The 111,659-nt window shown below is 71.4% G+C and carries 99 protein-coding genes, 5 tRNA genes and 3 pseudogenes (1 of these 107 running past the window's edge); 46 read left to right on the forward strand and 61 right to left on the reverse strand.

Annotated features, from left to right (window positions below):
• Positions 1-23: 23 nt before the first annotated feature.
• From CUT39_RS00865 to CUT39_RS00870, 3 genes are all read right to left on the reverse strand, one after another.
• Positions 24-1,289, reverse strand: a complete 1,266-nt coding sequence (locus tag CUT39_RS00865; RefSeq protein WP_456298044.1) for an IS701 family transposase — start codon at positions 1,287-1,289, stop codon at positions 24-26.
• A 113-nt stretch (positions 1,290-1,402) separates the two neighbouring features.
• Complete coding sequence (locus CUT39_RS20085) at positions 1,403-2,008, reverse strand: hypothetical protein (RefSeq protein ID WP_157930414.1); 606 nt, start codon at positions 2,006-2,008, stop codon at positions 1,403-1,405.
• Positions 2,009-2,171: 163 nt separating this feature from the next.
• Positions 2,172-2,855 carry a GNAT family N-acetyltransferase gene (locus CUT39_RS00870; RefSeq protein ID WP_100444069.1) on the reverse strand — a complete coding sequence of 228 codons (684 nt, stop codon included), beginning with the start codon at positions 2,853-2,855 and terminating at the stop codon, positions 2,172-2,174.
• Between the two features lie 8 nt (positions 2,856-2,863).
• Here CUT39_RS00870 and CUT39_RS00875 point away from each other — a divergent pair, with 8 nt between their 5' ends.
• Entirely contained in the window at positions 2,864-3,256 is a 393-nt protein-coding gene (locus CUT39_RS00875; protein WP_198586771.1) for an SHOCT domain-containing protein, read from the forward strand.
• 167 nt (positions 3,257-3,423) lie between these two features.
• On the opposite strand, the gene CUT39_RS00880 is transcribed toward CUT39_RS00875, so the two are convergent.
• Entirely contained in the window at positions 3,424-4,296 is an 873-nt protein-coding gene (locus CUT39_RS00880; protein ID WP_100444070.1) for an alpha/beta fold hydrolase, read from the reverse strand.
• Between the two features lie 249 nt (positions 4,297-4,545).
• Here CUT39_RS00880 and CUT39_RS00885 point away from each other — a divergent pair, with 249 nt between their 5' ends.
• The gene (locus tag CUT39_RS00885; RefSeq protein WP_198586772.1) at positions 4,546-5,022 is read left to right on the forward strand and encodes a DUF6789 family protein; all 477 of its coding nucleotides are present in this window, start codon (positions 4,546-4,548) and stop codon (positions 5,020-5,022) included.
• Complete coding sequence (locus tag CUT39_RS00890; protein ID WP_100444071.1) at positions 5,019-5,318, forward strand: hypothetical protein; 300 nt, start codon at positions 5,019-5,021, stop codon at positions 5,316-5,318. The genes CUT39_RS00885 and CUT39_RS00890 overlap by 4 nt, the downstream gene beginning before the upstream one ends.
• A gap of 57 nt (positions 5,319-5,375) precedes the next feature.
• Here CUT39_RS00890 and CUT39_RS00895 read toward each other — a convergent pair whose 3' ends face one another.
• The gene (locus tag CUT39_RS00895; RefSeq protein WP_100444072.1) at positions 5,376-6,461 is read right to left on the reverse strand and encodes an NADH:flavin oxidoreductase/NADH oxidase; all 1,086 of its coding nucleotides are present in this window, start codon (positions 6,459-6,461) and stop codon (positions 5,376-5,378) included.
• 196 nt (positions 6,462-6,657) lie between these two features.
• On the opposite strand from CUT39_RS00895, the gene CUT39_RS00900 reads away from it, so the two are divergent.
• The 4 genes and pseudogenes from CUT39_RS00900 (at position 6,658) to CUT39_RS00915 (ending at position 10,121) form a co-directional block, all read left to right on the forward strand.
• Complete coding sequence (locus CUT39_RS00900) at positions 6,658-7,095, forward strand: MarR family winged helix-turn-helix transcriptional regulator (protein ID WP_100444073.1); 438 nt, start codon at positions 6,658-6,660, stop codon at positions 7,093-7,095.
• A gap of 184 nt (positions 7,096-7,279) precedes the next feature.
• Positions 7,280-7,707 (forward strand): annotated as a pseudogene (locus CUT39_RS20950) (DUF4360 domain-containing protein); the annotation flags it as partial.
• 190 nt (positions 7,708-7,897) lie between these two features.
• The gene (locus CUT39_RS00910; RefSeq protein WP_100444074.1) at positions 7,898-9,220 is read left to right on the forward strand and encodes a BNR-4 repeat-containing protein; all 1,323 of its coding nucleotides are present in this window, start codon (positions 7,898-7,900) and stop codon (positions 9,218-9,220) included.
• Between the two features lie 58 nt (positions 9,221-9,278).
• Positions 9,279-10,121, forward strand: a complete 843-nt coding sequence (locus tag CUT39_RS00915) for an aldo/keto reductase (protein ID WP_100444075.1) — start codon at positions 9,279-9,281, stop codon at positions 10,119-10,121.
• Position 10,122: 1 nt separating this feature from the next.
• Here the strand turns inward: CUT39_RS00915 and CUT39_RS00920 are convergent, their stop codons facing one another.
• The 6 genes from CUT39_RS00920 to CUT39_RS00945 are packed head-to-tail and all read right to left on the reverse strand — an operon-like array spanning position 10,123 to position 17,347.
• Positions 10,123-10,734, reverse strand: coding sequence for a GNAT family N-acetyltransferase (locus tag CUT39_RS00920; RefSeq protein ID WP_100444076.1), 612 nt, complete (start codon positions 10,732-10,734; stop codon positions 10,123-10,125).
• Positions 10,735-10,772: 38 nt separating this feature from the next.
• Positions 10,773-12,773, reverse strand: coding sequence for a class I tRNA ligase family protein (locus CUT39_RS00925; protein ID WP_100444077.1), 2,001 nt, complete (start codon positions 12,771-12,773; stop codon positions 10,773-10,775).
• Entirely contained in the window at positions 12,770-13,825 is a 1,056-nt protein-coding gene (locus CUT39_RS00930) for an NAD(P)/FAD-dependent oxidoreductase (RefSeq protein WP_157930415.1), read from the reverse strand. Before CUT39_RS00930 ends, CUT39_RS00925 begins: the two co-directional genes overlap by 4 nt.
• Positions 13,813-15,132 carry a lysine N(6)-hydroxylase/L-ornithine N(5)-oxygenase family protein gene (locus CUT39_RS00935; protein ID WP_100444078.1) on the reverse strand — a complete coding sequence of 440 codons (1,320 nt, stop codon included), beginning with the start codon at positions 15,130-15,132 and terminating at the stop codon, positions 13,813-13,815. The genes CUT39_RS00930 and CUT39_RS00935 overlap by 13 nt, the downstream gene beginning before the upstream one ends.
• A gap of 54 nt (positions 15,133-15,186) precedes the next feature.
• The gene (locus CUT39_RS00940) at positions 15,187-16,329 is read right to left on the reverse strand and encodes a saccharopine dehydrogenase C-terminal domain-containing protein (protein WP_100444079.1); all 1,143 of its coding nucleotides are present in this window, start codon (positions 16,327-16,329) and stop codon (positions 15,187-15,189) included.
• Positions 16,322-17,347 (reverse strand): Rossmann-fold NAD(P)-binding domain-containing protein, encoded by a 1,026-nt coding sequence (locus CUT39_RS00945; RefSeq protein ID WP_100444080.1) that lies wholly within the window; start codon positions 17,345-17,347, stop codon positions 16,322-16,324. The genes CUT39_RS00940 and CUT39_RS00945 overlap by 8 nt, the downstream gene beginning before the upstream one ends.
• Positions 17,348-17,623: 276 nt before the next feature.
• On the opposite strand from CUT39_RS00945, the gene CUT39_RS00950 reads away from it, so the two are divergent.
• Genes CUT39_RS00950 through CUT39_RS00975 form a run of 6 tightly spaced genes read left to right on the forward strand, consistent with a single transcriptional unit; the run spans position 17,624 to position 24,628 of the window.
• Complete coding sequence (locus CUT39_RS00950) at positions 17,624-18,871, forward strand: MFS transporter (RefSeq protein ID WP_100444081.1); 1,248 nt, start codon at positions 17,624-17,626, stop codon at positions 18,869-18,871.
• On the forward strand, positions 18,871-20,094 hold the full coding sequence (locus tag CUT39_RS00955) for an ATP-grasp domain-containing protein (RefSeq protein ID WP_100444082.1): 1,224 nt from the start codon (positions 18,871-18,873) through the stop codon (positions 20,092-20,094). Before CUT39_RS00950 ends, CUT39_RS00955 begins: the two co-directional genes overlap by 1 nt.
• Positions 20,091-21,350 carry an ATP-grasp domain-containing protein gene (locus tag CUT39_RS00960; RefSeq protein WP_100444083.1) on the forward strand — a complete coding sequence of 420 codons (1,260 nt, stop codon included), beginning with the start codon at positions 20,091-20,093 and terminating at the stop codon, positions 21,348-21,350. Before CUT39_RS00955 ends, CUT39_RS00960 begins: the two co-directional genes overlap by 4 nt.
• Entirely contained in the window at positions 21,347-22,669 is a 1,323-nt protein-coding gene (locus CUT39_RS00965; RefSeq protein WP_100444084.1) for an ATP-grasp domain-containing protein, read from the forward strand. Before CUT39_RS00960 ends, CUT39_RS00965 begins: the two co-directional genes overlap by 4 nt.
• Complete coding sequence (locus tag CUT39_RS00970) at positions 22,651-22,965, forward strand: 4Fe-4S dicluster-binding protein (RefSeq protein WP_100444085.1); 315 nt, start codon at positions 22,651-22,653, stop codon at positions 22,963-22,965. The genes CUT39_RS00965 and CUT39_RS00970 overlap by 19 nt, the downstream gene beginning before the upstream one ends.
• Positions 22,949-24,628: a hypothetical protein gene (locus CUT39_RS00975; RefSeq protein WP_100444086.1), complete on the forward strand. Its 1,680-nt coding sequence runs from the start codon at positions 22,949-22,951 to the stop codon at positions 24,626-24,628. Before CUT39_RS00970 ends, CUT39_RS00975 begins: the two co-directional genes overlap by 17 nt.
• 60 nt (positions 24,629-24,688) lie before the next feature.
• Here CUT39_RS00975 and CUT39_RS00980 read toward each other — a convergent pair.
• From CUT39_RS00980 to CUT39_RS01005, 6 genes and pseudogenes are all read right to left on the reverse strand, one after another.
• Positions 24,689-25,654: pseudogene (locus tag CUT39_RS00980) on the reverse strand (response regulator transcription factor); the annotation flags it as partial.
• 778 nt (positions 25,655-26,432) lie between these two features.
• Positions 26,433-27,317 carry a poly(ethylene terephthalate) hydrolase family protein gene (locus CUT39_RS00985; RefSeq protein WP_100444088.1) on the reverse strand — a complete coding sequence of 295 codons (885 nt, stop codon included), beginning with the start codon at positions 27,315-27,317 and terminating at the stop codon, positions 26,433-26,435.
• Between the two features lie 125 nt (positions 27,318-27,442).
• Positions 27,443-28,273 carry a class I SAM-dependent methyltransferase gene (locus CUT39_RS00990; RefSeq protein WP_100444089.1) on the reverse strand — a complete coding sequence of 277 codons (831 nt, stop codon included), beginning with the start codon at positions 28,271-28,273 and terminating at the stop codon, positions 27,443-27,445.
• Positions 28,270-29,163, reverse strand: coding sequence for an alpha/beta fold hydrolase (locus tag CUT39_RS00995; protein ID WP_100444090.1), 894 nt, complete (start codon positions 29,161-29,163; stop codon positions 28,270-28,272). Before CUT39_RS00995 ends, CUT39_RS00990 begins: the two co-directional genes overlap by 4 nt.
• Positions 29,164-29,290: 127 nt before the next feature.
• Positions 29,291-30,919 carry a response regulator transcription factor gene (locus CUT39_RS01000; protein WP_100444091.1) on the reverse strand — a complete coding sequence of 543 codons (1,629 nt, stop codon included), beginning with the start codon at positions 30,917-30,919 and terminating at the stop codon, positions 29,291-29,293.
• A 118-nt stretch (positions 30,920-31,037) separates the two neighbouring features.
• Positions 31,038-32,549 (reverse strand): MFS transporter, encoded by a 1,512-nt coding sequence (locus tag CUT39_RS01005; RefSeq protein WP_100444092.1) that lies wholly within the window; start codon positions 32,547-32,549, stop codon positions 31,038-31,040.
• Between the two features lie 70 nt (positions 32,550-32,619).
• On the opposite strand from CUT39_RS01005, the gene CUT39_RS01010 reads away from it, so the two are divergent.
• From CUT39_RS01010 to CUT39_RS01025, 4 genes are all read left to right on the forward strand, one after another.
• Entirely contained in the window at positions 32,620-33,192 is a 573-nt protein-coding gene (locus CUT39_RS01010) for a TetR/AcrR family transcriptional regulator (RefSeq protein WP_100444274.1), read from the forward strand.
• Positions 33,193-33,293: 101 nt separating this feature from the next.
• Positions 33,294-34,391, forward strand: a complete 1,098-nt coding sequence (locus CUT39_RS01015) for an alcohol dehydrogenase catalytic domain-containing protein (protein ID WP_100444275.1) — start codon at positions 33,294-33,296, stop codon at positions 34,389-34,391.
• A gap of 21 nt (positions 34,392-34,412) precedes the next feature.
• A complete protein-coding gene (gene fabG / locus CUT39_RS01020; RefSeq protein WP_100444093.1) occupies positions 34,413-35,165 on the forward strand; it encodes a 3-oxoacyl-ACP reductase FabG in 753 nt (250 codons plus the stop codon).
• Entirely contained in the window at positions 35,162-35,626 is a 465-nt protein-coding gene (locus CUT39_RS01025) for a MaoC family dehydratase (protein ID WP_100444094.1), read from the forward strand. Before fabG ends, CUT39_RS01025 begins: the two co-directional genes overlap by 4 nt.
• Positions 35,627-35,696: 70 nt before the next feature.
• On the opposite strand, the gene CUT39_RS01030 is transcribed toward CUT39_RS01025, so the two are convergent.
• Genes CUT39_RS01030 through CUT39_RS01045 form a run of 4 tightly spaced genes read right to left on the reverse strand, consistent with a single transcriptional unit; the run spans position 35,697 to position 38,892 of the window.
• Complete coding sequence (locus tag CUT39_RS01030; RefSeq protein ID WP_100444095.1) at positions 35,697-36,101, reverse strand: type II toxin-antitoxin system VapC family toxin; 405 nt, start codon at positions 36,099-36,101, stop codon at positions 35,697-35,699.
• The gene (locus CUT39_RS01035; RefSeq protein ID WP_100444096.1) at positions 36,101-36,388 is read right to left on the reverse strand and encodes a type II toxin-antitoxin system Phd/YefM family antitoxin; all 288 of its coding nucleotides are present in this window, start codon (positions 36,386-36,388) and stop codon (positions 36,101-36,103) included. The genes CUT39_RS01030 and CUT39_RS01035 overlap by 1 nt, the downstream gene beginning before the upstream one ends.
• A gap of 57 nt (positions 36,389-36,445) precedes the next feature.
• The gene (locus CUT39_RS01040) at positions 36,446-37,669 is read right to left on the reverse strand and encodes an acetyl-CoA C-acetyltransferase (RefSeq protein WP_100444097.1); all 1,224 of its coding nucleotides are present in this window, start codon (positions 37,667-37,669) and stop codon (positions 36,446-36,448) included.
• A 38-nt stretch (positions 37,670-37,707) separates the two neighbouring features.
• Positions 37,708-38,892, reverse strand: a complete 1,185-nt coding sequence (locus tag CUT39_RS01045) for an acyl-CoA dehydrogenase family protein (RefSeq protein ID WP_100444098.1) — start codon at positions 38,890-38,892, stop codon at positions 37,708-37,710.
• 96 nt (positions 38,893-38,988) lie between these two features.
• Between CUT39_RS01045 and CUT39_RS01050 the strand changes: the two genes are divergently transcribed.
• Entirely contained in the window at positions 38,989-39,405 is a 417-nt protein-coding gene (locus CUT39_RS01050) for an acyl-CoA thioesterase (RefSeq protein ID WP_198586773.1), read from the forward strand.
• Between the two features lie 13 nt (positions 39,406-39,418).
• On the opposite strand, the gene CUT39_RS01055 is transcribed toward CUT39_RS01050, so the two are convergent.
• The 12 genes from CUT39_RS01055 to CUT39_RS01110 form a co-directional block, all read right to left on the reverse strand.
• Positions 39,419-41,020 (reverse strand): long-chain-fatty-acid--CoA ligase, encoded by a 1,602-nt coding sequence (locus tag CUT39_RS01055; RefSeq protein ID WP_100444100.1) that lies wholly within the window; start codon positions 41,018-41,020, stop codon positions 39,419-39,421.
• A gap of 27 nt (positions 41,021-41,047) precedes the next feature.
• On the reverse strand, positions 41,048-42,265 hold the full coding sequence (locus CUT39_RS01060) for an acyl-CoA dehydrogenase family protein (protein ID WP_100444101.1): 1,218 nt from the start codon (positions 42,263-42,265) through the stop codon (positions 41,048-41,050).
• Positions 42,265-43,326 (reverse strand): phosphotransferase family protein, encoded by a 1,062-nt coding sequence (locus CUT39_RS01065; protein WP_100444102.1) that lies wholly within the window; start codon positions 43,324-43,326, stop codon positions 42,265-42,267. The genes CUT39_RS01060 and CUT39_RS01065 overlap by 1 nt, the downstream gene beginning before the upstream one ends.
• Before the next feature lie 53 nt (positions 43,327-43,379).
• Positions 43,380-44,639 carry an ABC transporter substrate-binding protein gene (locus CUT39_RS01070; protein ID WP_100444276.1) on the reverse strand — a complete coding sequence of 420 codons (1,260 nt, stop codon included), beginning with the start codon at positions 44,637-44,639 and terminating at the stop codon, positions 43,380-43,382.
• A gap of 5 nt (positions 44,640-44,644) precedes the next feature.
• Positions 44,645-45,703 carry a branched-chain amino acid ABC transporter permease gene (locus CUT39_RS01075; protein WP_100444103.1) on the reverse strand — a complete coding sequence of 353 codons (1,059 nt, stop codon included), beginning with the start codon at positions 45,701-45,703 and terminating at the stop codon, positions 44,645-44,647.
• Entirely contained in the window at positions 45,700-46,578 is an 879-nt protein-coding gene (locus tag CUT39_RS01080; protein ID WP_100444104.1) for a branched-chain amino acid ABC transporter permease, read from the reverse strand. The genes CUT39_RS01075 and CUT39_RS01080 overlap by 4 nt, the downstream gene beginning before the upstream one ends.
• Entirely contained in the window at positions 46,578-47,291 is a 714-nt protein-coding gene (locus tag CUT39_RS01085) for an ABC transporter ATP-binding protein (RefSeq protein ID WP_100444105.1), read from the reverse strand. Before CUT39_RS01085 ends, CUT39_RS01080 begins: the two co-directional genes overlap by 1 nt.
• Positions 47,288-48,052: an ABC transporter ATP-binding protein gene (locus CUT39_RS01090; RefSeq protein WP_100444106.1), complete on the reverse strand. Its 765-nt coding sequence runs from the start codon at positions 48,050-48,052 to the stop codon at positions 47,288-47,290. Before CUT39_RS01090 ends, CUT39_RS01085 begins: the two co-directional genes overlap by 4 nt.
• Positions 48,053-48,170: 118 nt before the next feature.
• A complete protein-coding gene (locus tag CUT39_RS01095; protein WP_100444107.1) occupies positions 48,171-48,920 on the reverse strand; it encodes a glucose 1-dehydrogenase in 750 nt (249 codons plus the stop codon).
• The gene (locus tag CUT39_RS01100) at positions 48,917-49,900 is read right to left on the reverse strand and encodes an NADPH:quinone oxidoreductase family protein (protein ID WP_232805509.1); all 984 of its coding nucleotides are present in this window, start codon (positions 49,898-49,900) and stop codon (positions 48,917-48,919) included. The genes CUT39_RS01095 and CUT39_RS01100 overlap by 4 nt, the downstream gene beginning before the upstream one ends.
• Positions 49,893-50,477, reverse strand: coding sequence for a TetR/AcrR family transcriptional regulator (locus tag CUT39_RS01105; protein WP_100444277.1), 585 nt, complete (start codon positions 50,475-50,477; stop codon positions 49,893-49,895). The genes CUT39_RS01100 and CUT39_RS01105 overlap by 8 nt, the downstream gene beginning before the upstream one ends.
• A 12-nt stretch (positions 50,478-50,489) precedes the next feature.
• Positions 50,490-51,272, reverse strand: coding sequence for an SDR family oxidoreductase (locus CUT39_RS01110; RefSeq protein ID WP_100444109.1), 783 nt, complete (start codon positions 51,270-51,272; stop codon positions 50,490-50,492).
• Positions 51,273-51,364: 92 nt separating this feature from the next.
• Between CUT39_RS01110 and CUT39_RS01115 the strand changes: the two genes are divergently transcribed.
• Together CUT39_RS01115 and rocD are read left to right on the forward strand one after the other, a co-directional pair.
• On the forward strand, positions 51,365-52,408 hold the full coding sequence (locus CUT39_RS01115) for an NAD(P)-dependent alcohol dehydrogenase (RefSeq protein WP_100444110.1): 1,044 nt from the start codon (positions 51,365-51,367) through the stop codon (positions 52,406-52,408).
• A gap of 96 nt (positions 52,409-52,504) precedes the next feature.
• A complete protein-coding gene (gene rocD, locus CUT39_RS01120) occupies positions 52,505-53,707 on the forward strand; it encodes an ornithine--oxo-acid transaminase (RefSeq protein WP_232805511.1) in 1,203 nt (400 codons plus the stop codon).
• Here the strand turns inward: rocD and CUT39_RS01125 are convergent.
• From CUT39_RS01125 to CUT39_RS01135, 3 genes are all read right to left on the reverse strand, one after another.
• Entirely contained in the window at positions 53,646-56,888 is a 3,243-nt protein-coding gene (locus tag CUT39_RS01125; RefSeq protein ID WP_100444112.1) for an error-prone DNA polymerase, read from the reverse strand. The genes rocD and CUT39_RS01125 overlap by 62 nt on opposite strands.
• Before the next feature lie 176 nt (positions 56,889-57,064).
• Entirely contained in the window at positions 57,065-57,598 is a 534-nt protein-coding gene (locus CUT39_RS01130) for a redoxin domain-containing protein (protein ID WP_157930417.1), read from the reverse strand.
• Positions 57,599-57,700: 102 nt separating this feature from the next.
• The gene (locus CUT39_RS01135) at positions 57,701-58,156 is read right to left on the reverse strand and encodes a hypothetical protein (RefSeq protein ID WP_157930418.1); all 456 of its coding nucleotides are present in this window, start codon (positions 58,154-58,156) and stop codon (positions 57,701-57,703) included.
• Positions 58,157-58,492: 336 nt separating this feature from the next.
• Between CUT39_RS01135 and CUT39_RS01140 the strand changes: the two genes are divergently transcribed.
• From CUT39_RS01140 to CUT39_RS01155, 4 genes are all read left to right on the forward strand, one after another.
• Positions 58,493-60,178: a serine hydrolase domain-containing protein gene (locus CUT39_RS01140; protein ID WP_100444115.1), complete on the forward strand. Its 1,686-nt coding sequence runs from the start codon at positions 58,493-58,495 to the stop codon at positions 60,176-60,178.
• A gap of 14 nt (positions 60,179-60,192) precedes the next feature.
• Complete coding sequence (locus tag CUT39_RS01145) at positions 60,193-60,864, forward strand: response regulator (protein ID WP_100444116.1); 672 nt, start codon at positions 60,193-60,195, stop codon at positions 60,862-60,864.
• Entirely contained in the window at positions 60,861-61,931 is a 1,071-nt protein-coding gene (locus CUT39_RS01150; RefSeq protein WP_100444117.1) for a sensor histidine kinase, read from the forward strand. The genes CUT39_RS01145 and CUT39_RS01150 overlap by 4 nt, the downstream gene beginning before the upstream one ends.
• 119 nt (positions 61,932-62,050) lie before the next feature.
• Complete coding sequence (locus CUT39_RS01155; RefSeq protein WP_100444118.1) at positions 62,051-62,818, forward strand: TetR/AcrR family transcriptional regulator; 768 nt, start codon at positions 62,051-62,053, stop codon at positions 62,816-62,818.
• A 131-nt stretch (positions 62,819-62,949) separates the two neighbouring features.
• Here the strand turns inward: CUT39_RS01155 and CUT39_RS01165 are convergent, their stop codons facing one another.
• Entirely contained in the window at positions 62,950-63,576 is a 627-nt protein-coding gene (locus tag CUT39_RS01165) for a class I SAM-dependent methyltransferase (RefSeq protein WP_100444119.1), read from the reverse strand.
• 140 nt (positions 63,577-63,716) lie between these two features.
• On the opposite strand from CUT39_RS01165, the gene CUT39_RS01170 reads away from it, so the two are divergent.
• From CUT39_RS01170 to CUT39_RS01195, 6 genes are all read left to right on the forward strand, one after another.
• Positions 63,717-65,246 (forward strand): alpha-N-arabinofuranosidase, encoded by a 1,530-nt coding sequence (locus CUT39_RS01170; RefSeq protein WP_100444120.1) that lies wholly within the window; start codon positions 63,717-63,719, stop codon positions 65,244-65,246.
• 91 nt (positions 65,247-65,337) lie between these two features.
• Entirely contained in the window at positions 65,338-66,342 is a 1,005-nt protein-coding gene (locus tag CUT39_RS01175; protein ID WP_198586774.1) for a LacI family DNA-binding transcriptional regulator, read from the forward strand.
• A gap of 97 nt (positions 66,343-66,439) precedes the next feature.
• Positions 66,440-67,171, forward strand: a complete 732-nt coding sequence (locus tag CUT39_RS01180) for an SIR2 family NAD-dependent protein deacylase (RefSeq protein ID WP_100444279.1) — start codon at positions 66,440-66,442, stop codon at positions 67,169-67,171.
• A 10-nt stretch (positions 67,172-67,181) separates the two neighbouring features.
• The gene (locus CUT39_RS01185; RefSeq protein ID WP_114149474.1) at positions 67,182-67,838 is read left to right on the forward strand and encodes a nucleoside/nucleotide kinase family protein; all 657 of its coding nucleotides are present in this window, start codon (positions 67,182-67,184) and stop codon (positions 67,836-67,838) included.
• A gap of 71 nt (positions 67,839-67,909) precedes the next feature.
• Complete coding sequence (locus CUT39_RS01190) at positions 67,910-69,052, forward strand: PQQ-dependent sugar dehydrogenase (protein WP_100444121.1); 1,143 nt, start codon at positions 67,910-67,912, stop codon at positions 69,050-69,052.
• Positions 69,053-69,167: 115 nt separating this feature from the next.
• Positions 69,168-71,567 (forward strand): S8 family serine peptidase, encoded by a 2,400-nt coding sequence (locus CUT39_RS01195; protein ID WP_157930419.1) that lies wholly within the window; start codon positions 69,168-69,170, stop codon positions 71,565-71,567.
• Positions 71,568-71,620: 53 nt separating this feature from the next.
• On the opposite strand, the gene CUT39_RS01200 is transcribed toward CUT39_RS01195, so the two are convergent.
• Entirely contained in the window at positions 71,621-72,166 is a 546-nt protein-coding gene (locus tag CUT39_RS01200; protein WP_114149475.1) for a DoxX family membrane protein, read from the reverse strand.
• A gap of 325 nt (positions 72,167-72,491) precedes the next feature.
• On the opposite strand from CUT39_RS01200, the gene CUT39_RS01205 reads away from it, so the two are divergent.
• Positions 72,492-73,964 carry an RICIN domain-containing protein gene (locus CUT39_RS01205; RefSeq protein ID WP_198586775.1) on the forward strand — a complete coding sequence of 491 codons (1,473 nt, stop codon included), beginning with the start codon at positions 72,492-72,494 and terminating at the stop codon, positions 73,962-73,964.
• Between the two features lie 67 nt (positions 73,965-74,031).
• Here CUT39_RS01205 and CUT39_RS01210 read toward each other — a convergent pair whose 3' ends face one another.
• The 3 genes from CUT39_RS01210 to aceA form a co-directional block, all read right to left on the reverse strand.
• A complete protein-coding gene (locus CUT39_RS01210) occupies positions 74,032-74,550 on the reverse strand; it encodes a gluconokinase (protein WP_100444124.1) in 519 nt (172 codons plus the stop codon).
• 157 nt (positions 74,551-74,707) lie between these two features.
• On the reverse strand, positions 74,708-76,324 hold the full coding sequence (aceB, locus tag CUT39_RS01215; protein WP_100444125.1) for a malate synthase A: 1,617 nt from the start codon (positions 76,322-76,324) through the stop codon (positions 74,708-74,710).
• 27 nt (positions 76,325-76,351) lie between these two features.
• Entirely contained in the window at positions 76,352-77,656 is a 1,305-nt protein-coding gene (gene aceA / locus CUT39_RS01220; RefSeq protein ID WP_100444126.1) for an isocitrate lyase, read from the reverse strand.
• A 136-nt stretch (positions 77,657-77,792) separates the two neighbouring features.
• Here aceA and CUT39_RS01225 point away from each other — a divergent pair, with 136 nt between their 5' ends.
• Positions 77,793-79,313, forward strand: coding sequence for a helix-turn-helix domain-containing protein (locus CUT39_RS01225; RefSeq protein ID WP_100444127.1), 1,521 nt, complete (start codon positions 77,793-77,795; stop codon positions 79,311-79,313).
• Between the two features lie 60 nt (positions 79,314-79,373).
• On the opposite strand, the gene CUT39_RS01230 is transcribed toward CUT39_RS01225, so the two are convergent.
• The 3 genes from CUT39_RS01230 to CUT39_RS20620 all read right to left on the reverse strand — a co-directional run bounded on the left by CUT39_RS01230 (position 79,374) and on the right by CUT39_RS20620 (position 82,411).
• Positions 79,374-80,354 carry an acyl-CoA desaturase gene (locus CUT39_RS01230; RefSeq protein WP_100444128.1) on the reverse strand — a complete coding sequence of 327 codons (981 nt, stop codon included), beginning with the start codon at positions 80,352-80,354 and terminating at the stop codon, positions 79,374-79,376.
• A 111-nt stretch (positions 80,355-80,465) separates the two neighbouring features.
• Positions 80,466-81,116 carry a response regulator gene (locus CUT39_RS01235; RefSeq protein ID WP_100444129.1) on the reverse strand — a complete coding sequence of 217 codons (651 nt, stop codon included), beginning with the start codon at positions 81,114-81,116 and terminating at the stop codon, positions 80,466-80,468.
• An 8-nt stretch (positions 81,117-81,124) separates the two neighbouring features.
• The gene (locus CUT39_RS20620) at positions 81,125-82,411 is read right to left on the reverse strand and encodes a sensor histidine kinase (RefSeq protein WP_198586776.1); all 1,287 of its coding nucleotides are present in this window, start codon (positions 82,409-82,411) and stop codon (positions 81,125-81,127) included.
• A gap of 129 nt (positions 82,412-82,540) precedes the next feature.
• Between CUT39_RS20620 and CUT39_RS01245 the strand changes: the two genes are divergently transcribed.
• Positions 82,541-83,344 carry an SDR family NAD(P)-dependent oxidoreductase gene (locus CUT39_RS01245; protein ID WP_100444130.1) on the forward strand — a complete coding sequence of 268 codons (804 nt, stop codon included), beginning with the start codon at positions 82,541-82,543 and terminating at the stop codon, positions 83,342-83,344.
• 15 nt (positions 83,345-83,359) lie between these two features.
• On the opposite strand, the gene CUT39_RS01250 is transcribed toward CUT39_RS01245, so the two are convergent.
• Entirely contained in the window at positions 83,360-84,547 is a 1,188-nt protein-coding gene (locus tag CUT39_RS01250; protein WP_100444131.1) for a glycosyltransferase, read from the reverse strand.
• Positions 84,548-84,744: 197 nt separating this feature from the next.
• Positions 84,745-85,413 carry an O-methyltransferase gene (locus CUT39_RS01255; RefSeq protein ID WP_100444132.1) on the reverse strand — a complete coding sequence of 223 codons (669 nt, stop codon included), beginning with the start codon at positions 85,411-85,413 and terminating at the stop codon, positions 84,745-84,747.
• Between the two features lie 399 nt (positions 85,414-85,812).
• Here CUT39_RS01255 and CUT39_RS01260 point away from each other — a divergent pair.
• Positions 85,813-86,238, forward strand: a pseudogene (locus tag CUT39_RS01260) (SsgA family sporulation/cell division regulator); the annotation flags it as partial.
• Between the two features lie 61 nt (positions 86,239-86,299).
• Here the strand turns inward: CUT39_RS01260 and CUT39_RS01265 are convergent.
• The 3 genes from CUT39_RS01265 to CUT39_RS01275 all read right to left on the reverse strand — a co-directional run bounded on the left by CUT39_RS01265 (position 86,300) and on the right by CUT39_RS01275 (position 90,767).
• Complete coding sequence (locus CUT39_RS01265; RefSeq protein WP_100444134.1) at positions 86,300-87,484, reverse strand: acetate/propionate family kinase; 1,185 nt, start codon at positions 87,482-87,484, stop codon at positions 86,300-86,302.
• Between the two features lie 3 nt (positions 87,485-87,487).
• On the reverse strand, positions 87,488-89,542 hold the full coding sequence (pta, locus tag CUT39_RS01270) for a phosphate acetyltransferase (RefSeq protein ID WP_100444135.1): 2,055 nt from the start codon (positions 89,540-89,542) through the stop codon (positions 87,488-87,490).
• A gap of 79 nt (positions 89,543-89,621) precedes the next feature.
• Positions 89,622-90,767, reverse strand: coding sequence for a citrate synthase/methylcitrate synthase (locus tag CUT39_RS01275; protein ID WP_100444136.1), 1,146 nt, complete (start codon positions 90,765-90,767; stop codon positions 89,622-89,624).
• Positions 90,768-90,968: 201 nt separating this feature from the next.
• On the opposite strand from CUT39_RS01275, the gene CUT39_RS01280 reads away from it, so the two are divergent.
• The gene (locus CUT39_RS01280; RefSeq protein ID WP_100444137.1) at positions 90,969-91,151 is read left to right on the forward strand and encodes a hypothetical protein; all 183 of its coding nucleotides are present in this window, start codon (positions 90,969-90,971) and stop codon (positions 91,149-91,151) included.
• Between the two features lie 61 nt (positions 91,152-91,212).
• Here the strand turns inward: CUT39_RS01280 and CUT39_RS20090 are convergent.
• Together CUT39_RS20090 and CUT39_RS01285 are read right to left on the reverse strand one after the other, a co-directional pair.
• Positions 91,213-91,313, reverse strand: a tRNA-Gly gene (locus CUT39_RS20090).
• A 59-nt stretch (positions 91,314-91,372) separates the two neighbouring features.
• A tRNA-Gly gene (locus CUT39_RS01285) sits at positions 91,373-91,448 on the reverse strand.
• Positions 91,449-91,605: 157 nt separating this feature from the next.
• On the opposite strand from CUT39_RS01285, the gene CUT39_RS01290 reads away from it, so the two are divergent.
• The 5 genes from CUT39_RS01290 to CUT39_RS01310 all read left to right on the forward strand — a co-directional run bounded on the left by CUT39_RS01290 (position 91,606) and on the right by CUT39_RS01310 (position 95,802).
• Positions 91,606-91,953: an ArsR/SmtB family transcription factor gene (locus CUT39_RS01290; RefSeq protein WP_232805514.1), complete on the forward strand. Its 348-nt coding sequence runs from the start codon at positions 91,606-91,608 to the stop codon at positions 91,951-91,953.
• Positions 91,953-92,198, forward strand: a complete 246-nt coding sequence (locus tag CUT39_RS01295; protein ID WP_100444139.1) for a hypothetical protein — start codon at positions 91,953-91,955, stop codon at positions 92,196-92,198. The genes CUT39_RS01290 and CUT39_RS01295 overlap by 1 nt, the downstream gene beginning before the upstream one ends.
• Before the next feature lie 93 nt (positions 92,199-92,291).
• Positions 92,292-94,664: a phosphoketolase family protein gene (locus tag CUT39_RS01300; RefSeq protein ID WP_100444140.1), complete on the forward strand. Its 2,373-nt coding sequence runs from the start codon at positions 92,292-92,294 to the stop codon at positions 94,662-94,664.
• A 74-nt stretch (positions 94,665-94,738) separates the two neighbouring features.
• Entirely contained in the window at positions 94,739-95,212 is a 474-nt protein-coding gene (locus tag CUT39_RS01305) for a DUF4188 domain-containing protein (protein ID WP_100444141.1), read from the forward strand.
• 128 nt (positions 95,213-95,340) lie between these two features.
• Positions 95,341-95,802, forward strand: a complete 462-nt coding sequence (locus tag CUT39_RS01310; RefSeq protein WP_100444142.1) for an Hsp20/alpha crystallin family protein — start codon at positions 95,341-95,343, stop codon at positions 95,800-95,802.
• An 81-nt stretch (positions 95,803-95,883) separates the two neighbouring features.
• Here the strand turns inward: CUT39_RS01310 and CUT39_RS01315 are convergent.
• From CUT39_RS01315 to CUT39_RS01325, 3 genes are all read right to left on the reverse strand, one after another.
• Positions 95,884-95,957 (reverse strand) — tRNA-Cys (locus tag CUT39_RS01315).
• A gap of 46 nt (positions 95,958-96,003) precedes the next feature.
• A tRNA-Val gene (locus CUT39_RS01320) sits at positions 96,004-96,078 on the reverse strand.
• Positions 96,079-96,101: 23 nt separating this feature from the next.
• Positions 96,102-96,174: transfer RNA gene (locus CUT39_RS01325), tRNA-Gly, on the reverse strand.
• 139 nt (positions 96,175-96,313) lie between these two features.
• On the opposite strand from CUT39_RS01325, the gene CUT39_RS01330 reads away from it, so the two are divergent.
• The 6 genes from CUT39_RS01330 (at position 96,314) to CUT39_RS01355 (ending at position 104,789) form a co-directional block, all read left to right on the forward strand.
• Entirely contained in the window at positions 96,314-98,626 is a 2,313-nt protein-coding gene (locus tag CUT39_RS01330; protein ID WP_100444143.1) for a Tex family protein, read from the forward strand.
• 9 nt (positions 98,627-98,635) lie between these two features.
• Positions 98,636-99,772 carry a sensor histidine kinase gene (locus CUT39_RS01335; protein WP_100444144.1) on the forward strand — a complete coding sequence of 379 codons (1,137 nt, stop codon included), beginning with the start codon at positions 98,636-98,638 and terminating at the stop codon, positions 99,770-99,772.
• Positions 99,769-100,437 (forward strand): response regulator transcription factor, encoded by a 669-nt coding sequence (locus CUT39_RS01340; protein WP_100444145.1) that lies wholly within the window; start codon positions 99,769-99,771, stop codon positions 100,435-100,437. Before CUT39_RS01335 ends, CUT39_RS01340 begins: the two co-directional genes overlap by 4 nt.
• A 107-nt stretch (positions 100,438-100,544) precedes the next feature.
• Positions 100,545-102,683 (forward strand): MMPL family transporter, encoded by a 2,139-nt coding sequence (locus CUT39_RS01345; protein ID WP_100444146.1) that lies wholly within the window; start codon positions 100,545-100,547, stop codon positions 102,681-102,683.
• 156 nt (positions 102,684-102,839) lie between these two features.
• Complete coding sequence (locus CUT39_RS01350; RefSeq protein WP_157930420.1) at positions 102,840-103,808, forward strand: RDD family protein; 969 nt, start codon at positions 102,840-102,842, stop codon at positions 103,806-103,808.
• Positions 103,809-103,931: 123 nt separating this feature from the next.
• Entirely contained in the window at positions 103,932-104,789 is an 858-nt protein-coding gene (locus CUT39_RS01355) for a cellulose binding domain-containing protein (RefSeq protein WP_157930421.1), read from the forward strand.
• Positions 104,790-104,835: 46 nt separating this feature from the next.
• On the opposite strand, the gene argH is transcribed toward CUT39_RS01355, so the two are convergent.
• The 7 genes in view from argH to argJ are tightly spaced (each overlapping or abutting the next) and all read right to left on the reverse strand, a layout consistent with a single transcriptional unit that may run on beyond the window.
• Positions 104,836-106,230, reverse strand: coding sequence for an argininosuccinate lyase (gene argH, locus CUT39_RS01360; RefSeq protein ID WP_100444149.1), 1,395 nt, complete (start codon positions 106,228-106,230; stop codon positions 104,836-104,838).
• On the reverse strand, positions 106,227-107,441 hold the full coding sequence (locus tag CUT39_RS01365; protein ID WP_100444150.1) for an argininosuccinate synthase: 1,215 nt from the start codon (positions 107,439-107,441) through the stop codon (positions 106,227-106,229). The genes argH and CUT39_RS01365 overlap by 4 nt, the downstream gene beginning before the upstream one ends.
• The gene (locus CUT39_RS01370; protein ID WP_100444151.1) at positions 107,438-107,998 is read right to left on the reverse strand and encodes an arginine repressor; all 561 of its coding nucleotides are present in this window, start codon (positions 107,996-107,998) and stop codon (positions 107,438-107,440) included. Before CUT39_RS01370 ends, CUT39_RS01365 begins: the two co-directional genes overlap by 4 nt.
• Positions 107,995-108,918 carry an ornithine carbamoyltransferase gene (gene argF / locus CUT39_RS01375; protein ID WP_100444152.1) on the reverse strand — a complete coding sequence of 308 codons (924 nt, stop codon included), beginning with the start codon at positions 108,916-108,918 and terminating at the stop codon, positions 107,995-107,997. Before argF ends, CUT39_RS01370 begins: the two co-directional genes overlap by 4 nt.
• Entirely contained in the window at positions 108,915-110,117 is a 1,203-nt protein-coding gene (locus tag CUT39_RS01380; protein WP_100444153.1) for an acetylornithine transaminase, read from the reverse strand. Before CUT39_RS01380 ends, argF begins: the two co-directional genes overlap by 4 nt.
• Positions 110,114-111,013: an acetylglutamate kinase gene (gene argB / locus CUT39_RS01385; protein WP_100444154.1), complete on the reverse strand. Its 900-nt coding sequence runs from the start codon at positions 111,011-111,013 to the stop codon at positions 110,114-110,116. The genes CUT39_RS01380 and argB overlap by 4 nt, the downstream gene beginning before the upstream one ends.
• Positions 111,010-111,659, reverse strand: partial view of a bifunctional glutamate N-acetyltransferase/amino-acid acetyltransferase ArgJ gene (gene argJ / locus CUT39_RS01390; protein WP_100444155.1) — the 3' portion only. Its footprint extends 505 nt past the window's final position; only the last 650 of its 1,155 coding nucleotides appear in the window; its start codon lies off the right edge, out of view; it ends in the stop codon at positions 111,010-111,012. Before argJ ends, argB begins: the two co-directional genes overlap by 4 nt.

A 111,659-nucleotide genomic window follows, 5' to 3' on the forward strand; every position in this document is an offset into this window, starting at 1 on the left:
TACTCCAGTTGTAGGTTCGGGTTTCATGCGGCGAGGGTGAGTTGTCGCTGGTAGTGGAGCTGTTTCGCGGTGGCTTGGTGGCGGCGTCGCCAGGTCGACCAGCGGAGCCGGTGTTGCCAGTTGAGGTCGGGCGCGGCTGCACTGACTATCAGGTGGCGGATTTCGTTGCAGGTCAACGGGATCATGTCGGACTCGTCCGGGTCGGATTCGCGGGCGCGGGTCGCGGCGAGGAAGGCGTAGGCGAGCATCGCGAGGGTGACCCACCGGTGCCACGAGGTCCAGGTCCGGACTTGGTGCTCATCGAGTCCGGCGAGTTCCTTGGCGCCCTGGAAGGTCTCCTCGATCCTCCAGCGCATCCCGGCGACCGTGACCAGTGTCTGGAGCGGGACTGCTGTGAGGGTCCAGGCCAGGTAGTAGGCGAGTTCGCCGGTGCGCCGGTTCCGGCGGGCCAGCAGATGCGCGTGCCCGCCGCGTTCGGGTACGAGATCGATCCAGGCCCAGTCATAACACCGCAGGCCCTTCGCGCCGTCTCCGGCCGATCGGGGCTGCCAGGCGACTCCTGCCTGTTCGATGGCTTCGGCGGCGGTGGTCTTACCCGCTTCGACAGCGACCGGGGTAGTGCAGGCGACGGCCAGGACATAGGGCAGGCCGCGGGCTTCGAGCCGGGCGCGCAGGTCGGGGTTGACGCCGTAGGCCTCGTCGCCGACAGCGAAGTCGGCGCCGATTCCGGCATCGAGCGCGGCCTCGATCATATCGCCGGCCAGTTCGGGCTTGGTGGCGAAGCCGACCTGTTCGGGCACACCCGCCGCCGCACACCGCCCGGGATCGTCGGTCCAGGACTTCGGCAGGTAGAGGCGGACATCGACCGGCGCGTGCCCGGCCGCGGTCGCCAGGGTGAGGTAGACCCCCAACTGGCAGTTCTCGATCCGGCCCGCCGTCCCCGAGTACTGCCGCTGCACCCCAACCGTCCGATCGCCTTTCTTGACATCGCCGGTTTCGTCCACGGCCAGGACCCGCAGGCCCGCTCCGGTGCTCAGCTGCTCGGACGCCCAGGCGCGGATCTCGGACCGGACCTGTGCATCGTCCCAGCTCGCACGGGAGAGGAGGTGCTGGAACCGCCAGGGCCCGGCCTCGCCTGCATGCTCGGCCAGGGTCCAGCAGTTGCGCCGTTCCAGATGCGCCATCATCGCCTGCGTCAGGCGCTTCGCGTTCTGCCTGGTCTCGATCCGCCGGAACGCCGAAGCCAGGCGCGCCCACAGCGCGTCCAGGTCAGACCGCCAGCGGCCCACGTCTACACTCGCCAAAGCGGCCGTCGTGCTCTTCAGTTGCCTCACAACAACAATGATCACGGCGGCCGTCCCGCGCCCAGCGACGGCATCCCCGCAGCTCACAACCTGAACTCTCACTGGAGTACTAATTTGGCTTGGTCCCGCACCTTCGAGAACCTGTAGTACTCGTCACGCGGTTCATTCGGGTCTATCCCTATGTACAGCCACAGGGTTTCATCCTGATAATGCAGCTCAGCCCGGGAGCAGCCGGGCTCAACTGTGCCGTCCTCGATCCCGGACGTCAATTCACCTTGCCTATCAATAACATAGTCACATGAAAGTGCGATTCGCAGATATCCAGAGTCACGGTCGCACTCCCTAACCTGCGACTCCCTTGTTCTGCATCCTTGCCACCAACCGGCCGCTGTGATCGAACTGCCGCTGGGGCCATGGTATTCCCAGACATTACCCGGAATACCTGCCGCGGTAAAAGTTCCATCTGATGCAAAATCGATGGCCGCCACCCCGTTCTCCCATGTTCCGACTATTTGCTCCTTCGTAACCGAGTATGGTGGATCCACGAGTGCCTTCCCTGGTACTCCGAAGCACCCGGACAGTAGGACTACGGGAAACACGAACAGGATCTTAAGCAGGGGCGAAAGCACGTAACGACCACCCGAAGGCTCATAATCTGTTTGTCTGGCCCCGGTCCAGACTGTATCGACGCCGACAGCTCCCATTGGTCCCCCTTTGTGTTCTCCTGAGAGCGCTTCAACAGACCAAGCGTAGGGCGTGGTCAGTCGGCGGTGAGCGACGGTTGAGACCGCCTGGGGCGCATCACAGGGCGGGCACGGCCCTCGCAGGCGCCGCGGCGCTCGAACCGCGGGTGCATTGCTCGATCTCTCAAGGCGCATAAGTCGTCCGGCGCCGCTCCCAGTCCTTTCGCAGCAGCACGCACGCCGCGAACGGCGCATCGTCCCGCTCCCCCTGGACGCCTTCGACCGTGCCGCGGCTCCGGATCTCACCGACGTACCGCATACCGATGCGCTCCATCACGGCCCGTGAACGGACATTGTGGCGAAGCGTGCACGACACAACCGCCTGCACGCCGAGGACGTCGAACGCGAACGCCAGCGCGGCCCGACCAATCTCGGACGCGTAGCCGCGCCCCCAGAACCGTCGCCGCAGCGCCCAACCGATCTCGAGCCAGTTCGCGTGCGCGGTGAACGGGTGCTGGCTGCTGTGAGCTATGCGCACCCACGGCTCCGCCGGGAGGAACTCGTAGAGCTGACCCCAGTCGTCGTCGACCGGCGTGCGCGACAAGCCGCCGCGGCCGACGACCTCGCCGCTCTCCCGGTCGTAGGCGATCCACTTGTGGACGCCGTGGAACCGCCACGAGTCGCCCATGGACCTCGCCCGCCGCTCCGCCTGGGCCAGACCCGGCTTTTCCTCGCCGTACCAGGGCCAAACCGCGTCGTCGTCATGCACCTGCCACAGGTCACGTGTGCGGGCGGGTCCGACCGGTTCCAGCCGCAAGCGCTTGGTCAATCGGGCCGGAGCGGTATGGGTCGGTGACGGTCCTTCCATGCGGCGCAGTGTCCCACGACGGCGACGAAGCCGCACGGATTGCCGCAGCGGCCCTCATTCTGTTCGGCATCTTCGGGATGGCGATCATGGGGGCGAGCAGCCAGGCGTTCTGCCCGAATTTCGGGTTCGGTGCCGACCGCTGCTGGCGCATCCGGAACAGCAACATCGCCCTGGGACGGGGACTCCTCATCGGAGCCGGCGCCTTCCTGCTGCTGCTCCTGATCGTCATCTTTGCCTCCGGTATCGGCAAGCAGGTGCCGAAGACCGACTACCGGCACCGCGACGACGAGATGGTCCGCCGCATCGCCGAGCTCGCGGCACTGCACGACCAGGGAGTCCTCTCCGACGAGGAGTTCGAGAGCGCCAAACGCCGACTGCTCGTGGAGCCCGGATCAGGCTGAGTCCCGCCACGGTGCCGGGTTTCATGGGCGGTGGGTGAGATTTCGGCCGCGGCTTCCGGGTCGGCGTTTCCCGGCGTCACCGGTTAAACTTGAATTTCCATACCATGGAAGCGCCCGCTGCGGCGGATAGCCCCGGCCCTGTGCCGGGGCTTTGTCGTGTGCGGGAACTACCCGGTCGCCTGTTCGGCCAGGAAAGAGCGCAGGAGACCGGTGAACTCCTCGGGCCGTTCCAGCGGCGCGCAGTGGCCGGTGTCGGGCAGATCGACGCGTCGGGCACCGGGGATCCCGGTGTCTTCACGGCTCAACAGGTCGGAAACCGCCTGGATCTCCGGTACATCCTCCAGCCCGTTGACCACCAGGGTCGGTGCCTCGACCTCGCGCAGCCGCTCCTGGGCCGGGACATCAGGGGCCGTCTCCTGCGGCGAGTCCTCCGTCCACATGCGCCGCAGGCGGGCGCGGAACATCGCCACCGCCCGCTCCCAGACACCTGCGGGCAGGTCGTCCTCGGTGCGGGCCGGACCGGCGATCATCCACCGGATGTGGGCCCCAGCGAAGACGTCGAGGTCGTGGTCGAGTTCGGGGACGTCGGCGCCGTCACCTTGCCGGTACACCGCCATCCGCTCGGCCGGGACCGTGCCGTGGACGCGGGACTGGGCCTCCTGGACGAACGTCGGCGGCCACTCGTACCCGACCAGTCCGGCCGAGACCAGGACCATTCCGGCCACCCGATCCGGCGCGGCCAGCGCCGCCTCGACCGCGTGCCCGCCGCCGATCGAGTTCCCGACCAGCACGGCCCGCTCGACCGACAGCGCGTCCATCAGCGCCAGCAGATCCCGGTGGCCGGAGAACGGGCCCTCGCCGGTGTCCGACTCGCCGTGGCCGCGGGCGTCGTAGCGGACCGTCCGGTGGTCGGCCAGTGCCGCGAACTGGTCGTCCCACATCCGGCGGTCGGCGAGTCCGCCGTGGACGAAGACGACGGCTGGGCCGTCGCCGGTCTCTTCGTAGCAGAGTCTGATGTCTTCGACGGTGGCGTGTGGCATGGCGCGACGCTATCCGGAGCGGACTCGGACCGCCATGATGTTCGCCGACGGGTGAACCGCGGCCCCGGGGGGATCAGGGCGGTTCGGGGCGACGCCCGCCGACTGATCCCGCACCACCGCGGCGTGTCCGCCGTCACTGGTCTTCGCGGTTGCATCCGGTACCCGGATACGGGTTTACCTTCATTTCGGACAGTACGACGAATGCGGGGCGCGCAGGCGCGTCACCAGTATGACGGAATGAGGGAAACGATGACGACCACCCGAGGCGAGGCGACGGTTCTCGACCGGCGGCGGCTGGCGGCGGGCGCCGGATGGGGCGCGCTGGCGACCGTGGCGATGAGCGTGGTGATGCTGGCGGCCACGGCGACCGGGATATCGCCGATGCCCAAGCCGATCCCCGCTGCCCTCGTGGCCCACGCGCTGGGAGAACTGCCTCGGCCGGGGATGGTCGCACTGGCGGCCGGAAGCCACCTGGCCTACGGTGCGGTCGCCGGGACGGCGCTGGCCGGGCTGTTCCGGCGGGTCAACCTGTGGACCGGAGCCGCGTACGGGGCGGCTCTGTGGGTCCTGATGGGGCTGGTCTGGCTGCCGGTCCTGGGGTGGGGTCCGTTCGGCACGTCCGTCGCCGCGCCGATCGCGGTGGCGACGCTGGTGCTGCACCTGATCTACGGGATCGTGCTCGGCGGCCTGCTCGGCCGGTCCGCGGCCTCAGGAGGTGCCCGGTGAGGACCGCCGTGGCGAAGGTCGACGAGGATCACCGACCCCCGCGAGCCCGGGGCCCCAAGGCGTTGGCCGGTCTGGCCGGGATCGCCTGCGTGGCATGCTGCCTGCTGCCGGTCCTGATCGCGATCGGAGTGCTCGGCGGCTCCGCGGCCGTCATCGTGGGGTGGCTGCCGGCCCTGGCCGTCGTCCTCGCCGCCCTCGCGGGGGCCCTGTGGTGGTTCCAACGGCGCCGGTCCCGGCACTGCTCCTGCCGCCGGTCCCCCACCGCCGAGGGCTGCACCTGCGCCCGTAGCGTCTAGTCGCCATCGGGGCGCCGGGCGGCGGATTCCGTCGCCCGGCGCCCCGGATCCGTTCGCTCAGCGGTCGGCCCGCCGGTATTGGGCCGGGAGCGGATGCTCGGCTCCGAGGCTGCGGGCGGCCTGGCGGGGCCAGTGCGGATTGCGGAGCAGTTCGCGGCCGAGCGCGACGGCGTCGGCTTCGCCGTTGGCGAGGATCTTCTCGGCCTGCTCGGCCTCGGTGATCATGCCGACCGCGACGGTCGGGAGGCCGGTCTCGCGGCGCACCCTCGCGGCGAAGGGGACCTGGTACCCGGGGCCGGTCGGGATCGCCGCCCCGGTGAGGTTGCCGCCGGAGGAGACGTGCAGCAGGTCGACGCCGCGCGCGGTGAGCTCGGCGGCCAGGCGTACCGTGTCGTCGCCGGTCCAGCCGTCGGGTTCGATCCAGTCGGTGGCCGAGACGCGCACCAGCAGCGGCCGGTCAGGGCCGATGGCTTCTCGGACGGCGTCGACGATTTCGCGCAGGAGGCGGGTCCGGCCCTCGAAGGCGCCGCCGTAGGCGTCGTCGCGCCGGTTCGATACCGGGGAGAGGAATTCGTGCACCAGGTAGCCGTGGGCGGCGTGGACCTCGACGACCTCGTAGCCGGCTTCGACGGCCCGGCGCGCGGCCCGCGCGAAGGCGTCCACGGCGCCTCGGATCTCGTCGGCGCTCATTTCGTGCGGGGTGCGGTGGCGCTCGTCGAAGGCGATGGTGCTGGGGCCGACCGGCTCCCAGCCGCCTTCGTCGTCGGCGAGCGGTCTGCCGCCGTGGAATTCGACGTCGGTGGCGGCCTTGCGGCCGGCGTGGGCGAGCTGGATGCCGGGGACCACGCCCTGGGAGCGCATGAAGTCGGTCAGGCGCCGGTGGCCGGCGACCTGCTCGTCGTTCCAGATGCCGAGGTCGGCCGGGCTGATGCGGCCTTCGGGGACGACCCCGGTGGCCTCCACCAGGATCAGGCCGGGTCCGCCGACGGCTCGGGAGCCGTAGTGCTGGACGTGCCAGTCGTTCGGGGCGCCGGTCCGCGGCCCCTCGGTGGCGGCGCTGTACTGGCACATCGGCGCCATCCATACCCGGTTGGGGATGACGGTGCCGCGCAGAGCGAGCGGGGTGAACAGGTTGCTGTCCATGGTTGACTCCCTATGTCGTCGGGACCGGGTTCACGGTGCCCTCGCCGAGCCGGTCGGGAGGCCGGCCGACGTCGGTCGATCGGTCACGCACGACAATACTTGCAGACGCGGGTTAATGCAAACGACGATTATCGTCGTGGAACTTATATCGCCGTGCGATAGGATTATCGTCGGTAGCCGCGAGGGGAGGAGTGCCGTGACCGCGACCATGCCGACCGCGCTGGCGCAGCATTGGTGCGCACTGTCGGTCCTGCACGAGCGCATCGCCGGTCGCATCGAGCGCCGGCTGCAGGACGAGCACGGGCTGAGCGCACGCGAGTTCTCCCTGCTCACCGTCCTGAACCGCCAGAGCGACGGACGGCACCTCCAGATGCGGCAGGTGGCCGACGCCGTGGCGCTGAGCCAGAGCGCCACCACGCGGTTGGTGGGGCGCCTGGAAGACCGCGGCCTGCTGGAGCGCACCATCTGCGAATCGGACCGGCGCGGCATCTATACCGACGTCACCGAGTCCGGCGCGGCCCTGCTCGAAGCTGCAGGCCCCACCCACGACCGTGCCCTTCAGGAGGCCCTCGACGAGGCCGAGGACGACGGCGAGTTCGCCCCGCTGGTCGAGGCACTCCGGAACATCGCCTGACGCGCGGGAAGCCCGCCGCGCCGATCGACCCCGGTCCGCCCTGCCGAATCGCCGGAAGTGCGAGACCTGCCGCGGCGACGGGGGCGTGGCGGTCCATCGGCTCTCGCGCCCGAGCCCTGCGGTGCAGAAGATCCGATCCCCAGTCCGCTGTTCGGCAGTCGAGCCCGACTGCCGCGAACCAGACCAGGCCGGCGGGAACGCCGATCCGACCGGCTTCCGCAAGAATTGCCAGCTCAACCTGGTCGTGCACGTCCCGCAGGGGTTCACGTACGCGATCGCCAGCGCCGACTACCGCGGCTTCGGACACCTTGAGGAAGGCGCCGGCGGCGTTCAGAAGGCCAGCTACTACTTCACCGGCCACTCCGCCACCTCCAGCATCACCCACGAGCTGGAGGCCCCCACAGCGACAACTGGCAGTTCACCGATGAGGTCGAAGCGCCCCAACTCGTCTTTGAGCCTTGCGGCGAGGAGCGCAACTTCAACATCAACACCGAGGTGCGGGTGTCGGCGGGCGACAACCCCGCCAAGAAGAGCTTCATGACGATGGACTCCACTGACGGCGGCATCAGCACCGAGTACCACTTCGCCTGGAAGCGCTGCCCCCACCACTAGTTGGAGACGGGGCCGCGCCGTGAGGCCGCGGCCCCGCGTCCGCGGCCCGGTGTGCCGTGCGGCCGGGCCGCGGACGCTCCCGTCGGGCCCCTCGGCGTGCTCCGGTAGTCTCGAGGCACGGAACCGCAAGCGCTTACCATCAGGTCCGGCGGCCACCAAGCCGACTGGCCGACGAGGAAGGTGTCCACCCATGAACCGACCGGACGCGGAACCCGCCGTGCAACCGCTAGTGGTCAACGACAACGGCGCCTGGTGCTGGTTCCAGGACGAGCGGGCGCTGGTCGACCCGCTGACCCAGCAGCTCGTGGTCGGATCGATCGCGGCCCCCGAGGGCCCGGGCGGCGAATCGCGCGCGGGCAACGTCGAGCTCACCGTGGTCGACCTGCCGTCGGGGACGAGCCGGGTGGTCGTGCTGCACGAGCGCCTCGAGGCCGACGACCACGACGTGCCGGCGCTGTGGCGGCGCCCGGACGGGCGGTGGCTGGCCGTCTACACCAAGCACAGGACCGACGACCTGACCCGCTGGAGGATCAGCGAGCCCGGCGATCCGACGCGGTGGGGTCCGGAGCGGACGTTCGACTGGAGCGACCTGACCGGGGGCCATGGGGTCACCTACTCCAACCTCCACGTCATGAGCGGCCGGCTGTACTGCTTCGCGCGGGCGGTCAACGACGACCAGTGCGCGATCGTCTCCGACGACAACGGCGACACCTGGGCGTACGCGGGCAAACTGTTCACGCGGCCCAAGGTCGGCTACGTCAACGGCTACACCCGCTACGTCTCCGGCGGCGGCCGGATCGATCTGGTCACCACCGACCACCACCCGCGGGACTACGACAACTCCATCTACCACGGATACCTGGAGGGCGGCGCGCTGCGGCGCAGCGACGGCGGCGTGGTCGACGGGGCCGCGCTGGACGGCGAGGCGCCCTCGCAGGTGGAGCTCACGACGGTGTTCGCGGCGAACTCGGAGTGGGATGGGGAGTGGATGTCGCACTGCTGGACCACCGACATCCGGCGCTCGGGCGACGGCACCCTCGCCGCGGTCCTGACCGCCAGGGCCGCCGACCGCCCCGACGGTTCGGAGCGGTTCGAGCGGGGGCGGCCGTCGCCGGACCTCCGCTTCTTCTACGCTCGCCGCTCCCCCGGCGGCGACTGGGAGGTCCATCGACTGGCCAAGGCCGGTCCGGGCCTGCTGCCGCACGAGGAGGACTACACCGGTCTGGTCGCGGTCGACCCGTACGACCTGGACTCGGTGTACGTCTCCACGCCGGTGGACCCGCGCGACGGGTCGTCCCTGCCGCACTACGAGATCTTCCGCGGGCGCACCCCGGACGGCGGGGCGACGTGGCGGTGGACCGCGGTCACCGAAGGGTCGGCCGTCGACAACCTGCGGCCGATCGTGGCGCCGGGCGACCGCGGCCGGGTCCCGCTGCTCTGGTTCCGCGGAACGATGACCGCGTCCCAGCATTTCCGCTGCGAGATCGTCCTGCGCGACCTGCCGCGCGACTGACCGGCGCCGGTTCGGGTGGGCGCGGCGCGAGGCTCGGGCCGCCTCTAGCATCGACGGCATGATTCCGACGATCAAGCTCAACGACGAAACGGCGATCCCGCAACTCGGGTTCGGCACGTTCCTGGTCCCGCCCGAGGAGACCGCGCAGACCGTGGCGCAGGCGCTCGAGGTCGGCTACCGGCACATCGACACCGCGCAGGGGTACGCCAACGAGGCCGGCGTCGGCGAGGCGGTCCGCGCCTCCGGGATCCCGCGGGAGGACCTCTACATCACCAGCAAGCTCACCAACAGCATGCACGAGCCCGAGGACGTGGTCCGCTCGTTCGACCGGACACTCGAGGAGCTGGGCCTGGACTATCTGGACCTGTTCCTCATCCACTGGCCGCTGCCGACCCGGTACGAGGGCGACTTCGTCTCGACCTGGAACGCGATCATCGAGCTGCTCGGCGACGGGCGCCTGCGCACCGCGGGCGTGTCGAACTTCGAGCCGGCCCACATCGAGCGGATCGTCGCCGAGACCGGCACGGTGCCGGCGGTCAACCAGGTCGAGATCCACCCGTACTTCCGCAACGAGGCGGTGCGCGAGGAGTGCGCCTCGCACGACATCGCCGTCGAGGCGTGGGGGCCGCTCGGCCAGGCCAAGTCCGGGGTCCTGGAGGACCCGGCGGTCGTCGAGGTCGCCCGCGCGCACGGCAAGACGCCGGCCCAGGCCGTCCTGCGCTGGCACCTGCAGCGCGGCGACATCGTCTTCCCCAAGTCGATGCGCCGGGAACGCATGGAGGAGAACTTCGACCTGTTCGACTTCGAGCTCACCGCCGCCGAGGCCGCCTCGATCGACGCGCTCGACCGCGGCGAGCAGGGCCGCATGGGGCCGGACCCGAACACCTTCGACCGCGTATAGATCAGCCGGGGCGGGCCGTCCCCAGACGGCTCCGGAGGGCCCGCTCCGCCTCCGGCCACTCACTGTCGAGCATGGAGTAGAAAACCGCGTCGCGGCGGCGGCCCGACGGCATGTAGTTGTAGGAGCGGAAGACGCCTTCCTCCCGGGCGCCGATCGACTCCAGGGCCCTGCGGGCCGGGACGTTGAGCACGTCGGTCTTGAATTCGACGCGCCTGCAGGCCAGGACCTCGAAGGCGTGCTTGAGCAGGAGGTACTTCGCCGCGCGGTTGAGCCCGAGGCCCTGGTGGGCGCGCGAGAGCCAGGTCCACCCGATCTCCAAGCGGTCGTTGGCCTCGTCCAGGCCGCCGTAGGCGGTGCTGCCGGCGAACTCGCCGGTGCGGACGTCGACCACGGCGAACGAGTAGCGGGTCCCGGCCCGCCGGTCGGCGAGCATGGCGTCGAAGAACGCCGCGAAGCCCGCTTCGGAGGCGGGCCACGCGGCGAAGTGGGTCCAGATGGCCTCGTCGCGGGCCAGCTCACGGAGCGGATCGCGGTGCGACTCCGCTATCGGATGCAGCTCGGCCGAATACCCGGCGAGCAGCGTCGGGGCGGTCTCGCTCCATGGACGCCGCATGCTCCGCCCCCCGGTGATCGACTGGAATTGCGATCAGGTTACATCACAGGACTCCTATCGGCCCCGGACGCGGCCGGGACGATCCTCGCCGAGGCCAGGTCGCACCGGTTGCCCGGTTCGACCAGTTCCACTACCTCCGGCCAGCGCTCGAGCGGGTCCAGGCCGAGCGCTCGGTGGAGGCGGTCCGACAGGCGCGGCACCAGCGCGGCGGTGCCCGTCGCCAGGAGGCGCGCCGCGGCCAGTTCCAGGGCGACGGCGGTGCGGGCCTCGGAGGACCAGGTGTCGAGTTCGGACAGCAGTTCCTGGGTCCGCGAGAACTCGCGGGCGTCGTCGACCAGGTCGCACAGCTCGGCGGCGGCTCGGCGCGGCGAGAATCTGTCGGGGCTCAGTGCGGCCGTGATCGCCTCCAAGCGGCGGTTCAGATCGGCGTAGAAGGCGGTGTGTTCGTCGGTCCAGGTCCCGGCGTCGGGGATGGCGCCGTAGCGGTCCTCGACGCGGCGGCCCAGGTCGGTCAACCAGGTCTCCCACCGGCCGATGAGGACCGATTCGGTGAAGGTCTCGTACTCGGACCGCACGAAGTTGGTGCGCTCGCCTTCGGGGCGGGTCAGGCACAGGTAGAAGCGGACCGAGTCCACCGTCTCGGGCGTGAGGATCTCCCTGCCCCAGATGGCGTGGCGCCGGCTGGTGGAGAACTTCTCGCCGTCGAGCAGGTAGAACTCATTGAGGTGGTAGTCGATGTCGGGGTGCCAGTCGGGGAAGGCCGTCCGGTACATCATCGGCCACAGGACGGTGCTGTAGACGGCGTGGTCGAAGCCGAGGAACATCACCATCTTCCAGTCCCGCTCCGGCCGGTCTGCGCGCCACGGCCGACCGAGGCGCTCGCCGATGCGGCCGATCGAGTAGAGGAAGCCGAACGCGGTCTCCGGCCAGGACCAGACGGTCTGGCCGGGCAGGGCCGAGTCGGCGGGCTCGACGCCCCACGTCGAAGGGTGGGTGAGGGCTATGTCGAGGTTCTTGCGGGCGAGGAAGCGCGCGGTCACCTCTCTGGCGCGGGCGGGGACGCGGCCCTTGCGATGGTGGTCGACGATCTCGTCGGCCAGCTCGTGGACGTCGATCGAGTAGCGTTCGACCTCGTCGGGCACGGGCGGGGCGCCCCCGAGCTTCGAGACGGGGTCGACCAGATCGGCCACGAGGTTCGGCACGCCGCACTCCTCGCAGCCGTTGCCTCCGGTGAGCTCTCCGCAGGCCGGGCACTTCCCGGCGACTTTGGCCTCGTAGAGGTACTCGCCGCTGCCGCCGTCGCGCAGTGCCAGGGTGGCGGACGGCCGCACCCTGCCCGAGGCGGTCAAGCGGGCGAAGCAGCCCCGGAGCGACTCCCGGTAGCCCTCGGCCTCGGAGGTCCTGGTGAACTGGTCGGGCACGATGTCCATGGCCCGCAGGGTCTGCTGTATCTCGGTGGCGTAGCGGGAGGCGACTTCGGACGGTTCGATCCCTTCCCGGCGGGCGCGGGCGGTCACGTAGCACTGGTAGTCGTCGGAGCCGGACACGTGCCACGCCTCGTTCCCGAGCAGCCTTTGGAAGCGGACGTAGACGTCGGCGCCGAGGTAGGGCCCGGAGAGGTGGCCCAGGTGCAGGTCGCCGTTGGGGGTGACCGTCGGGCTGCACACGAACTGCGGGCGGCCGACGGGGCTGGGGCGCGTGGTCGACCGGGCCGAGGCCTCGGCTCGGCGCGGTCCGCGCCAGTACTGGGTGAACAGGATGAGGTCCTCGTCGCCGGTGTTGGTGACGGTGTGGGATTCGAACGGCTCGAACAGCGCCACGGTTCCCGGCCGCACCGGGTGGGCCCGGCCGTCCACGCACAGCTCCCCTCGTCCGGAGACGAACAGGAAGAACTCGGTCTCGTCGTGCTGGTGCCAGGTCGAGGTGGTCCCCGGTGCCACCCGCCCCCAGCCGGCGCCGACGCCGAGGCCTTGGACTTCGGCGACGTCGATCCCGAAGGCCTCGCCGTAGGTGTTCTGGTCGAAGTAGTCGAGGATCATGAGGCTCCCTTGTCGCGCTTGGAGATGAGGTCTTGGACCGCGTCTGCGACGGCCGGCGCCAGGCGGTATCCGGAGCCGTTCGCGGCCCCGGCGTAGAAGACGCCGTCGGCGACGGCCCTGATCACGGGTTCGCGGTGGGGCGAGTAGGTGTCGCAGAAGACCCGGCCGGAGACGCAGGCGTCGGCCAGGTCGGGGAAGTAGCGGCGCAGCACGGCCCTGCCCTGTTGGAGGGCCTCGTCGTCGAGTGCGCCGAGGGGCCGGTCGGGGTCGACGTCCCACTCGTCGCAGGTGTAGCTGAACAGCAGGTGCCCGCGTTCGAAGTAGGGGACTATGAACGCGTCGTCGTCCTGGAGGATCGTCAGCGGCCGGCCCCGCCGAGGCTCGTGCTCGATGTGGAGGGCGACGATCTTCTTGACCCTGACCCCCAGCGGCGCCAGCAGGTCGGCCCAGGCCGGATGCCTGATCCACGGCCCGGGGGCCAGGACGACGGAGGCGGCCGTGAGGGTCCTGCCCTGGCCGAGGTCGACCGCGGTGGCCCCGTCCAGCGGGCGGAGTCCGACCACTTCGCTGCCCTCCCAGACGGAGGCGCGGTCGCGGACGGCGCGGACGAGGCGCCCGGCGACGTCCTCCACGTCGGCGTAGTGGCTGCCCTCGGCCTCCCAGACGGCGGTGCCGTCCGGTGGCCGGAATCCGGGCGCGTCGAGGGCCGACCGGTCGGTCCGGCGGATCGCGGCCTGCTGGAAGTACTGCTCGGCGATGCGGTCCTTGGAGTTCTCATCGGCGACGACGACGGTGGGGAGCTCCCGGATCGGCAGGTGGTGCCTGCTCGACCACTCCCGCCAGCGCATGTGGCTGAGCAGGGACATCTCGCGGACGCGGGGGGTGCCGCCCCGGAGCACGTGGACGCCTGCGGACCGGGCGGAGGCCCCGTGGCCGACCAGGCCGCGTTCGATGAGCGCGACACGCAGGCCGGGGCGGGATTGGAGCAGTTGGAAGGCGGTAGCGGCGCCGATAACGCCGCCACCGACGATGGCGACGTCTACCCGTTCCACGGCGCCTCGCTCTCGGTCTTGGCCGACCACTGGATGAAGGACGGCAGCGGGGATCTGCCGCAGTCGCCCCGCAGGCGGTTGACGATGCGCTGGGCGCGCCAGGCGTTCAGGCTCAGGTTCACGTCGGGCAGGCCGCGTTGGGCGCGCGCGGCGTTCTGGAGGAAGATCCGCCGGTCCGCCGGGCCGTCCCAGACCGCCGCGAAGTCGTCGTCCACTTTGAGTTCGCCGCCCTCGCTCTGCATGCGCGGCAGGAGCGGCTCCAGGAAGTCCTTGGGCGCCGGTCGGAAGCCGGTGGCCCAGACGGCGGCGTCGACGACCATGCTCTGGGAGTCCGCCTCGTCGTTGTGGGACACGACCAGCTCCCAGCGTCCGGACGGGAGCCGCTGGAGGTCCTCGACGGTCCGGTTCGGGTACAGGCCGAACGGGTGGTCGCCGTCGTCGATGAAGCGGAGGTGGTATAGCTGCTGGTAGATCGACCGGAGCGTGTCCTCGGAGATGCCGTCCGAGGTGAGGATGTGGGAGGCGATGATCTCGGAGCGGATGTCTCGGGGCAGCCGGTGGAAGTAGTCGGAGTACTCCGGCATGAACAGGTCGTTGGTGAACGCGGAGTCGTCGATCGGGAAGAAGTTGCGGCGTTTGGCGATCCAGATGACGCTGGACGGGCGTTCGACGGCGGGCCTGCTGACGAGGTCGAGGAAGGCCTCGGCCCCCGACTGGCCCCCGCCGACGACGGCGACGGTCTTGCCGGCGAGGCCGGCGGCGTGGCGCAGGTGGCGGCTGACGTGAAAGTGGTCGGCGCCGAGGTGCGGGGCGACGAAGTCGGGAAGCCATGGGAGCGTTCCTACTCCGATGACGATGTTGTCGGCGGTCACTTCGCGTGCGTCGGTGCGGATTCGGAAGACGCCGTCGAAGTCGACCTCCCGGACGCCCTCGCCGAAGACCACGTTCTCGTTGGTCTCGGCGGCCCAGGACAGATAGTTGCGGAACTCCCCCCTCGGCACGGCGGCGAACTGGGCATTGAGGAAGTGGTACATCCGCCCCTGCTGGTTGAGGTAGGCCGTGAAGCTGAACGGGCTGGTGGGGTCGGTCATGCTCACCAGGTCTTTGAACACCGACACTTGGAGCGTCGCCCCCGATATGAGCTGGTCGTCGTGCCAGGAGAATCGCTCCTTGCGGTCGACGAAGAGGTTCGGGAGGCCACCGTCCTCGTAGAGCAGGGCCGCCACGCTGAGATTGGCGGGGCCGGCGCCGATGCCGACGACGGAGTAGTGACCCCCGGGCGGAGGCGCGCGGTGGGGTCTGCGCATGCTGTTTCCTTTCGGTGACGGCGGGCGGTGGGTCCGGTTGCAGGTGGCGGCGGCTCAGGCGGGCAGGGCGACCGGCACTCCCCAGGAGCCGAGGCGGGTGATCCAGCGCTCTGCGGTGGCCGCGTCCTCGGTGGCGCGGTGGAGGCCCGGCGCGGTGACTCCTTCTACAAGGTCGGTGAGGGCGCAGACCAGGGGCAGGGAGACGCAGCGCGCCATGGCGGTGTCGGCGTCGTCGCCGGTCAGGTCGAGTGTGGCGCGGGCGTCGAGGTCCCGTTCGTCCGCTCCGAGAGCGAGGTCGACGGCCATGACGACTCGGTCGCGGTCATCGGGGGTGGTCGGGTATCTCGCCTGGAGCTCCTCGGCCAGGTCGACCAACCGCCGCTCGTCTCCGGAGGCGACGACCTCGAACACCTCGGCCCAGGCCTCGGACCAGCCTTCGGGGCGCAGGGTGCCGCGCACGAAGGTGCCGACCGCGCCGCGGTCCAGCCCGTACTGGGCGATGAAGGGGCGGGAGTCCCGGTTGGGGTAGGCCTCGAAGCACTCCCCGTTGAGGCGGTAGGGCTCGACCGCCTCCCAGGGGCGGGCGACGGTCACGTCGTCCCCGTCGCGGACGTACGTCGCCGGCTGGCCCAGCGCCCGCAGCACCCCCACAGGGGCCCAGGAGAACCGGTATTTGAACTCGCCGGGCTCGGCCGGGACGCCGCCGCAATGGGAGCGCAGGGTCGCGCGCTCGGGCTCGGCGCCGAGACGGTCGCGCAGGCGTCCGACCAGGATCGCCGTGAGCAGGTGGTCGATCCCCGGGTCGAGCCCGGTCTCGGTGACCACGGCGAGCCCGCGGGAGGCGGCCGCCGGGGCGAGCGCGGCGACCTCGGCGGAGGTGTAACTGGTGCAGGCGAAGTGCGCTCCGGCGGCCATGGCGACGCGCAGAAGGTCGGCGTGCATGGCCGGGGCCAGCATGGACACGACGACGTCGCCGGGCCCGACGCGTTCGGCCAGCCCCTCGTCGAGGCCCCGGATCCGGACGGGCGCGGTGACGCCGAGCTCGGCGAGGCGGCGCTCGGCGCGAGCGCGGGTGCGGCCCCAGACCACCAGGTCCGCCTCCTGGTGGAGGCGTTCGATTCCGGCTCTCGCGGTAGAGAGCCCGGTTCCGAGCCAATGGACGGTCCCGCTCGGGGCGGCCAGGGGTGCGTCAAGCATGGGTGGTCTCCGATTCGGCGAGGGCGTCGCGGAAGGCGCCGCGGCTGCGGGCCCAGGATTCGTTTCGGGGGAAGTCGAGCAGGTACGGCAGGAGCTGCCGCGAGAAGTCCGAACTGGACTCTCGGGGCAGCAGCGAGGGAAGATTGTCGATGGCGATGACGGCGACTCCGGAGTCGGTGTCCGCGACCGGCGCGGCCCACGAGGTGCGGTCCCGGTAGAACGGCAGCAGGTGGTACGGCGTGCCGACATCGCAGGTGACGTCGGCGACGAGCGACAGGCGCCCGCCCGGGTCCAGGTGCCGCCGGGACAGGAAGGGCTCGGTCGGGCGGTCGGTGAGGACGGCGTTGATCAGGAGGTCGTGGTCGGTCAGCGCCTCGCGGTCGAGATCGCGGGTCTCCTCGACGTCCCAGCCGGTGGCCTCGACGCCGGCCGCGGCCAGGGCCTCCCGGGCGCCGCGGCCGCATCGTCCGGCCGAACCGGTGACGAGCACGCGAACCGGCCGGCGGCACCGGCGCAGCGAGGCGACCAGCGCGGACCGCTCCGTCGGCTCCAGCGGTGCCTCCAGTCGGCCGTTCCAGTGCAGCATCGCCAGTGCGGCGCCGGTGAATCCGGCCCAGTATCCGAAGGCGGCGACCCGCCGTCCGGCGGCGTCGGTCAGGGATTCCAGGTCGAGCAGTTCGCCGCCCCCGGCGGCGAAGCGGCCGAGCAGGTCACCGGCGCCCGGCTGACCCTTGTAGCAGTGCCCGAAGTAGGCGTGGCGTCCGCTCACCGGGCGATCGGTTCCGGGCAGCGCCTTGAGGCCGAGGACGAGCGCGTCGGCGGGTGCGGCGGGCCAGTGTCCGCGGCCCTCGAGGCGGCAGCCGGCGCGGCGGTATTCCTCGTCGGGGAAGCAGCGGGTATCGGATCGTTCGATGTGGACGGGGATGCCGTCGGCGATGAGCCTCCGGGCGTCCTGCGGGGTCAGCGGGGTCCTGGTTTCGTCGGGGTGGTGTTCGTGCCTGAGCCAGATGCGGTTCAAACGGGTTCGCCCCTCTCTTCAGTTGCCGAGCGGGGGCCGTCACTGAGCGGAGTCAGGAGGCATACGCATGTTCAGCTCAGTATGACCCAAACGAGCACAGTCATGACAATATGATATATATCACATATCTAAGGCGTTCCGGAATAATGTAGCCTGTTACGGGCGCCTCCGGGATCGGTGCCAGCGCTCAGTGTAAGCGTTCCGTCGCACACGCACAGTACACACACCCCGCCACCGCGGCCTTCTTCTTCACCCTTCGATCCAGAAAGCTGACCCATGGCCACAGTCGACGACGTACGCGCCGAGAGGATCCCGGGCCGGATGCGACTCGCCGTGGCCGGCGACTACCTGCTCTCCCATCTCGGGTTCTTCACCGTCTCGCCGGTCTTGGCGGCCGTCCTCACCGCGAGCCCGGCTCCGAACGCCGAGCTCTACGTCGGCATCGCCCTGTTCTGCTTCGCCTTCGCCATGCGGGGCGCCTCGCTGTTCCTGGTCTCGGCTCTCCGGCACCTGCGGTACCGGACCGCCATGGCCGCCGGCCTCGGCGTGGCCGCGGTCGCGTTCCTCCTGCTGGGACTGGTGACCGAGCCGCTACCGGCGATCCCGCTGCTGCTGGCGGCGGGGTGCGGCATCAACATGAACGGTCTGATGGCGCGGGTCTACATCACCGACAGTCTCCGGGCCAAATCGAACCGGCACCGGATGTTCACGCTGATCCAGATCACCGTGAACGTCTCGGCCGCCGTCGGGCCGTTCATCGGGAACCTGCTGCTCGAAGTGGAGCCGCTGTACCTGTTCGGCGTCATCAGCGTCTGCTACGGATTCGCCGCGCTCGTCACGTTCGGGCTCGTCCCCGGGAGCCTCCGCCCCGACGCCGCCGCCATCCGGTCACCGCTGCGGTGGACGACCATCCGATCGATCGCCATGCACCCCAGGGTCAGGCTGACGGTCGGCATGGCGATCCTCGGCGGTTTCCTGTACGCCCAGCTCTTCTCCGGCATCTCCTTGCACGTGATCGACACGGTCGACAATTCGGCGCTGCGGGCCACCGTGTTCGCCGCCAACGCGGTCCTGGTGGTCGCGGTGCAGATACCGGTGACGGCGCTCGTGGCCCGATGGCTGGACCGCGAGGTGAACCCGGTGTCGGTGATGGCCATCGGCATCGGGCTGTTCTGCGCGGCGTTCGCCGTCATGGGGCTCGCGGGCGCCTGGTTCGCCGGATTGATCGCCATGATCGTGGTCTTCTCGGTCGGCGAGACCTTCTTCACGCCCACGATGGACACGGCGTTCACCGCGTTCGACAACGAGCTGTCCTCGATGGAGCTGGTGAATCTGCGCCTGATCTCCAACACCATCGGCGAATCGACCGGGTCCTTCATCGGCGTCAGCGTCTTCCTCGCGGCCGTGGGCAGCGGCCTGGGGAGCCTGTACTGGTACGGCCTCGGCGCGATCGGGGCCGCCCTCGCGCTGATCCTGACAGCGCGGTCCAGATCGGCCGCCGCCGCGAGTAGAGAGGCGATGTGATGCGAGCACTCATGGTGGGCTACAACGAGGGGGCCCTGGCCGCCCTCGACGCGCATCCCGACGAGTTCGAGGTGTGGGTCCTGGAGGAGCCGGACCTGTGGCGCAACAAGGGCCTGCAGAAAAAGGCCGACGCGCACCCGGTCCTCGCCGAGACCGTGTTCGCCCCCTACCAGCAGAGCACCGGTTACCGCGAAGCCCTCGCCGGGCTGCCGCGGTTCGACGCCGTCGCCGCCGGCCTGGAGTACGCCGTCCCGGCCGCCGCCGACCTGGCCGAGCGGCTGGACCTGCCGGGCGCCGGCTCGCAGGCCGCGTCCATTTTGCGCAACAAGCTGCGGCTGCGCGAGGCGACCGCCGCCGCCGGCATGCGCTGCCCCGAGTTCCGCGAGGTCGCCTCCGCGGCGGAGGTCAGCGCCTTCCACTCCGCCGGTCCGTGCGTGGTGAAACCGGCCGAGCGCCAAGCGAGCCTCGGAGTGACGCTCCTGGGACCGGGCGACGATCCCGAGCGGGCTTGGGAGGCCGCCCTCGGGGCCGACGAGGGAGTCCAGCTCGCCGAACGCGACATGCGCTGGCAGTACATGGCCGAGCGGCGCCTGGAAGGGCCCGAGTACTCCACCGAGGTCCTCGTCTTCGAGGGCGAGACCCGGTTCCTCAACGTGACCCGCAAGGAGTGCTTCCCCGGCAGCCGCCCGGTGGAGGCGGGCCACCTGCTGCCGGTCGATTCCGGTTCGGACCGCTGGGAGCGGGCGGTCGCCGATCTCGTCGCCGCCGTGGGCTTCTCCAGCGGAATCCTTCACGCCGAGTGGATCGACACCGATCCGGGTCCGACCCTCGTCGAGGTCGCCGGTCGCCCGCCCGGCGACTTCATCGTGGACCTGATCGACCGCGCCTGGGGGGTGGACCTGCACCGCCTCTGGCTCCGGATGCTGGCGGGCGAGGACATCGCAGCGCCGCGTTCACCCCGAGGAGGAGCCGCGATCCGGTTCCTCCGCTCCGAGCCCGGCACCATCGCCGCCGTCGAAGGGGCCGAAACCGTCGCCGAACGCGACGAGGTCTGGAAGGCCGACGTCACCAAGAAGCCGGGCGACCGCGTCGCCGACGTCCAGTCGTCCTGGGACCGCGTCGGGTGCGTCGCGACCGTCGGCGCCGACGCCGAGACCGCCCGCGCCCTCGCCGTCGAGGCCGCATCGCACATCACCGTCACCGTGGAAGGTGCTCAACAGTGAAACCCGCCGTCCTGTTCCTCAACACGCGCCGGACCGAGCTCGAGTACGCGCCGGCCTTCGAGGCCGCCCGCGAGCTCGGCTACGATCCGGTCCTGATCTGCGACGCCGATCCGGGACCGGCCAAACTCCGGTACGCGGCCGAGGTCCACGTCGTCGACACCTACGACGCGGACAAGACCGTGGACCTGGCCCGCGACATCGCCCGGCACCGCACCGTCGCCGGAGTCACCACCTGGTCGGACCGGGACGTGGTCACCGTGGCCCTCATCGCAGAGGCCCTCGGGCTCCCCGGCACGCCGGTAGAGGCGGCCCGCGCGGTCCGAAACAAGGCCCTCATGCGCCGCCGCCTCGCGCACCGCCCCGAGCTGATCCCACCGTTCCGCGTGGTGCGCGGCCGCGAGGACCTCGCGGAGGCGGTCGCCGCGATCGGGTTCCCCGCCGTGCTCAAGCCGACCGTCGGCTCCGGTTCCAAGGGCATCTACCTGCTCCACGACGAGACCGCTGCCGAACGCGCCTGGGAGGCGCTCGACGCCTACACCACCGCCGGCGGTGACCGGGTCTTCGAGTCCGCGCCCGGCGAACTGGTCTACGAGCGCATGCTCCAGGGCACCGAGCACAGCGTCGAGGGATTCGTCTCCGACGGCCGGATCGTCACCGCCGGCATCACCGACAAGGAAACGACTCCGGACTTCCGCCTCGAGGCCGCCCACGTCTTCCCCACCGCGCTCCCCGAGGAGTCGGCCGCAGTCGTGCACCGGTTCGCCGAGGCCGTGGTCGCCGAGTACGGCCTGGACAACTGCGCGTTCCACCTCGAATGCATCCTCGAGGACGACGGCGAGCCGCGCCTGGTCGAAGTCGCCGGACGCATCGGCGGGGACTACATCACCTCGCACCTGGTCCCGCTCGCTACCGGACGCTCCTACTACGCCGACGCCGTCCGAGTCGCGACCGGTGAGCCGCTGACCGGCGCGGATTACACCGCCGACCACATCGCCACGGTCCGCAAGGCCATGGCCGACCGCGCCGGGACCTTCCGCGGCATCGCGAACTGGGAGGAGACCGCCGCCGACGACCGACTGGTGGCCTGCTGCCTCGAGCACGCCGACGGCGACGCCGTCCGACTGCCGCCCGACGACTTCATGAGCTGCGTCGTCGCGACCCTCATAGCCCGCCGGCCGCTCGGCGACCGGGAGCAGGCCGTCCACGATGTCGCAGCGATCGCCGCCGACCTCGAAGTGGAGATCGAACGGCCATGAGCGAACACCGGACCATCGTCGTCCTCGGCTGCACCTCGATCTACCCGCACGGCGCGCATCAGCTCAGATGCGTCCGAGAGCAGGCCGAGCGCCGCGGTATCCGGCTGGTGGGGGCCGACACCGCCGCGCATCTGGAGCAGTTCGACGACGCGCTGGACGGCCTCGAGACGATCGCGGTCGACTTCTCCGACCACCGGGGGCTGGCCGAACGCGCGGCCTCGGCGGGCGCGGACGCCGTACTGACCTACAAGGAGGCCTACGTCGTCCTCGCGGCCAAGGTCGCGAAGGCGCTGGGGCTCAAGGGCAATACGCCGGAGGCCGTCGAGCGCCTCCGGCACAAGGACCGGTTCCGGTTGCACCTGGCCGCGCATGGATTCGACCAGCCCCGCCTCGCGCTTGCCGACTCCGCCGAAGCCGCCCTCGACATCGTCGACTTCGCCGAATCCGAGACCTGGATCGTCAAGCCCCGCAGCGAGTCCGGCAGCGTCGGCGTCGCCGCCGTCCGCGACGCCGACCAGCTTCGCCGCGCCTGCTCGGGCCTGGAGCCGCCGTTCATCGTCGAGCACTTCGTCTCCGGCGACGAGTACTCGGTGGAGGGGATCTTCCTCAACGGGCGACCGGTGCCCCTGGGGATCACCGAGAAGCGGGTGAACCACCGGTTCGTCGAGACGGGACACCGCATCGACGCCGACACGCTCGACACGCCCTTCGGCAAGCGGGCGAGCCGGACCGTCGCCGACGCCATGGTCGCCAGCGGCCTGAGACACGGGGCCTTCCACGTCGAACTGTGGAAGCTCGGCGGACAGATCATCCTGGGCGAGGCCCACATCCGGCCCGGCGGCGACTTCATCCACCTGCTGCTGCAGGCCAGCCGCCCCGGCCTCGAGCTCTACGGGCTGCTCATGGACGACCTGCTCGGCCGCCCCACCGACCCCGAGTCGATTCCACCGGCCACCCGCGCCGCCGGCATCGACTACCTCGACCTGCCCGTCGGCCGCGTGACCGCCGTCGGCGACTGGCGCTCCGAGGCCCGCCACCCGGGTCTCCTGGACACCTGCCTCGACCTGTCCCCCGGCGACACCGTCGAGGAGTTGACCGACTCCACCCAGCGCCGCGGGCACGTCGCCGTGGCCGCCGACACCCGCACCGCGCTCGACGACGATCTGCCGCGCCTGGCGCGGCTTATCACCGAGACCGTGCGTACCGCCTTAACGCTTCCGCCCGATCCCGGCGGTTGCCACGTCCCCCCACCGAGCGGCACCGCCGTCGCTCGGTCGCCCCTTCGGCACAAGGAGGCCCCGTGTCACGTCCCTCGCTGAGCGACAGGAAGACCCGCATCGAACTGCGAACCAGGGACCCCAGGTGGAAGGCGCCGCCGCGGTTCATCGCGGCCAATGAGTGCATCCACTGCAATTCCTGCGTCCGGGCCTGCCCGGAGTCCTTCGATGCCATCGCCAACGTCTCCCACGACGTCGTGATCGTCCCCGAGCTCTGCTCGGGCTGCCCCAAATGCGTCGACGCCTGCCCGGTCGACTGCATCTACCCGGCCGCCGACTGGGAGCCGACCGTGCAGGACCGCGTCTGGAAGGAGGTTGCACGTGACGACGAGGACTGATGGTGCGCGCAACCGGCGCGCCACCCGGAGCCGGCGCCCCTCCCGCGAAGGAGCGGTCGCCGGCTACTCCGATCCGCCCCCGGCGGAGGACCCGACGCCGCTGCGGCTCATGCGGGACCGCATGTCCGGACTGGCGGCCGAGGCCGGAGTCGCCGCGGTGCTGCCGAGACTGATCAGCATGGACGGCAGGATCGATCCCGGATCGGCACCGCTCCAGCTCACCAGGGCCGAGCGACGCGCCCTGCCGCTCCTGACCGGCGACGACGGCGAGGCGGGCAGGACCGTCTTCAAAGGCGCCGTGGGTTACACCGCCTGCGGCAAGCCCTTCCTGGACACCCCGAGCGGACCGCCGGCGGCCTCGACGGTCGCCGTCCTCGAACCGGTCGGGCTCCTGGCGTGGTCCGACGCGCGGGTCGAGGCGTTCCTTGGATCCGATGCGGCGGCGGAGGACGAGGCGGAACTCGATCGCGCGAGGGCGTATTTGGGAGCACTCCATACTCGTGGCGGCCTCGGCGACGCCGTCACCGCGATCCGCAGGACCCTGCCGCACGTCGCACCGATCACGACCCACTGCGGCCAGTTCACCATCACCAACCTCCACTCTCCGCGCACGCTCACCGGGCAGTCCCAGGTCACCGCCAACCCCGACTGCGTCCTGCACGGTCTGGAGCGCGCACCACTGTCCGAGTGGCCCGACCGCTCCGTGCTGTTCACCGCACTCGCCTGGCGGCTCATGCGCCAGTGGGGGCCGAACGGGCTCGAGTACCTCAACGGGATGCAGCTCGGCCACGACCTGCTCACCACCGAGACGCCGTCGACCGAGATCGGCACAGGCGCCACGTTCCGGTTCCGGCGCATCGACGGCGTGCTCCGCCGAAAGCGGATCGAATCGGTGAGCCACGGGGAGGTCGCCTCCCCCGAGCTCGAACGCCTACTGCCGGAGGACCCGGAGCGCCCTGCCGGCACCGCCGCCGGACGCGTCGAGGCGTTCGAGCTGCTCGTGGACGGCCTGCTGCGTTTCATCCGCCGCGCCACCGACGCCGAACTGGCCATGAGCCGCGGCTTCCGCGACCTTCCCCTCCTGGCCGAGGTCGCCGAGACCGGCGACCGGCGGGGCCTGGTCGACTCCCACATGGACGACCAGTACTGCTGCGTCGAGGCCGAGCCCCCGCCCGGCGATCCGGACTCGGCCGACCGGCTGTGGGCGATCTCGTCGCGGATGCGCTACAACTCCTGGCACTTCCGACCCTGGGGCGGGACCGAAGGGGAGCGCCCCGAACTGGAGACCTACTACCCGCCGGCCCTCCCGGACATCACCACCCACGCCGACTTCCACCACCCCGGCCACATCAACTACCGGGTCAAGCACGCGATCCGCGCGCCGCAGGCGGTCGCGGTCGGCCCCACCGAGTTCACCGGCCTACTGGACGTGCGGCTGTCGCGCTCCCAGGACAGGCCGTTCACCCTGAACGACCTGGTGCTGGCGGTAGAGGTGTCGCGGCGCATCGCCGAGGCGTACCGGGGACTCCTGCTCGCCGAGCTCGACGGGCGGGGCCCGCACCGGCTTCTCGGATTCGACCTCGACTGGTACCGCTGCCGCTATCTGCCGCAAGGCACGACCGCCGCCGAAACTTCGGAACCGGGACCTCCGTCGAGCCCATGAGGAGCCGCCTCCCGCCTGGGGCCGCGCGGGACCGCGCTCGTCACCGCCGCACCGCCCCGGTCAGGAAGCGTCGGCGACCAGACGGGCCAGTTCTACCCGGGACCGGACGCCGAGGACGGCGAAGATGTTCCGCAGGTGGTGGTCTACGGTGCGCACGCTGATGGAGAGCCGCTGCGCCACCTCGCGGTTGGTGGCGCCGGTCGCCACGTGGCGCGCGATGCGCCGCTGGTGCGGGGTGAGCGCGTCCAGGGGACCGTCCTCGCCTGGGGCGGCGCTCGGGCGCGGTCCCGGTTCGCCGGTGGCCCGCAGCTCGGCGCGGGCCTGGTCGGCGCAGGCGCGCGCCCCGCAGCGTTCGAACGCGTGCAGGGCCTCGCGCAGGACGGTGCGGGCCTCGCGGGGGCGCCGCCGTCGTCGCAGCCACTTGCCGTAGAGCAGTTGCGTGCGGGCGCGCTCGTAGTCGCCGGTCTCGTCCGTGTGCCGGTCGAGGGCGTCCAGGTACAGGCCGTCGGCGGATTCGGGGGCACCGGAGCCCGCGATCAGGGCCCGGCAGCGGGCGAGCTGGGCGGTCGCGGCCCGGTCGAGTCCGAAGCCCGCCCATTCCTGGAAGGCGTCGGCGACCGGCCGCGCCTCCTCGGGCCGCCCGGCCAGTACCGCCGCTTCGATGTAGCAGGGCATGAGCAGCGGCTGCACCGCGAAGTGGCCGCCGTCGGGCCGGGCGAGCCCGCCGAGTCTGGCGGCGGCCGCCTCCGGACGGCCGCGACCGAGGTCGGCTCGGGCCAGCGCCCATTCGGCGAGGGTCCGGGTCTGCGCCAGACCGTGGCGGCGGGCGGTGGTCAGCGCCAGCGCGGCCTGGACGGACACCTCGTCGGCGTCGCCTTCGACCGAGGCGGTGAGCGCCAGGACCGCCCGGTGGTGGGCGGCGGTGTTCGACCGTCCGGATCGCAGCGCGGTGCGCAGTCCCTCCCCGGCGTGGGTGCGGGCTCGGGCGTGCCGTCCGGCCCGCATTTCGGCGTAGGCGAGGTATTCGAGGATCTGGGCCGCCAGGCCGTCGCGGCCTTGGGCGCGGGCGGCGGCGAGGGCGGCTGTGCCTTCGCGGCAGGCGGTCTCGACTTCGCCGAGCAGGAGCGCCGCGGCCGAGGCTCGGTGGAGCGAGTCGGGGGAGCCTTCGCCGGTCCCGTGCGCGAGGACGCGACGCAGCGGCCCGGCCGCGTCCTCGGGGCGCTGCTCGAGCAGGGCGCGGAGGCCGAGCAGGTGGTCGCGGCGGGGGTCGCGGTCGCCGGGGCGGTCGGTCGCGAGGGAGGACCGGGCCGCTTCGAGCGCGGCGAGGCAGGCGGGGCGGTCGCCGGCGGCCCAGGCGGCTTCGGCGGCGGCGAGGATCGCGGTGAGGGTCAGGCGCGGGTCGGCGGCCGAGATGGAGGCGGCCAGCAGGAGGGAGGCGTAGGCGTCGCCGAGCGGTCCGTCGCCGAGGGCTTCCATGCCACGGGCGAGTTCGGTGCGGGCGCGGCTCGCATCGCCGGTGGCGAGGTGGACCAGCAGGGGCCCGCCGGAGCGGGTCGCCTCGTCGAGGAGTGGCGCGTCGGAGTCGGCGAGTACGAGGGCGAGGCTGCCGTCGTCGAGCCTGCGGACCGTCGCCAGGGCGCGGCCGCTCGGCGCGGGCGTCCCGGCCCCGATGGTGGGCCGCAGTGAGCTCCGTTCCATCGACCAATGGTACAAAACCGACCAGTCGGTTCTGAAGGGTCGAGGCGAAGGAATCCGGACGGCGGCCCCAGGGCCGCCGTCCGGTGGTCGCCTCACTTGGCCGCGGTCAGCCCAGCGGGCAGTCCCCGCGGGACTCTTCGACGGCGTATTCGCTCGGCAGCGGGCAGAGGAACTGCTCGTACCGGGTGTCGTCGTCGACGAACCGTTTCAGCCACGAGATCGAGTACTTCGCGATCGTCGTGTTCGAGAAGTTCGGCGCGAAGTGCGAGGACCCGTTGAGCTCGAGGTACATCTTGCCGGTCGAACTCGGGATCGAGTTGTAGAACGGGATGGCGTGCGAGTTCACCGAGGCGACCGAGTCGTTCTCCGCCCCGAAGATCAGCGTCGGGGTGGTGACGGTGTACCACGACTTGTTCAGGTGCCACGGCGTCATCGGGATGCTCGCCTTGATCGCCGGGTTGTCGCGGGTCGCCTCGATCGAGCCGCCGCCGCCCATCGAGTGGCCCATGACCGCCAGGCGGTCGGCATCAACGCGGTCGGCCACGTCGCTGCGGTCGACCAGGTAGTCGAGCGCGTTCTGCAGTTGGTCGGCACGCGAGCCGGGCTGGTCGTATCGGGAGTTGGTGTCGATGGTGAAGACCACGAAGCCCTGGGAGGCGATACGCGGGCCGAGCCAGTCGATCGAGGACTCGGTGCCGGTGTAGCCGGGCACCACCGCGACCGCTCCGAACGTGCCGTCCCTGCGGGTGGTCGGGTAGTGGATGGTGCCGCCGCCGAAGCCTGAGACCCAGCTCGAGACGCTCGTGGTTGAGACCGAGTAGTGTCCGCGGCCGGCCTCGATGCTGGACTCGGTCGGTTCGGGGCCGCGCTCGTGGGGATTGCCCTGCGCGTTCGCGGGGTCGGCCAGCGCGCCGACGCCGAGCACGGCGGCCACGGCCGAGGCCAGGAACGCCGCGAGCCACGCGCGGCGGCGGTTGATCGTTGAGTGCATGTTCGTCCTCCTTGACGAGACTCGACGAGTGATACATGTCAATGTCTCGTACCGACTGGACGGTATGCATCGGCGAAATCACCGGCCCCCGACCGGTTCGACCGGTCGGGGGCGGTGCGCCTCGATCATTTGGTGCCGCGGCCGATGTTGACCTCGGTTCGGATCACTGCCTCCGGTCCGCCGCCGGAGCGCTCGCGGAACATGCCGTCCAGCACCTGCCGGACCTGGTCCCGCTGCTCACCGGTCAGACCGTCGGTCATCTGCTTCCAGGCCGGGTTGGCCGAACAGAAGGTCGCCCAGAACTCGGCGGCCGATTCGAATCGCATCTCCCACGTGGCGGTATCGATCGACACGGCCTCGAGGCCGGCGCCGGTCAGCTTCCGGCGCATGACCTCCGGGTCGGCGAGCTGGAACGCCTGCGGCGGCGACTCGGGCGGCGCGAAGTCCGGGACGACGGCCTTCATCGCGCCCGCGAGGAAGCCGAACGGTTCGGCCCTGCCGAAGGACCCGAACGCCGCAATGTGGATCCCGCCGCCGGGCCCGGTGACCCGGACCAGTTCGGACAGGCCGCGGTCGAAGTCCGGGAACAGCGACACGCCCTGGTTCGAGACCGCGGCGTCGAACGACTCGTCCGGCAGGTCCAGGGCCTGGCCGTCCATCACGCGGGCTTCGAGGTTCGCCAGCCCCTCGGCGCGGGCGTTCGCCCGCAGGCATTCGATCATCCGCGGCGCATGGTCGACGGCGACGACCTGCGCGCCGGTCCGGGCGGCCCGGACACTGACGGCGCCGGTCCCGGCCGCCACGTCCAGGCACCTGCGGCCGGGACCGAGGTCGACGCCGGCCAGGAGTTGGTCGGCGAACGCCCCGGTGTGCGGTGACACGTGCCGGTCGTAGTCGTCGGCGAGCGCGTCCCAGGCGTTCCGGATCTGCTCGGCGGTCGGTGCGGTGGTGGTCATGATGTCTCCGTTTCCTCAGTGGTCCCTAGCACGGTCCGCATCGCGTCCAGGAAGGCGCGTGGCTGTTCGGCGGCCGGGTCGTCGCGGCAGTCCTCGATCACGTGCAGCGGCCAGCCGTATTCGGCGGCGGCCGCTTCGGCGGTGCTCAGGTCCACCTGGAGGTCGTGGCGGCCGTGGATCAGCGTCGTGGGGACGCCGATCCGCGCCAGCTCGCCGGACGGGATCGGCCTCATGCCGAGGCGGGGGATGATCCGGCGCATCGCTTTCTGCACGTTCGGGTCCCGGGCGCGGTCGAGGGCGTAGTCGAGCAGCGGGTCCCACTGGGCTCCGGTGCCCTCGCCGACACGGTCCATGTCGTGGAAGCACCGGTCGAACAGGCGGTCCCGGCTGCGCGGCGTCGGCCGGGCGACGAACCGCATCATCGGGATCGCGAAGCTCGGCTTCGGCCGGAACCAGCCGAGCCCCAGCGTGTCCACCAGGACCAGGTGCGCGAGCCGGTCGCCGTGGCGCGCCGCGTAGCGGGCGGCGATCGCGCCGCCGAGCAGGTGCCCGGCCACGACCGGCTTCGACTCGCAGGTGCGGTCGATGAGCGCGCCGAGCCAGTCCGGGACCGTGTCGGTGTCGAGTCGGGCGCCGGTGGCGTCTGAGGCGCCGTGTCCGGGCAGGTCGGGCACGATCACCCGATGACGTTGGGCCAGTTCGGGAATCACCCGGAGCCAGACGCCGGCGAATTCGCCGTGGCCGTGCAGGAGCACGATCGGCGGTCCCTCACCGCCCACCCACACGGCGGTGGACACCTCGCCCAACCGGAGCCGCCGCTCGGTGATCGGCAGCGAGTCCACCAGGCTGCCGCGGGCCCGGCGTCCGGCCGCGCCGTCTTGCGTCTTCATCGCAGTCCCCCTTCCTCATCGGTCATGAGATAAGGGTCCGCCGGGGGCGGCACCGTCCGCATCGGGCGGATCAACCATCTTTCCGGAGCGGCGGGGCGTGGGTAATTCTTCGCAGTCCCTGCGGCGGTCAGACGAGGTCGTGCTCGTAGGCGTAGGCGGTGGCGGCCGACCGCGAGGCGACGCCGAGTTTGGTGAACATGTTGCTCAGATGCCGGGCTACGGTCTTGTCGCTTATCACGAGGGTTTCGGCGATCTCGCGGTTGGTCGCGCCGGTGGCGACCAGGCGGAGCACCTCGGCCTCGCGGGGCGTCAGCCCGCCGGTCGGCGGCGGCGAGTCCGCGAGCTTCCGGACCTCCGCGAGCGCGGGGCCCGCCCCGAGCTGCTCGAAGACGCGCCGGGCCGCGTCGAGTTCCATTTCGGCGGTGTCCCGGTCGCCGAGCCGGCGGCACGCCTGCGCCATCCGCAGGCGGACCCGCCCGGTCTCGTAGGGCGCTTCGAGCCGGTGCCAGGCGATCCAGGCGCGACGCAAGGCGGCGCAGGCGGATTCGGTGTCGCCGGAGGCGAGCAGCACCGATCCGCGGGCGTATCCGACCACGGCGCTGAGGTAGGGGGCCTGGAAGCGAGCGGCGATCCGGTCGAGTTGGTCCACCGCCGCCCGCGCGTCGTCGACCTCGCCGGCGGCGAGCGCGATCTCGGCGTAAGCGGCGAGCACTTTGGACCGCTCGACGTCGCCTTCGGCCTCGGCGGCGGCCCGCCGGATGGCGGCGCTCGCGTCGGCGAGGCGCCCCTGGGCGAGCCGGAGCAGGGAGAACCCGGGCTGGACGGTGTGGCCCCAGGCGCTCGCCTCGCGGTAGGCCGACTCGGCGTCGGTGAAGGCGCCGCGGAGCCGGAGCAGTTCGGCCCGCTGGTACATGGCCATGCCGGTCACCGGGTCACCGGGCGGGTCGGCCAGGTGGTCGCAGGCCTGGCGCACCTCGTCCATCGCGTCGGACCAATCGCCGCGGAGCTGCATGATCTCCGAGCGGTGGACCAGGCACTGGCCGCGGTAGGGCCGGAGGTCCTGCTGCGTAGCGCACCAGCGGCCGAGGGCGGCCGTCCACTGCTGCACGCGGTTGACGTCGAAGATGTCGCGGCAGGCGAGGACCATGGCGCAGTAGACGATGCCGGCCGCGAGGGCGGACACTTCACCGCTCGTGATCGCCACCATCGCCTCGTCGAGCATCGCGACGCCGTCGGCGGCGCGGCCCTGGGCGACCAGCGCCTGGCCTTGCCCCAGCCTGCCGAGTGCCCGCAGGTCGGAGTCGCCGAACCGGTCGGCGGTCTCGGTGACCGCGACGAAGGTGCCGTGCGCGGCCTCGGGGTCGGTGCCGAGCGCCTGGACCCCTGCGGGAACCTGCAGGTAGCCGCGCTCCACGCAGTCCAGGGACGACTCTTCGAGGAGGCGGTGGGCCCGTCCCATCCAGCCTCCGCCTCGGGCGTGTTCGCCGCGCTGGAGGAGCGTCAGGCCCAGCCAGAACGCGCACCGGACCGCCCGGGGGACCTCGCCGCGGTCGAGGTAGCTCCGGTGCGTCCGCTCCCAGGACTCGCCGGCCTCCTCGTACCGGCCGATGAGGTAGGCGGCCCGGGCGAGCCGGTCGAGGTCCTCGGCTCCCAGTCGCCGGTCTCGGTCGGCCTCGGAGAGGCGCTGGTAGGCGTCTCGCCACGCCATCCGTTCGAAGGCTTCGCGGCCGGACGCGAGCGGTTCGTCGGCGGGCATCGGTGCTCCTGTTCGGCCGGGCGGGCGTTCGGGCGCGGCGGTGGCGGCATTCTATCCCGGTCCGGGCCGGCGCCACGCGATCGCCGTGCGCCACGCGCCGCGGGTGCGAGGACGCGGCTCATGGTCTATCGCCGCCGGCCGGGACGGATCTGAGGACGATCGCGGCGAAGACCGCGGTCGCCGCGAGGGTGGCCGCGCCCGCGGCCGCGACGGTGGTGAATCCGTCGGTGTAGGCGCCGAACGCCTCGTTCAGCAGGATGGCGGCCTGCTCCGGCGGCAGGCGATCGGCCGCCGCCACCGCACCGCCGACGGTGTCGGTCGCCTGCGGCGCCCGCTCGAATCCGGTCCGCTCCATCCTGTCGCGGTAGACGAAGGAGGCCAGGGTCCCGAAGGCGGCGATGCCGATCGCGCCGCCGACCTGGAGACCGGTCTCGGAGATGCTGGCGGCGGCACCGGCCCGCCCGGGCGGGGCGGAGGTCAGGATGAGCCCGTTGGCCAAGGTGCCGACCATGCCGGCGCCGGAGGTGAGGATCGTGTAGCCGGTGATGGTGGTGACCACGCTGGAGCCGACGTCGGCGAAGGCGATGACGCCCATCCCGATCGCGCCGAGCAGCAGCCCCGAGGCCACCAGGACGGCGGGCCGGATCCGCCCGGCGAGCGCCGAGGCGAGCGAGGCACCGGCCGCGGCGCCGGCGAAGGTCGGCAGGGCGACCAGGGCGGCCCGCAGCGGGCTCATCCCGTGGACGGTCTGCAGGAAGGTGAACGCGAGCAGTCCGAGTCCGACCATCGCGACGGCGACCAGGACGTTGGTGACCGCCGCTCCGCTGAACGCCGGACGGCGGAACAGCGCCGGGTCGATCAGCGGGTGGGCGGCGCGCCGCTGCCGCCGCGCGAAGAGGGCGAGCATGCCGATGCCGACCAGCAGGCTCCCACCGGCGACCATGTCGGCGCGCTCGTCGGCGATCCGCTTGACGGCGAACACGATGCCGAACATCGCCATCAGGGACAGCGCGGCGCCGGGGAGGTCGAATCCCGCGCCCTCGGGGTCCCGGGATTCGGGGATCAGCATCGGGGCTGCGATCAGCAGCAGCGCCATGACCGGCAGATTGATCAGGAACACCGAACCCCAGCCGAAGTGTTCCAGCAGGAAGCCGCCGAGGATCGGGCCGGCGACGGCGCCGCCGCTGTAGGCGACCGTCCAGGACGCGACCGCCGAGCGGCGCTGCGACTCGTCGGCGAACATGCCGCGGATGAGCGCGAGGGTCGAGGGGGCGAGGGTGGCCGCGCCGATGCCCAGCAGCACGCGGGCGGCGATGAACGGTTCGGGCCCGGGCGCGTACGCCAGCGCGAGGGAGGCCGCGCCGAAGGCGGCGGCGCCGATCATGAGCAGGCGGCGCCGTCCGATGCGGTCGCCGAGGCCGCCCATGGTCACCAGCAAGCAGGCGACGACCAGGCTGTAGGCGTCCATCATCCACAGCCATTGCTCGGCGGTGGGGCGCAGGTCGGCGGTGATCGACGGGCTGGCGACGAACAGGATCGAGATGTCCATGGACACCAGCAGGGCCGGCGTGAGCAGGACGGCCAGCCCCAGCCAGGTGCGGGCGTTCGCTCGGGCGGTGGTTCTCTCCATGATTTGATTGTACGTACGTTCATCATCGAGTCAAGGACGTACGTGCAAACGGGCGGCTATGATCGCCACCATGACCCAACGCGACGCCCTGCTCGAAGGCGCGAAACGGTGCCTGGTCGAGAAGGGCTACGGCAGCACCACCGCCCGGGACATCGCCGCCGCCTCCGGGGCCCACCTGGGCTCCATCGGCTACCACTTCGGCTCCAAGGACCACCTGCTGAACCTCGCCGTGATCGAGCTGAGCGGCGAATGGGGCGACGCCATAGAGCGGGCGGCGCGGGCGGCCGGAGGGACGAACCCCGCCGCGCGCCTCGAATCGCTCCTGGCGGAGCTGCTCGCCACGCTCCCCGGGTCGCTCGACGTGCAGTCGGCGAGCATCCAGGCTCTGGCCCAGGCCCAGTTCGACGACGAGCTGCGCCGGGAGCTGGCGGCCGGGCAGCCGGGTGCGCGGAGGGAACTGGCCGCCATCGTCCTCGGCGTGCGGGCCGAGGAGGTCGACGAGCCGACCGCGCACGGGCTCGGGAGCCTGGTCTACGCGCTGGTGACCGGGATGCTCGCTCAGGCGCTGATCGATCTCGACGCGCTGCCGGACCGCGAGCTGATCGCCGCCGCGCTGGGCATGCTCACCGGAGTCCGGTCTTAGCCGGGACCGGGCGCGAAGTCGTGGCCGGGGCGGGGTAGCCGCACATACCGGATGGTCGGTATGCTGTGGTGAACCCTCACCCGGACGACGAGGAGGTCTCCGTGCAGATCACCGGTGCCGTGCTGGAGCGCTGCGGCGCGCCGGCGCCCTTCGCCGAATCGCGGCCCATCACCATCGGCCCGCTCGATCTCGACCCACCCGGCCCCGGCGAGGTCCTGGTCCGGATCGAGACCGCCGGACTGTGCCATTCAGACCTGTCAGTGGTCGACGGCAACCGCATACGCCCCACGCCGATGCTGCTGGGACACGAGGCCGCCGGCATCGTCGAGCGGGCGGGCCCGAACACCCGGACCGAACCCGGTCGGCGCGTGGTGACGACGTTCCTCCCCCGCTGCGGCGACTGCGACGCCTGCCGCACCGACGGCCGCCTCCCCTGCACCGTCGGCGGGGCCGCCAACGCCGCCGGGACCCTGGTCGGCGGCGGCCTCCGCCTGCGCCGCGACGGGGAGCGGGTGCACCACCACCTGGGCGTGAGCGCCTTCGCCACGCATGCGGTGGTCTCCGAAGCCTCCGTCGTGCCCGTCGACGACGACGTCCCGCCCGACATCGCCGCCCTGCTCGGCTGCGCCGTCCTCACCGGCGGCGGCGCGGTCGTCAACGCCGGGCGCCCCGGCCCCGACGACGCGGTGGCCGTGGTCGGCCTGGGCGGCGTCGGCATGGCCGCACTCCTGGTGGCCTCCGCCCTCGGCCACAAGGTGATCGGCGTCGACTCCGTGCCGGACAAACTGGACCTGGCCCGGCGGTTCGGCGCCGCCGCCTCCCACACCCCGGCCGAGGCGCTCGACGCCGAGCTCCGCGCCCCGGTCGTGATCGAGGCGGCCGGATCGGCCCGCGCCTTCGAGACCGCCTACGCCGTGACCGCCCCGGGCGGCACCACCGTCACCGTCGGGCTGCCCCACCCCGAGGCCCGCGCCGGCATCGCCCCGCTGAGCCTCACCGCCGAAGCCCGCACCGTCGTCGGCTCCTACCTCGGCTCGGCCGTGCCGAGCCGGGACATCCCGCGCTATGTGGAACTCTGGCGGGCGGGCCGGCTGCCGCTCGACCGGCTCGTCTCCGACCGCATCGCCCTGGCCGACCTGCCGAGCGCGCTCGACCGCCTCGCCTCCGGTCGGGCGCTGCGCCAACTCATCACGTTCTGACCGGACTGAAAGGACCGCTTCATGACCCCACGCACCGCCATCGTCACCGGCGCCGCCCGCGGCATCGGTGCCGCCACGGCCCGCCGACTCGCCGCCGACGGCCACGCCGTCGCCGTGCTCGACCTGGCCGAGGACCAGGCCCGCGCCACCGCCGACGCCATCACCGCCGACGGGGGCCGGGCGATCGCCGTAGGCGTCGACGTCGCCGACGAGCAGGCGGTGGCCGCCGCCGTCGAAAGAGTTGCCACCGAGTTGGGAGCGCCCTCGATCCTGGTGAACAACGCCGGCATCCTGCGCGACAACCTGCTGTTCAAGATGTCGGCCGACGACTGGGACTCGGTGCTGACCGTCCACCTGCGCGGCGCCTTCCTCATGTCCAGGGCGGTCCAGTCGCACATGGTCGAGGCCCGCTGGGGCCGGATCGTGAACCTCTCCAGCACCTCGGCGCTGGGCAACCGCGGCCAGATCAACTACTCGGCGGCCAAGTCCGGCATGCAGGGTCTCACCAAGACCCTCGCGATCGAGCTCGGCAAGTTCGGCGTCACCGCCAACGCCGTCGCGCCCGGGTTCATCGAGACCGAGATGACCAGGGCCACCGCCGAACGCGTCGGCGTGCCCTTCGAGGACTTCGTCGCCGCGGCGGCCAAGGAGACGCCGGTGGGACGCTCCGGCCGGCCCGAGGACATCGCGGGCGCGGTCGCCTACTTCTGCTCCGAGGAGGCCGGATTCGTCTCCGGGCAGGTGCTGTACGTCGCGGGAGGGCCGAAGGCATGAGCGCACCGATCAAGGTCGCCTCGCCGGGCGAACTGCCCGGCGCGGTCGGCCGCCGGGCCACCGGCGAGTGGTTCGCCGTCGGCCAGGACCGCATCGACGCCTTCGCCGACGCCACCGAGGACCACCAGTGGATCCACGTCGACCCCGAGCGGGCCGCCTCCGGGCCGTTCGGCGCGACCATCGCCCACGGCTACCTCACCCTGTCGCTGCTGCCGCACCTGGCCTCGCCGCTGATCGAAGTGGACGGCTCGGCCATGACGGTCAACTACGGCATGGACAAGGTGCGGTTCCTGACCCCGGTGACCGCCGGCTCGCGCGTGCGGGCCTCGACCGAGATCACCGGGGCCGAGGAGACCTCGATGGGGGTGCGGCTCGCCTCCGCCGTGACCGTCGAGATCGACGGGGCCGAGAAACCGGCCCTGATCGCCGAGACGATCACGCTGTACGTGCCCGCGACCTGACCGGTACCCACCGAAAAGGCCCGGACGACTTCCGTCGTCCGGGCCCGAGGCTCCAGTGTCTGAAACCAGGTCAAGTCGGAGCGATCACCTTCAGCCCCTGCACTTCGGCCGCGGCGGCCAGCTCCTTGTCGTAGGTGACGACGTTCCCCAACTCCGACCTGAACAGTTCCGCCGTCGCCAGATGGATGGCATCCAGCGAGCCCAGCCGTTGGATGCGGTAACCGATCGCGGTACACAGGACCACCTTGGACAGGACGGCCACGTCGACCATGTCCAGGACCTCATTGACCAGATCGGCGATGATTCCGGACTCCACTCCATGCCGAGTCAGACTCCGGGTCAGTTCGAGCTCGGCCAGCTCGGAGGTCACGAGTGCCTCGTCCGCGCTCAGGCCCTTCACCCAGGACCGCAACGCGGCGGTCTCCGACTCGGCCTTGACCAGTTTCAACAGCGCGCACGTGTCGACATAGTGCATCAACGCTCGCGGTCCTTGTCCCGGTCGGAGGCGATCATATCGGCACTATCGGGAAGCTCCGTGAGCTGCGGCTGAAGCGACGGCAGGCGGCGCCGCTTATTGGCCGGGCGCAGCAGTCCCTCGGCGATGAGCTCGTCGCGAACCGTCGGCGACTTCGAGCTCGTGTGCGGTACCAGATCGGCTATGGGCCTTCCCCGATCGGTGATGACCAGGGAGGCGCCGGCAGCAACCCTGGCCATGACACTCGACAGGTTGTGGTTGAGCTCTCGCAGTCCGATGACTTCCATAAGCCAATTGTACTACGTGAAAGTATTACATTGCGCGTTTCGTGGGGGTAGGTGGACTCAGAGCCTCTCGATCACCATCGCCATGCCCTGGCCGCCTCCGACGCACATCGTCTCCAGTCCGTAGCGGCCGCCGGTGTCGGCCAGCGCGTTGATGAGGGTGGAGGTGATGCGCGCCCCGGTCATGCCGAAGGGGTGGCCGACGGCGATCGCGCCGCCCTTGACGTTGAGCTTGTCCTCGTCGATGCCGAGTTCTCGGGCCGAGGGGATCACCTGGGCGGCGAAGGCCTCGTTGATCTCGACCAGGTCCATGTCGTCGATCCCGAGGCCGGCGCGCGCCAGCGCCCGCTTGCTGGCCTCGACCGGCCCCAGGCCCATGATCTCGGGCGACAGTCCGGTGACGCCGGTCGAGACGATCCGGGCGAGCGGTTGGAGGCCGAGTTCGTCCACGAGGCGTCCGGAGGCCACGACCAGGGCGGCGGCGCCGTCGTTGAGCGGGCAGGCGTTGCCGGCGGTGACGGTGCCGTCGGGGCGGAAGGCCGGGTCGAGTCCGGCGAGCTTCTCGACGGTGGTCCCGGGCCGGGGGCCGTCGTCGGCCGAGACGACCGTGCCGTCGGCGAGGGTGACCGGGGTGATGTCGCCGGCCCAGAACCCGTCGGCGATGGCCCGCTCGGCGCGCTGCTGGCTGCGGGCGGCGAAGGCGTCCTGCTCTGCGCGTCTGATCCCGCGCATGGCGGCGACGTTCTCGGCGGTCTGACCCATCGCGATGTAGGGGTCCGGCAGGCGGTCGTCCTCGCGCGGGTCGGTCCAGGTCGGTTCGCCCCCGGCGGTGCGTTTCTCGGTGCGCGCCAGGGCGTCGGCGAAGACGGGATTGGTCAGGTCGGTGCCGGGCAGGTGGTCGGCGGAGCCGACGTCCATGCCGCTGACCGACTCGACGCCCGCGGAGACGAACAGGTCGCCCTCTCCGGCCCTGATGGCGTGGAAGGCCATACGGGTGGTCTGGAGGCTGGAGGAGCAGTAGCGGGTGACGGTGGCGCCGGGGACGGCGTCCCAGCCGAGCATCACCGCCACGATGCGCGCCATGTTCATACCCTGCCGGGCGCCGGGCAGGCCGCAGCCGAGCAGCAGGTCGTCGATGCGGCCGGGGTCCAGGCCCGGCACGCGGTCGACGGCCGCCCGGACCATCTGGACGGCGAGGTCGTCGGCGCGGGTGTCCTTGAGCGACCCTTTGTGCGCCCGGCCGATGGGCGAGCGAGCGGTCGCGACTATGTAGGCCTCGTTCATGCGTAGCTCCTTGTCTCGTTCCGTCCGCGCGAGGCGGTTCAGACGAATGCCTGGTGGCCGGTGATCGCCCGGCCCACGATGAGGGTGTTCATGTCCCGGGTGCCTTCGTAGGAGTAGACGGCTTCAGCGTCGGCGAAGGGCCTGGCGACGCCGTGGTCGAGTTGGATTCCGTTGCCGCCCAGGAGTTCTCGGCACCAGGCGACGGTCTCGCGGGCCCGGGTGGTGACGAAGGACTTGGCCATGGCGGCGTGCTCGTCGCGCTGGGCGCCCTCGTCCTCCATGCGGGAGACCCGCATGCACATGCCGAGACTGGCGGTGATGTTGGCCAGGGCGCCGGCGAGTTTGTCCTGCACGAGTTGGAACGAGGCGACCGGGCGGCCGAACTGCTCGCGTTCGGCGGTGTAGCGGACGGCGGCCTCGTAGGCGCCGATGGCGAGGCCGACCGCCTCCCAGGCGACACCCGGGCGGGTGAGCCGGAGGACGCCGGCGACGTCGCGGAAGGAGTCGATGCGCTGGAGGCGGTCGCTCTCGGGTACTTCGACGCCGGTGAGGGTGATGTCGGCGTTCTGGAGGGAGCGCAGGGACTGCTTGCGTTCGATCTTGCGGGCCTCGAATCCGGGTGCGTCTTTGCGGACGAGGAATCCTTTGACGCGGTCGTCGGCGGTGTCCTTGGCAAAGACGACGGTGACGTCGGCGAAGGTGGCGTTGCCGATCCAGCGCTTGGCGCCGTCGAGGGTCCAGGTGTCGCCGCGGCGGGTGGCGGTGGTGCGGAGCCCTTTGGCGGCGTCGGAGCCGGATTCGGGTTCGGTCAGGCCGAAGGCGCCGACGGCCTCGCAGCGGCCCATCCGGGGCAGCCATTCGGCGCGCTGGGCGTCGGAGCCTCCGGCGCCGATCGAGCTCATCGCCAGGCCGCTGGTGACGCCGACGAAGGTGGCGAAGGAGGCGTCCACGCGCGCCAGTTCGAGAGCGGCCCAGCCGCGGAAGACGGCGCTGTTGTCGAATCGGGCCGATTCGGGCCAGGCGGCGCCGATGACGCCGGTCTCGGCGATGCCGGGGATGAGGTGGTGGGGGAACTCGGCGCGTTCCCAGTATTCGTCGGCGACCGGGCGGACTTCGCGTTCCATGAACTCGCGCAGACCGAGCGCGGCTTCCTGCTCGACGGGGGTGAGGAGGTCTTGGTAGGAGTAGAAGTCGGCGTCGAGCCGAGCGGGTGCGGGTGTCATGGTGTCGGTGGTCCTCCTTGATCGGGGTCGAACATTCCGACCGGTCGGTCTGTGTCTAGTATGCAGTGCAGTCAGCGAGATTTCCAAGGAGTTGCCTTGACCGGATACCGTCACATGTTCCCGCTGCGCTGGAACGACAACGACCAGTACGGCCACATGAACAACGCCGTCTACTACGAGGCGATGGACAGCGCGGTGAACGCGTGGATGATCCGCCGCGCCGGGCTCGACCCGGCCGGAGACGTCATCGCCGTGGCGCGGGCCTCGTCGTGCGAGTTCTTCGAGTCTACGTCGTTCCCCGAGGAAGTGGAGGTCGACGTGGCCGTCGCCCGGCTCGGCCGCACCTCGATCACCTGGGACCTGGCGATCGTGCCGCGCGGCGCGGCCGACCGAGACTCCCCGCTGGCGCTGGGGCGGTTCACGCACGTGTTCGTCGACGAGGCCGAGCGGCGCCCGGTGCCGGTGCCGGACAAGATCCGGGCGGCGGTCGCCGAGCAGCTCGAGGTGGGCTGAGCGCCCCGCTCCCCTACGGCTTGAACCGCTCCACCAACTCGCGCTTGAGGACCTTCCCGCTCGGACCGAGCGGGAGGTCCTCGACCACGTGCACCACCCGCGGGTACTTGAAGGCGGCCACCTTCTCCTTCATGTACGCCACCAGCTCCTCCGGGTCGGGATCCTGCCCGGTCGCGGCCACGACCGCGGCGTGGATCTCCTGCCCGCGGACCTCGTCCGGCAGCCCGAAGACGGCCGCCAGCGACACCGCCGGGTGCCGGGCCAGGACCGCCTCGACCTCGGTCGGATAGACGTTGTAGCCGTTGCGGATGATCATGTCCTTCTTGCGGTCCACGATCGTGACGATCTCGTCGGAGTCGATCGTGCCGAGGTCGCCGGTGCGGAACCAGCCGTCCAGCACCGCGGCCTCGGTCGCCTCGGGCCGCCCCAGGTAGCCCTTCATGAGGTTGTGGCCGCGCACCACGATCTCGCCCAGGCCGCTCTGCTCGCCCGGGGCGGGCTCGGGCAGCAGCTCGACGCGGTCCTCGGTCTCGGGGTCGGCGACGGCCACCTCCACGCCCCACATCGGGCGCCCGACCGTCCCGGGACGGATCGGCTCGGAGATGACGTTGAAGGTGCACGACGGCGAGGTCTCGGTCAGCCCGTATCCCTCGTGGACCTGCGCGCCGTACTGCTCCTCGAACGCCTCCAGCAGCGCCACCGGCAGCGCCGCCCCGCCGGACACGGCGTAGCGCAGCGGCGGCCGCTCCGCCGAGCGCTTGGCGGCCTCGACCATCCCGGCGAAGTTGGTCGGCACGGCGGTGAACACCGTCGCCCCGTGCCGCACCAGCAGCGCCAGCGCCTGGTCGGGGTCGAACTGCGGCAGCAGGATGATCGACGCCCCGCCCCGGAAGGCGATGTTGAGCACCGCCATCTGCCCGAAGGAGTGGAAGAACGGCAGGCCCCCGTAGACCACGTCGTCGCCGCGCATCTCGAACGAGTCGATCAGCGAGCAGTGCACCTGCTCGATCATCGCCAGGTGCGAACCGACCGCGCCCTTGGGCGTGCCGGTGGTCCCGGAGGTGTACAGGATGGTCGCCGCATCGAGCGGGTTGACCGCCCGGTGGCGCGCGATCGGGGTCGAGGCCGCCGCCTCCTGCTCCAGTCGGGCGACCGGCGCGCCGCCGACCTCGAGGTCCTCGGGCGCCAGCACGGTGACCAGGGGGACCCCCGCCCGCGCCGCGGCGGGCGCGGCCTCGCCGAGCATCGGCGCGGCGACCACCACCAGGTCGGCGCCGGCGTCTTCGAGGACGAACTCGATCTCCTCGGTCTTGAACAGCAGGTGGATCGGGACGACCACCGCCCCGAGCGACAGGGCCGCGTAGTAGACCCGCGGGAAGTCCGGCACGTTCGGCACGATCATCGCCACCCGCGAACCGGGTCCGATCCCGCGCGCGGCCAGCGCGCCCGCGTAGGCGCGCGTCTGGTCCCACAGCTCGCCGTACCGGATGGTCTGGTCCATGAAGTGCAGGGCCGGGCGGTCGGGTCGGCGGCGGGCGGCCTCGGCGAGGATGCTCGCGATCGAAAGGGTGCCGTGTCCCGGGCCGTCGACGGCCGGGTCTGGCTGGTGCGTCATTGCATTTGCTCCTTTCAGCGGGGCGGGTCAGGGTCGCGGCCGCAGCTCGGCCTTGCCGAGCGCGGCCAGGTGGACCTCGTCGGGTCCGTCGGCCAGGCGCATCGCCCGGGCCGCGGCGAACATCTCTGCCAGCGGCCGGTCGTCGGTCAGGCCCGCGGCGCCGAACAACTGGATGGCGTGGTCGAGGATGCGCTGGACCGCCCGGGGCACGGCGATCTTGATCGCCTGGATCTCGGTCATGGCCCGCCGGTTGCCGACGGTGTCCATCAGCCAGGCGGTCTTGAACACGAGCAGGCGCAGCGATTCGATCTCGATGCGGGAGTCGGCGGCCCAGGAGCGGACGACGCCCTTCTCGGCGAGCGGCCCGCCGAAGGCGACGCGCTCGCAGGCGCGTTCGCGCACCAGGTCGAGCGCGCGTTCGGCCATGCCGAGCGCCCGCATGCAGTGGTGGATGCGGCCCGGGCCGAGCCGGGCCTGCGCGATGGCGAAGCCCTCGCCCTCGCCGCCCAGCAGGGCGTCGGCCGGGATCCGGACCTCGTCGAAGTCCACTTCGGCGTGGCCGCCGTGGTCGCGGTCGTCGTAGCCGAGGACGGTCAGGGGCCGGACCACCCGCACGCCGGGGGTGCCGCGTGGGACCAGGACCATCGACTGCTGCCGGTGGCGCGGGGCCTCGGGGTCGGTCTTGCCCATGACGATGAGGAGTTCGCAGTCGGGGTTCATCGCGCCGGTGGCGAACCACTTGCGGCCGCTGATGACGTATTCGCCGCCCTCGCGGCGGATGCGGGTGCCGATCTGGGAGGCGTCCGAGGAGGCCGTGTCCGGTTCGGTCATGCAGAACGCCGACCGGATGCGGGCCTCCAGGAGCGGCCGGAGCCACCGCTCGCGCTGCTCGGCGGTGCCGAAATGCGCCAGCAGTTCCATGTTGCCGGTGTCGGGGGCGGCGCAGTTCATCGCCGGGGGCGCGAGCCGGGGGCTGCGCCCCGACAACTCCGCGACCGGCGCGTACTGCAGGTTGGTCAGGCCGCCGCCGTGGCCGTGGGGGCCCGGAGGCAGGAACAGGTTCCACAGTCCCCGGCTCCGGGCCTCGTTCTGCAGGCTCCGGATCACGGGCCGCAGGGTCCAGTCGCCCGGGGTCGACTCCACTTCGGCGGCGAGCACCGGTTCGGCGGGGATGAGGTGCTGGTCGAGGAAGTCCCGGGCGCGGGCGGTCGTGTCGGCGGTGATCGCGTCGGGGGCGAAGTCCATCAGGTGTCCTTTCCGGCCGGCGCGCGCGCCAGCCCTTCCTCGGCCAGCGGCCTCACCAGGGTGCCGATGGTGTCGAAGCCCTCGCCTACGGTCTGCCCGCCGGTGTAGCGGTAGTGGATGCCCTCGAGGATGACCGCGAGTTTGTAGCAGGCGAAGGCCCGGTACCAGGACAGATCCGGGACGGCGATCCCCGAGCGGGCCGCGTAGGCGTCCACGACCTCCTCGAAGTCGGGGTAGCCTGCGCCGGCCACGATCGATCCGGCGGCGGCCTCGCCGCCGCTGAGTTCGCGGATGTGCCAGTACATGCCGAGCATCCCGAGGTCGACCAGGGGGTCGCCGAGGGTGGCCATCTCCCAGTCGAGCACGGCCGCGATGCGGGGGGCGCCGGGTTCGCCGGCGATGAGGACGTTGTCGAGCCGGTAGTCGCCGTGGACGATGCCCGTTCCGGTCCCGCCGGCGGGCGCGGAGGCGGCGAGCCGCTCCTGGAGGGCGTCGAGGGCCGGCAGGTCGCGGGAGCGGGAGGCGTCGTACTGGCGCCGCCAGGTCCGCATCTGCCGGTCGAGGTAGCCGTCGGGGCGGCCGAAGTCGCCCAGGCCGACCGCGGCCGGGTCGACCGCGTGGAGGTCGGCCAGAACCTCGGCCAGCTCGATGCCGAGCCGGCCGAGGCCCTTCGGCTCCCACGAGGCGTTCTGCTCGGGGCCGGACATCACCGTTCCGGCGACGTGTTCCATGACGAAGAAGTCGGTGCCGGTCACTTCGCGGGCCTCGGTGTCGTCGACCAGGTCGATCGTCCGCGGCACCGGGATGATGCCGTGCAGGGCGGTGATGATCCGGTGCTCGCGGCGCATGTCGTGCGCGGTCGACAGGACGTGGCCCAGCGGCGGGCGCCGCAGCACCAGCGGTGTCTTCGCACCGTCCACCCGGTAGGTGAGGTTGCTGCGGCCGCCGGGGATCAGGCTCGCGGTGAGCGGCCCCGGCCCGGCGAGGTCCGGGTGGGACCGTCCCAGCCACCGGCTCAGGCCGTCCACGTCGAGCCCGGGCGGCCCAGTCGCCTCCGTCATGCGGTTTCCTTTCCGTTCGGGGTGCGGGCGCCGCGGCGGCGCCCGCACCCGGGTCACTGGCCGGGGACGCCGTCGTTCTCCAGCGGCACCGGGTCGGCCTCGATCTGCTCGACGGTCCCGTCGTCGACGCGGTAGGTGGTGCCCACGAAGTCCTGGACGCCCTCGTCGACGACGGCGATACCGACCGAGCGGTAGGCGGCGTGGTCGTCCTCGCTGTAGGACAGCGGGACGATGCCGTTGCCGGCCAGGTCGCCCGACTCGATGGCGGCCACCAGCGACTCGCGGGTGGGGTCTTCGCCGGCGGCGGCCAGGGCCTCGGCGAACAGGTAGCCGACGCTCATGCCGAACACCGTGTTGCCGGTGAAGTCGGCGCCGTCGTTGTAGTCCTCGTTGATCTGCCGGAACAGGTCGTACCAGTCGCTGCCGGGGCTGTTGGGGAGGTAGTTGACGCTGGCCATCCCCTGCAGCAGCAGCGGCGCCTCCTCTTCGCCGAGGTACTCCACGAGCGTGGGGTAGTCGGCTCCGGAGGAGGAGACGTACCACTGCGGGAACCACTCCATCTGCGCGGCCGTGCCGACCGCGAGCGCGGTGAACCCGTTGATGGTGCCGAGGATGTTGACCTCGCATTCGGCGGCCATCATGGCACCGATCTGCGCGGTGACGTCCTCATTGGATGAGGAGTATTCCTGGGCCTCGGCGACCTCGTCGCCGACGACGGTCTCGACCCCTTGGAGGATGCCCGCGCCGAAGTCGTCGTCCTGGCCGAGTACGCAGACGGTGGCGTCGGGGTTCTGGTCGACCGCGTACTGGGCCAGGGCCGCGCCCTCGGTGACGTAGTCGGCGTTGAAGGCGAAGGTGTTCGGGTAGGTCTCGGGCTGGTTCCAGGTGAGCGAGCCGGAGGAGACGAACAGGTCCGGCACCCCCTGCTGGTCGAGGTAGTCGAGCACCGAGGTGTGGGTCGGGGTGCCGAGCCCGTTGACGATCGCGAAGACCTCGTCCTCGCCGACCAGTTCGCGTACGGCGGTCTGGGTTTCGGACGGGTTGTAGGCGTCGTCCTTGACCAGGTACTCGATTTCGCGGCCGTGGACGCCGCCGTTGTCGTTGAGGTACTGGAAGTAGGCGTCGGTGGCCGCCGAGATCGAGGCGTAGCCGGCGGCGGCCGGTCCGGTGAGCGGCTGGTGGGTGCCGATGGTCACCGTGTCGTCGGTGACGCCCGGCACGTCGTCTTCGTCGGGTGTGGAGCAGGCGGCGAGGCCGGCGGCCGCGAGCGCGGCCGCGGCGGCCAGGGCCGTCTTCTTGGAAGGGGCTGGCATGCAGATCACCTCTCTGTGTTCTGGTTCGGCTCGGTCTCAGGGGTCCGGGTGTTCCGGGTGAACGGGGGCCGGGGCAGGCGCCTCGGCAGTCCGGCGATGCCGCCGGGCCGGGCGGCGGTCACCGCGATGACGACGGCGCCGAAGAGGAGGACGGCGAGATTGCCGTTGAGGCGCTGCCCCAGGTCGGCCGGGAGTGCGCTCGCGGCGGAGTCGACCAGCCACGGCAGGACGACGATGATCGCCGAGCCGGCGGCGGCGCCGCCGATGCTGCCGAGCCCGCCGACCACGGCGGCGACCACGAGCAGCAGCGAGAACCCGAGGCCGTAGGCGCCGGGGCTCACCGACTGGGTGGCGACCGCCAGCACGGCGCCGCCGAGGCCAGCCGCGAGCGAGCTGACGGTGAAGGCCCCGGTCTTGACCTTCGCGGGGTCGACCGCGGCGAGGCGGGCGGCGGTCTCGTCGCCGAGGACGGCGCGCATCCGCAGTCCGGCGCGGCCGCGGCGCATCGCCGCCAAGGGGGTGACCGCGACCGCGGCGACGGCGATGGCGAGCCAGGCGTGCCACTGCTCCACGGCGATCAGCGACGACAGCGCTTCGGGGACCGGGAAGAAGGGGGCGCCTCGCCCCTGGTCGCCGGCGAGGGCGGGGATCACGTTCGCGGCCGAGGGCAGGGCGATGACCATCGCGAGCGTGAGGCCGGCCAGGTAGGGGCCGCGGAGGCGCGCGGCGGCCAGGCCGAGCAGGAGGCCGAGGACGCCGGAGACGGCGACCGCTCCGCCGAGCCCGGCCAGGAAGGGGAGGGCGTCGCTGCCGGGGAGGGCTTCGGCGGCGGCGGTGGAGGCGATGGCGTAGCCGTAGCCTCCGGCGGCCATGAGCACGGCGTGGCCCAGCGACAACTGCCCGGTCAGTCCGACCAGGACGGTCAGTCCGGCGACGGCCGCGAAGCAGCCGGCGGCGGTGGCGAGCTGGTAGTTGCGGAAGGGGTCCAGGGCGAAGGTCGCGGCGATGGCGACGAGGGTGAGGAGCGCGGCGCGCAGCACCAGGCGCGAGGTGGGGGCGTTCATGCGGATCGGGCCTCCTTGGCGGCGAACAGGCCGCCGGGTCGCACCAGTAGGACCGCGGTGAGCAGTCCGAGGACGGCCAGCGGTGCGGCGGCGGCCGACACGTAGCCGGTGACGAGGCTGACCAGGACGCCGACGGCGAGGCCGGCGATCAGGGCGCCGAGCGGGGAGTCGAGGCCGCCGACGACGGCGACGGCGAAGGCGTTGACGAACAGCAGGTCGGCGGCGTGCGGGTTGAGGCCGAGTTCGGTGGGCACCAGCAGCAGCGCCGCCAGGGCGGCGGTGGCGACCGACAGCATCCAGCCGGCGGTCACCATGCGCGGGACCCGCACGCCGAGCAGGCGGGAGGTCTCGGGCGCGAAGGCGGCGGCGCGCAGTTGCAGGCCCAGGGAGGTCCGGCCGAACAGCAGGGCAAGGACGGCCATCACGCCGCCGGCGAGCAGCAGCACGAACAGGGCGTAGGCCGACAGGACGGGGATGTCGCCGAGCAGGAAGGGGCGCTGGGAGAACGGGGCGCGGACCGGCCGGTGGTCGGGCCCGAAGGCGATGGCCAGTCCGGATTGGAGCACCATGACCAGTCCGATCGCGACGATCATGCCGGGCAGCGGGGTGTCGCGCGGGACCAGCTTGAGCGGCCCGCGTTCGACCAGGGCGCCGAGCACGGCGCCGGCCGCGAGCGCGCCGGCCAGGCCGAGCCAGTAGGAGCCGGAGGCGGCGGTGAGGGCGAACGCGACGTAGACGGCGACGATGGCCATGGCCGCCTGGGCGAAGTTGATGACGCGGGCGGCGCGCCAGACGATCACCAGCGACAGGGCGAACAGCGCCAGGACGGCCCCGCGGGCCAGGCCGGTGGAGAGCAGGAATACGAGTCGGTCCATCAGAACCCCAGGTAGGCGTGCCGGAGGGCGGGATCGGCGGCGAGGGCGGCGGCGGGCCGGTCGGCCACCACCTCGCCGAGGGACAGCACCACGCCGCGGTCGGCCACCGACAGGGCGCCGGTGACGTTCTGCTCGGCCAGCAGCACGGTCAGGCCGCGCCGGGAGGCGGTCTCGCGGAGCACGCCGAGGAGCTGGGCGACCACGAGCGGGGCGAGGCCGAGCGACGGTTCGTCCAGCAGCAGCACGTCCGGTCGCGCGATGAGGGCGCGGGCCAGCGCGAGCATCTGGCGTTCGCCGCCCGAGAGGGTGTGGCCGGGGGCGTGGCGGCGGCGGGCGAGCGGTTCGAACAGCTCGTACATCTCCGCGACGGCGGCCCGGCGGGCGGCGCCGCGGTGGCGCCAGAGGGCGCCGAGCCGGAGGTTCTCCTCGACGGTGAGTTCGACGACGGTGCTGCGGCCTTCGGGCACGAGCGCGAGTCCGCCCCGCACGCGGTCCTCGGTGGCGGTGCCGGTCAGGTCGGCGCCGTCGAGCAGGACCCGGCCGCCGGCGGGGACGAGTCCGGTGAGGGCGCGCAGGAGGGTGGTCTTGCCGGCGCCGTTGGCGCCGAGGAGGGCGAGGACGGTGCCGTCGCCGATGTGGAGGTCGAGGCCGTCGAGGACGGGGGCGCCGTCGCCGTAGGCGACGGTCAGGTCCTCGATCGTCAGGGTGCTCATTGGACGCCCTCTCGGTCGGTGCGGGCCTCGAGTCCGAGGTAGGCGGCCTCGACGGCGGGGTCGTCGCGGACGGCGTCGGGTTCGCCGGCGGCGATGACCTTGCCGAAGTCGAGCACGACGACGCGGTCGGCCACGTCCATGACGAAGTCGACGTGGTGCTCGACCAGGAGGACGGCGCAGCCGCCGGCCGCCACCGCGCGGACGGTGGCGGCCAGCGCCTCGATGTCGGCGGCGCCGAGGCCGCCGGCGGGTTCGTCGAGCAGCAGCAGTTTCGGGTCGGTGACCAGGGCGCGGGCGAGGGCGACGCGTTTGCGTTCGGGGTAGGGCAGGGTGGCGGCGGGGTGCGCCGCCAGCGACGCGAGGTCGAGTTCGGACAGTACGGCGCGGGCCTTGGCGGCCTTGTCGGCGGCGCGGCCGCGGAGACTCGAGAGCGGCACCATGACGTTCTCGAGGACGGTCATGCGGTCGAACAGGCCGAGGCCCTGAAGGGTGCGGGAGACGCCCGCGGCCGCCAGGCCGGTGGTCGCGGCCGGCGCGGGGCGCCCGCCGATCCGCACCGCGCCGCGGCGGGGTTGGACCAGGGCGCAGACGGCGTTGAAGACGGTGGTCTTGCCGGCGCCGTTGGGGCCGATGAGGGCGACGGTCTCGCCGTCGCCGACCTCGAAGGAGACCTCGTCGAGGGCCTTGAGGCCCCCGAATGCCACTTCGAGGCCGCTCACCTCGAGTCGGGGCGCCGCTTCGGGCGGAGGGGTCGGTGTCATCTCGGGCTCGCACCTCTTCGTGTCGGAGTACCGCCACTGTATCGCAAATACCGACTAGACGGTATGTGACCGGCGCGACTTTTCGGTTTCGATTCGGACAACACCGCTCCGGCCGGGCTCAGCGGTGGGCGATACCGGCGGTCATGCCGCCGTCGACGACCATCTCGGTGCCCGAGACGTAGGCCGAGGCATCGCTCGCCAGGAACACCACCGCCCCGGCCGGGTCGTCGGGCACGCCCGGCCGCTGCAGCGGGATGATCAGGTCGTCGGGGTCGATGCGGGTGCTCATGTCGGTGCCGATGAAACCGGGGTGGACCGAGTTGACCCGGATCCCCGACGGGCCGAGTTCGACCGCGAGGGACTTCGACAGCCCGCGCACGGCGAACTTCGAGGCGGTGTAGCCGTGCAGGCGCACGCTGCCCCGCATCCCCTCCACCGAGGAGACGTTGACGATCGAACCGCGCCCGGCGGCCTTCATCGGCGGCACCACCGCCCGGCAGCCCAGGAACGTGCCGGTGAGGTTGACCTCCAGCACCCGGTTCCACTTCTCGAGCGTGAAGTGCTCGATCGGGGCGGCGTTGGCGATCCCGGCGTTGTTCACCAGCACGTCGACCGCTCCGAACGAGGCGACCGCCTCGGCGACGGTGCGCTCCCAGGCGTCCTCGTCGGTGACGTCGAGCTCGGCGAACCGGACACGCTCGCCCAGCTCGGCGGCCAGCGCATCGCCCTCTTCGGTCAGGACGTCGGCGATCAGCACCCGCGCGCCGGCCTCGTGCAGGGCCCGCACGCAGGCCGCGCCGATCCCGCGCGAACCGCCGGTCACGATCGCGACGCGGCCGTCCAGACCGGTCGCCGCGCCGCCGCTCACGCGGCCACCCGCACCACGAGCCGCCCGGTGGTCCCGCCGCCGGCCAGGCGCTGGACCGCGGCCGGGGCCTGGTCGAAGGCCACCGTCTCGGCCACCGCCGGCCGCACGGCGCCCTCGTCGGCCAGGCGGGTGAGCGCCTCGTGCGCCTGGTCGACCAGGTCGGGGCGGCGCTGCTGGTAGAGGGCCCAGTGGAGCCCGAGCACCCCGTAGTTCTTCACCAGGGCGTGTCCGGGGTGGACCGCCTGCTGCTCACCGCCGGCGAACCCGACCACGACGATGCGGCCCTCGAAGGCCACGCACTTGGTCGAGCGCTCGAACGCCGCGCCGCCGACCGGGTCGAACACCACGTCGGCGCCGCGGTGGTCCCGCTTGACCGCCGCGGGCCAGTCGTCGTCGCGCATCAGGACCTCGTCGGCGCCGGCGGCCGCGGCGGCCGCGGCCTTGTCCCTGTTTCCGACCACGCCGACCACGGTCGCGCCGGCGGCGGCGCCGAGCTGGCAGGCGGCGGTGCCGACGCCCCCGGCCGCGGCGTGGACGAGCAGGGTCTCGCCGGACCGGATCGCGGCGCGGCGGTGGAGTCCGAACCAGGCGGTCTGGTAGGCGATGGTCAGGGAGGCGGCGGCCGCGTCGTCGAGGCTCGGCGGCGCGGGGCGGACCGCCTCGGCGGGGACGGCCGCGTACTCGGCCATCACGCCGATCTTCGAGCCGACCACGCGCTCGCCCACCTGCAGACCGCTCGCACCGTCACCGAGCGCGGCGACCTCGCCGCACAGTTCGATGCCGGGGATGAACGGCGGTTCGGGGCGCTCCTGGTACTGGCCGCGGGCCAGCAGGACGTCGGGGAAGTTCACGGCCACGGCGCGCACCCGGATCAGGACCTCGCCGGGGCCGGGGGACGGCACGTCGACCTCGTCGAGCGCCATGACCCGTTCGGGTTCGCCGTGCGCGGTCACGCGCCAGGCGCGCATGGATTCAGCCATCGGTGCTCCTGATCCCTCGGAGGAACAGCTCGGTGAGCTGCTGGGCCACTTCGGTCTTGTCTTCGGGTCCTTCGGGCGAGTACCAGTGCGGCAGATAGTGGACGTCGGAGAAGAAGTGCGCGATGAGCACCGAGATCGGGACGTCGTCGCGGAAGCGTCCCTCGTCCCGGCCGCGGGCGATCAGCTCGGCGAACGCGTCGTGGTACTCGCGGCGGCGGCGCTTGACCTCCTTCTGCCGCTCGGGGACCAGCATGTGCTGGCTGCGGAAGAAGATGGTGCCCTCCTGCAGGAAGTCGATGGAGGTGACCACCACGTCCTCGCAGGCGGCCCTGACGACCTCCTCGGTCTCGCCGCCGGAGGCGATGATCTCGTCCAGGCGGCGCCGCTGGAGCGACAGCATCCGCTCGTAGATCGCGAACAGCAGGTCGTCTTTGGACGAGAAGTAGTGGTAGAGGGCGCCCTTGGTGACTCCGGCGGCAGCGACGATCTGCTGCACGCTGGTGTTGGCGTACCCTTGGGAGGCGAACAGGTCGAGGGCGGCCCGGAGGACCTCGTCGGCGACGCTGGTGGTCTTCATGGTCCCCATTCTTCACTCCGCCTGCCTGATGCTGACCCCGCCGTCGATCAGCAGGGTCTGTCCGGTGACCCACGCGGCGTCCTCTGACAGCAGGAACGAGGCGGGTCCGGCCACGTCCTCGGGCACGCCGAGGCGGGCGAGCGGGTAGCCGCCTGCGACCGCCTCCTCGCGGCCGTCGTAGAGGGCCTTGGAGAACTTGGTCTTGACCACCGCCGGCGCGAGCGCGTTCACCCGCACCTCGGGGGCGAGCTCCTCGGCCTGCTGGACGGTGAGGTTGATCAGCGCGGCCTTCGAGACCCCGTAGAAGCCGATGTTGGGGCTGGCGGCGGTCCCCGAGATCGAGGCCATGTTCACCACCGAGCGCAGGCCGCCGGTGGCGGCGGCCTCGCGCGTCCATTCCAGGGCCGCGATGACGTTGACCTCGAAGGTCTTGCGGGCGGCCTCGGGGTCGAGTTCGCTCAGCGGCCCCCAGGCGGGATTGACGCCCGCGTTGTTCACCAGGTGGTCGAGCGCGCCGAACCGCTGGAGCGCGTGCCCGATCGCCGCGGCGCGGTGCTCGGGGTCGTCGGCCTTGCCCGCGACGCCCGAGGCGCGGTTCTCGCCGAGGCTCGCGACCGCCGCCTCCAGGGCGTCCCGGTCGCGGCCGGTGATAACCACCGCTGCGCCCTCGGACACCAGCCGTTCGGCGATCGCGAGTCCGATGCCGCGGCTCGCTCCGGTGATCAGGGCGACTCTGCCTTCGAATCTGCTCACCACAACTCCATACCGTCTAGTCGGTTTGTGAGACCGTACCATACGGCCGGCCCGCGCGGTACGCTTCAGGCGCCCGCGGCTGCGATGATCGCCGCCGCGCCCGCCCTGGCATCCTAAGCGAATTTGGAGCGACCGTGCTGTCTGTCAACGCCTATGCGGCCCCCTCTGCGAACGATCCGCTGGTGGCGACCACCGTCGAGCGGCGCGATCTCGGCCCGCGCGACGTGCTGATCGAAATCCGGTACGCCGGAATCTGCCACTCCGACATCCACACCGTCCGCGGCGATTGGGGCCGGCAGTCCTACCCGCTGGTGCCCGGCCACGAGATCGTCGGCACCGTGGCCGAGACCGGCGCCGAGGTCGCCTCCCACGCGGTCGGCGACCGGGTCGGCGTCGGCTGCATGGTGAACTCCTGCCGGGACTGCGACACCTGCCGCCGCGGACTGGAGCAGTACTGTCTGCGCGGCAACACCATGACCTACGGCGGGATCGACGCCGACGGCACCGTCACCCAGGGCGGGTACTCGACCCACATCGTCGTGGACGAGGACTTCGTGCTCAAGGTGCCCGAATCGATCCCCTACGAGGCCGCCGCTCCCCTGCTGTGCGCGGGGATCACCATGTACTCGCCGCTGCGCCGCTGGGGCGCCGGCCCCGGCAAGCGGGTCGCCGTGGTCGGCCTCGGCGGACTGGGGCACATGGCGGTCAAGATCGCCCACGCCATGGGCGCCGAGGTGACCGTCCTGTCGCAGTCGCTCAAGAAGCGCGAGGACGGCCTGCGGCTCGGCGCCGACCACTACTACGCCACCTCCGACCCGAAGACGTTCTCGGAACTGGGTTTCAGCTTCGACCTGATCGTCAACACCGTCAGCGCGGGCATCGACCCGAACGCCTACCTCGGTCTGCTGAAGGTCGACGGCACCATGGTCGCGGTGGGCGCCCCGGCCGAACCGATGCCCGTGGCCGCGTTCAGCCTGCTGCAGTGGCGCCGCAACTTCGCCGGGTCCACCATCGGCGGCATCGCCGAGACCCAGGAGATGCTCGACTTCTGCGCCGAGCACGGCATCGCCTCCGAAGTGGAGGTCATCGCCGCCGACCGGGTCAACGAGGCCTACGAGCGGGTCCTGGCCTCCGACGTGCGCTACCGGTTCGTCATCGACGCCGAAACCCTGCGCTGAGGCCACGAAGAAGCGGGCCGCGGCCCATGAATGCGAGGCTATTGCATATTCCTTGCAATAGTAGGATCGCCTGCAGCCGTCCACGAGGGAGTGACCGTGAACCGAACGACCGACCTGATCGCGCTCGAAGAGCACCGCGGCGCACACAACTACCATCCGCTGCCGGTGGTGCTCGCCGAAGGCGAGGGCGCGTGGGTCACCGACACCGAGGGCCGCCGCTACCTCGACTGGCTCTCGGCGTATTCGGCGGTCAACTTCGGCCACCGGCACCCGAAACTGGTGGCCGCCGCCCGCGACCAGCTCGACCGGCTCACCCTGGCCAGCCGCGCCTTCCACACCGACCAGCTCGGCCCCTTCTGCGACGAACTGGCCGACCTGTGCGGCATGGACGCGGTGCTGCCGATGAACACCGGCGCCGAAGCGGTCGAGACCGCCGTCAAGGCCGCCCGCAGGTGGGGCTACACCCGCAAGGGCGTGCCCGCCGACCGGGCCCGGATCGCCGTGTTCGACGGGAACTTCCACGGCCGCACCACCACCGTCGTCGGCTTCTCCACCGACCGGGACGCCCGCGCCCACTACGGCCCCTTCGCGCCCGGCTTCGACGTGGTGCCCTACGGCGACACCGCCGCGCTGCGGGAGGCGATCGGCCCCGACACCGTCGCGGTGCTGCTCGAACCGGTCCAGGGCGAGGCCGGGGTCGTCATGCCGCCGGCCGGATGGCTCGCCGATGTGCGGGAACTGTGCAGCGCAGAGAACGTGCTGATGATCGCCGACGAGATCCAATCCGGACTCGGACGCACCGGCCACACCTTCGCCTGCGAGCGCGAGCAGGTCCGGCCCGACCTCTACCTGCTGGGCAAGGCGCTCGGCGGCGGGATCGTCCCGGTCTCGGCGGTCGCGGCCGACCGGGAGGTGATGGACGTGTTCACGCCCGGCTCCCACGGATCGACCTTCGGCGGCAACCCGCTCGCGGCCGCGGTAGGCCGCGAGGTGGTCGCCATGCTGGGCACCGGCGAGTGGCAGCACCGCGCCCGCGACCTCGGCAAGCACCTGGAATCGGCGCTGGCCGGACTCGACCGGTCCAAGGTGGCCGCGATCCGGGTGTGCGGGCTGTGGGCCGGAGTCGACCTGGCCGAGCCGGGCCCGTCGGCCCGGGAGGTGTGCGAGCGGATGGCCGAGCAGGGCGTGCTGTGCAAGGAGACCCACCGGACCACGGTGCGCATCGCCCCTCCCCTGGTCATCGAGCCGACCGAGATCGACCGGGGCGTGGCGGCCCTGGCCGAGGCCCTCGAGGGCTAGGAGCCGGTAACCGGAAGTCGCGGGAGCCCGGGGTGGGGGTCTCGATGTCGAGGTCGGCGAGCCTGTAGGCGATGAGGTTGGGCATAACGCGGCCCTCGGCGTCGGAGGCGTGTTCGACGGTGCCCTTGATGCGCATGGCCTTCGCCCCGGCCGCGATCGACCGCCAGCGCTTCCAGAGCCCCTGGGAGCAGATGACGTTGCCGATACCGGTCTCGTCTTCGACGGACAGGAAGGTCACGCCGCGGGCGGTCGCGGGGCGCTGGCGGTGGGTGACCACGCCGGCGATCTCGACGCGGGTGCCGTCGGCGGTGTCGGGGAGCCGGTCCATGGGAACGACGCCTTCGGTGGTGAGGCGGTCGCGGACGAGTTCGAGCGGGTGGGTCCGGGTCGACAGGCCGAGCCCGAGGTAGTCGGCGCGGGCCAGTTCGGTCTCGCTCATGCCCGGCAGGGTCGGGGGCCGGGCGGCCGGTCCGGTGCCGGGGAGCATGTCGGGGTGCTCGCGCACGGCACCGGCCGTCCACAGCGCCTTGCGGCGGTCGGGTTCGAGGCTGTCGAGGACGCCCGCGAGGGACAGCGACTCCAGATGTCCCTGGTTTAGTCCGGTGCGGCGGGCCAGGTCGGGCAGGTCGCGGAAGGGGCCGTCGGCGCGGGCGGCGACGATGCGGTCGGCGGCGTCGCCGCCGAGGCCCTTGACGCCGTCGAATCCCAGCCGGATCGTCGCGGTGCCGCGGACGGGACCCTCCGGGGGCCGGTCGGCCTCGATCAGGGAGGCGACCCGGGCGCTGGCGTTGATCTCGGGGGCGAGGACGTCGATGCCGTGGCGCCCCGCGTCGGCGATCAGACTGGCCGGTGAGTAGAACCCCATGGGCTGGCTGGCCAGCAGCCCGGCGTAGAACGCGGCCGGGTAGTGGCATTTGAGCCAGGCCGAGGAGTAGACCAGGTGGGCGAAGCTCGCGGCGTGGCTCTCGGGGAAGCCGAAGTCGGCGAAGGCCTTGAGCTGCTCGTATACCTGGTCGGCCCGGGCGCCGGTGAGACCCTTGGAGGCCATGCCGTCGTAGAGGCGCTCGCGCAGCCGTTCCATGCGTTCTTCGGACCGTTTGGCGCCCATGGCGCGGCGCAGCCGGTCGGCCTCGCCGCCGTCGAATCCGGCGGCGTCGATGGCGATGCGCATCAACTGCTCCTGGAACAGCGGCACCCCGTAGGTCTTGGCGAGCGCGTCGTGGAGGACCTCGGGGACCTGGTCGTGCCAGGGTTCGCCGTGGCGGCGGCGCAGGTAGGGGTGGACGGCCCCGCCCTGGATCGGTCCAGGGCGGATGAGGGCGACCTCGGCGACCAGGTCCTGGAACTCCTTCGGGCGCAGTCGGGGCAGGGTGGCCATCTGGGCGCGCGACTCCACTTGGAACACGCCGACGGTGTCGGCGCGGCAGAGCATCGCGTAGACCTCCTCGTCGTCGGGCGGCAAGTGCGCCAGGTCGATGCGGTCGCCGTGGCTGTCGGCGACGAGGTCGACCATCCGGTGCAGCGCCTCCAGCATGCCCAGGCCCAGCAGGTCGAACTTGACCAGTCCGGCGTCGGCGCAGGCCTCCTTGTCCCATTGGACGACGGTCCGGTCGTCCATGCGCGCCTGTTCGACCGGGACTATCTCCGAGACCGGCTGGTCGGTGAGGACCATCCCGCCGGGGTGGATGCCCAGGTGCTGGGGCAGGTCGGTCATTTCGGCGGCCAGGTCCTGGACGGCGGCGGGGATGGCCTCGGCCTCGTCGGCGTCCAGGCCGCGGTGGCGGTGGAGCCGCCCCGACCAGGCCGTGGCCTGGTCGTGGGGGTAGCCGAGTGCCTTGGCGGCGTCGCGGACGGCGCTGCGGGGCCGGTAGGTGATGACGTTGGCTACCAGGGCGGCCCGCTGGCGGGTGTACTTGCCGTAGACGTACTGGATCGCCTCCTCGCGGCGGCCGGACTCGATGTCGATGTCGATGTCGGGCGGGCCGTCGCGCTCGGCCGAGAGGAACCGCTCGAACAGCAGCCCGAATCCGACCGGGTCGACGTTGGTGATGCCCAGGGCGTAGCACACGGCGCTGTTGGCCGCCGAGCCTCGGCCCTGGCAGTAGATGTCGTGTCGGCGGCAGAAGTCGACGATGTCGGCGACGATCAGGAAGTACCCGGCGAAGCCCAGGTCGTAGATCACCCGGAGTTCGTATTCCAACTGCCGCCAGGCTCCGGGGATCCGCTCGGCCTCCCGCGGTCCGTAGCGCTGCTGCGCGCCGTCGATGATGAGGCGGGCCAGGTAGGAGAAGTCGTCGTGGTCCGGCGGGACCGGGAAGCGCGGCAGCCGGGGGTCGAGCAGTTTGAGGTCGAAGGCGATCTCTTTCGCCAGGTGCGCGGCGTACTCGACCGCTTCGGGGTGGTCGGCGAAGCGCACGAACATCTCGTCGGCGCTGCGCAGGTGCGCGCCGGGGCCGGCCGGCAGCCACGGGTCGGCCCGGTCGAGCGGCCGCCGGGCTCGGGTGGCGGCCAGCGCGGCCGCGACCCGGGCGCGGCGGGGCGTGGCGTAGTGGACGTTGTTGGTCGCGACGGCGGGGACGCCGCTGCGGCGGGCGATCGCGGCGAGCGCTTCGATCCGTTCGCCGTCGCCGGGGGCGTCGTGGCAGGTGAGTTCTACGGCGAGGTTGTCGCGGCCGCAGTAGTCGATGAGTTCGCGCAGGCGGCGTTCGGCGGCGTCGGGGCCGTCGGTCTCGAGTGCGGTGTTGAGGGGTCCTTTGCGGCAGCCGGTGAGGACGGTCCAGTGCCCCAGTCGGGCGTGTTCGGTGAGTTTGGCGAGCTTCTCGTACTGCGGCAGGTCCTTTTCCTCGGCGGCCTCGGACTTGGCCTTGGTGATCGCCTTGGACAGCCGCCGGTAGCCGGCGGGGCCGCGGGTCAGCACCACCAGGTGCTCTCCGTCGGGGTCGGGCCGGCCGCGGCGGGCCCGGGTCATGTCCAGGTTCAGTTCGGCGCCGAAGACGGTGGGCAGGCCGGCCTCGCCGGCGGCGGCGGCCAGCTCGGGGACGCCGTAGAGGCCGTCGTGGTCGGTGACGGCCAGGCCGGTCAGTCCCAGGCGGACGGCCTCGGCCACCAGTTCGGCCGGGGTGTCGGCGCCGTCGGCGAAGGAGTAGCAGGAGTGGCAGTGGAGTTCGGCGTAGTCAGTCATCCGGGCCGGCCGCCTTGGGGCGGGCCGGGCCGGCGGTGGTTTCGCGGTCCGCCATCTCGACCCCCGTGGAAATCGAACATGCGTATGAGTTCAACATACCGAATCGGTGGCACGGCACAAGCGCGAACGCGTGTTCGATAAATCTCAGGCGGGCGGCGGTCCGGCGGCGGACCGCTTCAATCGGTGATGTAGACGATCCATTCCTCGAGCGTGACACCGTCGAGGTAGCCGGTGTGGAGCAGTCCCTCCTCCGGGTCGATGATCGCGTACGAGCTCTGCGAGATCGCCCCGAATCGTTCCCAGACCTCGCCTTCGGGGTCGGACAGGTGGGTGATGCCCCCGGTGCCGGTGCGCTCGATGAACTCCGGCAGGGCCTCGGAGTCGGCCATGCCGCCGACGCCGATGAGGTTGATCTCATCGCCCCACCGGTCGGCCGCGGCGTTGACGTCGGAGCCCTGGGCGGCGCAGGTCGGGCACCACGGCGCCCAGAACCAGAGCACCGTCGGCGCGCCCTTCAGGGAGGTGCCCTCGAAGGGCTCGCCGTCCACGGTCGTGGCGGTGAAGTCGTAGTCGACCGGCTCGCCGACGCGTTCGGACTCCGCGGGGATGCCCGCCCCGGAGTCGGCGGGTTCGTCGCCGTCGGCGCCGCAGGAGGCCGCGGCGAGCAGCAGAACCGCCGCAAGCGCTGTCATCGCCGGTCGTACTCGCACGTCGTTCCCTCCGCCTTCGGTGTCGTCCCGCCCTCGGCTTCCATTATGAGCCCTCGGCACCGTACACCGGGCACGACCTACTCGGTCGTGCCCGGCCGCGGGTCAGCAGGTGATGGAGACGGTCGGCGTGGTGTAGTTCCAGTATTGCGGTATACCCTCGCCGCTGGCGGATCCGCTCACCCTGGCGTGGTAGTCGCCGGACTGGCAGTTCTGCTCGAACGCGATCGCGGAGGCGAAGCCGAGCCCGCTGTAGGCGGAGCCCGAGTCCACGTGAGTGCCGTCGCGGAACAGGTGGACGTCCGCGGTGGCGGTGACGAGGCCGGAACCGGGGCAGTTGACCTGGGCGGTGGCGTAGACGGTGCCCGAACTGTTGGTACTAGGCAGGTCGAAATTGAAGTAGCACGAGGGCGCCGCCTGCGCGCTGGGCGCGACCATTACCTGGACTCCGAACGCCGCCGCCAGCGCTGCGGTGACGGCGGCGACCCGCATGGCGATCCGGCGGGGCGCACCCGGCCTCTCCCGTTTCGGGAGGCCGGTCGGGATGAGACGTTTAAGCATACGCATTCCCCTATCTCTCTGCTGAGCTGTCGATCTCGGTTTCGAATGGTCGGATTCGCGATACCGCCACGGCCCGATGGTTCGGCCGCGCCTCATTCTGTCGGCTTGTCTCCCAATCGATCGGGGCGCCGCCGGACGGCCGGGGCGACAACAGGACCGTATGCCGGGGCCGTGCCCCCGTCCAGACGGCCGAACGGTCGTCTGGACACGGGAGGCCCGTTTCTGGTATGAGTTCGCGCTTTTCGGTGCCTCCATCGGGGCGGGCCGGATTCGCAATCGGATGAGCCAGGATTCCGGTTTACATCAGGTTCACAGGCCCGTTCCTACGGTGGCGGCATGAGGAACCTACTGGTGATGGCGGCGGCTGTCGTGATATTGGCCGCCTGCACTTCCGAAGCCGAAGGCCCGGACGGCGATCCGCCCGAAGAGAAGGCCGCGGTGTGCGACCCCGAACTGGCCGAAGCGCTGAGCCGGTGGGCCGACGCCGGATACAGCGGCTCCATCGCGATCACTTCGGGCGGCGAGTTCGGCTGCCGCGCGGCCTTCGGCATGGCCGACGCCGAAGCGGGGGTCGCCAACATGCCCGAGACGGTCTTCGCCATCGGCTCGGTGAGCAAGGCCTTCACCGCCGCGGCCGTGTTCGACCTGGTCGACGCCGGAGCGCTGGCGCTCGGGGACCGGGCGGGCGACCTGCTGCCGGGGCTCGGCGGGCCCGCGGCCGAGGCCACGGTGGAGCAACTGCTGCTCCATACCGGGGGCCTGGCCGGGGCGCACGGCACCGACCACGAGCCGCTCGGGCGCGAGGAGGCGGTCACAGCGTTGGGCGCCTTGGAGACCGCGTTCGAACCCGGCACCGACTACCGGTACTCGAACGCCGGCTACTCGCTGCTGGCGCTCCTCGTCGACGAGCTCTCGGAGTCCTCCTACCGCGAGTACCTGGCCGAGCGGATCCTCACCGTGGGAGACGGGCGGGTCGGCGGCTTCTGGGACGGAGAACCGGCCGCGCCCGGGCCGCGGGCGGCCGGCTACGAGGACGGCGAGCGCGCCGCCTCGGACGGGGGCTTCGACGGCCCGCACTGGGCGCTCGACGGCAACGGCGGCCTCGCCATGAGCGCGGTCGACCTGGCCGCGTGGACCGCGGCGCTGTTCGGAGGCGAGGTGGTCGCCCCGGAGGCGGTCGAGGCGCTCACCGCGACCGGCTTCGACCACGGCGACGGATCGACCGAGGTTCCCGGCTGGATTCGGTTCGGCCGGCAGAGGTACGGCGTGCCGGTCTACATGGCCTCCGGCGGCGGAGGCGGCACCGGGCACCACGCGGTCTCGGCATGGCTGCCGGAGTCGGACCGGTCGGTCGCCGTCACCTCGAACACCGACGAGATCACGGCCGCAGAGCTGTTGGAAGCGGTGGGCCCGGCGCTGGCCGCCGGAGAGCCGGTGCCGGTGCCCGAAGGGCAGGACGTCGAGGTGGATGCGGCGGAGCTGGAGCGGCTCGCGGGCCCGTACTCGCTCGAGTCGGGCGGGACCTTGACCGTGGCCGCTGAAGCCGGCCGTCTCGTGGTCGCGGCCGACGGCGCCGACGCGGTCGCGGCGATGTCCGAGCCCGGCGGCGGCTTCTCGGCAGAGGAGGTCGAACGGCACGAGGAGGCGGTGCTGGCGCTGCTCCGCGGCGAGTCCGAAGCCGGGTCGGCCGAGCGCGAGGCGGTGGAGTCCGAGCTCGGGGCGATCGAGGGCCTCGATCCGGTCGGCACCGTCGTCGAGGACTTCGAGCTGCGCACTTACGTGCACGTCCAAGGGGCGGACGGGACCCGGCTGGCCTGGTATGCCCTCGACGAACACGGCGGCCTCGCCGCGGCCTGGCTGGAGGCCGAGCCGCCGGAGTTTAGTCTGGTGCCGGTCGGCGACGACGAATACCGGCAGGGGAACCTCAGCGGCGCCGGCCTGGGTCTGCGGGTGCGCTTCGAGGGCGACCTGATGGTCGTCACCGGGTCCGAGGGCACCGTCGAGGCCCGCCGCACCACCTGAGAGGAGGCGGGGTCTTGCGCGTTCTGCTGGTCGAGGACGACCCCGAGCTGGGCCCGGTGGTCGCCATGGGCCTGCGCAACGAGGCCTACGCGGTCGACCACGTCCGTTCCCGCGCGGAAGCCGAGGAGCTGCTGTGCGCGGGCGAGTACGACGTGGCCTGCCTGGACCTGGGCCTGCCCGACGGGGACGGCATGGAGCTGATCGGGCGGCTCGGGGAGGACGACCACCTGCGCCGCCCGCGGCGCATCCTGGTGCTGACCGCCCGGGACGCGATCGACGACCGGGTGGCCGGGCTCGACGCCGGCGCCGACGACTACCTGGTCAAGCCGTTCAGCTTCCAGGAGCTGGCCGCACGGCTGCGGGCCCTGGCTCGGCGGGCCGACCACCGGAGCGCGGTCCTGAACGTCGGCGACCTGCGGCTCGACCCGGCCTCGCACCGGGTCTGGCGGGGCGGGGCGGAACTGCGGCTGACCGCGCGGGAGTTCTCGATGCTGCGGTACTTCATGCACCGGCCCGGCCTGGCGGTGTCGGCCGAGGACCTGCTCGAACACGTCTGGGACGCGCACGCCGATCCGTTCACCGCCTCGGTGCGGGTCATCCTGAGCCGCTTGCGGCGCAAGCTCGGCCGACCGGACCCGATCGCCACCGTCACCGGCGTCGGCTACCGGCTGGAGGAGGCGCCGTGATCGGTGCGCTGCGGTCCCTGCGGGCCCGGCTGGCGCTCGCCGGCGCCCTCGCCATCTACCTGCCGGTGCTGCTGGTCTTCGCGGTCACCACCGTCACCGAGCGGGAGTTCACCGAGATCGGCCCGGACGGCGCGGGCTGGGCCGCCTCGGAGACGACCGTGGCCCCGTCGGCGTGGGCGGTCGCCACCGTGGTGGCGCTCGCGCCGGTCGCGGTGGGGCTGGCCTGGTGGTGGTCGGGCCGGGCGGTGCGGCCGTTCATGCGGGTCCGCGCGGCCGCCGAGCGGATCGAGGCCTCCGACCTGAGTCTGCGGATCGGGATGCGTCGCGGCACGACCGAGGCGGTGGCGCTGGCCGCGGCGTTCGACGCCATGCTCGACCGACTGGAGCGGTCGGCCCGGGTGCAGCGGCGGCTCATCGAGGAGGCCAGCCACGAGCTGCGCACGCCGCTGTCGGTCATGATCACCGGCGCCGAGGTGCTGCTCGACCATCCCGAGCCGGATCCGGCGCTGTACCGCGAAGGGCTGGAGCGGACGAGGACCGCCGCCGAGCGGATGCGGGCGACGATCGGGGATCTGCTGGTCGACGCGCGCGGCAGGGCCCGCACCATCGAGCGGCGGCCGGTGGACCTGGTGGCGCTGGTGCGCACGGTCTTCGAGGAGTTCGCCGGGGCGGCGGCCTCCGGCCCGGTCGAGCTGGTGCTGCGCGAGTCGGGGCCGGTCGAGGCCGGTGTGGACGGCCCGACCGTGGCCAGAGCGGTCGCGAACCTGGTCGAGAACGCGGTCAAGCACTCCCCGGGCGGCTCGGCGGTCGAGGTCGAGGTGGCCCGGAACGGAACCGACGCCGTGGTCGCGGTGACCGACCACGGTCCGGGGATCCCCGAGCCCGAACGGGAATCGGTCTTCGAGCGGTTCTGGCGCGGCGACCGGGCGCCGGGGACCGGGCTCGGGCTGCCGATAGCCCGCCAGATCGCGCAGGCGCACGGCGGCGAGGTCGAGGTGGCCTCGCCGGGTCCGGCCGGGGACGGTTGCCGGTTCGAGCTGCGCCTCCCGGTCGGCCCGGATCAGTGACCGGCCGGCGAGGTCGGGATCTCACCCGGGTGCGCGAGCAATGGCTGGATTCCGTCGATAACACTAGTATATTTCCAACGATAACATTATCGCTAGCAAAATGATGTTACCGTTGTTACATGGGAGAACGAGGTGAAGTGCGCAGGCGGATCGTCGAGGCGGCGGCGAAACTGCTGGAGGAGCAGGGCCGCGAGGCGGTGACCACCAGGGCCGTCAGCGCCGCCGCCGGTGTGCAGCCACCGACCCTCTACCGGCTGTTCACCGACATGCGGGGCCTACTGGACGCGGTCGCGGCCGCCGGATTCGACGACTACCTGGCTCGCAAACACGGTCAGACCCTGACCGACGACCCGGTCGAGGACCTGCGCGAGGGCTGGAACCTCCACATCGAGTTCGGGCTCCAGCACCCGGCGCACTACCTGCTCATGTACGGGCGGCCCGACCCCGACCACCCCAACCCGGCCTCAGAGGCGGCTATGGACCGCCTGCGGATGCTCGTGGAGCGCGTCGCGGCGGCCGGGAAACTCGCGGTCGGAGTCGAGACCGCCGTGAGCATGATCAGCGCCGGCGGTCGCGGCCTGGCCCTGCACCTGATCGGGACGCCGCCCGAACATCGCGATCTCGACCTGTCGCGGCGGATGCGGGAGTCGACGATCGGTGCGATCACCGGCCAAGCCCGCCGGGCCGAGCCCCCCGATTTCGCCAGGCGGGCGACCGCCCTGAAGGCGGTGCTGGGCGAGACCGGAGCCCTGTTCACCGACGGGGAGCGTGCGCTCCTCGAGGAACTGCTCGACCGCCTGGCCGACGCCCCGCCACCGGACGGGGAGCAGACCGCCTCGACCCCGACCGGTCGGCGCGCGGAGTCCGAGCTCCAGCCCTGGCGGTGAAGCCGTTCGAAACCGTCCAGCAGCACGTCGAGAGCGAACTCGAACGGCCGCCGCCCACGACCGCGTCGGCGCTGGGGCCGGTCTGCAAGGGGTTCGGGGCCGAGACCCTGGACCTTCCGGCGCCGTGGCCATCAGGTGGTCTTGCGGGCGACCAGGCGCTCGATCAGGCCCTTTTTGAAGCGGTCCCGCTCCTCGATGACGAGCCCGGCGGCCTCGACGTGCCGGAGCGGGCGCCGGCGGAAGTGCTCGCCGCCGAGCGGGACCGAGCCGAACTCCACCGTGCGCTGGATCGCGCGGATCCACCAGGCGCCGCCGACGACGTGGTCGGCCAGCAGCAGGCGGCCGCCCGGGCGCAGCACCCGCACCATCTCGGACACACTCTTCGCGTCGTCGGGCACGGCGCACAGGGAGAAGGTGCACACCGCCGAGTCGAAGGAGCCGTCGGGGAAGCCGAGCCGCTGGGCGTCGCCCTGGCGCAGGTCGGCGTCGATGCCGAGCTCCCGGGCCCGCCGCCTGGCGCCGTCGAGCATCCGCGGGCTCAGATCCACGCCGGTCAGCTCCACATCCCGGCGGTAGTGCTCGAGGTTCAGGCCGGTGCCGATGGCGACCTCCAGGGTCCGGCCGCGGGCCCGGCCCCCGATCCAGGCCCGGGTGTCCTCGAAGAACCGGCGCTCGGCCCACTCCATGTTCCGGTCGTAGGAGGGCGCGTGCTTGTCCCAGCGGCGACGCAGGTCGTCGAGGGTCTTGATGCGTGCCATGACGGGTCCTCGTCCCTGAACGGTTTCGCGCTGCCGAACCCAGCCTACGGCGGCGGGCCGCGGCGGGAGAGCGCGCTTGACAAGCGCCGCTGTATCGGTACAGTACCGTTTGCCGCATCACCGAACCGAAGGATGGAACCATGGCCGGCGACGTCGTGCCCGCAGTAGTCAACCTGGACCTCGAGGGTCCCCGGATCAACCGGCACGTGTACGGCCACTTCGCCGAGCACCTGGGCCGGTGCATCTACGGCGGGTTCTACGTCGGCGAGGACTCCGGCATCCCCAACGAGGGCGGGATCCGCCTGGACGCGGTCGAGGCACTGCGCGCGCTCGACATCCCCAACCTGCGCTGGCCCGGCGGCTGCTTCGCCGACGAGTACCACTGGAAGGACGGCATCGGCCCCAAGGCCGACCGCCCGGCCATGGTCAACACCCACTGGGGCAACGTGGAGGAGAACAACCACTTCGGCACCCACGAGTTCATGGCCCTGTGCGAACTGCTCGGCACCGAGCCGTACATCTCGGGCAACGTCGGCTCGGGCACCGTCGCCGAGATGAGCGACTGGGTCGAGTACCTCACCCGCGACGGAGACTCGCCGATGGTGCGCCTGCGCAAGGCCAACGGCCGGGACGAGCCGTGGCGGGTCCGGTTCTGGGGCCTGGGCAACGAGACCTGGGGCTGCGGCGGCAACATGACCGCCGAGCACTACGCGAACGAGGCCCGGCGCTACGCCACCTACTGCCGCGACCACGACGGGAACCGGCTCTACCGCATCGCCGCCGGCGCCTCGGACTTCGACTACGCCTGGACCGAGGCGCTGATGAAGCAGCTCTCCCACCTCGGCTGCCGGCGCGTCGAGCGGCCGCTCTACCAGGCGGTGTCGGTGCACTACTACACGATCACCGGCTCCTGGGAGCACAAGGGCAGCTCCACCGAGTTCGGCACCGACGACTACTACGCCACGATGGCCCGGGCCGCCCGCGTCGACGAGGTGCTGACCGGCCACGCGAACGTGATGGACTGCTACGACCCGCAGCGGGAGATCGGGCTCGTCCTGGACGAGTGGGGCACCTGGTGGGACGTCGAGCCCGGCACCAACCCCGGATTCCTGTACCAGCAGAACACGCTGCGGGACGCGCTGGTCGCCGGCGTCCACTTCGACATATTCCACAAGCACGCCGACCGCCTGGTGATGGCCAACATCGCCCAGACGGTGAACGTGCTGCAGGCGATGATCCTGACCGACCCCGAATCGGAAGCGCTGGTCCTCACCCCCACCTACCACGTGTTCGAGATGAACAAGGGCCACCAGGACGCGGCCGGCCTGCGGGTGGACCTGCCCGGCCGATCGCCCTCGAAGCGGATCGGCGACGACGATCTGGCGACGGTGTCGGTCTCGGCCAGCCGCAAGGACGGCAAGGTCCTGTTCTCGCTGTCGAACCTGGACGCCGAGGAGGAAGCCGAAGTGGACCTGGACCTGCGCGGCGGCGGCGTGGGCGAGGTGACCGCGAGGATTCTCACCGCCGGGGCCCTACAGGCCCACAACACGCCCGAGCGGCCGGACGCGGTCGCACCGCGGCCCTACGACGGCGTGCGGCCGACCGGCAAGGGCCTGCGGGTTCGCCTGCCGGCGCACTCGTTCGTGACCGTGGAGGGCGCCGTCGCCTAGGTGCGCGTACACGTGTGCGGCATCGATCCGGCATTCGGCGCGCCACGGTAGGCTCGACGGCGCGACTCCACAACGCCAGAAGGGAGGGGACGTGGGCCGAGCGACGGTGACCATGAGCGACGTGGCGCGGTTGGCGGGGGTCTCCAAGATGACCGTCTCCAACGTCGTGAACAACCGCACCGGTGTCAGCGACCCGGTGCGGAACCGCGTGCTCGACGCCATCCGGCAGTCCGGATACCGGCTCAACGTATCGGCGCGCACGCTCAAATCCGGGCGCACCGGCGTCATCGGCCTGGCCGTGCCCGAGATCGACAACCCCTACTTCGGGCAGCTCGCCGCGAAGGTGATCGAACAGGCCGAGCCGCAGGGCTTCCACGTCGCCATCGAGCAGACCGGCGCCGCCGCCTCCGGCGAGCTCGACGCGATCGCCCAGTCCCACCGCCTCGAATTCGACGGGCTCATCCTCAGCGCGGTCGTCGTCGACCCGGGCGACCCGCGGCTGCGGTCGAGGGACTTCCCGATCGTGCTGCTCGGCGAGCAGGAGTTCGGCACGGACTTCGACCACGTGCTCATGCCCAACGAGGAGGGCAGCAAGGCCGCGACCGAGCACCTGTTCGAGCGCGGCTGCCGCCGCCTCGCGACCGTCACCGGCGCCAAGCTCGACCGGATCAACGTCGAGGCCCGCCGCTACCACGGTTACCAGGCGGCCCACCGGGAACGGGGCATCGAAACCGACCCGGCGCTGCTGGTCCAGCTCAAGGCCATGAATCTGGAGGGGGGCCGGGAAGCCGGGCACCACCTGGCCGAATCGGGCGTCGACGGCGTGGTCGCGGTGACCGACATCGTCGCCCAGGGCGTCATCCGGGGCCTGGCCGACCGGGGCGTCCGCGTCCCCGAGGACGTCCGCGTCATCGGCTACGACGACATCATGGAGGCGGGCTACACGGTGCCGTCCCTGTCGACGGTCGCGCCCGACCACCGGTGGATGGCCGCGACCGCGGTCGACCTGGTCGTCGCCCGCATCGACGACGACTCCCACCCCACCGGCGAGCACATCGCGCCCTTCGAGCTCAAGCCGCGCGAATCGACCCGCTGACCGCGCGGCCGCCGGGGCGGTTCCCGCGCCGTCGATCGTGACGTACCTTCGTGGAGTGGACGAGACAGCGACCGCCGAAGCCGACGCCGCACGGTTGATGCGCGAGGCCGGGGCCGTGACGGTGCTGACCGGAGCCGGGATCTCCACCGAATCGGGCATCCCCGACTTCCGCGGCCCGCAGGGGCTGTGGACGAGGAACCCGGCGGCGCAGGCGATGTTCACCATCGAGAACTACCTGGCCGACCCGGAGGTGCGGCGGCGGGCGTGGGAGATGCGGCTGGCGAGCCCGGTGTGGTCGGCCGAGCCGAACCGGGCCCACCGGGCGCTGGTCGCCCTGGAGCGGGCCGGGCGGCTCCGCGCGATCGTCACCCAGAACACCGACGGTCTCCATCAGGAAGCGGGCTCGGGGCCCGAGCGGGTGCTCGAGGTCCACGGCACCGCCCGCTGGGCGATGTGCACGGACTGCGACGACCGCACGCCGATGCGGGAGGTGCTCCCGCGGATCGAGGCCGGCGAGACCGATCCGCCCTGTCGGGACTGCGGCGGCGTCCTCAAGTCGGCGACCGTCTCCTTCGGGCAGAGCCTGGATCCGGAGGTGCTGTCGGCCGCGATCGACGCCGGCCGGGACTGCGACCTGTTCGTGGCGATCGGGACCTCGCTGACGGTCCATCCGGTGGCCGGGCTGTGCGAGGTGGCCCTCTCGGCCGGCGCGCGCCTGGTGATCGTGAACGCCGAGCCCACCCCGTACGACGACGTCGCCGACGCGCTCGTGCGCGACCCCATCGGGGAGGCCCTGCCCCGGCTGGTCGACGCCGCCGCCCTCGGCTAGGTTCGGCTGCGTGGAGAACGCGGAGGAGGCCCGGCGCGGACTGCTGGACCGGGTGCGGACGCTGACGGGCCGGGGCCGGAGGGCCCTGATCGGGATCACCGGATGCCCGGGGGCCGGCAAGTCGACCGCCGCCGCCTGGCTGGCGCGGTCGATCGACCCGGAGGCGCGGCGCGCGGTGCGGGTGCCGATGGACGGCTTCCACCTGGCGGACGCGGAGCTGCGGCGGCTGGACCGATTGGGGCGAAAGGGGGCCGTCGACACCTTCGACGGCCGCGGCTACCTGCAACTGCTGCGTCGGGCGGCGGCCGAGCGGGACGCGAACGTGTACGCCCCCGAGTTCGACCGGCGCCTGGAGCAACCGGTGGCCGGGTCGATCCCCATCCCGCCCGAGGCCGAGCTGGTGGTGACCGAGGGGAACTACCTGCTGGACCCGGAGGAGCCCTGGCCGCTGGTGCGAGGGGCGCTCACCGAGGTCTGGTACTGCGACCTGGACGACGAGACCCGGCTGGCCCGCCTCGCCGAGCGGCACCGCGCCTTCGGCAAGTCGCGCGAGCGGACCCGGGCCTGGATCGAGGCGGTCGACGAGCCCAACGCGCGCCGCATCCGCAAGTACCGCGACCTCGCCGACCTGGTATTCGACTTCGGCGCGCTCGGCATCGGCGCCTGAAGGCCACGAATCGGAGGGGCGGCTGCCGCGCCGCTCGGCGATTCGGCAGGCTTGCGGGTATGACACGAACTATGTCAAGCGACCCCAATCCGAGCGTTCGCCGCCGGACCGTGCTGGGCGGTCTGGTCGGAGTCGGCGCCGCCGTCGCCGGGTGCGGCGACGACGATCCCCCCGAATCGCCGGCCCCGACCAGCAGCCCCTCGGCGATGGAGTCGTCGCCGACCCCGAGCGACCCGTCGGCCACACCGGATATGGAGACCGGCCAGGAGGTCGTCACCGGCCTGGCCGTGCCGTGGGGCCTGGCGTTCCTGCCCGACGGCGACGCCCTGGTCTCCGAGCGCGGCTCCGGCCGCATCCTGCGGGTCTCCCTCAGCGGCTCCGAGCCCGAGGAGGTCCACCGGGTGCCCGACGTCGCCCCCGACGGCGAGGGCGGCCTGCTCGGCCTGGCCGTCTCCCCCGACTACGCCGACGACGAGTACGTATACGCGTACTTCACCTCCGACAACGACAACCGGGTGGTGCGGTTCCGGCTCGGGGAGGACTCGCAGTCGGTATTCGTGGGGATCGCGAAGGCCAACCACCACAACGGGGGCCGGATCGCCTTCGGACCGGACGGGATGCTGTACGTCGCCACCGGCGACGCCGGCAACACCGACCGGTCGCAGAGCCCCGACAACCCCAACGGCAAGATCCTCCGGCTCACCCCCGAAGGCGACCCGGCGCCGGGCAACCCGAACGAGGACTCGCCGGTCTACAGCCTCGGGCACCGCAACATCCAGGGCCTGGCCTGGGACGCGGACGAGCGGCTCTACGCCAGCGAGTTCGGGCAGAACGACGTCGACGAGGTCAACCTCATCGAGCCCGGGGCCAACTACGGCTGGCCGCACGTCGAAGGCGAGGGCGACACCGACGGCGGCCGGTTCACCAACCCGCTGGCCACCTGGCCGACCACCGAGGCCTCCCCCTCCGGCATCGCCATCGCCGGCGAGACGCTCTACATGGCCGCCCTGCGCGGTCAGCGGCTGTGGACGATGCCGGTGAACGGCGACGGCACGCTCGGCGAACCGGAGGCGATCTTCGAGGGCGAGTACGGAAGGCTGCGCACCGTCGAGGTCGCGCCGGACGGCGCGCTGTGGCTGGCCACGTCCAACACCGACGGTCGCGGGGAGGTCCGCGACGGCGACGACCGCATCATCCGGTTCCCGGCGGCCTAAGCCGCGTGTCGGCGCCGCGGCGGACCCCTTCGCGCGTCGCCGGCCGGTAGCCTCGGGTGAAGGCGGCCAAGTGTGATGTGCCGCACGCCGAACGTGACGACCGGAGAGGGCTGCCATGGCGGGCAAACGACTGGTGACACTGGGACATCGCGGTGAAAGGGACGTCGTGAGCGCCGCCGGCGTCGAGGTCCTCGCCGAGTATCCCGACTCGATGCTGGTGCGCTGCACCGACGAACAGGCGCGGGCACTGGACGAGCGGGGCGTGGAGTCCACTCCGCTGGCCGAGTCGCCGGTCCAGATCTCCGGCGCGCGGTTCCCCTTCGCCGAGGCCCTGCGGGCCCAGGAGCGGGTCACGGTCCGGCCGGCGCCCGGCCGGACCGCCTACTACCTGGCCAAGCTGGTGGGACCGCCGACTCCGGAGTGGCTGGCCGAGCTGCGGGAGGCCGGGGCGGTCGTCCACGGCAACCTCCAGGGATTCACCCTGCTGATCGGTCTCCTGCCCGAACGGGTCGCCGCCGTCGAGTCCGAGCCCTGGATCGAGCACGTCACCCCGTACCGGCCGGCCATGAAGGTCTCGCCGAAGATCCGGCGCGTCGGACGCGAACTGGACGCCGCCTCGCTCGCCGACCGTCCGGTCGGCCGGTCCGAGGGCGAGGAGCCGGAGCTGGTCGAGATCTCGCTGTTCCCGGGGGAGAGCGACGACGAGGTCGCCGACTACATCGAGGGCGCCGACGGCACCGTCATGACCCGCATGCCCGGCACACTGGTCGCCAGCCTCCCCCGGCGGGCCATCGCCGATCTGGCCGATCTGCAGGGCGTCCAGGCGATACTGCCGTTCGCCTATTCCCAGATGGACAATGACAGGGCGCGGGCGATCATCCGGGTGCCCGAGGGCCACGCCTTCGACGGCCGGGGCCTCACCGGCGCCGGCCAGGTCGTCGGCGTCGCCGACTCCGGGCTGGACACCGGCGAGGCCGAATCGGTCCACCCCGACCTGAACGGCCGCGTCGCCGGGCTGGTGAGCTGGCCGGTGCGGAAGGTCCTGGCGCCCTATACGAACGACCCGCCGGGTCACGACGACGGCCCGGCCGACGTGCGGTCCGGGCACGGCACCCACGTGACCGGCTCGGTGGCCGGGGACGGATCGGCCGCCGCCGAGGCCGGAGGCCCCGAGCCCGCGGGGGTGGCCAAGGAGGCCGGGGTCTACTTCCAGGCCATCGGGCAGCACGTCGACTGGAAGTCCGAAGAGGAGCTCGAGGCCGAGGGCCTGCGCCCGTTCCAGCGGCCGTGGCCGCCACCGGCGTACAGCCTCTACGGAATCCCGCACGACATCGCCGAACTGTTCGCCCAGGCATACGATGCCGGCGCGCGGGTCCACACCAACTCCTGGGGCGCGGCCGTCGACGGCGTGTACAACCAGAACTCGCGCGCGGTCGACGACTTCATGTGGCGCCACCCGGACATGCTGATCCTGTTCGCGGCCGGGAACGCCGGCGTCGACGCGGACGCCGACGGCATGATCGACCCCGACTCGATCGGCGCGCCCGGTACGGCCAGGAACTGCCTGACGGTGGGCGCCGGCGAGAACGACCGGCCCGCCGCGTCCGACCCGCCTCCGGGTGTCGACCGGCACTGGAAGGACCTGCGCTGGCCGAAGCTGGCCGACGCCGGGCACGTCTCCGACGACCCCGACGGCATGGCGGCCTTCTCCTCGCGCGGGCCGACCGACGACCGGCGCGTCAAGCCCGACCTGGTGGCTCCGGGCACCAACGTGCTCTCGCTGCTGTCCTCGGTCTTCCCCGAGGACGAGGATCCGCTGTGGGGCAGGCTCCCCGAGGGGCACGCGCTCCGGTCGCGCTACTGCTGGAGCGGCGGCACCAGCATGTCGACGCCGCTGGCGGCCGGGGCCGCCGCCCTGGTGCGCCAGTACCTGCTCGAAGCCGACGCGGCCCGGCCGTCGGCGGCGCTGGTCAAGGCCCTGATGGTCAACGGTGCGGTCCCGATGGCCGGCCAGTTCCCCGGCGAGGTCCCCGAGGGCGTGAACTTCGTGAGCGGTTTCGGCAGAGTGGACGTGACCGCCTCGATCACTCCGGAGCCGCGGCGGCGCATCCTGTTCGCCGACGGCCGCGACGCGGCCGTGTCGACCGGGCAGGTCCGCTCGTACCGGGTCGCCGCCGAGGCCGGCCGGCCCCTGAAGGTCACGCTCGCTTGGACGGACGCGCCGTCCCAAGTGGGCGCGGACGGGCTCGAGAACCGGCTGTATCTGCGGGTGCGGACCCCGAGCGGTGCGGTCCTGGACGGCGACCTGCAGGCTTTCCCCGAGCCGGTCAACAATGTCCAGCAGGTCGTGATCGAAGCGCCTGGCGAGGGCGAGTACACCGTGCGGGTGCACGGGGTCTCGGTGGGCCGCCACTCCCCCGGCGCCGGGGAGGACGCCGTCGCGCGGCAGGAGTTCGCGGTCGTGCTCGCGAACGCGACCGCCGGGGCCGAATCGGGACTGCGGGGAGTGGAGTAGGCGGAGATCGCAAACCGGGGTCCCCGCCCACGGCGGGGGCCCCGGCACTGCCTCTAGCGCAGGATCGGAAGGCGCTGGACCAGTGCCAGCTCCTTCCACCGGGCGCCGAGGCCCCAGGTGTCGCCTGCCTGGGCTATCGCCAGCGCGATCATCGCGATGGCGTAGAAGAGGTGGACGTCCACGACGGGGTTCTGCTCCAGCGGCAGCATCGAGGCCCACATGGAGACCATGAGGAGCACGCCGCCGGTCGCGGCCAGGCGCAGCGCGATGCCGAGGGTGAGGGCGATGCCGAGGCCCGCCATGCCGCCCATGAACATCCAGTCGGCCCACACCTCACCGGACATGCCCTGGAAGAGGTCGCCGAACGTTCCCTGGCGGCTGGCGAGGAACCCGGTGGTGGGACTGGCGCCTTCGATCCAGCCCTGGCCTGCGGGGGTGGCGAATCCGAGGCCGAAGGTCTTGTCGAGGAACGCCCACAGGAAGACCCAGCCCAGGACGATGCGGACGGCCGCCAAGGCGCGGGCGACGCCGGCGGAAGTGCCGCCCGCGGGCGTGCCGCGGGCCTCGGTGTGGGTGGTCGTCGAGGTTTTGGTAGCCATATGCAATCCCCTCAGGATTCAGGACGACGGCGGTGAGGGGCGGGCGGCACCCCTGCGTGCCGCCGTGCCTAGGGTTGGCCGACGTCGAATGATTGGAGCGCTCCCATATTAACATAGATGTATGTCAATATCAAGGACTCTCCTTGCAAATGCCGCAAAAACACGGCTCCGATCCGTTCGACGGCGCGGGACCCTGGCCTCGAGCGGCGAAGGCGCTTAGACTTCGTCCAATGCTAATTCTATGTATGTAGATTTAGCGAGGGCGCCGGCGTGCCCCGGCGCGCCGCACGTGCCCGTGACCCTCACCTACGATAGGGAGCTCTACATGCGACCTCGAACCCGCCGGCGACTGCCCGGCCTGGCGGCCGCGGCGGCCCTGGCCCTCGCCGCCGTCTTCCTCTTCGGCCCGCCCGCCCAGGCCGCGGTCGACACCGACACGTGGTACACCATCGAGTCCCGCCACTCCGGCCTGGTCCTCGACATCGAAGGCGCCTCGACCGATCCCGGCGCCGGGCTCATCCAATACAACGCCACCGGCGCCGCCAACCAGCAGTTCCGCTTCATCGACGCCGGGGACGGCTACCACCGCATCCAGGCGAGGCACTCCGGCCACTCGCTCGACGTCTACGAATGGAACCCGGACAACGGCGCCGACATCGTCCAGTGGACGGACAACAACAACACCGTCCAGCAGTGGCAGGTGACCGAGAACGCCGAGGGCTACCACACCTTCGTCAACCGCTTCTCGGGCAAGGCCCTCGACGTGTGGAACCAGTCCACCGAGCCCGGTTCCCGCATCTCCCAGTACGACCCCACCGGCAGCACCAACCAGCAGTGGCGGCTGAACCCGGAGGGCGGCACCGGCGGCGACGACCCCTACGGCTACCTGTTCGCCTACATGCTCGGCGAGGGCAGCGCGGACGGAGAGCAGGTCTACTACGCCCTCAGCCGCGGCAACAACCCGCTCGCCTACGACGCGCTCAACGGCGGGCAGCCGGTCGCGGTCTCGGACGTCGGCGAGCAGGGCGCGCGCGACCCGCACATCGTGCGGCACCCCGATACCGGCACCTTCTACATGATCGCCACCGACCTCAAGATCCACGGCGACGGCGACTGGGACCGCGCCTCCCGCCACGGCAGCCGGTCGCTGGTGGTGTGGGAGTCGAGCGACCTGGTGAACTGGAGCTCCGCGCGGCTGGAGCAGGTCTCGCCCGAGTCGGCGGGCAACACCTGGGCGCCCGAGGCCTACTGGGACCCGTCGCAGAACGCCTTCGTCGTCTACTGGGCCTCGAAGCTGTACTCGACCGGGGACCACTCCGACGACACCTACCACCGGATGATGTACTCGACCACCACCGACTTCCGGAACTTCAGCCCGGCGCAGGTGTGGGTCGACAAGGGCTACTCCACCATCGACTCCACGATCGCCGAGGACGGCGGGACGTACTACCGCTACACCAAGGACGAGCGCAGCGGCGGCTCGTGCGGCAAGTTCATCCTCTCGGAGTTCTCCTCGACGCTGACCGACACGGACTGGAGCTTCCAGACCGAGTGCATCGGCTCCGGAACGATCGACCAGGGCGAGGGGCCGCTGGTGTTCAAGTCCAACACCGAGAACCGGTGGTACATGTTCATCGACGAGTACGGCGGCGACGGGTACACCCCGTTCGAGACCACCGACCTCTCCGGCGGGCAGTGGTCGCCGGTGTCGAACTACAGCCTGCCGGGGCGCCCGCGCCACGGCACGGTCCTGCCGCTGACCGCCTCGCAGTACGAGACGATCCAGAACGCCTTCTAGTCCTTCCTCTCTCGCACAACGAAAGGCGGGGCGCCCCGGTCGGGGCGCCCCGCCTTTCGCCGTACCGTCAGGTGGCCGCGCGGCCCTGCAGTCCGAGGCGTTCGAGCACGTGCGCGATGATCTCCTCCGGCTCGGCGCCGACGTCGGCGGTGATGCCCGCCTCGCCGGACTCCAGGGGCTCGAGGTCGCCGAACTGGGAGTCGAGCAGGCGGGGCGGCATGAAGTGGCCGGAGCGGGCGCCGAGGCGCTCGGCGATGACCGCGCCGGCGCCGCTGAGATGCACGAACCGGACGGAGGCGTCCACGCCGCGGAGGAGGTCGCGATAGGACCGTTTCAGGGCCGAGCAGGTGACGACGGCGTTCTGGCCGGCGGCGGCGCGCTCGCCGATCCAGTCCCGGATGCTGCGCAGCCACGGGGCCCGGTCCTCGTCGTCGAGGGGCAGGCCCGATTCCATCTTGGCGATGTTGGCCGCCGGATGGAACCGGTCGCCTTCGGCCACGGGCCAGGCGAGCCGGGAGGCGAGGCCCTCGGCGACGGTGGTCTTGCCCGACCCCGAGACGCCCATCACGACCAGGCACATCGTCATCGCCGACTCCTCTTCGCCGCCGCGGAACGGTTCCGCGTCGGAACGGTACCACCGGTGCCGGTCGCGGCGGGTCGCGCCGCGACCGGCGCCGGTGCTCCCGGGGCGCCAGCGAACCGGGAGGGGCGGCCGCTGCCGGCCGCCGGGGAGGGGGCCGGCCTCAGCACAGGTAGCGGGCGTAGGCCGGCAGGGTCAGGAACGTCGGGTAGTCCTCGCCGAGGGCGCATTCGGTGAAGATGTCCAGCGCCTGGTCGAACCGGTCCCCTTCGAACCGCTCCATGCCGTCGAACTCCTCGCGCACGAGCTTGTCGAGCCGGTCGCGGGTGATCAGCCGCCCGTCGGCGGTGCAGGCCTCGCCGTGGATCCACTGCCAGATCTGGGATCGGGAGATCTCAGCGGTCGCGGCGTCCTCCATGAGGTTGTTGATGGCTGCGGCGCCGTTGCCGCGCAGCCAGGACTCGACGTAGCGGATGCCGACCTCGATGTTGTTGCGGATGCCGCGCTCGGTGATGTCGCCTTCGGTGGCGGCGACGTCCAGCAGGGCGCGGTCGTCGGGGACGACGTCCTCGCGGAGCCGTTCGATCTGGTTGGGGATGCCGCCGAACGCGTCGTCGAAGACCTCCATCGCCACCGGGACCAGGTCGGGGTGGGCCACCCAGGAACCGTCGAACCCGTCGTCGGCCTCGCGGGTCTTGTCGGCCCGGACCTTCTCGAACGCGGCGGCGTTGGCCTCGGGGTCGCGCCGGTTGGGGATGAACGCGGCCATGCCGCCGATGGCCGAGGCGCTGCGGCGGTGGCAGGTCCGCACCAGCAGCTCGGTGTAGGCGCGCATGAACGGCTGGGTCATGGTCACCTGGTGCCGGTCGGGCAGGATGAACCGGGTGCCCCGCTCGCGGAAGTTCTTGATCACCGAGAAGATGTAGTCCCAGCGGCCGGCGTTCAGCCCCGCCGAGTGGTGCCGCAGCTCGAAGAGGATCTCCTCCATCTCGAAGGCCGCGGTGATGGTCTCGATGAGCACGGTGGCCCTGACAGTGCCCTGCGGGATGCCGAGCATGTCCTGCGCGGCGACGAACACGTCGTTCCACAGGCGGGCCTCGAGGTACGATTCGAGCTTCGGCAGGTAGAAGTACGGGCCGCGCCCGAGTTCGAGCAGCCGGTGGGCGTTGTGGAAGAAGTACAGTCCGAAGTCGACCAGGCTGCCGCTCATGGGCACGCCGTCGACGGTCAGGTGCCGCTCGGCCAGGTGCCAGCCGCGGGGCCGCACGATGATCGTCGGCAGGTCGGTGAGGGTCTCGCCGGCGAGCCGGTAGACCTTGCCGGCGGCGTTGGTGAACTCGATCCGGTGCTCGATCGCGTCGATGAGGTTGGCCTGCGACCCGATCACGTTCGGCCAGCTCGGGGTGGAGGAGTCCTCCATGTCGGCCAGCCAGCACTTCGCGCCCGAGTTGAGCGCGTTGATGGTCATCTTCCGCTCGCACGGGCCGGTGATCTCGACCCGGCGGTCCTCCAGACCGGGCGCCGGCGCGGCGACCGACCAGGAGATGTCGTCCCGGATCTCGGCGGTCTCGGCCATGAAGCGCGGGTCGTGGCCGTTGGCGATCTCGGTGCGGCGCTGCTGGCGCATCTGCAGCAGCTCCTGGCGGCGGCCGGCGAAGGCCCGGTGGAGCCGGGCCAGGAAGTCCAGGGCCTCGGGAGTCAGGATCTCGTCCTGGCGGTCGACGGCGGGCCCGGTGACGGTCACGGCCTCGCCCGTGCGGGCCTCGGTGGCGGAAATCATCGGTCTCTCCTTGCTAAGTGGCGGATGTCAGTGGAACTGGCCGGTTTCGGTGGAGCCCGCCAGCGCGAGGGTCGAGCCGCTCGGATTGAGCGCGCCGGTGACGTGGTCGAAGTAGCCGGTGCCGACCTCGCGTTGGTGCTTGGTGGCGGTGTACCCGCGTTCCTCGGCTTCGAACTCGCGCTCCTGCAGGTCCACATAGGCGCTCATGCCCTCGCGGGCGTAGCCGTGGGCCAGGTCGAACATCGAGTGGTTGAGGGCGTGGAATCCGGCGAGGGTGATGAACTGGAAGGTGTAGCCCATCGCCCCGAGTTCGCGCTGGAACTTGGCGATCGTGTCGTCGTCCAGGTTGCGCTTCCAGTTGAAGGACGGGGAGCAGTTGTAGGCGAGCATCCGGTCGGGGAACCGGGCCTTGACCGCTTCGGCGAAGGCGCGCGCGACCTCGAGGTCGGGCGTGCCGGTCTCCATCCACAGCAGGTCGGCGTACGGCGCGTAGGACTCGGCGCGCGCGATGCACGCCTCCAGCCCGTTCCGAACCCGGTAGTACCCCTCGGCGGTGCGTTCGCCGGTGAGGAATTCGGCGTCGCGTTCGTCGACGTCGGAGGTGAGGAGGGTGGCGGCCTCGGCGTCGGTGCGGGCGATGATGAGCGTCGGGACGCCTTCGACGTCGGCGGCGAGCCGGGCGGCGTTGAGGGTGCGGATGTGCTGGGAGGTCGGGACGAGGACCTTCCCGCCGAGGTGGCCGCACTTCTTCTCGGAGGCGAGCTGGTCCTCCCAGTGGACGGCGGCGGCGCCGGCGTCGATCATGCCCTTCATGAGCTCGTAGGCGTTGAGCGGTCCGCCGAAGCCGGCTTCGGCGTCGGCGACGATGGGCGCCAGCCAGTCCTCGACGGACTTGGTGCCTTCGGCGTGCTCGATCTGGTCGGCGCGCATGAGGGCGTTGTTGATCCTGCGCACGACCTGCGGGACCGAGTTGGCCGGGTAGAGGGACTGGTCGGGGTAGGTCTGGGCGGCCAGATTGGCGTCGGCGGCGACCTGCCAGCCGGAGAGGTAGATCGCCCGCAGGCCGGCCCTGACCTGTTCGACGGCCTGGTTGCCGGTGAGCGCGCCGAGGGCGTTGATGTAACCGCCGCCTTCGGTGTCGCGGGTGAGTTCGTTCCACAGCTTCTCGGCGCCGCGGCGGGCGAGCGTGTGTTCCTCGACGACGCTGCCGCGCAGCTTCACGACGTCGGCGGGCTCGAAGTCGCGGACGACGTGGGCCCAGCGGGGGTCGGTGGCCCAGTCGAGGGCCAGCCGTTCGGAGGTGAGGCTCTGGTCGCGTGCGGTCTCGGTCATCGTGTTCTCCCGTGATCGTGAGTGACGGCCTCGCGGCGGTCACTACTTGCAGGTAACAGAATTCTTTCCTCGCGAGACCCCGGATGTAAGCCGAATCGACTGGAAAGATCAGCAGTTCTTCGCTCATAATGAAGAAGTGGCAAAGAATTTTCCGAGCGAGCGCTCCCAAACCCGCGAGCACCGGCCCTGGGGCGCGGTGGAAGCGGCCGAGTTGGCCGCCGACGACGACGGCCTGGACCTCATCAGCCTCGGCAAGCAGATCCGGCACCTGCGCAAGCAGCTGGAGCTGAGCCTCGACGACCTGGGGGAGGCGGTCGGGACGGCGCCCTCGCAGTTGTCGCTGATCGAGAACGGCAAGCGGGAGCCGAAGCTGTCGATGCTGCGGTCCCTGGCCCGCGCGCTCGGCGTCAGCTCCGACGAGCTGCTGGGCGCCGAACCGCCGAACCGCCGCGTGGCCCTGGAGATCGAGCTCGAGCGGGCGCAGCGCAGCAAGCACTACCGGGACCTGGGGCTGCCCGGCGTCAAGCCCTCCTCGCGGATCCCCTCCGAGGTGCTGGAGGCGCTGGTGGGCCTCCACCACGAGCTGGAGCGGCAGGTGAACCTGCACGCGGCCACCCCCGAGGAGGCCAGACGCGCGAACACCGAGCTGCGCAGGCGTATGCGCGAGAAGGACAACTACTTCGGCGACATCGAGGCCGAGGCCCGCACGCTGCTGAGCCACGTCGGCTACACCGGCGGCCCGCTCTCACAGCACCAGATCTCCGACCTGGCCGCGTACCTGCGGTTCACCCTGCACCACGTCGAGGACCTGCCGCACTCCACCCGATCGGTCACCGATCTGCGCAACCGCAGGATCTACCTGACCCCCAACAAGGACTCCTCGCACGACCCGCGGACCGTGCTGCTCCAGGCGCTGGCCAGCCACGTCCTGCAACACGAGGTGCCGCAGACCTATCAGGAGTTCCTGGGCCAGCGGGTCTCGACCAACTACCTGGCCGCGGCGCTGCTGATCCCCGAGGCGAGTGCGGTGAAGTACCTGCGGCGGTCCATGGGCGAGAAGGAGATCGCCATCGAGGACCTGCGCGACAACTTCGCGGTGTCCTACGAGGCCGCCGCGCACCGGTTCACCAACCTCGCCACCCACCACCTGGGCATCCGCACGCACTTCCAGAAGGTCCACAAGTCGGGCATCATCGTCAAGGCCTACGAGAACGACGACGTGACGTTCCCGGCCGACCCGACCGGTGCGATCGAGGGTCAGCCGGTGTGCCGGTACTGGACCAGCCGCCAGGTGTTCGACGTGCCCGACAAGTTCTCGGCGTTCAACCAGTACACCGACACCCCCGGCGGTACGTACTGGTGCACCGCCCGGACCGAGCGCGGTCCCGACGGCGATTTCTCGCTGAGCATCGGGGTGCCGTACGACGCGGCGAAGTGGTTCCGCGGCAAGGAGACCACCGCGCGCTCGGTCTCGCGCTGCCCGGACGGCGACTGCTGCCGCACCCCGCCGGCGGAGCTGGCCGGGAAATGGGCCGGGCAGGCCTGGCCGGCCGGGCGGGCGCCCTCGTCGCAGATGGCGGCGCTGCCGCCCGGTTCCTTCCCCGGCGTCGACGAGACCGAGGTCTACCAGTTCCTGGAGCGTCACTCCCGCCTTTGACGGAGAGGCGCCCCCGCCGCATCCGCGGCGGGGGCGCCGGACGTGCCGTCGCGCGGGTGGCTATTCCTGGGCGAGTTTGGCCAGGCGTTCGGGGGTCGGCCACTTGACGTGGGTCGCCCAGCCGGCCTTCTCGAAGCCCCGGATGATGCGCGCCGAGGTGTCGATCTGTCCGCGCTTGACGCCGTGGCGGGCGCAGGACTGGTCGGCGTGGTGCGAATTGTGCCAGGATTCCCCGCCTGACAGGATCGCCAGCGGCCAGAAGTTCGCGGCCTTGTCGCGGCTCTTGAACGGGCGCTCGCCGATCATGTGGCAGATCGAGTTGGTCGACCAGGTGGCGTGGTGGAGGGCCGAGACCCGCACCAGGCCGGCCCAGAACAAGGCGGTCAGGGCGCCGGTCAGCGACATGGTGATCAGTCCGCCGATGAGGGCCGGCAGCAGGAAGGTCAGGATCGTCCACAGCCAGAACAGCTTGTTGATCTTGACCAGGTCGGGGTCCTTGAGCAGGTCGGGGGTGAAGCGCTCCTCGTTGGAGATGTTCGCGCGCTGGAACATCCAACCCACGTGGGAGTGCCAGAAGCCCTTGGTGAGCGCCAGGACCGAGGTGCCGTACAGCCACGGCGAGTGCGGGTCGCCCTCCTTGTCGGAGAAGGCGTGGTGGCGCCGGTGGTCGGCGACCCAGCCGATGAGCGGCCCCTGCACCGACATGCTGCCGAGGATCGCCATGGTGATCTTCAGGGGCCGGTTGGGCCGGAACGAGCCGTGCGTGAACAGGCGGTGGTAGCCGACGGTGACGCCGTGGAGGGTCAGCACGTAGAACGCGACCGTGAGCCCGATGTCGGTCCAGCTCAGCAGCCCGGTCGTCCACGCGAACGGGACCGCGGCCGCCAGCGCTGCCATCGGGACCAGCAGGAACAGGTAGACCAGCGACTGCCGGCCGACGTCCCGGGGCTCGGCGAGCACCGGCTTCGGTCCGCTCTTGGGTTTGGTCTCGGGCCCGCTCCGGGCTGGTTCCACGGGTCGGGTGTCGGTGATTACCGCCATCGCACGTCCTCTCGATGAATTGCGCACCTCAATCGTGGCCCCGTGGGGTCTCGACCGCAGTGGGCCGGACCGGCCCATTCGTGACGTGCATGTCCCCCGCCGGACGGGGGCCTAGGCCCCCTGGTTGTCCTCGAGATACGCCAGAACTGCGAGGACCCGCCGGTTGCCGTCCTCGGTCTGGCCGAGGCCGAGCTTGCGGAAGACGTTGGCCGAGTGCTTGCCCACGGCCTTCTCGGTGATGTAGAGCTCGGCGGCGATCGCGGCGTTGCTGCGGCCCTCGGCCATCAGTCCCAGGACCTCCTGCTCGCGCGGGGTCAGCTCCTCGAGCCGGTTGCTCTGCTTGCCGAGGAGGCTGGAGACGACCTCGGGGTCCATGGCGGTGCCGCCGGCGGCGACGCGGCGGAGGGCCTCAAGGAACTCCCCGACGTTGGAGATGCGGTCTTTGAGCAGGTAGCCGACGGCGCCGCGGCGGTCGCCGAGGAGTTCGCGGGCGTACAACTGCTCGACGTACTGGGAGAGCACCAGGATCGGCAGGGCCGGGATGGTCCGGCGGGCCTCGATGGCGGCGCGCAGGCCCTCGTCGGTGTAGGTCGGCGGCAGCCGGATGTCGACCACGGCTATGTCGGGCCGGTGCTCGAGGAGGGCGGCGGTGAGCGACGGGCCGTTGTCGACCGCCTCGACGACGGTCAGGTCGTGGGCTTCGAGCATCCGGGTGAGACCGTCGCGCAGCAGCGAATGGTCCTCGGCGATGACGACGTCCATGGTGCTCCTCAGCTCCCTCGTGCCCCGGCGACGGGCCGTTCGGTCGCCGACACCGGGATTTTCATGGTTACGACGGTCGGCCCGCCGTCGGGACTGACCACTTTGAGGCTGCCTTCGAAGGCGGCCAAGCGGTTCCGCAGCCCGTTGAGCCCGCCGCCGGGGACGATCTCGGCGCCGCCGCTCCCGTCGTCGTAGATCTCGACCTCCACTTCGTCGTCGACCTGCTCGACCAGGATCCAGATGCGAGTGGCCTCGGCGTGCTTGGTGATGTTGGTGAGGACCTCGTTGACCGCGAAGTAGGCGGCCGCCTCGACCGGCGCCGGCAGGTTGCCGCGGAGCCGGTCGACCACGGCCACCGGGAGGGGATGGTCCAGCGCCATCGCCTGGAGCGCCCCGGAGAAGCCGCGGTCGGCCAGGACCGGCGGGTGGATGCCGCGGACCACCCGGCGGATCTCGTCGAGCACGTCCGAGCACCCCACGCGGGCCTCGCCGACGAGCTTGGCGGCCGCGTCCGGTCGCTCGTTCTGCAGCAGCTCCTCGGCCATGCCGAGCGTGAGGCCCATGGCGGCGATGCGGGCCTGGGCGCCGTCGTGGAGGTCCCGCTCGATGCGGCGGAGCTCGGCGGCCGCGTGGTCGACCGTCTGTGCCCGCGACTGGCGCAGCTCGGTGACCTTCTCGGTGAGCAGGACCTTCGCGGTCGGCCCCAGCAGCACCACGCCCAGGCGCGAGTACCAGCGCAGGAACAGCTCGCCCCAGCGCCACCAGGCCGCGCCGCAGGCCAGCGCGAACGGCACCAGCAGGAGGGTCTTGGTCGGGGTGTCGAACTCGTAGAAGCCGAGGTCGTTGACCGCGGGGGTGTCCGAGCCCCGGAAGAGGGTGAACAGCAGCAGCGGCTGCACCAGGTAGTAGACGGCGATGCCGAACACCCCGAGGTAGACCAGGTTGACCAGGAACCCGAGGGAGGCGTCGATGGCGAGCCAGGCGACGTCGCGCCAGGTCGCGGCCTCCCGGACCATCGCCAGCGCCTTCTGGTCGGACCGGGCCCGCTTCCGGGGCTGGTAAGGGGCGGGGATCTCGACGCCGAGCTGCTCGCCGATGATCCGGCGCTGGGAGTTGGCCCAGGCCCGGATGGCGAGGATGACCCCCACGGCGGCCGGGATGCCGATCCAGAAGACGACGAGCGCGCCGGAGATGACCGCGGCGGCCAGGAGCGCGGCCGCGACCAGAGTGAGGCTGAATCGGAGGATCGACCAGCCCGGCAGGGCCAGCCGCCGGGTGATCGGATTGGTCGACATCGGCATAACAATCCAAGACTACCCGTGTATCCGTCCGTCGATCCTGGTGAGAGCCGCGGTGAGGCATCGGGTGCGCGGCGGCGGCTATCGTGTGGGCGCGGGTGGTCCGCGAAGCGAAGGGGACCGGAGATGGGCGAGCGGCCGTGGGCGCTGGTGACGGGCGCGTCCTCGGGCATCGGCGAGGAGTTCGCGCGGCAGTTGGCCGCGAACGGCCACGACACGGTGCTGGTGGCGCGGCGCACAGAGAGGCTGGAGGCGCTCGCGGCCGAACTGGCCGAGCGGCACGGGACCGAGGCGCTGGTGGTCACGCAGGACCTGTCGGAGCCGGACGCGGCCGAGCGGGTCGCCGCCGCGGTCGACGAGCGCGGGATCGCGATCGAGGTCCTGGTCAACAATGCCGGCACCGGTCGGCTCGGCCGGGCCGACCGGATCGAGGCGGGCTTCGAGCACCGGGAGCTGATGGTCAACGTCGTGGCCCCGACCGATCTGGTGAACCGGTACCTGCCGCCGATGGTCGAGCGGGGCGGCGGTGCGATCGTCAACGTGGCCTCGCTGGCGGGGTTCCAGGTGCTCCCCTACATGGCCGTCTACGCGGCGGCCAAATCGTACATCGTGAACTACAGCCTGGCGCTGTGGGCGGAGCTGCGCGGGACCGGTGTGAAAATCCTGGCCGTGTGCCCGGGCCCGGTGGACACCGGTTTCCCGGCGGCCAACCGGGTGCGGTACAACCGGCGGCTGCTGGGCTGGATGCTGGCCTCGCCCGAGAAGGTGGTGGCGCAGTCGCTGGCCTCGCTCGAGCGCAACCGCGGCTACGTGGTGCCCGATCGGCGCACCTGGTTCGAGGCGCATCTGCTGCCGCGTCGCCCGCGGCGGCTCATGGCCCGCCTCGTCGGCCGGGTGATGCGCTACTTCGTCGACCGCCAGCACCGCTGACCCGGGCGGTGGGCGTCAGGCCGCGGACACGGCCAGTTCGTAGGACTTCCAGGTCTCGGCCGCGATCGCGTCCCAGGAGTACCTCGCGCAGGTTCGCAGGCGTCCGGCCTGGCCGGTCACCCGGCGCACGTCGCCTTCCTCCAGATAGGTCTGCACCGCCGCGGCGATCGACTCCGGGGTCGGGTCGTCGACGAGGGTGCCGCTGACGCCGTCCTCGACGGTGTCCTTGAGGCCGCCCACCGCGGCGGCCACGACCGGCACGCCGCAGGCCATCGCCTCCAGCGGCACGATTCCGAACGGCTCGTACCAGGGGGCGCAGACGACCACGTCGGCCGCCCGGTACTGGGCGGGCATGCGGTCGTTCGGGATCTGGCCGGGCATCCGGACCCGTCCCGAGACGCCTTCGGCCAGCGCGATGTCACGCAGTCGCCTGCCTTCGGGGTCGTCCCACACCTGCCCGTCCACCGGCCCGCCGGCGATGACCAGCTCGGTGTGCGGCAGGTGCTTCATCGCCCTGATGATCGTTGCGAAGCCTTTGCGCGGCACCAGTCGTCCCGCCGTGAGGATCTGGTAGCGGCTGCCGAGATCGTCGGCCTCGCCGACCGGGTTGAACAGGTCGAGGTCGACACCGCAGGGGATGAGGGCGATCTTGTCCTCCGAGACGCCCATCGCCGCCAGTTCCCGGACCTCCTCCTCGCTGGTGGCGATGATGCCCGCGCACCGGTCGCCGACGTCGGCCTCGAAGCCGGTGCGTCCCGGCGGGCTGGCGTCGGCCCCGCCCTGGTGGCGGCGCTTGACGGTGCCGAGGGCGTGGTAGGTCTCGACCACCGGCACGTCGCAGCGTTCGGCCGCCCACAGCGAGGCCAGCCCGGACATCCAGAAGTGAGCGTGGACGATGTCGGGCCGGTCGGTCTCCCACAACCGCAGCAGCCCGTAGGCGAAGTCGCCCATGAACGGCAGCAGGTGGTCCTTGCCGATGCGGTCGGCCGGGCCGGCGTCGACGTGCACCACCTCGTAGTCGCCGGGGGCCCGGACGCGCTCGGCCAGGCGCGGATCGTCGCGCCTGGTGTACACCGCCACCTCGTGCCCTTGCCGGGCGAGCGCGGCGGCGAGCCGGGCGACGTGGATGTTCTGGCCTCCCCCGTCCTCACCGCCCATGTCGGCGATCGGACTTGCGTGCTCGGAGACCATCGCGATCTTCATTGTTTCCTCCTCGGTCGCGGGGCCGGGCGGGTCCCGCGCTCGGGCAGGGCGGGCCGCCGTCCATGTCGATCACAGTGGACCGCCGCGCGCACTCGGCGGACAGGCGGTCCGGCAGGGGTCGAATCTGGCATGCCGGTCAATTACCCGGAAAACGCCCGCTTCAATCCTCTACCGCGACATCGCCCCGGCCGGGATCCTCAGTCGACGACGCGGGCGATCGAGAGCCCGTCGTAGCCCTTGACGCCGACGGTCTGCATGACCGTCCCCTCGAGCCTGGGGTCGGCCGCGACCGCCTCGAGATAGGCGCGCACGCCCTGGACGTTGGAGTCGCGGCTGAGCGCGTCGGCCACGGCGCCGCCGCGCACCACGTTGTCGGCCACGATCAGGCTCCCGGGCCGGGTGAGCTCGAGCGACCGTTCGAGGTAGTTCGGGTAGCCGGCCTTGTCGGCGTCGATGAAGACCATGTCGAACGGCTCGGGCTCCTCGGCGGCGAGTTTGGCGAGGGTGTCGGCGGCCAGTCCGACGCGGATGTCGACGGTGCCGACCAGGCCGGCGCGGGAGACGTTGGCGCTGGCGACCTCGGCGTGCTTGGGGCTGGCCTCTAGGCTGATCAGGTGGCCGCCCTCGGGCAGGGCGCGGCCCATCCAGATGGCGCTGTAGCCGCCGAGCGTCCCGATCTCGAGCACCCGCCGGGCGCCATGGGTCTTGGCCAGCAGGTACAGCAGCTTGCCCTGGGCCGGGGAGACCTGGATGGGCGGTAGTCCGGCGCGCTCGCTCGCGGCGATCGCGTCGGTGAGGGCGTCGTCTTCGCCGACGAGAAGGCGACCGAGGAACTCGTCGACTTCGGTCCACTGCGATTGGCCCATGGGAGGTGCCCCTTCTGTGGAGTTCGAACGCTACTGCGAAACGCTATCATTCGCGGCCGCCGTCGGCCGCCTGCAATGTTCACGTTCACGCCGGAAGGTCCGACGGGGCGTCGGCACGGCGCGCGGCGGTCGCCGGATGCTACCCCTAACGCGTGAACGACGGAGTTGTAATTACCGCATTGGCCGCGAAAAATCGGCGGATTTTGTCGTGTTTCGCCCCCGTATCAACGGAACCCGCCGTGATCGGTCTTGCCGATCGTCGTACGGCGCAACAGCTTGAATGATAGACCTGAATCACGACATGTTCGCCGCGGCGGTCCCGTGGGAAGGCCGGGCGGCGGACGGTTGGCAGGACGGCCGGCTTCGGGGGGAGTCGACCGCGCGTTGGGGGGTACCGCTATGAGCATGGCACGATCGGCCACCGTCGACATCGGCACCACCATGCGGCTCGTCGCGCCGGATTTCGCCACGGTGAGCGTGCGGGCGAGCCTGCGCTACGACCCGGACGACCCGTACGCGGTCGGCGTCATGTTCCACCCCGACGGCTCCGACGCCGACCAGGTGGCGTGGTCGTTCTCGCGGGAGCTCCTGGCCAAGGGCCTGGAGGAGCCGACCGGTATCGGCGACGTGCGGGTGTGGCCGTGGACGACGCCCCGGGGGGAGTCGATCGCGCTGGCCCTGTCCTCACCCGACGGCAACGCCCTGTTCGAGGTGAACCGCGCGGTGGTGCAGCGCTTCCTGCGCCGGGCCTACAGCCTGGTGCCCCGCGGCCGCGAGTCGGGCCACGTCGACCTCGACACCGCCCTGACCAAGCTCCTGGCGGGCGGCGTATTAATCACCGGGTCCGGACGGCGGGACGGCGCGGCCGGGCCGCCGTTTCCCTTCGCTAGGACCGCAGCAGCTCGGCGGTCTGCTTGGCTATCTCGCCTTCCTCGTTGGTCGGAACCACCAGTGCCGTGATCGGCGAGTCCGGCGTCGAGACGACCGGACCGCCGGCCCGGTTGGCCCCCTCGTCGAGCTGGACGCCCAGCGCCACCAGCGAATGCAGGGTCCTGGCCCGCACTTCGGCGCTGTTCTCCCCCACTCCGGCGGTGAATGCGACCGCGTCGGCGCCGCCGAGTGCGGCGATGTAGGCCCCGATGTACTTGCGGATCCGGTAGCAGTAGATCTCCAGGGCCGCCTCGGCCTCGTGGTCTCCGTGCCGAGCGGCCTCCTCGATGCTGCGCAGGTCGACCATCCCGGTCAGCGCGTACATGCCCGACTCCTGGTTGAGGGCCGTGTCGAGCTCTGCGAACGCGGCGCCGGTGCGGCGGTGCATGTGGAACACGATCGCCGGGTCGATGTCGCCGGATCTGGTGCCCATGACCAGGCCCTCCAGGGGTGTCAGCCCCATCGAGGTGTCGATGGAGCGGCCCCGCTCGACCGCGGTGATCGAGGCGCCGTTGCCGAGATGGGCGACGACGACGTTGACCTGCTTGGGGTGCCTGCCGAGCATTTCGGCGGCGCGCCGGGCGACGTAGGCGTGGCTGGTCCCGTGGAAGCCGTAGCGCCGCACCCCGTGGTCCTCGCGCCAGTGGGACGGGACCGCGTAACGGTGGGCCCGTTCGGGGATCGTCGCGTGGAAGGCGGTGTCGAACACCGCCACCTGCGGCAGGCGGGGGAACAGGCGGCGCGCCATCCGGATGCCCTCGAGGTTCGCCGGGTTGTGCAGGGGCGCCAGCGCGGCCAGCTCGCCGATCGCGGACTCGACCTCGTCGTCGACGACCACCGGCTGCACGAAGCGCTCGCCGCCGTGGACGACCCGGTGGGCGACGGCGATCAGGCCGGCCTCCGACAGCGGCGTCCCGGACTCGTCGAAGGCGGCCGCCATCGCCTCGAGTCCGGCGCCGTGGTCGGGCACCGGCTCCCGCCGGGTCCGCTTCCCGTCGGCGGCGGTGTGGGCGAGGGTCGATTCGGCCTGCCCGATCCGCTCGATGAGGCCGGAGACCGACGCCTCCCCGGTGTCGCCGTCGACCAGCCGGTACTTGATCGACGAGGAGCCGGAGTTGATCACCAGGACCGGTGCGCTCATTGGCTATCCTTCTGCTGCTTGAATGGCGGTGAGCGCCACGGTGTTGACGATGTCGGGCACGGTGGCGCCGCGCGAGAGGTCGTTGACTGGCTTGCGGAGGCCCTGGAGGACCGGTCCGACGGCGATCGCGCCGGCGGAGCGCTGCACGGCCTTGTACAGGTTGTTGCCGGTGTTGAGGTCGGGCACGACGAAGACGGTCGCCTTCCCCGCGACCTGCGACTCCGGCATCTTGGTGCCGGCGACGCCGGCGTCGGCGGCGGCGTCGTACTGGATGGGGCCCTCGACCGGCAGTCCGGGCCGGCGCGAGCGGACGATCTCGGTGGCGCGGCGGACCTTGTCGACGGCTTCGCCCTGGCCCGAGGTGCCGGTGGAGTAGGAGAGCATCGCCACCCGCGGTTCCACGCCGAACTCGGTGGCCGTGTCGGCCGAGGATATCGCGATGTCGGCCAGTTGGTCGGCGTCGGGGTCCGGGTTGACCGCGCAGTCGCCGTAGACCAGGACCCGGTCGGCCAGGCACATGAAGAACACCGAGGAAACCACGGCGACACCGGGTTTGGTCTTGATGATCTCGAATGAGGGGCGGATGGTGTGCGCGGTGGTGTGGACCGCGCCGGAGACCATCCCATCAGCCATTCCAGTGTGGACCATCATGGTGCCGAAGTAGGAGACGTCGGCGACGGTGTCGTAGGCGGCTTCGAACGTGGCACCCCGGTGCGATCGCAGGCGGGCGTACTCCTCGGCGAACCGCTCCCGGATCTCGTGGTCGCCGGGGTTGAGGATCTTCACCCCGTCCAGGTCGACGCCCAGTTGAGCGGCCTGTGACCGCACCTCGGACTCCTCCCCCAGCAGCGTCAGGCGGGCGACGCCGCGCCGCATGAGGATCTCGGCGGCCTGGAGGATGCGCGGCTCGGCGCCTTCGGGGAGCACGATGTGCTTGCCGAGGGCCTTGGCGCGCCCGAGCATCGAGTGCTCGAACATGACCGGTGTGACCACCGTCGACTTCGACAGCCGCAGCCGGTCGAGCAGGTCGTCGCCGTCGACGCCGTCGGCGAAGCCCTCCAGGGCGAGGGCGAACTTGCGCTCCCCGCCGGCGGCCAGGGAGCCGGTGACGTCGCCGACGAGGTTGGCCGTCTCGAAGGTGTCCCGCTGGACCAGGGCGATCGGCAGCCGCGAGTCGAGGCCGGTGACGATCTCGAGGATCTGCGGCTGGGGGCGGATCCCGCCGGTCAGGAAGATCGCCGAGAGGCTGGGGACGCCTTCGGCCTGGTGGGCGGCGAGCAGGCCGAGCAGGACCTCGGAGCGGTCGCCGGGGAGGATGACGGCCTTGTCGTCGGCCAGGCGGGTCAGGAGGTTCGGCAGGGTCATGGCGGCGACGACCACGTCGCCGACGGTGCGGGTGAGGACCTCGGGGTCGCCGGAGATGAGGGTGGCGTCGGCGGCCTCGATCAGTTCGGCGACCGTGGGCGCCTCGAGGCCGGGTTCCTCGGCGATGACGCCGGCCCCCGGATGGGCGGCCCGGACCTGTTCGACCACGGCCGGGTCGACCCGGTTGACGATCGCGCCCAGGACGGTCGCATGGGCGGCCTCGGCCTGGCCGACCCCGAAGCGGAGGGCCGCGTCGACGCCGTCCGGGGCCTGCCGGCGGCCGTTGACGACCAGCAGCATCGGGGAGGCGAGGTTGACCGCTACGCGCGTGTTGAAGGTGAACTCGACCGAGGCGCCCACATCGGAGTAGTCGCTGCCGACCACGAGGACGGCGTCGTGGCCTTCGGCCAGGGCGTGGTAGCGCTCGACGATCCGGCCCATCGCACCGTCGGGGTCGTCGCGCACGTGGGTGTAGGTGGCCCCGACCGAGCGCTCGTAGGGCGCCGGAAGGCGGTAGTGGTCGCGGAGGAGGCCGATGACCGGATCGCCTGCGGCCGTGTGGTCGTCGCGGACGATCGGGCGGAATACGGCGACCGATCCGGCCCGCTTCGTGAGCAGGTCCATGACGCCGAACGCGACGGCGGACTTGCCGCTGCTGGGGTCCAGGCTGGCGAGGTAGAGACTTTGAGCCACGCTCCAACGCTAACGACCGGGCGAGCACCGCGCAGCGGATCTGCGCGGCGGCTCACCGCCGGCCCCGCACGGCCGCATCTCAGGCCGAGTGCTCGGGGATCCGGACCGGCTGCGGCGGCTCGGGTCCGACGTACCGGGCGCGGGGCCGGATGATCTTGGAGTCCCGGGCCTGCTCGAGGATGTTGGCGCTCCAGCCGACGACGCGGCTGGTGGTGAAGGTCGGGGTGAACATCGGGCGCGGGACGCCGGCCAGCTCCATCACCACTCCGGCGTAGAACTCCACGTTGGTGAACAGCTTGCGGCCGGGTTTGACCTCGGCGAGGATCTCGACCACTCGCCGCTCGACGGTCTTGGCGAAGTCGACGATCGGGCCGTCGAGCTGGGTGGCCACCTCGCGGAGGTGCACCGACCTGGGGTCGTCGGTCTTGTAGACGGCGTGACCGAAGCCCATGATGCGGCGGCCCGCCTCCAGCTCGGTCCGGATCCACGGGTCGATGTTCTCAGTGGACTCAATGGCGTCGAGGGCGTCGAGCGCCCGGGACGGCGCGCCGCCGTGGAGCGGCCCGGACAGAGCGCCGACAGCGCCCACCAGGCAGGCGCCGAGGTCGGCGCCCGTGGAGGCGATGACTCGCCCGGTGAAGGTGGAGGCGTTGAAGCCGTGGTCGATGGTGAGGATGAGGTAGTGCTCGATGGCGCGGGCGCGCTCCTCGGAGGGGACCTCGCCGGTCATCATGTACAGGTAGTTCGCGGCGTAGCCGAGGTCGTCGCGCGGCTGGAGGGGCTCGGCGCCCTGATTGACCCTCCACAGTGCGGTGAGGATCGTGGGGGTGACGGCGCTGGCGAAGAGGGCGTCGTCGAGGCGGGCCTCCTCGTCGGTGTCGAGCAGCGGCCGCATGCGGTGGGCCGCGCAGGCGGCCGACAAGGCGGTGCGCAGGCCCTCGAGCGGGGCTTCGCCTTTGAGCTGCGGCAGCAGTTCCCGCAGTTCGGGGGTGAGGGTGCGGTAGGGGGCGACCCTGGCTTTGAAGTCGGCGAGCTGTTCGGCGGTGGGTAGCTCGCCGCAGAACATGAGGTGCCAGACCTGCTCGAACGAGCACCGCTCGGCCAGTTCCACGGCGTTGTACTGGCGGTAGTGGTAGAAGCCCTCTTCGCCTCGGACGTCCCCTATCTCGGTGTCGGCGACGACGACGCGGTCAAGTCCTCGGGGAACCTCGATGAATTCGGTCATGGCGTCTCCCATACGTGGCGAAGCTTGCGAGCCGTAAAGATTGCGCAGGCTGAGTCGGACCGGTGCTTGGGGCCGAAGAGTAGTGGCAGAAGCGCGGAACGGCGCGACAGCGGTGGGGAGCTGTGTCACCTCTCATGCGTTAGCGGCCTGTCTGGCACGATACCAAGAGACGGTCGGCCCCCTGATGCGATTGGTAGTCCGATGGACGAAGGTTTGAACGCGGCCCCCGGTGTGGTGGTCGGAATCCTGCTCATCGTCGCGGCGATCATGTGGTTCTCCCCCGGCGCGCGCCACAGGTTCCGCAAGGCCACGCTGTGGCTGGTGGTCGCGGCCGTCGCGGTCATCATCATCTACGGATACATCGGCGCCGGTCAGCAGAACTGAGCTTCCGGGCCGCCGCGGGCTCGGTCCGGGCATGAAAAACCCCGGCGCAAAGGCCGGGCTCTGGAGCGGACGACCGGGCCCGGACCGGCGACCTACACCTTGGCAAGGTGTCGCACCAGCACGAAGTGCTGCCAATAGCACAGCCGGCTGCGCTACGTCCGCGTGCCGCAGCGTTCGACTGCGGCCGGGGACGAAAAAAGCCCGGCGCATCGGCCGAGCTCTGGAGCGGACGACCGGGCTCGAACCGGCGACCTACACCTTGGCAAGGTGTCGCGCTACCAGCTGCGCTACGTCCGCATGTCGCAGCGTTCGGCTGCGACCGGGCTCAAGTTTAGCGCATGGTCCGGCAATCGTTCAGAGGGCCTCGGACCGCTCGGCGCGCGGCCGGACCAGCGAGCTTCGGCGATTGCACTCGAGTCTGACACGTGTAAGAATATTCTTACACCAGATAGGGATGGTTGATATGGACTCGGAGGACCTGACGGGCGCTCAGTTGCTGGCGGCCTTCGCGGCCCTGGCCAATCCGCACCGGCTGCGGATCATCGCCGCGCTCGCCGACGGACGCCAGTACGTGAGCCTCCTGGCCCGCCAGCTCGGCATGAGCCGACCGCTGCTGCACATGCACCTCCAGAAACTGCAGGCCGCGGGCCTCGTGAGCGGGGAGCTGGAGCTTTCCGAGGACGGCAAAGCCGTCAAATACTTCGAGGCGACCGAGTTCTCGCTGCACGTCACACCGCACGCCATCAAGGGACTCGCGCCGACTCTGCCCGAGCCGGCCGACAACGGAAAGGAAACCGACTGATGTCCGCCGCCAACGCCGGAATGCTGTTCGTCTTCGGAGTGCTGCTGCTGATCACCGCCGTCATCATCGCGGCGATCGTCTGGGGCGCCTCCACCACCAAGGCCAAGGCCTCGGCCGCCCGCGAGGCCAACTACCGCGACCTCGCCGAGAAGACCAGCCTCGACTCCGCCGAGATCAAGGCCTCGCTGTCGGAGATCAAGGGGCGGTTGTCCTCGGTCGAGCGCATGCTCAAAGAAGTCGAGTGACCTCCCGCCGGCGGGCCGTCCCCGAGACCGGCCCGCCGGCCGGATGTCGCGAACCGCACGAAAGCGGCTCCCGGATGCGGCAGTCTCGGACCCATGAGCACTACCGAGACCACCCGCGCGAGCGGCCCGCTGTCGTCTGAGGAACTGGCGCGGATCGACGCCTACTGGCGCGCCGCCAACTACCTGGCCGTGGGCCAGATCTACCTGCTCGACAACCCGCTGCTGCGCGGCCCGCTGCGGCCCGAGCACATCAAGCCCCGCCTGCTCGGGCACTGGGGCACCAGCCCCGGCCTGAGCCTGCTCTACGCCCACCTCAACCGGTGCATCAAGGCGCGCGGACTCGACATGATCTACGTGACCGGACCCGGCCACGGCGGCCCGGCCCTGGTCGCCAACACCTGGCTCGAGGGCACCTACCCCGAGCTGTACCCCACCGTCGACCACTCCGAGAACGGCATGCGGGAGCTGTTCCGCCGGTTCTCCTTCCCCGGCGGCATCCCCTCGCACGTCGCGCCGCAGGTGCCCGGCTCGATCCACGAGGGCGGCGAACTGGGCTACGCCCTCTCGCACGCCTACGGGGCCGCGTTCGACAACCCCGGCCTGACCGTCGCCTGCGTCGTCGGCGACGGCGAGGCCGAAACCGGCCCACTGGCCGGCTCGTGGATGTCGAACGCGTTCCTCAACCCGGTCACCGACGGAACGGTCCTGCCGATCCTGCACCTCAACGGCTACAAGATCGCCAACCCGACCCTGCTCGCCCGCATCGGCGACGAGGACCGGAACTCGTTCTTCCGCGGCTGCGGATACGAGCCCTACACCGTCTCCGGCGACGACCCGGCCGCCGTGCACCAGCGGTTGGCGGCCACGCTCGACATCTGCTTCGACCGGATCACCGACATCCGCGCCGGGGCCCGGCCCGGGTCCGCGCGGCCGCGCTGGCCCATGATCGTCCTGCGCACGCCCAAGGGCTGGACCGGGCCAGCCGAGGTCGACCACCGGCCCGTGGCCGGCACCTGGCGGTCGCACCAGGTGCCGCTCGCGCAGGTGCGGGAGAACTCCGAGCATCTGGAGGCGCTCGAGGCGTGGATGCGCTCGTACCGGCCCGAGGAGCTGTTCGACGCCACCGGCGCTCCCGAACCGGAGCTACGGGACCTGGCTCCGGCCGGCGAGGCGCGCATGAGCGCCAATCCGCACGCCGACGGCGGGCGGCTCCTGCGGGACCTGGTCCTGCCGGACTACCGCGAGTACGGCTTGGAGGTCGAGGGCCACGGCCGCACCGTCGGCGAGGCCACGCGCGCGCTCGGCTCCTGGCTGCGCGACGTCATCGCGGCCAACCCCGACCGGTTCCGCCTGTTCGGGCCCGACGAGGTCGAGTCGAACCGGCTCGGAGGAGCGCTGGAGGTCACCGACCGGCAGTACGAGGCCGAGATCTACCCCACCGACGAGCACCAGGCACCGCAGGGCCGCGTGATGGAGGTGCTGTCCGAGCACCTGTGCGAGGGCTGGCTCGAGGGCTACCTCCTGACCGGGCGGCACGGCCTGTTCACCTCCTACGAGGCGTTCATCCACATCGTCGACTCGATGTTCAACCAGCACGCCAAGTGGCTGGAGACCACGAACGCGATCCCATGGCGCCGCCCCATCGCCTCCCTGAACTACCTGCTGTCGAGCCACGTGTGGCGGCAGGACCACAACGGCTTCTCGCATCAGGACCCGGGCTTCATCGACCTGGTGATGAACAAGAAGCCCGAGGTGGTGCGGGTCTACCTGCCGCCGGACGCCAACACCTTGCTGTCGACCATGGACCACTGCCTGCGCTCCAGGCAGTACGTCAACGTGGTCGTGGCCGGAAAGCAGCCCGCGCTGCAGTACACGAGCATGGACGAGGCGGTCCGCCACTGCGAGCGGGGACTGGGCGTCTGGGAGTGGGCCTCGACCGACGACGGGCGCACGCCCGACGTGGTGCTCGCCGGCGCCGGCGACATCCCCACCCTGGAGGTGCTCGCCGCCGCCGACCTGCTGCGCAGGCACCTGCCGGACCTGCGGGTCCGGGTGGTCAACGTGGTCGACCTGATGCGGCTCCAACCGGAGGCCGAGCACCCGCACGGCCTGGGCGACCGGGAGTTCGACACGGTCTTCACCACCGACAGGCCGGTCGTGTTCGCCTACCACGGGTATCCGATGCTGATCCACCGCCTGACCTACCGGCGCACCAACCACCGCAACATCCACGTGCGAGGGTACAAAGAGGAGGGCACCACCACCACGCCGTTCGACATGGTGATGCTCAACGACCTCGACCGGTACCGGCTGGTCATCGACGTCATCGACCGCGTGCCGGGCCTGGGCCAGAACGCCGCGGGCCTGCGCCAGCGGATGACCGACGCCCGGCACGCGGCGCGCGCCTACACCCGCGTCCACGGCACGGATCACCCGGAGGTCGCCGAGTGGTCGTGGCCGCGGTGAACCTTCCGCCACGGAACGCACATGCGTCGTTAATCTGGAGTGGAGGTGTCCCTACTCCCCCTGGAGGCCCCCGCGTGGCGAAAGTCAGTCCCGGCCGGGTCGTGGTCGATTACGACGACGACCTCGTCGTCTTCACCGTCGGCGTGCGCGTCAACAAGTTCTGGAAGGTCGCCAAGTGGTGGCCGGTGCTCACCGCCATGCCGAAGATGCTGCGCGAGCTGCAGTCCGACCCCGAATCGGGTCTGCTGGACTCGCGGATCATGGTCGGCGGCCGGGTCGTCATGGTCGTCCAGTACTGGCGCAGCGCCGAACGGCTCGAGCACTTCGCCCACTCGCCGGAGCACGCCCACCGCGGCTTCTGGAAGTGGTTCAACCGAACGGTGAAGAGCAACGGCGAGGTGGGACTGTGGCATGAGCTCTACCGGGTCCGCGCCGGCGAGTACGACACCTCGTACATCAACATGCCTCCCTACGGGCTGGCCAAGGCCACCGGCCGGAAGGCGGCCGACCGCACCGGCCCCGACCACGAGCCGATCGACGAGTCGTAGACCACCGCCGACACGGCCCACATCGTGAAGTGAGTCACTCGGGAAATATTTCGCGGCCTGCCATCGTCGTAACCATCGTTAGCACTCTCCGGTCGAGAGTGCTAAACCCGAGAAAGGAGACCGCCGAAATGATCGTTCGCTACCAGCACCCCCTGCAGGCGTTCCGGCAGCTCGACCGCGAGTTCGACCGCCTGGTGCGCCTCGGCTTCGGCCGCGGCGCCGTCCGCAACTCCCCCGAGGCCGACGTGTACACCGAGGGCTCCGACCTGGTCTTCACCGTCGCAGCCCCGGGCGTGGGCACCGAGGACGTCACGGTGACCCTGGAGGGTCGCCGCCTGTCGATCGAGGCCGAGCGCCGACGGCGCGAATCGTCCGAGGGCGACCGCTACCTGCACCGCGGCCTCGCCGCGGGCCGCCTCAGCCGGGTCTTCACCGTCCCCGAGGGCGTGGAGCCTTCGCAGGTGAGCGCCGAGCTCGCCGACGGGCTGCTGACCGTCCGCGTCGCCGACGCGGTCCGGCCGGCCCCCGAGGCCCGGCGGATCCCGGTCCGCGAGGCCGGGCCCGCGATCGAGGCCGAGGCGGCAGAGTAGCCGCTCATACGCGAACGGCCCTGGAACGCATGGTTCCAGGGCCGTTCGGTGCGCGTAGACCGGACGCCGATCCGGTCGGAGTGGAGGTGGGTACGGGATTCGAACCCGTGTATACGGCTTTGCAGGCCGCTGCCTCGCCTCTCGGCCAACCCACCCCGATGCGAAGCGAGCCCAGGATCTCCTGGGCTCCGCTCCGCTGTGTGGTGGACGATACTGGAATTGAACCAGTGACCTCTCCCGTGTCAGGGGAGTGCTCTCCCGCTGAGCTAATCGTCCCCGGTGGGGCCCTGCGGGCTCCGAGCGGATGACCGGGCTCGAACCGGCGACCTACACCTTGGCAAGGTGTCGCGCTACCAACTGCGCTACATCCGCATGTCGCTGTGGGGAAGGCTTCGCTCATCCCCCGGCGACGGGATAGAACTTTATCGCATACCCGGCGGAGCGTCCACCGGGGGGCACCGGGTACGGCATCGGGTCCCGTCGCCGCCCGGCTCTGGCAGAATGCCAGAGCGTGGCTCAAGCTATCGATCAACGCATATCCGAAGAACTCTCGGTCGGCCCTCACCAGGTCCGCGCCGCCGTCGCGCTCCTCGACGACGGCTCCACCGTCCCGTTCGTCGCCCGCTACCGCAAGGAGGCCACCGGAGGGCTTTCGGACGAGCAGTTGCGCGTCCTCGAAGAGCGCCTCGGCTACCTGCGCGAACTCGAAGCGCGGCGCGGGGCGGTCCTGGAGTCGATCAAGGAGCAGGGCAAGCTGACCGAGGCGCTGGCCGCCCGGATCGACGCCGCCGACACCAAGGCCCGCCTCGAGGACCTCTACGCCCCGTTCAAGCAGAAGCGGCGCACCAAGGCCCAGATCGCGCGCGAGGCCGGCCTGGAGCCGCTCGCCGACGCCCTGCTGGGCGATCCGACCCTGGACCCCGAGGAGGCCGCGAGCGCCTACCTCAACCCCGACAAGGACGTGAGCGACGCCGCCGCGGCCCTGGCCGGGGCGCGGGCGATCCTCACCGAGCGGTTCTCAGAGGACGCCGACCTCATCGGCGAACTGCGCGAGCGGATGTGGACGCGCGGCCGACTGGCCTCCCGCGTCCGGAGCGGCGCCGAGGACAAGGGCGCCAAGTTCTCCGACTACTTCGAATTCGCCGAGGCGTTCACCAGTCTGCCGTCCCACCGGGTCCTGGCGCTGCTGCGCGGCGAGAAGGAAGAGGTGCTCTCTCTCACCCTGGAACCAGGCACCGAGGAGACCGCCGGGGCCGACTACGAGGGGATGATCGCCGCCAGGTTCGGCATCACCGACGCCGGGCGGCCGGCCGACGCGTGGCTGGCCAAGACCGTCTCGTGGGCCTGGCGCACCCGCATCCAGGTCAAACTCGGCGTCGACCTGCGAACGCGGCTGTGGCAGCGCGCCGAGGACGAAGCGGTCAAGGTCTTCGCCGCCAACCTCAAGGACCTGCTGCTGACCGCCCCCGCCGGCCGGAAGACCGTGATGGGCCTCGACCCGGCCTACCGCACCGGCGTGAAGGTCGCCGTGGTCGACCCGACCGGGAAGGTGCTGGAGACCGCCGCGATCTACCCGCACCAGCCGCAGAACCGCTGGGACGCCTCGCTGACGTCGCTGGCGGCCCTGGTCGAGAAGCACGGGGTCGAACTGATCGCCATCGGCAACGGCACCGCCTCGCGCGAGACCGACCGGCTCGCCGGAGAGCTGGTCAAACTCCTGGCCGGCAAGGCCGAACCGGGGAAGCTGGTCGTCTCCGAGGCCGGGGCCTCGGTGTACTCGGCCTCGGCGTACGCCACCAAGGAGCTGCCCGACCTGGACGTGTCGCTGCGCGGCGCGGTCTCGATCGCCCGGCGCCTCCAAGACCCGCTGGCCGAGCTGGTCAAGATCGACCCCAAGCACATCGGCGTCGGCCAGTACCAGCACGACCTGACCGAGACCAAGCTCACCAAATCCCTTGAGGCCGTGGTGGAGGACGCGGTGAACGCGGTCGGCGTGGACCTCAACACGGCCAGCGTGCCGCTGCTGACGAAGGTCTCCGGCCTGACCGAGTCGACCGCCACCAACATCGTCGCCCGCCGCGACGAACACGGCCGCTTCCGCGACCGCAAGGACCTGCTCAACGTCAACCGTCTGGGCCCCAAAGCGTTCGAGCAGGCCGCCGGGTTCCTGCGCATCACCGACGGCTCCAATCCGCTGGACGCCTCCTCGGTCCACCCCGAGGCCTACCCGGTGGTCGAGCGGATCCTCACCGGCACCGGTAAGGACATCAAGAGCCTCATCGGCAGCTCCAAGACCCTCCGGGGCCTCCGCCCGGACGACTTCGCCGACGAGCGGTTCGGCGTGCCCACCGTCGCCGACATCCTCGCCGAGCTGGAGAAGCCCGGCCGCGACCCCCGGCCGCAGTTCAAGGCGGCCGCCTTCAGGGAGGGCGTGGAGACGATCGCCGACCTCGAACCGGGGATGCTCCTCGAGGGCGCGGTCACCAACGTGGCCGCGTTCGGCGCCTTCGTCGACGTCGGCGTCCACCAGGACGGGCTGGTCCACATCTCGGCGCTGGCCGACCGCTACGTGGACGACCCGCGCGAGATCGTCAAGCCCGGCGACGTCGTGCGCGTCAAGGTGATGAGCGTCGACCTCGACCGCCGGCGGATCTCGCTGACCATGCGGCTCGACGACGAGCCCGGGTCGGACGGCAGGAGCGGGAACGGACGCAAGTCCGACAAGGGCGCGAAAGGCGGCAAACCGCGCCAGCGCGGCGGCCGGAGCGCCGAGCCGCAGGGGGCGATGGCCGACGCGCTGAGGCGGGCCGGGCTGACGCAATAGGCTGGTCGCGTGCTTGACCGCTTCTCGGACCGCGTCGGCGACCTCATCGTCGGGCTCGCCACCGCGTTCGTCATCCTGGTGTGGACGGGCATCGACGCGGCCCTGCGCGAGCAGGACCCGCACGGGCTCTCCGAGCCGATCGCCTGGGCGGCGGTGGTGGTCGCGTGCGCGGCTCTGTTCTTCCGCAGCTCGTACCCGCTGGCGGTCGCGATCGTCGCCTGGACGTGCGCGCTGGTGTACTACCCGGCCTCGGCGATCGACGGGCCGATGCTGCTGGCGTTCGTCATCGCGCTGTACTCGCTGGCGGCGCACGGCAGGACGGTCGCGGCGAGCATCATAGGAGCGCTCACCTTCGTCCTGAGCTTCGTCTCGGAGATCCTGTCGGACTTCCAGCACCTGACCGAGGCCGAGTTGCTGCTGCTGTCGGGGTGGTACATCGCGATCGTCGCCATCGGCACGGTGGTGGCCCACTACCGGCGCTACCGGGCCGAGATGGAGACCGCCCTCGCCGAGGGGCGGCGCCGCAGCGCCGCCGAGGAGCGGCTGCGGATCGCCCGCGAGCTGCACGACGCGGTCGGCCACCACCTGTCGCTGATCAACGTCCAGTCCGTCGCGGCCCTGCGCAAGCTCAAGCGGAACCCCGACCACGACACCGGTGAGACGCTCCAGGTCGTCGCCGACACCAGTCGGCTGTCGCTGCGCGAGCTGCGCTCCCTGGTGGCGGTGCTGCGCGAGGCCGGAGAGGACTCCCCGACCGATCCGGGGCCCAGCCTCGACCACCTGCCGGCCCTGGTGGCGGCGGCGGAGGCGGCGGGTCTGGAAGTGGAGCTGCGCGAGGACGGGCGGGCCGAGCTTCCGGCGGCGGTCGACGCGGCGGCCTTCCGGGTGATCCAGGAGGCGCTGACCAACGTCGTCAGGCACGCCGAGGCGAGCCGGGTCCAGGTGGGCGTCGTGTGCGGGGCCTCCACACTGGCCGTCCGCGTGGCCGACGACGGGAGGGCGAAGTCCGGCAAGGCGCTCCCCGGCAACGGCCTGGCGGGCATGCGCGAGCGGGCCGAGGGCCTTGGCGGTACCTTCGATGCGGGGCCCGCCGAGGACGGCGGCTTCGTCGTCGAGGCCACCTGGCCGATGGAGGTGCAGTCTTGATCGGAGTGATGCTGGTCGACGACCAGCGGCTGGTCCGCGCCGGATTCGCCTCGATCCTGGACGACGAGGACGACATCGAGATCGTCGCCGAGGCCGAGGACGGAGCCCAGGCGCTGGAGCTGATCCGGAGCCGCCGGCCCGATGTGGTCCTGATGGACATCCGGATGCCGACCGTCGACGGCCTGGAGGCGACCGAGCGGATCGGCGCCGACCCGAAACTGGCGGGCGTCAAGGTGATCATCCTGACCACCTTCGACGAGGACGACCACGTCTACCGGGCGCTGCGGGCCGGCGCCAGCGGGTTCCTGGTCAAGGACACCGACCCCGACGAGCTGATCCGGGGCGTCCGGGTGGTCGCCGAGGGCGAGGCGCTGATCTCGCCGACGGTCACCAGGCGCCTGATCCGCGAGTTCGCCGGGCGCGTGGCCAGGCCGGGGCCGAGTCCGAGGCTGGCGGCGCTGACCGAACGCGAGACCGAGGTGCTAGGGCTGGTCGCCTCCGGCATGAGCAACGACGAGATCGCCGGGGCGCTGTTCCTGTCCCCGGCGACGGCGAAGACGCACGTCAGCCGCATCATGACGAAGCTGTCGGCGCGCGACCGGGCGCAGTTGGTGGTCACCGCCTACGAGTCGGGGCTGGTGCGGCCGACCTGGACCGAGGGTTGATGCGACCCGGGGCGTACGCCCCGGGCGGTTCCGGCACCTGAGTGGTAGGCCGATTGACTCTGCCGGGCCGATGCGGGCCGGGCGCCGGCGCGGCGATAGTCGTTCCCATGCAACCGAAATCAGATGCCCGCAGTACGGCCTCGCCCACCGCGCGGCTCGCCCGGTGGACGCAGCGCCGCCCGCTGGTCGCCCTGGCGGCCTGGATCCTCGCGTTCGCCGGGGCGATCGGAGCCGCGATCACGGCCGGCTCGGCGTTCGAGGACGACCAGTCGATGCCGGGGACCGAATCGCAGGAACTGTTCGACGTGCTCGACGAGCACGCGCCCGAGGCGAACGCCGCCACCGTGCAGATCGTGTTCGGCGAACCGGACGGCGTGGAGTCCGAGCGGGACCGCGTCGAGGCGGTCCTCGACCGGGTCGCAGAGTCACCGGGGGTGACGAGCGTCGACGATCCGTTCGGCGGCTTCGGTACCGTCTCCGAGGACGGCACCGTCGCCTACGCCACGGTCGGCTTCGACGGCGACGCCGAGGACGCGGCGGAGCTGCTGGAGGTGACCGAGTCCGCCTCCGGCGACGGCCTGACCGTGGCGGCCGGCGGCGATCCGGTCCGCGAGGCCGAGGAAGGCGAGGGCGGGGTCGCCGAGGCGGTCGGGATGGCGACCGCCCTGGTGATCCTGGTGCTCATGTTCGGCTCGCTGTTGGCGGCCAGCCTGCCGCTGATCACCGCGGTGTTCGCCGTGGGCGTCACCTTCTGCCTGGCGATGCTCGTCTCGCACGCGCTCACCCTGCCGACCTACCTGACCCCGATCATCTTCCTGGTGGGTCTGGGCGTCGGCATCGACTACGCGCTGCTGATCTTCGCCCGCTACCGATCCGAACTGCTGAACGGCTCCAACCGGAACGGCGCGGCGACGGTCGCGCTCGACACCGCCGGACGGTCGGTGCTGTTCGCCGGGTCGGTGGTCATCGTGGCGCTCATGGGCCTCTACGCGCTCGGTCTCGGCTCGCTGCAGGCGGTCGCGGTCGCGGTGGCGCTGGTCGTGCTGGTCACGATGATCGCCTCGGTGACGCTGCTGCCGGCGCTGCTGTCGCTGTTCGGCAAGAAGATCGAGAAGCGGGTCCGCAGGCGCGCCGCGAAGGCCAAGGGGACCCCGGGCCGGCGCTGGGCCGGCTGGTCGCGGTTCATCGAAAAGCGCGCCCCGGCCGTGCTCGCGGTCGTCGTCGCCGGGCTCGTGGCGCTGTCGGCGCCGCTGACGGACCTGCAGCTCGGCTTCGCCGACGCGGGCACCGAATCGGAGGAGCTGCAGAGCCGGCAGGCCTACGACATGCTCTCCGAGGGCTTCGGGGCCGGCTTCAACGGCCCGCTGCTGGTCGTCACCGACGGCACCCGGACCGAGGCCGAGGCCGCCGCGGCGGCCATGTCCGGACTCGGCACGGTCGAGCAGGTCAGCCCGGCCGCCGAGATCGGGGAGGGCCTGTGGATGTCGAACGTCATCGGCACCGCCGGGCCCTCCGACGAGGCCACCGTGGACCTGGTGCACCGGTTGCGCGACGACGTGCTCGACGAGGCCCCCGGCGACCAGCTCGTGGGCGGCTCCACCGCCGCGGCGATCGACTTCGCCGACATCATCTCCGACCGCGCGCCGCTGTTCCTGCTGCTGGTGGTCGGCCTGTCGATGGTTCTGCTGACGGTGGTGTTCCGGTCGATCCTCATCCCGGTCAAGGCGGCGATCCTGAACCTGCTGACCATCGGCGCCTCCCTGGGCCTGGTCACCTGGATCTTCCAGGAGGGGATGTTCGGCATCCAGCCCGGCCCGGTCGAGGCGTTCGTGCCGGTGATGGCCTTCGCGTTGATTTTCGGCCTGTCGATGGACTACGAAGTCTTCCTGGTCTCCCGCATCCGCGAGGAGTGGGTCCGCACCGGCGTTCCGACCGAGGCCGTCCGCAAGGGACTTGCCTCCACCGGCGGGGTCATCACCGCGGCCGCGGCGATCATGATCGCGGTCTTCGCGGCGTTCATGCTCAACGACGCCCGGCTGCTGCAGCAGTTCGGCATCGGCATGGCCGCGGCCATCTTCATCGACGCGTTCGTCATCCGCTGCCTGCTGGTCCCGGCGATCATGAAGGTCATGGGCCGGTCGGCCTGGTGGATGCCGAAGCGGCTCGACCGCCTCATCCCGCACATGACGGTCGAGCCCGAGCCCGAGCGGCCCGCCCGCACCTCCGAGCCGGTCGCGACCGGCTGACCCGGGCAGGGTGATCCGGCCCCGGCGCCATGGTGCCGGGGCCTTTCGGTCACGATGGGGTCGCCGCTCGGCTTGCGATGCGGACATACACTCAAGCGGAACAAATCGGAATCCGCTCGCTATCCACCCCCCATCGCAGATTGGCGGCACGACTCCATGACTCAGACACCCCCGGGCCACGGCCCGCAGGTCCCCGACCATTACCCCGCCCAGCCGACCGGCTCCTGGAACGCCCCGCCCCCGGCCGCCGCCCGGCAGGCCCCGCCGAAGGCGGGCCGCAGGATCGCCGGCCGGGCCGTCGACCTCGCCGTGTGGGCGCTGGCGATGTTCCTGATCGGGACCTGGGCCGTCCAGAGCGTCACCGAGCGGGCCGTGGACGTGCTGCCGCGGGAGGTCGTCGGCGCGGCCGTGGGCGTGCTGACCTCCGGCGGCGACGTCGAGTCCGCCTCCGGCGACATCGGTGAGGCCGCTTGGGACCTGGTCGTCTCGCGATTCCGGCTAGCTATCCTGCTCATGATCGGATTCCACCTGGCCTACGAGGCCGCCGCGAACCTGTGGAAGGGCCGCACCCTCGGCCGCCTGGCACTGGGCATGCGGATCATCGGCCGGAGCCGACCCGGCATCGGCTTCGGGCGCGCGCTGGCGCGCGCGGCGGTGACCGTGGGATGCACCGGGGCGCTGTACGGGCTGGCCTGGATCGCGCTGCTGCACGGCAACCTGCTGGCCGGGTTCGGGCTCTGGCTGCTGTCGGTGGCGGCGCTCATCACGTACGTGGTGGTGCCGATGCTCGGCGCCGAGCGGCGCTCGCCGGCGGACATGGCGGCCGGCACCAGGGTGGTCCGCGCCGGCGCCCGCGCGGGAACCGGTCCGGCCGCGGCGAGCGCGGTCGGAGCCGCCCGCCAGGGCACGGCGCAGGCCGCGCAGCGCGTGCCGGTGCAGCGGCTGGCCGAGTCCGAACCGGTGCGCCGGGCCAGGGAGACCGGCGGCCGCTGGGCCGGCCAGGCCGCCGAGAGCGAGCAGGCCCGCCGCCTGCGCGAGCTGGGGTCGTCGGCCAAGGGCCGGGTCACCGACGCCTACCGGAACCGCCGGGGCGACCGGCCTCCCCCGCCCCCGGGTCCTCAATAGCCACTTCCGCGGTCGATGTGCGGACGGGGGTTGACATTGCGCCATTACATTTGGATATTGACATGTGTAAGTAGACAATCGTGGCGCGAGGTTGGGAGCGCTGCCAAACCCCTGGGAGCCCTAATGAAGCGTTCGCCCCACCTCCTGCGGACGGCCCTCGCCGCCATCGGAGGGCTGTTCCTCGCGGGAGTCCTCGCCGCACCCGCGGCGGCCGAGCATCCGACGTACGCACCGAGCCCGTTCGAAGTCACCGACACCGGCGAAGACCTGTGCACCGAGTTCTACTCCGAAGGCCGGGCCTTCTGGCCGGCCTCGCACGACCCCGAGGCCCCCTCGGTCCAGGTCGAAGGCACCGGGACGCTCCTCTACCCGCCGCCGGACACCATCTGCCTCTCCGTGGTGCCCAGCCCGCGGCAGATCGAGTTCACCGGCTACGTCGCGGGCGAGGCGGTGGCCGAGCACGCCGAACCGTTCGACCGCCCCGACACCGGCCCCGACACCGGCCCGGCCTTCGACTACTCCTTCTCGATGGCCTCGCCGGACGGCTCCGAGATCGAGCGGCTGACCGTCGCCGTCTGCACCGTGCCCGGCGAGTACGAATCGGACTGGGACGGCCGCTGCGGTGACGGCGTCACCGTCCGGCCGGGTTCGGGCGGCGAGCCTCCGATCGAGCCGTACTGCACCTTCGACTTCGCGGTCGTCAACGATTGGGGATCGGGCTACCAGGGGTCGGTGACCATCACCGCCGAGGAGCCGATCGAGACCTGGCGGCTGCTCCTCCAGCTCTACGAAACCCAGCAGATCACCTCGGTCTGGAACGCGAACGTCTCCCAGAGCGGATCCACGGTGGAGATCACCCCGACCGAATGGGGCGAAACGGGCGCCTACAGCATCACCGTCGGCTTCCTCGTCTCCGGTTCGAGCGAGCCGCCGCCGCTCATCGAGGCCTGGGCCAACGGCCGGGAGTGCTCGGCGGTATAGAGCCTGAGGCCGCGGGGCGCTCACCGGTGTCCCGCGGCCCGCCTCGTCAGCCGAACCGGGCGCGCGAGCGCTCCACGGCCTCGCGCACGGCCGCGAGCTGGTCGGCCACGGCCTTCGGGCCGGTCGAACCCGGGGTCGTGCGCGCGGCCAGCGCGCCGTCCACGTCGAGCACCGCCTTGACCGACGGGTCGAGGTGCTCGGAGATCCCGGCGAGATCGGCGTCGTCGATCCGGTGCAGTTCGATGCCGCGCTCCTCGCAGTGGGCGACACAGGATCCGGCGATCTCGTGGGCGGTGCGGAACGGCACCCCCTTGCGCACCAGCCAGTCGGCGATCTCGGTCGCCAGCGAGAAGCCGGTCGGGGCCGCCTCGCGGGGGACGTCGACGTTGAAGGCCAGGGTTCCGACCATCCCGGTCACGGCCGGCAGCAGGAGCGCCAGGTTGTCCAGGGAGTCGAAGACCGGTTCCTTGTCCTCCTGGAGGTCCTTGTTGTAGGCGAACGGGAGCCCCTTGAGCGTGGTCAGCAGGCCGACCAGGTTGCCGGTGAGGCGCCCGGCCTTGCCGCGGGCGAGCTCGGCGACGTCCGGGTTCTTCTTCTGCGGCATGATCGACGAGCCGGTGGAGAAGGCGTCGTCAAGGGTGACCCACCCGAATTCCTGGCTCGCCCAGAGGATGACCTCCTCTCCCAGCCGGGAGAGGTGGACGCCGATCATGGAGCAGACGAAGGCGAGTTCGGCGGCGAAGTCGCGGTCGGCGACTCCGTCGATCGAGTTCGGCGCCGGCGCCTCGAAACCCAGTTCCGACGCGACGGCGGCCGGGTCGAGCGGCAGGGACGAACCCGACAGCGCCCCGGAGCCGAGCGGCGAGACCGCCGCCCGTTCGTCCCAGTCGGACAGGCGGCCGAGGTCGCGCAGGAACCCCTGGGCGTGCGCGAGCAGTTGGTGGCCCAAGGTGACCGGCTGGGCGTGCTGCAGGTGGGTCATGCCCGGGGCGGGCGCGTCGGCGACCGTCGCGGCCTGGTCGGCGAGCGCGCCCACCAGGTCGGCGAGGTCCGCTGCGAGCCCGCGGGCGTGGTCTCGGCAGTACAGGCGCAGGTCGGTGGCGATCTGGTCGTTGCGGCTGCGCCCGGCGCGGAGCTTGCCGCCCAGGTCGCCGAGGCGTTCGACCAGGCCGCGTTCGAGCGCGGTGTGGACGTCCTCGTCGGCGACGGTGCCGGTGAAGGCCCCGGATTCGACGTCGGCGGCCAGTTCGTCGAGCGCGGCGAGCATCCGATCGAGCTCGTCGTTCGTGAGCAGGCCGGCGCGGTGCAGTACGCGGGCGTGGGCGGCCGAGGCTTGGAGGTCGTACGGCGCCAGCCGCCAGTCGAAGCCTATCGAGGCGTTGAGGGCTTCGAGGGCGGCCGCGGGGCCGCCGGAGAAGCGGCCCCCCCACAGCTTCGTCATGCGGCGTCCTCGGCCTTGGCCCGCTCGTTCCGGGCGGCGGCGAGCTTGGACGGCAGGCTCCACAACTCGACGAAGCCGCGCGCGTTGGACTGGTCGAACGTGTCGCCTTCGTCGTAGGTGGCCAGGTCGAAGTCGTACAGGCCGGTGTCGGAGCGGCGGCCGGTGACGGTGGCCTTGCCGGCGTGGAGGCTGAGCCGGACCTCGCCGTTGACGTGGGTCTGGGTGTCGGCGATGAACGCCTCCAGGCTGGTCTTGAGCGGCGAGTACCACAGGCCGTCGTAGGCCAGTTCGCCCCAGCGCTGGTCGACGCCGCGCTTGAAGCGGGCCTGCTCGCGTTCGAGGGTGACGTTCTCGAGTTCCATGTGGGCGGCGATGAGCGCGATGCCGGCCGGGGACTCGTAGACTTCGCGGCTCTTGATGCCGACGAGGCGGTCTTCGACCATGTCGATGCGGCCGATGCCCTGGGCGCCGGCGCGCCGGTTGAGCTCGTCGACGAGGTCGAAGGCGGACTTGCGGGCGCCGTCGAGGGCCACCGGGCGGCCGGACTCGAAGGTGATGACGACCTCGTCGGCTTCGCGGGGTGCGGCCGGGTCGTCGGAGTAGGCGTAGATGTCCTCGATCGGGCCGTTCCAGATGTCCTCGAGGAAGCCGGTCTCGACCGCGCGGCCCCACAGGTTCTGGTCGATGGAGTACGGCGACTTCGTGGTCACGTCGATCGGGAGGTTCTTCTCCTCGGCGAACGCGATGGCCTTGTCGCGGGTCCAGGCGAAGTCGCGGGCGGGGGCGACGATCTTCAGGTGCGGGGCGAGGGCGGCCAGGCCGGCCTCGAAGCGGACCTGGTCGTTGCCCTTGCCGGTGCAGCCGTGGGAGACGATGGTGGCGCCGTGCTTCTGTGCGGCGGCCACGAGGTGCTTGACGATCAGAGGCCGGGACAGGGCCGACACCAGCGGGTAGCGGTCCATGTAGAGCGCGTTGGCCGCCACCGCCGGGAAGCAGTACTCGGCCGCGAACTCCTCGCGGGCGTCGACGACCTCGGCGGCCACGGCGCCGCAGCCGAGGGCCCGTTCGCGGATGGCGTCGAGATCCTCGCCGCCCTGGCCGACGTCGATGGCCACGGCGATCACTTCGGCGTCGAGCTGCTCGGCCAGGTACGGGATCGCCACGGACGTGTCGAGGCCCCCGGAGTAGGCGAGCACCACTTTCTCGGTCATTGCTGGTTCTCCTTCATCTGTTCACTGGTGGTGGTGTAGGGGCTGGACGGTTCGCGGCCGGGCGATGGCGCCTTGCCGGCCCAGGCGAGCATCTGCTCGGCGACCTCCAGGCCGGTGACGCCGTCGCGGGCGATGACGGCGATGGTGTCGTCGCCGGCGATCGTGCCGATCACATCGGACAGTCCGGAGCGGTCGATGGCGCTGGCCAGGTACTGGGCCGCTCCCGGCGGGACGCGCAGGACGGCCATGTTGGCCGAGTGGTCGGCCGAGACCAGCAGTTCCCGCAGGAGGCGCTGGAGCCGGTCCGGCGGTGCTTCGGAGTCGCGCAGGGGCCGTTCGCCTTCGGGGAAGATCGAGTAGACGGCCGGGCCGCCGTCGGTGCCGCGGACCTTGACCGCTCCGAGCTCTTCGAGGTCCCGGGAGATCGTGGCCTGGGTGGCGTCCATGCCGTCGGCGGCGAGCAGCTTCTGCAGCTCGGGCTGGGAGTGGATCGAGCGGGTGGAGATGAGCTCGACGATCAGGGCCTGCCGCGCGGCCTTGCTGGTGGGCTGGTTCATCGGTTCTCACCTCCCACGATCCGGGCGAGCAGGGCCTTCTGGGCGTGGAGGCGGTTCTCGGCCTGGTCGAACACGCGCGATCGCGGGCCGTCCATGACCTCGTCGGTGATCTCCTCGCCGCGGTGGGCCGGGAGGCAGTGCAGGACGATCGCGTCGTCGGCGGCGTGGCTGAGCAGCCGCTCGTTGAGCTGGTATTCGCTGAGGTCCTCCAGGCGCCGTCCGCGATTCTCCACGCCCATCGAGACCCACGAGTCGGTGGAGACCACATCGGCGCCGGCGACCGCTTCGACGGGGTCGGCGGTGACGGTGGCCGAGCCGCCGGTGACGGCGTTGATCTCGGCGGCGCGGGCGAGCACGGACGCATCGGGCTGGTATCCGGCCGGCGCCCCGACGCGGACGTGCATGCCGGCGAGGGAGCAGGCGAGCACGGTGGAGTTGCCCATGTTGAACGCGGCGTCGCCGACGAAGGCGACCGAGGCGCCTTGGAGGGGCTTGTGCTCGGCGATCGTCTGGAGGTCGGCCAGCAGTTGGCAGGGGTGCCGGCCGTCGGTGAGGGCGTTGACGACCGGGACGGTGGCGTGGTCGGCCAGCTCGGCGATGCGGTCGTCGCCGAAGGTGCGGATGACGACGGCGTCGACGTAGCCGGACAGGACGCGGGCGGTGTCGGCGATGGTCTCGCCGCGGCCGAGCTGCGTGGACTGGGCGTCGACGACGACCGGGTGGCCGCCGAGTTCGGCGATGCCGACCTGGAAGGACAGGCGGGTGCGGGTCGAGGGCTTCTCGAAGATCACGGCGATCGACTTCGGACCTGCCAGGTCGGCGCGGCCGTGCCGGTCGCCCTTCATTTCGGCGGCCAGGTCGAGGATCCGGGCCTGTTCGGCCGGGGTCAAGTCGTCGTCGGTCAAGAAGTGCCGGGTCACGGTCGACCTCCTGGGGTGGGCTCGACCTCGTCGAGCGCGGCGGCGAGTTCGTCGCAGCACTCGTCGAGTTCGTTCCGGGTGATGGTGAGCGGGGGCGCGATCCGGATGGTGTCGGGCCGCACCGGGTTGGCGAGCACGCCGCGCGAGGCGAGGGCCGCGCAGACGTCGGCGGCGATCGGCTCGGTCAGCGCGATGCCGCGCCACAGCGCGGTGCCGCGCACTTCGGCGACGCGCGGAATGTCGGCGAGGCGCGAATCGAGGTGCTCGCCCAGGTCGAGGACCTGGTCGAGCAGGTGCTCGCGTTCGATGGTGTCGATGACGGCGAGGGAGGCGGCGCAGGCGATCGGGTTGCCGCCGAAGGTGGAGCCGTGCGTGCCGGGGGTGAGGGCGTCGGCGTGGGGTCCGGCGGCGATGACCGCGCCGATGGGCAGGCCTCCGCCGAGGCCCTTGGCGACGGTGATCACGTCGGGGGCGATTCCGGCGGCGTGGTGGGCGAACCAGGCGCCGGTGCGGCCGAAGCCGGACTGGACCTCGTCGATCACCAGGGCCGCACCGGCCTCGGCGGTGTACCGCCGGGCGGCGGCGAGGTATCCGGGCGGGGCGGGGACGACGCCGGCCTCACCTTGGACCGGTTCGAGGAATACGGCGGCGCAGTCGTCGTCGACCGCGGCCTTGAGGGCGTCGGCGTCGCCGTAGGTGACGAACTCGACCTCGCGTCCCAGCGGCTCGAACGGTTCGCGGATCGCGGCTTTGCCGGTGATCGACAGCGCACCGAGGCTCCTGCCGTGGAAGCCGTTCTCGGCGGCGACGATCTTGCTCCGGCCGGCCTGCTTTCCCGCCAGCAGCGCCAGCTTGAGGGCGGCCTCGTTGGCCTCGGTCCCGGAGTTGCAGAAGAACACCTTGCCCTCGACCCGCGAGAGCTCGAGCAGCTTCTCGGCCAGCTCGATCTCCTTCTCGTGCAGGTAGAGGTTGGAGGTGTGGGCGAGCCGGGCGGCCTGGGTGGAGACGGCCTCGACCAGCGCGGGGTGGCTGTGGCCGAGGCTGGAGACGGCGATGCCGCCGATCATGTCCAGGTAGGCGTTGCCGTCGACGTCGGTGACGCGGCGGCCCTCGCCTTCGCGGATCGCGACCGGGGGCAGCCCGTAGTTGCCCATGATCGCGGCCTGGAAGCGCCGCTTGAGTTCGTCCGAATAGGTCATTTCTCCTCCACGACCATGGTGCCGACGCCCTCGGAGGTGAAGATCTCCAGCAGCGTCGAATGGGGGACGCGCCCGTCGATCACGTGCGCTTGGGGGACGCCGCCCTTGACCGCGCGCAGGCAGGCCTCCATCTTCGGGACCATGCCCGACTGGAGGTTCGGCAGCAGCTCGGCGAGGCGGGCGGTGGTGACCTGCCTGAGGAGACTGCTCTGATCGGGCCAGTCGGCGTACAGGCCCTCGACGTCGGTGAGGACGATGAGCTTCTGGGCGCCCAGGGCCTCCGACAGCGCGGCGGCGGCGGTGTCGGCGTTGAGGTTGTACAGCACGCCCTCGTGGTCGAGGGCGACGGTGGAGACGACCGGGATGCGCCCGGCGTCGATGATGTCGTCGATCGCGGCGGTGTTGACCGAGGCGATGTCGCCGACCCGGCCCACGTCGACCCGTTCGCCGCCGACGTCGGCCCAGCGGCGCTTGGCGGTGAACAGCCGGGCGTCCTCGCCGCTCATGCCGACCGCGTGCGGGCCGTGGTTGTTGATGAGCCCCACCAGTTCCCTGCCGACCTGGCCGACCAGGACCATGCGGACGACGTCGGCGGTCTCGGGGGTGGTGACGCGCAGGCCGCCTTTGAATTCGGAGGCGATGTCGAGCTTCTCGAGCATGGCCGAGATCTGGGGGCCGCCGCCGTGGACGACGACGGGTTTGATGCCGACCTGCCGCAGGAACACCATGTCGGCGGCGAAGGCGTTCTGGAGTTCGGGCTCGATCATGGCGTTGCCGCCGTATTTGACCACGACGACATGGCCGGCGAAGCGCTGCAGCCAGGGCAGGGCCTCGATCAGCGTCTCGGCCTTGCCGAGCGCGTCCTTGAGGTGCGGTGCGAGGTTTTCGATGCTCATGTGGAGTAGGCCGAGTTCTCGTGGACGTAGTCGTGGGAGAGGTCGTTGGTCCAGACCGTCGCCTCGGCGTCGCCGTTGTGGAGGTCGACGGTGATGTCGACGGCGCGGCCGGAGAGGTCGACCAGGTCGCGCGGCTGCCCGGCGGCGCCGCCCTTGCAGATCCGGACGCCGTTGACGGCCACGTCGACCGCGTCGGCGTCGAAGGGCGCCTCCGCGCAGCCGACGGCGGCGAGGATGCGGCCCCAGTTGGGGTCGCAGCCGAACATGGCGGTCTTGACCAGGTTGTCGCGCGCGACCCGCCGGGCGACCTCGACCGCGTCGTCCTCGGTCTGCGCTCCGGCGACGGTGATGGCGATGTCCTTGGTCGATCCTTCGGCGTCGGACAGGAGCCGCCCGGCGAGGTCCCGGCACAGGCCGGTGAGCGCGGCGGCGAACTCGGCCGGATCGGCCTCGACCCCGGAGGCGCCGGAGGCCAGCAGCAGAACGGTGTCGTTGGTCGACATCGAACCGTCGGAGTCGAGCCGGTCGAACGAGAGGCGGCAGGCCTCCCCCAGGGCGGCGTCGGCCGACTCGGCGTCGACGACGGCGTCGGTGGTGAGGGTGACCAGCATGGTGGCGAGGCCGGGCGCGAGCATGCCGGCGCCCT

This window comes from Glycomyces xiaoerkulensis (genome assembly GCF_002798405.1).
In the GTDB taxonomy this organism is placed as follows: Bacteria; Actinomycetota; Actinomycetes; order Mycobacteriales; family Micromonosporaceae; genus Glycomyces; species Glycomyces xiaoerkulensis.

What these genes read in the sequence shown, in the direction of transcription:
- CUT39_RS20085 (WP_157930414.1), bottom strand. Translation starts at nt 2,008, where the DNA reads ATGGGAGCTGTCGGCGTCGATACAGTCTGGACCGGGGCCAGACAAACA.
- CUT39_RS00870 (WP_100444069.1), bottom strand. Translation starts at nt 2,855, where the DNA reads ATGGAAGGACCGTCACCGACCCATACCGCTCCGGCCCGATTGACCAAG.
- CUT39_RS00880 (WP_100444070.1), bottom strand. Translation starts at nt 4,296, where the DNA reads ATGCCACACGCCACCGTCGAAGACATCAGACTCTGCTACGAAGAGACC.
- CUT39_RS00885 (WP_198586772.1), top strand. Translation starts at nt 4,546, where the DNA reads ATGACGACCACCCGAGGCGAGGCGACGGTTCTCGACCGGCGGCGGCTG.
- CUT39_RS00895 (WP_100444072.1), bottom strand. Translation starts at nt 6,461, where the DNA reads ATGGACAGCAACCTGTTCACCCCGCTCGCTCTGCGCGGCACCGTCATC.
- CUT39_RS00910 (WP_100444074.1), top strand. Translation starts at nt 7,898, where the DNA reads ATGAACCGACCGGACGCGGAACCCGCCGTGCAACCGCTAGTGGTCAAC.
- CUT39_RS00915 (WP_100444075.1), top strand. Translation starts at nt 9,279, where the DNA reads ATGATTCCGACGATCAAGCTCAACGACGAAACGGCGATCCCGCAACTC.
- CUT39_RS00920 (WP_100444076.1), bottom strand. Translation starts at nt 10,734, where the DNA reads ATGCGGCGTCCATGGAGCGAGACCGCCCCGACGCTGCTCGCCGGGTAT.
- CUT39_RS00925 (WP_100444077.1), bottom strand. Translation starts at nt 12,773, where the DNA reads ATGATCCTCGACTACTTCGACCAGAACACCTACGGCGAGGCCTTCGGG.
- CUT39_RS00935 (WP_100444078.1), bottom strand. Translation starts at nt 15,132, where the DNA reads ATGCGCAGACCCCACCGCGCGCCTCCGCCCGGGGGTCACTACTCCGTC.
- CUT39_RS00940 (WP_100444079.1), bottom strand. Translation starts at nt 16,329, where the DNA reads ATGCTTGACGCACCCCTGGCCGCCCCGAGCGGGACCGTCCATTGGCTC.
- CUT39_RS00950 (WP_100444081.1), top strand. Translation starts at nt 17,624, where the DNA reads ATGGCCACAGTCGACGACGTACGCGCCGAGAGGATCCCGGGCCGGATG.
- CUT39_RS00955 (WP_100444082.1), top strand. Translation starts at nt 18,871, where the DNA reads ATGCGAGCACTCATGGTGGGCTACAACGAGGGGGCCCTGGCCGCCCTC.
- CUT39_RS00965 (WP_100444084.1), top strand. Translation starts at nt 21,347, where the DNA reads ATGAGCGAACACCGGACCATCGTCGTCCTCGGCTGCACCTCGATCTAC.
- CUT39_RS00985 (WP_100444088.1), bottom strand. Translation starts at nt 27,317, where the DNA reads ATGCACTCAACGATCAACCGCCGCCGCGCGTGGCTCGCGGCGTTCCTG.
- CUT39_RS00990 (WP_100444089.1), bottom strand. Translation starts at nt 28,273, where the DNA reads ATGACCACCACCGCACCGACCGCCGAGCAGATCCGGAACGCCTGGGAC.
- CUT39_RS00995 (WP_100444090.1), bottom strand. Translation starts at nt 29,163, where the DNA reads ATGAAGACGCAAGACGGCGCGGCCGGACGCCGGGCCCGCGGCAGCCTG.
- CUT39_RS01000 (WP_100444091.1), bottom strand. Translation starts at nt 30,919, where the DNA reads ATGCCCGCCGACGAACCGCTCGCGTCCGGCCGCGAAGCCTTCGAACGG.
- CUT39_RS01005 (WP_100444092.1), bottom strand. Translation starts at nt 32,549, where the DNA reads ATGGAGAGAACCACCGCCCGAGCGAACGCCCGCACCTGGCTGGGGCTG.
- CUT39_RS01010 (WP_100444274.1), top strand. Translation starts at nt 32,620, where the DNA reads ATGACCCAACGCGACGCCCTGCTCGAAGGCGCGAAACGGTGCCTGGTC.
- fabG (WP_100444093.1), top strand. Translation starts at nt 34,413, where the DNA reads ATGACCCCACGCACCGCCATCGTCACCGGCGCCGCCCGCGGCATCGGT.
- CUT39_RS01025 (WP_100444094.1), top strand. Translation starts at nt 35,162, where the DNA reads ATGAGCGCACCGATCAAGGTCGCCTCGCCGGGCGAACTGCCCGGCGCG.
- CUT39_RS01030 (WP_100444095.1), bottom strand. Translation starts at nt 36,101, where the DNA reads ATGCACTATGTCGACACGTGCGCGCTGTTGAAACTGGTCAAGGCCGAG.
- CUT39_RS01035 (WP_100444096.1), bottom strand. Translation starts at nt 36,388, where the DNA reads ATGGAAGTCATCGGACTGCGAGAGCTCAACCACAACCTGTCGAGTGTC.
- CUT39_RS01040 (WP_100444097.1), bottom strand. Translation starts at nt 37,669, where the DNA reads ATGAACGAGGCCTACATAGTCGCGACCGCTCGCTCGCCCATCGGCCGG.
- CUT39_RS01045 (WP_100444098.1), bottom strand. Translation starts at nt 38,892, where the DNA reads ATGACACCCGCACCCGCTCGGCTCGACGCCGACTTCTACTCCTACCAA.
- CUT39_RS01055 (WP_100444100.1), bottom strand. Translation starts at nt 41,020, where the DNA reads ATGACGCACCAGCCAGACCCGGCCGTCGACGGCCCGGGACACGGCACC.
- CUT39_RS01060 (WP_100444101.1), bottom strand. Translation starts at nt 42,265, where the DNA reads ATGGACTTCGCCCCCGACGCGATCACCGCCGACACGACCGCCCGCGCC.
- CUT39_RS01065 (WP_100444102.1), bottom strand. Translation starts at nt 43,326, where the DNA reads ATGACGGAGGCGACTGGGCCGCCCGGGCTCGACGTGGACGGCCTGAGC.
- CUT39_RS01070 (WP_100444276.1), bottom strand. Translation starts at nt 44,639, where the DNA reads ATGCCAGCCCCTTCCAAGAAGACGGCCCTGGCCGCCGCGGCCGCGCTC.
- CUT39_RS01075 (WP_100444103.1), bottom strand. Translation starts at nt 45,703, where the DNA reads ATGAACGCCCCCACCTCGCGCCTGGTGCTGCGCGCCGCGCTCCTCACC.
- CUT39_RS01080 (WP_100444104.1), bottom strand. Translation starts at nt 46,578, where the DNA reads ATGGACCGACTCGTATTCCTGCTCTCCACCGGCCTGGCCCGCGGGGCC.
- CUT39_RS01085 (WP_100444105.1), bottom strand. Translation starts at nt 47,291, where the DNA reads ATGAGCACCCTGACGATCGAGGACCTGACCGTCGCCTACGGCGACGGC.
- CUT39_RS01090 (WP_100444106.1), bottom strand. Translation starts at nt 48,052, where the DNA reads ATGACACCGACCCCTCCGCCCGAAGCGGCGCCCCGACTCGAGGTGAGC.
- CUT39_RS01100 (WP_232805509.1), bottom strand. Translation starts at nt 49,900, where the DNA reads ATGGCTGAATCCATGCGCGCCTGGCGCGTGACCGCGCACGGCGAACCC.
- CUT39_RS01105 (WP_100444277.1), bottom strand. Translation starts at nt 50,477, where the DNA reads ATGAAGACCACCAGCGTCGCCGACGAGGTCCTCCGGGCCGCCCTCGAC.
- CUT39_RS01110 (WP_100444109.1), bottom strand. Translation starts at nt 51,272, where the DNA reads ATGGTACGGTCTCACAAACCGACTAGACGGTATGGAGTTGTGGTGAGC.
- CUT39_RS01125 (WP_100444112.1), bottom strand. Translation starts at nt 56,888, where the DNA reads ATGACTGACTACGCCGAACTCCACTGCCACTCCTGCTACTCCTTCGCC.
- CUT39_RS01135 (WP_157930418.1), bottom strand. Translation starts at nt 58,156, where the DNA reads ATGCTTAAACGTCTCATCCCGACCGGCCTCCCGAAACGGGAGAGGCCG.
- CUT39_RS01140 (WP_100444115.1), top strand. Translation starts at nt 58,493, where the DNA reads ATGAGGAACCTACTGGTGATGGCGGCGGCTGTCGTGATATTGGCCGCC.
- CUT39_RS01155 (WP_100444118.1), top strand. Translation starts at nt 62,051, where the DNA reads ATGGGAGAACGAGGTGAAGTGCGCAGGCGGATCGTCGAGGCGGCGGCG.
- CUT39_RS01165 (WP_100444119.1), bottom strand. Translation starts at nt 63,576, where the DNA reads ATGGCACGCATCAAGACCCTCGACGACCTGCGTCGCCGCTGGGACAAG.
- CUT39_RS01170 (WP_100444120.1), top strand. Translation starts at nt 63,717, where the DNA reads ATGGCCGGCGACGTCGTGCCCGCAGTAGTCAACCTGGACCTCGAGGGT.
- CUT39_RS01180 (WP_100444279.1), top strand. Translation starts at nt 66,440, where the DNA reads ATGCGCGAGGCCGGGGCCGTGACGGTGCTGACCGGAGCCGGGATCTCC.
- CUT39_RS01190 (WP_100444121.1), top strand. Translation starts at nt 67,910, where the DNA reads ATGTCAAGCGACCCCAATCCGAGCGTTCGCCGCCGGACCGTGCTGGGC.
- CUT39_RS01195 (WP_157930419.1), top strand. Translation starts at nt 69,168, where the DNA reads ATGGCGGGCAAACGACTGGTGACACTGGGACATCGCGGTGAAAGGGAC.
- CUT39_RS01200 (WP_114149475.1), bottom strand. Translation starts at nt 72,166, where the DNA reads ATGGCTACCAAAACCTCGACGACCACCCACACCGAGGCCCGCGGCACG.
- CUT39_RS01205 (WP_198586775.1), top strand. Translation starts at nt 72,492, where the DNA reads ATGCGACCTCGAACCCGCCGGCGACTGCCCGGCCTGGCGGCCGCGGCG.
- CUT39_RS01210 (WP_100444124.1), bottom strand. Translation starts at nt 74,550, where the DNA reads ATGACGATGTGCCTGGTCGTGATGGGCGTCTCGGGGTCGGGCAAGACC.
- aceB (WP_100444125.1), bottom strand. Translation starts at nt 76,324, where the DNA reads ATGATTTCCGCCACCGAGGCCCGCACGGGCGAGGCCGTGACCGTCACC.
- aceA (WP_100444126.1), bottom strand. Translation starts at nt 77,656, where the DNA reads ATGACCGAGACCGCACGCGACCAGAGCCTCACCTCCGAACGGCTGGCC.
- CUT39_RS01230 (WP_100444128.1), bottom strand. Translation starts at nt 80,354, where the DNA reads ATGGCGGTAATCACCGACACCCGACCCGTGGAACCAGCCCGGAGCGGG.
- CUT39_RS01235 (WP_100444129.1), bottom strand. Translation starts at nt 81,116, where the DNA reads ATGGACGTCGTCATCGCCGAGGACCATTCGCTGCTGCGCGACGGTCTC.
- CUT39_RS20620 (WP_198586776.1), bottom strand. Translation starts at nt 82,411, where the DNA reads ATGTCGACCAATCCGATCACCCGGCGGCTGGCCCTGCCGGGCTGGTCG.
- CUT39_RS01245 (WP_100444130.1), top strand. Translation starts at nt 82,541, where the DNA reads ATGGGCGAGCGGCCGTGGGCGCTGGTGACGGGCGCGTCCTCGGGCATC.
- CUT39_RS01250 (WP_100444131.1), bottom strand. Translation starts at nt 84,547, where the DNA reads ATGAAGATCGCGATGGTCTCCGAGCACGCAAGTCCGATCGCCGACATG.
- CUT39_RS01255 (WP_100444132.1), bottom strand. Translation starts at nt 85,413, where the DNA reads ATGGGCCAATCGCAGTGGACCGAAGTCGACGAGTTCCTCGGTCGCCTT.
- CUT39_RS01265 (WP_100444134.1), bottom strand. Translation starts at nt 87,484, where the DNA reads ATGAGCGCACCGGTCCTGGTGATCAACTCCGGCTCCTCGTCGATCAAG.
- CUT39_RS01275 (WP_100444136.1), bottom strand. Translation starts at nt 90,767, where the DNA reads ATGACCGAATTCATCGAGGTTCCCCGAGGACTTGACCGCGTCGTCGTC.
- CUT39_RS01280 (WP_100444137.1), top strand. Translation starts at nt 90,969, where the DNA reads ATGGACGAAGGTTTGAACGCGGCCCCCGGTGTGGTGGTCGGAATCCTG.
- CUT39_RS01290 (WP_232805514.1), top strand. Translation starts at nt 91,606, where the DNA reads ATGGTTGATATGGACTCGGAGGACCTGACGGGCGCTCAGTTGCTGGCG.
- CUT39_RS01295 (WP_100444139.1), top strand. Translation starts at nt 91,953, where the DNA reads ATGTCCGCCGCCAACGCCGGAATGCTGTTCGTCTTCGGAGTGCTGCTG.
- CUT39_RS01300 (WP_100444140.1), top strand. Translation starts at nt 92,292, where the DNA reads ATGAGCACTACCGAGACCACCCGCGCGAGCGGCCCGCTGTCGTCTGAG.
- CUT39_RS01310 (WP_100444142.1), top strand. Translation starts at nt 95,341, where the DNA reads ATGATCGTTCGCTACCAGCACCCCCTGCAGGCGTTCCGGCAGCTCGAC.
- CUT39_RS01345 (WP_100444146.1), top strand. Translation starts at nt 100,545, where the DNA reads ATGCAACCGAAATCAGATGCCCGCAGTACGGCCTCGCCCACCGCGCGG.
- CUT39_RS01350 (WP_157930420.1), top strand. Translation starts at nt 102,840, where the DNA reads ATGACTCAGACACCCCCGGGCCACGGCCCGCAGGTCCCCGACCATTAC.
- CUT39_RS01355 (WP_157930421.1), top strand. Translation starts at nt 103,932, where the DNA reads ATGAAGCGTTCGCCCCACCTCCTGCGGACGGCCCTCGCCGCCATCGGA.
- argH (WP_100444149.1), bottom strand. Translation starts at nt 106,230, where the DNA reads ATGACGAAGCTGTGGGGGGGCCGCTTCTCCGGCGGCCCCGCGGCCGCC.
- CUT39_RS01365 (WP_100444150.1), bottom strand. Translation starts at nt 107,441, where the DNA reads ATGACCGAGAAAGTGGTGCTCGCCTACTCCGGGGGCCTCGACACGTCC.
- CUT39_RS01370 (WP_100444151.1), bottom strand. Translation starts at nt 107,998, where the DNA reads ATGAACCAGCCCACCAGCAAGGCCGCGCGGCAGGCCCTGATCGTCGAG.
- CUT39_RS01380 (WP_100444153.1), bottom strand. Translation starts at nt 110,117, where the DNA reads ATGACCTATTCGGACGAACTCAAGCGGCGCTTCCAGGCCGCGATCATG.
- argB (WP_100444154.1), bottom strand. Translation starts at nt 111,013, where the DNA reads ATGAGCATCGAAAACCTCGCACCGCACCTCAAGGACGCGCTCGGCAAG.